This is a genomic window from Nostoc sp. (assembly GCF_036917435.1).
In the GTDB taxonomy this organism is placed as follows: domain Bacteria; phylum Cyanobacteriota; class Cyanobacteriia; order Cyanobacteriales; family Nostocaceae; genus Nostoc.
In genome coordinates, this window is the sequence record NZ_JBALDM010000043.1 from 1 (window position 1) to 115,343 (window position 115,343).

Below are 115,343 nucleotides of genomic sequence, written 5' to 3' on the forward strand. Positions count from 1 at the left end.
ATGCACAGAATATTATTAAACGAACCGCCAAGTACGCCAAGAGCGCCAAGAATAGAGAGTTACTCATTTAGTGCAGCTTCACATTAAATTGGTATTAGAGTTAAGAGGTTGTTTTAAAAATATTTCATTGTGATTTTAGGCACTCATTAATCCCCCTAATCTGTCTTAAAAACGGGGAAAGTAGAATCAAAGTCCTATGTTTTAAGGGATATTCAGAAGGATATAGAAGTCTTTAAGCAGACACAATATCATTCCTTACTTATCAACTTTCTTTCTTCATAAAGTAAGGTAGTTTCATCCTTGGGGGCTTCGCTATCTACGGATTTGGCTATAGTTATATACGGTTTGATAATTAAACTAAGACCAATTGTCCAACCTAATGCAACCATCCAACCTGCGAGAATGTCGCTAGGAAAATGTACCCCCAAATAGAGACGACACCATGCAATAGCTATGATGTATAAGCAACCCAAGGTGAGAACCAACCAGCGCCAGGAGCTAGCCCAAGTTAAGAATAGCAAAATTGCTACCAAAGTTATACTCGTCATGGCATGAGCGCTGGGAAATGCAAAACTAGACTCAGGTGCAATAGACTGCCACAATTGGGGGCGCACTCGATGCATTAATTCCTTTGCTGTGCGGCTGATGATGATGCTTCCCACTGAGGCGGTGAGTAAATAAGCTAGCGATCGCCAGCGTTTTTGTAGTAGTAATATAATTGCGATCGCACCCAAAATCGGTATCGCCGTCCAAGGTAAACCAATTTTAGCCAGCGTCACTGCTAAAACATCTAACTGTGGGTTGGCTGTAGAATGAACTGCTAACAAAATAGGCACATCCCACGGTAAGCCCGCTTGATTCTCCCATATCTTCACTGTCAGGATTTCAAAGACCTGCAAAGGTAAATATACTCCGATTAACAGCAGTAAGAGCGATCGCCAACGAGCAATCAACAGATTTTTGAGAAAAGAAAGCGGTGACTGACTCTCTTTATTGACTTTTTCCATATCTAAGTTAAAAATACCGATTAACTACTTCACTGATTACAAATTGCTGGAATCTTGAGAAGTTCCGCAATGTTTACAGTACGATAAATGTTTATAAGTAATATTATGACAGTTTTGGCATTCAATGTACTGGTAATAGCCACAGTGCGGACAGTAAGTATCAACCTGTCGAATTTTCTTAGCGCAATTTACACAGCGTGATTTTTGAACTCTGCTAGCTGCTTGGACTTTAGCATTAAAGACAAATTTTTGAAAAAACTGGATAATTCCAAAGCCAATAATTGGAATCAGCAAGATATAAAGATAATTTATCAGGAAAAGCAAGCCACCAAAAAGGTATCTAACAATATCAAACAAAAATTTAAATATTGCACCTATTTGCAGAAATTCAAATATTTTAACAATTAGTGGAATAAAAAATATAACTAGCAAATGCCAGCTAATTAGTGATACAAGTCCATATCCTCTTCTTTGAGCAAATTTATGAACTGATAAGGCAATAATAATCAGAGGCAGCAGAAAGAGTGACTGAAAACCAAGCTGGATACTTGGATACCAAAACGATGCCTGCTGATAACCTTTGTCAACTTCCTTAAATTGATTGTCATCTTTGAGAAAGGCTATCAAACTAATGATTTCAGGTTTGGTAAGCAGTTCATTTTTAAGAAGAGAAATTTCTTGCTTAAGGGTAGAAATTTGGCGATTATTTTGTTCTAATACCTGTTTAGCTTTTTCAGCACCGACTTGATTAATTGATTGTTGACGGCCTTGACCTGCAATTTTTTCTAATAACGTTGAGTCATATTGGGATTTAATAGTACTATTGGCTTGTTCAAGCGTGCTGATTTTAGCTTGTTTTTGATCGATATTTTTAGTTATTTGCTGCTTTTCAGGATTGTTAATTTTATCTTTGTAGTCGGCATATTGCAAGCACGTTTTAGAAACCTTACCCAGATGCCCTACTTCGGCTTGTTGATAGTTTTGCTGAAAACTGAGTCGATTATTCGGGTCGTATGGTAATGAAAGTCTAACAATTTCATAGTCTTTATTTTGAGTGGTTTTCGCCCGATAATTTTGCCACTCTGAATAACATGGATAAGCCTGAGTCGGGCTAATATACCATCTGCTAATATCATCCAGTCCCGTAAAAACATTAATTAAGATAAAAATATCAATTAAAATAATAACAATCAAACTTACTTTATTCAGTGGTTCGTTGTTGATTGTCCTTGATTGATTAAAAAATTGACTCAAAATTCGGCGAATTCTGGCAAACATATTAGATTTTCAATAAATGGAAATTCAATTCGAGTCAATTTTATATGATAAGTAGTGAATACCTGGAAAAAAATATGAAAATATCCAAAATATCACTGATGCTCTACAAGTAAAATTGTTACACAATATAAGTTAACAACTACTTAATCTCAATAGATATGGGATTCCTCGTGGTGCTTATAATCATAGGCTTATCATTTGCCTTCATTAAACTGTGGTCATCTCAACCACGCAGCGAGGTTTCTAAGCCATACTTCAGCGATCCGAAAAACAGAAGACTGCAAAAACGTTTACTTGTTTTACTTAATGGTGATGCGACAACAGCCGAACGACTACTCAAACAGCAGCGCCAGAGGCACCAGGGTGAATCGGAAAAATGGTATTTAGAGAAAGTAATTTATGACTTGGAACGCGATCGCCGTTACTAAACTTCAAAGAATACCTTGTAGGGACGCACATCTATGCGTCCCTAGTGAAAACTATTTAGCAGCTAAGTGGGCTTCTAATGCCTCAGAACCACCAATTAATTTACCATCAATAAATACTTGAGGTACTGTAGTCGCCCCTGTAACTGCTCGTAATGAGCGTGTGGTGACATCCTTACCCAAAGTAATTTCTTCGTAGTCAATGCCATGTTCCTTGAGCATTGCTTTCGCACGCGCACAGAAGGGACAACCAACTTTCGCAAATAGAGAAACTACTTCGGGCTTCGCTGCTTGGGGGTTGATGTATCTGAGCATTGTTTCAGCATCAGACACCTTAAAGGGATCTCCTGGCTCCTCTGGTTCAATAAACATTTGGTTAATTACACCATCTTTCACCAGCATGGAATAACGCCACGATCGCTTACCAAAACCCAAGTCTGATTTATCTACCAGCAGACCCATGCCTTCAGTAAATTCACCATTACCGTCGGGAATAAGTGTAACATTTTCTGCTTCTTGATCCTTCGCCCATTCGTTCATCACAAAGGTATCATTGACAGAAATACAGATAATGTCATCGACACCATTTTCTTTGAAAATCCCAGCTAACTCGTTATAGCCAGGGAGATGAGTCGATGAACAAGTCGGAGTATAAGCACCCGGCAAGGAGAAGACAACCACTGTCTTCCCAGCAAATAATTCATCGGTTGTCACATCTACCCACTGATTATCTTTGCGAGTATGAAAAGTGACATTGGGAACTTTTTGTCCTTGGCGATTGAGGAACATAATTTTGCTTGCCTTTAGTAATCAATTCCAGTCATAACCTAGCATGGGAAGACTGGTATGATGCAACTATCAATTAGTTAAGAAACTTCATTAATGAATGGAGCGATCGCTGCGACAAATTCAGCAGTTGATTCATAAGGTAAAACATTCCGCCCGTTTATTTTTATACCTCGGCATTGAGGCAAACACTCAAGGTAGTCAGCCAAGCATTTATCTGGCGTTTCTTTTTTACTTTTTTGGCTAATGCTTGATGCACTTTCCCCCACAACCGCTAATGTTGGTTGCCTAATAGAAGCAATAGAGCTAGTATAATCATCTCGCCAAAACCCTGCTAAAAAAGAAAACACTGCATGGCGACTAGCAAGATTTTCTGCACCTGCAACCAATGTATTCAACCACTCTGTATCCACAGCGTTCTCAGAAGCAAAGAGTTGGCGAGTTGAGAAAGAACGTAAAAACTTAGGGGTGCGTGCATAACGATAAAAAGGATTCCCAAAAGGCGAATCTAAGACATTCCAAAGGAATTTTTGTTGCCATTCTGGTGGTTTATTTGTCATCAAAGCCCACGGTGGAGGCCCTGAAAGGACAAGTCTGGAGATTAAGTTTGATTCCTTTTGGATTAATGCGATCGCAACTGGTAATAATGCCCCTTGTACTACTACAATCACAGGTTTTTGCACTACTGTTTGTAAAAAGTACTGCAACTGTTCTGCCCAATCACTAGGAGTATAAGCCAGATGAGGCATATCACTCTCGCCACATCCTAGTAAATCAGGGTTATAAATTGAATTATGCTGCCCTGAATTATACCATTCACGACAAAAACGCTGCCAAAATTGCCGTGACAATCCTACACCAATAGGATGAATTAACAGTAAGGGAATACCCTCAGATGTTGTGTTATTTGGTTGATGAACTTCGTAGGCACAACGATAATTCCGCCAAGTGTAAAATTGGCTAGGAGATGCTGTCAGGTTTTGTGTGTTATTTACAGCAGATGGTTGCATAATTCCTAGTTCTAATACTTGCTAAAAAATCATCTGTGGATGAATTAACTGGTATCCAGCCTCTTTCAGTTTTTCATTCGATACCCAAGCATTATATGGGCGAGTACTCTTAATAGAAGTATCCCATATAACTTTGGGTAAATTATGTTTTTCAAATAGGTTATCTAGCAAGTCTCGGCTAGTGAGATGTGCATCATCTACCAGATTGTAAATCCCTTGCAAACGACGGTTACGGGCGAATTCTATCGCTGCAACAATATCATCCAGGTGAATCCAATTTGTGACATCTTCGCCGCCAGGACGAGTTGTAGCAGAATATCTACCAAATATTTTCAACAGTTCCCTACCAGGGCCATAAATTCCTCCTAAGCGGAAGATACAAACGCGGAGATTTTCGCTAGATGCTGATAATAATATATCCTCTGTTTTGCGGAGAATTTGGGCATTTAAATTAGCAGGTGCAAGTGGTGTTTCTTCATCTACCCATACACCATTTCTGTCACCATAGACGGCATAACTACCTGTATATATTAGTTGTTTCACACTTTTACTGTGCTGTAAGCATGAAACTACATTTTGGGCAGTTTGTAGATATGTTTCTTCATAAACTTCCCCACTTTTTGCACCAACACTCAAAAGTACAACATCTTGATCGTGCAAAACTGATTTTAGACTATCTAGGTCATTCCCGCAGGTCACGAAAACTTTTTGAGATACTGATTGTAGTGCAGAGACACGCTCAGAGGAAGTTGTGGTTACACTGACAACAAAATTCATTTTTTGCTGCCAATATTGAGCGACTTGATAACCAACATAACCACAACCAATGATTGCAACGTTCATGACAAATTAAACGCAAATAAATTAAACTACTAGTTGAGACACTATTCTCAATTACGGAACTGGACGTAAATAAATTTAACAGTCCAGAGCTAACATTCAATGGTACAAAAATTTTGACTTACTGACTAATGACGAATGACTATTTTGCTAGTTCTTTTTCAACTATGGCAATTATTTCTGGTGAATTGGGTTGCACACTACTATTAAATCTAGCTATCACTTCACCTTGTTTATTAACTAAAAATTTTTCAAAGTTCCAAGCAACAGTTCCTTTTGGCTCAACAGCTTTGGTAAGTCGCTCATAAAGTGGATGCTGCTGTGAGCCTTTTGCATGGACTTTATCGAATAGTTCAAAGGTAACACCATATTTACTGGTGCAGAACTGTACAATTTCTTCATTGCTTCCTGGTTCCTGCGCTCCAAAATCGTTACAGGGGAATCCCAAAATCCTTAATCCTGCTTCGCCATACTTCTGGTTCAACTTTTCTAACCCGTCGTATTGAGAAGTATAACCGCAGTAGGAAGCCACATTCACAATTAAGAGTACCTTCCCGGTATAGTCGTTTAATTGTTTATCTTCACCGTTGATGGTCTTAACTGCGATATCCGAAATTGTGTTACTCATCTTCAATCTGATTTATAGGGAATATTGCCAAGTTTCCCATATTACAGGTACTCTAAACCCAGTTTGTTGAAGGAAATTAGGTTTGTTAATCTTATTTACCGCTACGGTTCTGTTTAACTCAGGTGAAATGGGAAGTAGTGTACTTCAATTACTTAAAAAGTGCTATCAGCTAGCGATCGCCTATAAGTTTACACTTGTAACTAGATTTACTTCTTCTCTAAATAGCTTAACTAATCTGCTATCTGACAAATCTGCGTTACTTTTAATACATTTTTCGTTGCAAAGATCAATTCTTAATTACAGTCACTAATCAGTTTAAAGGAGAATTACTGAATCTTCAACGTAGTTTTCAATAAAGTAACAAACAATTAACTGTTCGTATAAAAAATTAATAATATTCAGAATTTTCCAATGCTGATATCGGAAAATACTTAGCCAAAAAGGATATACTTACTTTATTTATTGCATTATAAGCTATTTTTCATAAGATAATTAAAACTGTATCGTAAAATACAGTTTTTTGGATATATTCAATAGATGATGATTCAAATTTTATCCGTCTAGGAAGAAATTTACCAAGCGTCAAACAATAAGTAGTCTCATAATTTCTGTGAAAGAAAGTTTATATTTTTCTCCAATCAGAGTTTTTAATATTAGAAAAAGTGTGTTCCTAGGAAAATAAAACCTGACACAGATAATGAGATAATTATTTCCTAAAAGTGTTGATCAAAACCTTATTTGATCAGCCTAATTAAGTTAATTGATGTTGCTAAATTGATTACCAATATCAATTACTACTTTTTCAACAGTAAAAAATAACCATTGAAATTATGTTGATAATCTTAGGGAATTTATATATCCATGCCAAAGACTTTTTTGGCAATATTTAAAGTGAGGTACAGATCATCGTAGGGGCAGAACATGTTGTGCCCCTACCTGTGTACTTCATTTACCTGCAATACGCTGTAAGTAAAGGAAACTTTACTTTTTGAGAAAGCGTCTTAAACCATTACCGAGACAATCACCACCCTAGAAGGCATGGTGAGGATAAGCTGTGGTGCATTTAATTTGCACAGCTAGGGCGGGCAAGATGCCCACCCCACAAGAGATTTATTTTTTTGAGGATGCAAATTAAAGTATTTTCAGCTTATCAACAAATCATGTCACGATGAATCTGTGCGATCGCAATAAAAGTGAAAAATTATTTTATCTGATGAAAATTTTATGGTCAAAGGGTTGAGAGTTGGTATGCTGCTATTGGCAGTTATAGGAAATCTGGCATGGTCATTTAGTGCTAAGGCAAATTTTAACGGCAAACTCACCGTAGAAATTGATGGCTTGAAGAATAAACAAGGACAAGTGTGTGCCAGTATATTTGCTAGCAGTGAAGGGTTTCCTAGCGATCGCGATCGTAGCTTACAAAAGCAGTGTATCAAGATTAATAACACTCCCTTACTCATTACCTTTGATAACTTGAAAGCAGGTAGTTACGCCGTTGCTGTCTTCCACGATCAAAATAATGACAGCACTATCAATAGTAATGGACTTGGTATACCAAAGGAAGGCTTTGGATTTTCTAGGAACCCAGAAATTCGCACAGGAGTGCCTAAATTTAGCGAAGCAGCATTTTTAGTGGCAGGCCCAGACACTAATATCAAAATCCAGTTGAAATATTTTTAGATTTATTCTCGTAAATCGTTATGTGAATCTTCTGGTAAATCTTGTTGTTCTGGCAAGCCACGGATGCGATTCATCTGAGTTAAAGCATATCGTGCAGTTGCTTGCACTTCGGCATCTGGATCGTTTAACGCATGGTGCAACATCTGACTCATTTGACCCATCATGTCATAAACGCGCGTCAAGTCACGGATCGCATTCTGCCGTACTTGTGGACTTTCATTTTGCATTGAAATTGCTAAACCCCGATTCATCGGCTTGAGTGTGCGAATGCCAATTTCTGCCAAAGCTGCCAAAATCAAGCTACTTTCTTGAGAATCAGCATCAATCATCAGGTCAACTATAGGCTGAATAGCCCGTGAATCTCCCTGCTGGCCCAAATCCCAAATAGCCTTGCGCCGTTTTGTTGGATCGGGACTGTGTAAGTCTTGGATTAACTCGTCAACAATATTGAGTTTGGCAAGCCGGGAAGTTTTTTCTGTTAACAGCAATTGGGTGGGGGGGGGTGGTGGTGTAGTTATTTGTGGGCTAGTTACAGCCTCTGGTAAGGATGGTTTTATTGGGTGGTTGTCAGCTTCACTCAAAATTTTAGGATTTGATATTTCTGACTTTTGCACCTGTTTGACCTCACGAAACCACCTCAGCAGGTAAATAAGTGCGCCAATACTTCCCAAAACTGCGATCGTAAATATTAACCACGAGATAAAACTTCTCTCAGCTGGCTTAGGTGTTGTAGTTACTTTGTCAGTCGAAACAGGAGAGGCAATACTTGGAGAAGTGACAATCTTATTTTTGGCCTCCATTGCTACTTGCAGTCTCTCCATAGTCGCTAGACCGGCAAGACCATCTACTTTTAAACCATTTACTTTCTGGAATTTAGCGACAGCAATTTCCGTACTGGCGTTATACTGTCCATCTATCACGCCACTGTAATATCTCAGTTGCTTTAATTGAGTTTGTAATCTCTGCACATCTGATTTTGGACTACCATATCTCAAAACAGTCGGACTAGCAGTAACTCTCGAACTAGCTTGTGCAAGTTCTAAAATTTTAGGTGCTAGGTTAGGTGTGGCTGTACTTGCGCGATTTGGGTAAAAACCCATGCAAGAAATACAAGTAAATATCAGAATTGAGGAACGGCATAGCCTCATATTGAAAGTTTCAGCCTGAACGTGCTTTTTTGAAGTCTTCGTTACCACAATACCTTCTAGATGACCAAATGTTAACTGTAATTAGGCATTAGGTATTATTTATTCTCCCTCATGTCCCTAAATTAATTACGAATTATGTTATGGCGTAGCCCATTACGGATTACGAATTAGGCTTAAATTTCTGGTTCGGATTCTCTAACTGCTAGGCTGAGAGGATTCAATTTTTGAGTAGATGAATCTAAAATTGGTTGCTGTATATTTGCTATCTCGCCGACAGTAACTGTGTCGTTTTGCGCTCCTAAAGTATCACGCTGGTTAATGAGATAGATGCTGATTAAAGTGAGGAAAACACCCACCCACTGCAAAGGACTGAGGACTTCTGAAAGGAAGAGATTACCAAATAGTAGGGCAAATATGGGTGTGAGGAAGGTGAGGGAACTAAGACTGGTGAGACTGCCACTAGAGGCAAAGTAGAAGAATAACCCGTATGCGATCGCACTGCCAAATACGGTAGCATAACCCAAAGCCACTAAATCAGATGCTCCCAGATTCTCCCACTGCTGAGATTCAACAACTGATGAAACTCCCCATAGTGGCAATCCACCCAAAATCATGTGCCATCCCGTAGCGGTTACAGGGTCAGCATGTCGGCACACAAACCGAATCAACACTGTTCCCACAGCCATTGATAAGGCTGCCAATAACATCAACCACTCGCCGCTAGCAAACAAATCTTGCCAGTTGCCAATTGTAATATTTGCACCTGAGTCGAGAAAATGTAAAATCCACTCATCAGGTAAGCCAATTAAACTAATACCTGTGACTCCCAAAGCTAGCCCCAGCCATCCCCAAAAACCAATGTGTTCTTGAAATAGCCACAATGACAGCAAGGCTACAGCTAAGGGTTGCGAGTCAATCATCACAGACCCTAACCCCGCACTGGTTCTGACTAATCCTTCTGCCAAAAAGCCTTGAAACAGCGTCCCATCTATTAGAGCAAATAAGCTAATCCACAGCCATGCAGCCCAGCCCTTGGGCTGGGGTTTACCCATGAATGCTGTGGCAATCAGAATTAACATCCCTGCTGGTATCAAACGCACACCTGCCATGAATAGCGGTGTGGTGTGGGGTATTACTCCTTTCATAGCTACCATTGCCGTCCCCCATAGGAAAAAGGGGGCAATTAACAAAAGGGGGGCGAAGGGAAATCGAGATGCACTGAGTTTCAGTTGCATGGGTTTGCTGATGCCTTTGTTTAACAAGCACAAAAATCGCTTTACCCAATTTTACCGAAAGTATGTAGTTTTGCGTAGGCATCGCCCGTCGTAGACATCGCCTCTGGCGGGTGCTTTGCACCATCGCGTAGCGTCTCAAAGAGAAGGAAGGAAAGAATACTCAGGTATAGCTGAGGTTACAAGATGCTGAATATTTTTTTATGGGACAGATAGTTTTAAACTTTCGAGTAGTTCAATGCAGAAAAACAAGCAGTCTCACCTGCTCTATTTAAATTTTATTAGATTATCAAATAATATAAAAATACCTAAGTTTTCCCGGCTTAGGTATTGAATAGCAACATAACCTATGTTAAATAGATTGTTAACTATATTCTAGTTACTAATTTTTATTTTTAAATGCGTCTTAGGACACTTTATAAATTGCTCCTTAAGTAGGATGCCAAAATTATATCTAGGGTTTATTTTAATTTTGAAAGCATCTTGAGCAAAACAGAATTCATTCTGAATTCCATTAGACTGGCCGATCGCAAGCTAAACGCAGTGTCTAGTAGAGAGCGTCTTGATTTTGAGCGGAGGCGGAGCGTTTCTAGCTCGGCTTCTGAATTCTTGTTTAACTGCAAAATCTCTTTTTGTTAGGACTTACGCAAAACTACACGCGGCCCCTACAGGAAAATCAAGGTTTGGGCTATTTCTTGCGTAAGTCCTATTTGTAACAGATACGTTACACCACGTTAACGCACCTACTTTCTAAAACGAGTTAGCAAGGCTAGATTTTTCTAAATTCGCTACTAATTTCACTCCAAATTCTTCCTCAAAGACTCCTTTTTTATAATCTAAACTCCAAAGTTCTAAAGCACAGTCATCATCAGCTTGAGATGGAAAAATTAGCAGGTTTACTTGCCGTAACTGTTGATAATACTCACATTTGACTTGGGCGATCGCACCAATTTGTCGTCTATCTAATGCGACTGCTAATCTTAGAATTGCACTCAAGTGACTAACCATTTGACACTGTTCTTTAGTCAGCGAACTCTGGTAAATTTCATGTTTTTTCTTGGGTGGCGATTTGCGATGATAACGCGCTAAATTGGCTATGATTTCAATCTCGGTTTCTGTATAACCGAGTAATTCACCATTGCGAATTAGATAGTAAGAGTGTTTGTGGTGAGACGAATGGCTGACGTAATGACCGCAATTATGTAATATTGCAGCTGCCCACAACAGTTGTCGCTCGTCAGATCCCCAATGGTGTAATGTACCTTGAGTTTGGTCGAATAAACTCTCGGCAAATTTGGCGACGCGATCGCTATATTCTAAGTTAACGTGGTATTTATTAGCGATTTTTAAAACATTGCGTTCCCTAACTGAACTTTGGTAGCGCAGTTTATCTTCAATTAAACCGTGGGCTAACATCCAGTCTACGATTACACCTTCCCTCAAAGAACGCTCACAAACAACGAGCGATTCGCTGCCTAAACGAGTCATCACTTCCTGTAATATTACTGCACCAGCAAGTATCACTTCAGCCCGTTTATCTGGCATTCCAGGAATTGCAGCCCTTTCGGAATTACTCAGTTTCCGCAACCGATTTACCAAGTCTCCCAAGTCTTTAAGACTCAACTCGTAGCCATTGAGAGTAGAGGGGATAACACCTGAATTTTCTCGTGCATGAATCGTCGCTAGGGTTTCAATCGTGCCAGATGTACCCACCAAACGGGGAGATTCCCCAGGTTGTAAATTTGCTAATACCTCATCCACGGAACGTTCTAACATCCCGCGTGTATAGGATTGCAGATACAGAAACTCTGTATTGCTGATGGGATCGGTGGTGATTAACTCGCTAGTCAGTCGGACTGCACCAACTTTGGTACTAGTGAGAGTCCGCGCTTGCTGACTATCGCCCAAAATTAATTCTGTGGAACCACCGCCAATATCAATAATTGTATGCGGTTGGTTGTGAAATTCCATCCCCGACAACACGCCAAGGTAGATTCGTCGCGCTTCTTCTTGACCAGAAATTAAGTTAACGCTTAAACCCAATTCCTTTTCTACTGTGTGCAAAAAATCTTTCCCGTTAGGGGCTTCGCGCACAGCACTAGTTGCCACAGCAATGATTGTTTCAGCGTTGATGGTTTTGGCAACTTCTTGGAAACGTCCTAAAGCAGCGATCGCATTTTTAACGATCTCTGGTTTGAGTTCTCCAGTGGTAAGATTGCGATCGCCAAGTCTGACGGTTTCTTTTTCTCTGGCGATAATACTAAAAGCTGGTAGTGTGGGGTCAATTTTAACTACTACCATGTGTAGAGAATTTGTTCCCAGGTCAATAGCAGCAATAATCCGATGTTGCTTAGGTGGTTGAGTTGAAAAACTCTCCCAGCTAGCCTCTACTAAATTCTGCATCTAGTTTTCTCTCTTTATAAGAAATGATGGCAAACGGTGGTACGTCGGGGTAGCTGGCACTGATAATTTTTGCAACACACTTAAGTAAGTGGGTCAAATTAAATATAAAATCTCATCCTGCCTCCGGCTTCCCTCTCCGATACTTTGGAGAGGGATTGAGGGTGAGGTTTGATCTTATATTTAATTACGCCTACCTACTTACTCAAACTGAGCTAAGTATATTCACCCTAATCCTTCTAACGCTAGTGACTATTTAAAGATATTTAAAGTTGCCACTCTATCTGTATGTTTTTACAAATAACAAATAACGTTATTCTATAGATGTAAAGATGTGTGAATAAAGAATTGGGAATGGGGAATTGGGAATGAGAGCAAAGAAAGAAATAAGTACTTACGCATTCAGAATCCCCAACACCCTCATAAAAAGGGGCTTTATTAATTTTCACCCTTTTCAAGGCTTCTTCTGACGGATCTAGGTTTCAGACTTCGGTGCATAAATCCCCAATCCCCAATTCCCAATCCCCAATCCCCAATTCCCAATCCCCAATCCCCAATCCCCAATTTCTATGTTAAGGATGCCAGAACGCCCCCAATCCCCAGCTTGGCTAATTATCCGGCTTTTACGCTGGCATAAACCAGAAGGACGGTTGATTTTAATGATTCCTGCGCTTTGGGCTGTGTTTTTAGCAGCTTCTGGGAAACCGCCTTTACCTCTGGTTGGTGTGATTATATTGGGGACTCTGGCCACGAGTGCGGCGGGTTGTGTTGTTAATGATTTGTGGGATCGGGACATCGATCCAGAAGTGGAGAGAACACGCTCACGCCCCCTCGCTTCTCGCGCCTTGTCTGTGAAAGTTGGGATTGTAGTTGCGATCGTATCACTAGCATGTGCAGCCATCCTGGCATTTTACCTTAATCCCTTGAGTTTCTGGTTATGTGTCGCAGCAGTGCCCGTAATTCTGCTTTATCCAGGCGCAAAGCGAGTTTTTCCTGTACCGCAACTAGTACTTTCCATCGCTTGGGGTTTTGGCGTGTTAATTAGCTGGAGTGCAGTTACCCAAACCATCTCACAACCAACTTGGTTACTTTGGGGCGCGACTGTGCTGTGGACACTGGGATTTGATACAGTTTATGCTATGAGCGACAAAGAAGACGATCGCCGCATCGGGATTAATTCAAGCGCCCTATTTTTTGGGAATTATGCCCCTGTAGCTATTGGAATCTTCTTTGCTGGCACAATCTTGTTATTGGCTTGGTTAGGTGTACTCATACATCTGCACTTAGCCTTCTGGATTAGCCTTGCATTTGCTACTATTGGATGGGTTTGGCAGTCTCTGCGATTAAGACGGCGAGACTTACCTAATCATGTTTATGGTGAAATGTTCCGGCAAAACGTGTGGATTGGTTTTATTCTACTTGCTGGCATGATTGCTGGATCTTTTTAGGAGACAACTCTATTTGATGCGTGAGTCCTGCATTTACCTCATTTACTTGCAAAGTGCTGTAATTAAAAAGATAATTTCCATAGCTTTAACTATGAGATTTTTAATTGAAGCACCTGTACATCTATAAAGTTAGACAAAAAATAAATATTTATGAGTTTTTCTATGGGTACATTCTTTGATTCCTTTAGTCTATTAATTGAGTATGCGCGTACTTGGCTAGTAATAAGTCTAATATCTTTAGTTGTTACTTGGTCATTTCCTGCACAAGCTGCTAGCCGGATTGATCCGCAATTAGAGCAGCAAGTATTACAAATTATCCGCGAACATCCAGAGGCAATTATTGAATCTGTTCAAGCTTATCAGCAGCTACAACAACAGGAACTCAAGCAAGCACAGCAAGCATTTATACAGGATTTAAAGACAAATCTTCAAACAGTGATTGGTGAGTCTCCCACTACAGGTTCAACTAAATCAAAAACTGTGCTAATAGAATTTTCCGATTTTCAATGCCCCTACTGTGCTGAAGCGCATAAAACATTGAAAGAATTATTAGTAAAGTATCCAGATAAACTAAGATTAGTTTACAAGAATTTACCCCTTGTTTCAATTCATGCTGAAGCATTACCATCTGCGACAGCAGCTTGGGCAGCATATCAACAGGGCAAATTTTGGGAATATCATGATGCACTATTTACTAATCAAAAGCAACTAGGTCAGGCATTATATTTAGATATTGCTAAAAAACTTAAACTAGATTTGGGTAAATTTAAACACGATCTTAGTCTTGCTACTCCCGCAATTACAAAAGACATTCAATTAGCAGAAAAGTTGGGTGTTGCCGGCACACCTTTCTTTGTTATTAATAGTCCAGTTTTTTCAGGAGTTGTACAGCTAGCAAATATCGAAAAGATATTGACTGATACTAAGTAAATTAGTAAGTTAAAAATCTTTTAATTTGTATCCTCAAAAAAATGAATATCTTGTGGGGTGGGCATCTTGCCCGCCCTAGTTGTGCAAATTAAATGCGTGACAGCTTATTAATAAATAAAAGCAGCTAGAAGTCCCGGCTACACAGACAAAACACACCTCCGTAGGTTAAAAAGCTTGATTTATCTTGTTACTCTACGAAGGTAAACTTTACTAGGGGACGCTACGCGAACGTTTATTTAGGAGCAAATTATATTCGCCCAATACTTTTAAAACTTCCTCTTAACTTTATAAAAACTCTTTCATATTGCCTTGTTGATTCTCTAAATATTTATTCTTTAATTCTTCTGGAATGGGAATAGGACGACTATTTTGCAAACTCACAAAAGCGCCCTTCTGACTAGCTACTGCTGCCAACTCATTGTTAGATAAAATTTCAGCTTGTACAGTCCACTTCAACCGTCCTACATTACTTAGCCATAAATGTCCAATTACTCGATCAATAATTTTTATCGGGCGTTTATACTCAATTTCAGTTCCAGCTAAAACAGGTGCATATCCTTGCTCAATTTGCTGGTTGAGTTGCCAATGTTCATCTAAAAACTTTAAACGTAAATCTTCTAGCCATCTGATATACACAATATTACTCACAATTCCCATAAAATCAATGTCGTATGTTCTTACAGGAATTTCTAATACTACTTCTAATGGTCTGTGCAAATTGTTATTTACTAGCATTATTCCTCTTTGTTGGATTTTAAAACCGATCGGTCTGTAAAACTATAAAAAATTTTACTCTTTTCAAGTAGGGATAATTATTAATTGCCTAATAATCCATCACCCACAAAAATTTCAAACTTCTACTTTGTAGTTTAAGATTAACTCATCGCCAGGTAAACCTCTAATACCCCAGTTAGATTTGGGCGGTTCAAAAATTGTGATTTCAATATCGTCCACGTAAATATTAAACTTTTTATTAATATTTCTAATAAGCAGGCGAATCAAATCTTTTTTGGTTTCCACCGAGCGTCCATCAAACATGATAATCTCCATAATCAGATAATTGTCTGTTCTATCAGATGGATAGTAAAAATCTGATTTATCCAGTGGGAAAAAACGATGAAATCTTTTTTCAGGAGTAAGCTGTAAAACTTCTATGAGGGAGGTATGGATTATATTAGATAGCTCCGTTTTAATAGGATTTAATTTGTCTGCTAAAGCATATACCTTGATTTGTACCATACATTTAAAGGTTAGTTTCTAAGTATTGATTAAGATGATTAATTACCCTGTGCATGTGAATTGAATCTCCATAGAGCTTACTCATCATTATGGCCCCTTCTAGCGTTGCAATTATGATAGTAGCGATTTCATCAGCACTCACTTCAGAGCGAATTTCACCCTTGTCAATTCCCGTTTCAATAATTCGCCGAATCAGATGCAGCCAAGAATTCATCGCCTGTTGAGTGCGTTCCCGCAACGCCGGATGAGTATCATCGCTTTCCACAGCAGTATTCAGCAGTGGACATCCTCCCTTGATAGGTGGATTTTCTGCGAAGTTACTAAATATCTCAATGATTGCTTGCAGCCGTTCTACTGCGTGGCGCTTGCTTCGTAATGCAAATCTAGTATGCTGTTTGATACGAGCGATCGCAAAATCAAAAGCCTGTAACGCGAGATCATCTTTGCTTTGGAAGTGATTGTAAATTCCTCCTTTCTGCAATCCAGTTACACGCATGATGTCTGACATCGATGAGCCTGCATACCCCTGTTGATTAAACAGTTCGGCTGCTTGGTAGAGAATTCTGCTTTTTGTTTCTTCGCCTTTGGACATTACAGCGATTTATTAGAGTAGGGAATCGTATAGTTTATTAATTGAAAATTGTTGTAAATTAAATATTACCGACCGAAAGGTTTTATTATTTTTGCATGATACATACTTGCAAGTCAAGTAGTTTGCATTACCTAGCTCTAAAGAAAGATCATCTATCGTAGGGGCAATTTATGAATCGGCCCTACGATTATTCAAAGATTATTTTATTTACGCCTAGCTACTAAGACCTGTTTTCTGTATAACTTCAGGGTAGCTTCGGCTGCACATAATAGCGAATGGTTTCGTTACCTTTACTACTTTGTGTAATCGCTTGATTTACAGCAGATTGCAACAGGTGTGAGGTACAGATCATCGTAGGGACACAACATTTTCTGCCCCTACCCGTGTACTTCATTTACCCGCAATACGCTGTAAGTAAATCACTGACTTAATTTTGGTGATATCTCAGACAACTAAGTACGTATCCAGGCTGTGAGTGCAGGAGTCACTGAAAATTCATTTCTTTAGTTTATCTAAAGTCGCATCTAAGTTCTCAAATTACCTTCCTAAGATAGAAGCAGCAACCATAAGTTGCCATACACAACTAAAACCCAATTAACAGCTAGTGGCTGCGGAGAACATCAAAATGGCTAAAACGCCAGAATCCTTAGACTCGTCTATCAATGAAATTACAGACTTAGCTCTAGATCGTGATTGTACAACCTTATCCCGTCACGTCCTCCAGCAACTTCAGAGTTTTTCGCCAGATGCCCAAGATTTAAGTGCGTTGATGAATCGCATCGCCTTGGCAGGTAAACTAGTTGCACGCCGCATGAGTCGCGCTGGTTTAATGGAAGGCGTTCTCGGTTTTACTGGGGAAGTTAATGTCCAAGGAGAATCCGTCAAAAAGATGGATGTCTACGCCAATGATGTGTTCATCTCAGTTTTTAAGCAAAGCGGCTTAGTCTGTCGCCTCGCTTCTGAGGAAATGGAAAATCCTTACTATATTCCCGAAAATTGCCCTATTGGTCGCTATACCTTGCTGTATGACCCAATTGATGGCTCATCCAATACAGATAATAATCTTAGCTTGGGTTCCATTTTTGCCATTCGCCAACAAGAAGGAAATGATAGCGACGGCAAAGCAACCGATCTCCTCACCAATGGCCGGAAGCAACTCGCTGCTGGATACATCCTGTATGGCCCTTGCACAATGCTGGTTTATACTATAGGTAAGGGCGTTCATTCCTTTGTCCTCGATCCCAGCTTAGGAGAGTTTATTCTCACAGAAGAAAATATTCGGATTCCTAACCACGGTTCCGTTTATAGCGTCAATGAGGGTAACTTTTGGCAGTGGGAAGAATCGATTCGAGAATACATCCGCTACGTTCACCGCACAGAAGGCTACAGCGCTCGTTATAGCGGCGCAATGGTGAGCGACATCCACAGAATTTTAGTTCAAGGCGGCGTGTTCCTTTACCCTGGAACAATTCAAAACCCTGAAGGTAAATTGCGCTTGCTTTATGAAACCGCTCCTCTAGCCTTTTTGATTGAACAAGCTGGCGGCCGTGCTACTACAGGATTGGTAAATATCTTGGATGTAGTACCGAAAAAACTGCATCAGCGCACACCTTTAATTATTGGTAGTAAAGAAGATGTCGCAAAGGTGGAGTCTTTTATTCAAAACGGACACTAGTACAACAAGGCAAAAGTAAAAAGGCAAAAGTAAAAAGAAAAAACGCTTATTTTGTCGGGTGTCTAGCGATTTTAAATGAGTGGCTTTTTTGCGCCGTGATGTACTAGAAGATAATTCGTAACTTGTAATTCGTAGTTACTGTTACGTAAGGGTTTTAGAGCTTTGATTTCTGTGGTGCTGTATTCTCATCTGCCATTAATTAAACGTTAATCATGGTGATTTAGGATTAAGGATGCAAAATAGCGCTTTTTGAAGATCAATTAAGGATTATCTCAGCTGGCCGATGCAATAAGTGATTGGCAACGCCACAATTCAAAAGTAAGCATTAATGCGTTTTGCCAACTTCACTTAGAAACATCACTATACAGGAGTGAAATAAACTACCTATGGCTACCAATCATCTACTAGAAATTAAGCAATACGGTCAAAGTATCTGGATGGATAATTTGACTCGTGACATTATTCAATCAGGTGAACTCAAAGACATGGTTGAAAATCAAGGTATATCTGGGATTACTTCTAACCCAGCTATCTTTGAAAAAGCGATCGCAGGTAATGTCATTTATGATGCCGATATAGAAGCCGGAGTTCGCGCTGGCTTACCCATAGACAAAATTTACGAATCGTTAGTTTTTGCAGATATCCGTAACGCTTGTGATATTTTACGCCCAGTTTATGAAGCCTCGAATAGACTAGATGGTTATGTGAGTATTGAAGTACCGCCAACTATCGCCCATGATACAGAAGCAACAATAACCGAAGCTCGGCGCTATTTCCAAGAAATTGGCCGGGAAAATCTGATGATTAAAATTCCCGGTACAGAACCTGGTTTGCCAGCAGTAGAGCAAGTAATAGCCGAGGGGATGAATGTTAATATTACCTTGCTATTTTCTGTAGAAAGCTACATAAACACAGCTTGGGCTTATATTCGGGGCTTAGAAAAACGGCTAGCTGAAGGTAAAGACATCAGTAGAATTGCTTCAGTCGCTAGCTTCTTCCTCAGCCGGATCGATAGCAACATTGACGGCAAAATAGATGCTAAGTTGAAAAAAGGCGTTGATGATATTGCCGTGGAAGCAAAGTTAAGAGCTGTGAAAGGGAAAGTAGCGATCGCTAACGCCAAGGTAGCTTACCAAGAATACAAGAAAATCATTCGGAGTGAGCGTTGGCAAGAGTTGGCAGCAAAAGGAGCCACAGTACAAAGGCTACTTTGGGCTAGTACCAGCACCAAAGACCCCAACTACAACGACGTGATGTATATCGAAGAGTTGGTTGGCCCTGATACCGTTAACACCGTACCACCAGCGACCATTAAAGCTTGTGCCGATCATTGTAACGTTAGCGATCGCTTAGAAACAGATGTAGATAACGCTTACACCCTGATCGAAAACCTCAAAGATCCCGACATCAACATCGATCTCGATGCCGTCATGGATGAACTGTTAGATGAAGGTATTGACAAATTCATCCAGCCCTTCCAGTCCTTGATGAACTCTTTAGAAGACAAGATCAAGGTATTGTCACCAGTGTAGGGAATGGGGAATGGGTAATGGGTAATGGGTAATGGGGAATAGAAGTTAGGAGTTATAAGAATTCTTTCCTCAATTCCCAATTCCCAATTCTCAATTCCCAATTCCCAATTCCCAATTCCCAATTTCAAAATCCAAAACCCAAAATCCAAAATTGTTATGGTTAGTCTGCTAGAAAATCCCTTGCGCGTTGGCCTGCAACAACAAGGGATGGCTGAACCCCAAATTATAGTTATCTTTGGCGCTTCTGGTGATCTCACCTGGCGCAAATTAGTGCCAGCCCTTTACAAATTGCGGCGAGAACGGCGTATTCCTCCAGAAACTACCATTGTTGGTGTAGCCCGACGAGAATGGAGTCATGAATACTTCCGCGAACAAATGCAGAAGGGCATGGAAGAGGCACATCCTGATGTCGATTTAGGCGAACTCTGGCAAGACTTCTCTCAAGGTCTGTTTTACAGTCCTGGGGATATAGACAACCCCGAAGGCTACCAGAAACTGAAAACCTTACTGAGTGAATTAGACGAAAAACGGGGCACGCGAGGCAATCGCATGTTCTACCTCTCCGTTGCCCCTTCATTCTTTCCTGAAGCGATTAAGCAGCTAGGAAGCGGCGGAATGCTAGAAGATCCCAACAAACATCGTCTAGTAATTGAAAAACCCTTTGGTCGGGACTTGGCTTCTGCCCAAAGTCTTAACCAAGTGGTACAGAAATATTGCAAAGAAAATCAAGTATACCGTATTGACCACTACTTGGGTAAAGAAACAGTCCAGAATTTGCTGGTGTTTCGCTTTGCCAATGCAATTTTTGAACCCTTGTGGAATCGTCAATTTGTTGACCACGTACAAATTACCGTAGCAGAAACCGTAGGCGTGGAAGACCGGGCTGGCTACTATGAAAGCGCTGGCGCATTGCGGGATATGTTGCAAAATCACCTCATGCAACTTTACTGCTTAACGGCGATGGAAGCGCCAAACGCAATGGATGCCGACAGTATCCGCACAGAAAAAGTGAAGATACTCCGAGCTACTCGTTTAGCTGATGTTCACAATCTGTCGCGGTCAGCAGTCCGAGGTCAGTACAGTGCTGGCTGGATGAAGGGTCAAGCAGTGCCAGGATATCGGACAGAACCAGGCGTTGACCCCAACTCCACCACACCCACTTATGTAGCGATGAAGTTTTTGGTGGATAACTGGCGCTGGAAAGGTGTTCCTTTCTACTTGCGTACCGGAAAGCGGATGCCGAAAAAAGTCAGTGAGATTGCCATTCACTTCCGCGAAGTTCCATCTCGGATGTTCCAATCTGCCGCCCAACAGGTAAACGCCAATATTTTGACAATGCGGATTCAGCCAAATGAAGGTATTTCCCTGCGTTTTGATGTGAAAATGCCGGGAGCAGAATTCCGCACCCGTTCCGTTGATATGGACTTTAGTTATGGTTCCTTCGGCATCCAAGCAACATCTGATGCCTACGATCGCTTATTCCTTGATTGTATGATGGGCGATCAAACATTGTTCACACGTGCAGACGAAGTAGAGGCAGCTTGGCAGGTAGTAACACCAGCCCTTTCCGTTTGGGATGCACCCGCAGACGCAAATACTATTCCCCAGTACGAAGCCGGTACTTGGGAACCAGAACAAGCAGAACTCCTAATTAACCAGGATGGCCGTCGCTGGCGCAGACTCTAAATATTAGTCATTAGTCATTGGTCATTAGTCACTAGCAAAAACAAATGACGAATGGCAAATGACAAATGACAAACGACAAACGACAAAATCCAAAACTACTATGCCTACGCAAACTTCTACTATTTTTTCACTTCAGGCACCAAAAGATATTTCGCTTAACGAAATAGATGCCGAACTCAATCAAATTTGGCAAAGCTACGGCATTACTGGCGAAAACGGTGGACTTCCCAGTGCTACTAGGGCAACAACGTTTACTTTAGTAGTCTACGAACCAGAAGAAACTCAGTATTTGTTAGCTGCTTTAGGATTTTACAATGGCCCAATTGATGGGATCTTAGGGCCACAAATGGCAGCAGCATTACGGGAAGTGCAAAAGAAAAATGGTCTGCCAGAAACCGGAACAGCAACACCAGAAACTCTGACTGTATTACGAGAAGAATTCGCTAAAGTTCAGCGAGGCGGAGAATATCCTGCTGCTGGTTTAAATAACGGCAGCCCCAGAATTGCTGATGAAATCGCTCTCCGCAACCCCTGCCGAATCATTGCACTATTTCCTATTGCTGGCGAAGATGAAGGAGTCAAGGCTCAAGTTTCTGCCTATTGCCCCATCCAAAAGCAATCTTCAAGCACACTGATTTGCTGCGAATACATTACTCTCAGTGGTACTGCTGCTGCCTTAGAACGCATCGGTGGCATGATTCCAGCATTATTGATTGGCGGCTTGCCAAAGTTTCTTTGGTGGAAGGCAACCCCAGACCCTAACAACGGTCTATTCAAGCGCCTAGCAGCAGTCTGCAATAATGTGATTGTAGATTCTTGCAACTTTAACGAGCCAGAAAGTGATTTACTCCGCCTAGAAGAGTTGGTAGAAGCGGGTGTACCTTTAGCTGATTTGAATTGGCGTCGCCTCGCATCATGGCAGGAATTGACAGCCGAAGCCTATGACTCACCTAATCGTCGCGCCGCCCTCAAAGAAGTTGACCGCGTTACGATTGATTACGAAAAAGGCAATCCCGCCCAAGCTTTGCTGTTTTTAGGTTGGCTGGCAAGTCGCCTACAATGGCAGTCAGTTTCTTATCAAAAGGAAAGCGGCGATTATGATATCACTCGCATCCATTTTATTTCTCAAGATCAGCGACAAGTAGAAGCCGAATTAGCAGGAGTTCCGGTTGCTGATGTGGGCGATATTATTGGTGACTTGATTGCCTTGCGCCTCAGTTCGACAAATCCCCAGGCAGACTGTGGTACAGTTATTTGCTCAGAAACTGGTGGTTGTATGCGGATGGAAACACATGGCGGTGCCCAATCTGCCGGTCTGTTTCAACAGGTGACTTCACTTTCAGAACAAAAGGCGGAAGCATTGCTAAGTCAGCAGGTGCAACGCTGGGGCCGTGAGTCACTGTTTGAAGAAAGTCTAGGAGTGACAGCGAGTATTTTCAAATTGGCGAATTAATTTAGACGTAACCCCCTAACCGACGCGGGTAGGGGGAATTTTTTTAATTATTAAAGTCAAGATGAATGGCTAGGAAAATTTAATTTATAAAAGAGTGAAGATTGTTTATTAAAATATTTTGTATCTTTTTTAAAAAAGAATTATGGAGTATAAAACTAAACATGGTATTGATTTTATTGAAGCACAGAAACTTTGGACAGATTTAAAAAGTAAAAAGTAAAAAGATAATCCCCATAAATAAATCTAGGGGATTTAAAAAGGACGCATAAACAAGTAAAAAGATAAAAGTAAAAACTAAAAAGAAAGATAAATTCAATATTTCTTTTGCCTTTTTACTTTTTACTTTTGCCTTGTACGGACGCTTTGTTTCACAGCATGTCGTGTCGCACTTCGTGCCGCTACGCTAACGAAACAAATCTTTATTTCCTTTTCCATAAATAAATTCAGGGGCTTCAAACCGATTTTATTTTTCTTTCTTTTTACTTTTTACTTTTTATTTTTGCCTTGTTCGGTGAATTTTATTGAAATTCCTGCACGCACAACAGATCAGCCTCGGTTTCTAGTGATTGGCAAGATTATTGGAAAATATTGGTCAGCAGTCATTACTTATCGTAGTGATAAAATAAGAATTATTTCCGTTCGTCGCTCTCGTGCTGAAGAGGTAAATATTTATGAAAGCTGAAGAATTTGATACTAAGTTCGACAATGGAGAAAATATTACTGAGTTTATAGATTTATCTAACGTACATCGTCCAGGTTATGAGCAAAAAAGTGTTAACATTGAGTTCCCCATTTGGATGATTCAAGCTTTAGAACATGAGTTCAAGCGTTTAGGAGTGACATCTGATTCTATTATTAAATTATGGCTGGCTGAACGTCTTGATAAAAAAATTATTACTAATTAGCATAAAAGCAGCGATTTTAATCAAATAAATAATTCAATATTTTTGTTTGACTTTGATTTAATTTAGGACTTACGCAAAAACTCTCTGAAACTCTTATTTCTTTGTATCCTTTGCGTCCTTTGCTGTTGGTTTTTTCATTATTTTGCGTAAGTCCTGTTAATGTGATACCGCTAATATAGCTGACTATTTAGTTTAAAAAATCAACAATTATCCATGTCTGTAATCATTGCTGGAGAACGTAGTGGGGTGGGCAAGACAACAGTCACGCTCACCCTTTTAGCATCTTTACGCCGTCGCGATCGCTCGGTACAATCTTTCAAGGTAGGACCAGACTACATCGATCCAATGTTTCATCAACACGTAACTGGTCTTCCTTGTCGCAATTTAGACCCAGTGTTGACTTCCGAAGCCTACATTCAGCAATGTTTTGCCCGTCATAGCCAACTAAGTGAATATGCTCTCGTAGAAGGGGTAATGGGATTATTTGATGGAATTGGGCATGGGGCATTGGGCATGGGGCATGGGCAAGAGAAACAAAAATCAACTGACTTTGCTAGTACGGCACATATCGCACGGCTGTTAGATTTACCTGTGGTGTTGGTGATTGATTGCAGTCGCTTGTCTGGTTCTGTGGCTGCGATCGCTCATGGCTATCAGTCTTTTGATCAGAGAATTAAAATAGCTGGGCTAGTATTAAATCGTGTGGGAAGCGATCGCCATCTCTCTCTTTTGAAAGATTCCCTAGAACCCTTACAATTACCCATTCTGGGCGTGCTGCGCCGTCAAGATAACATCACAATTCCCGATCGCCATTTGGGTTTAGTACCCACAGCAGAACTCCCCGAACTCAACGCTTTAATCGATCGCCTCGCCGATTTAGGAGATACTTGCTTTGATTGGCAACATTTATTACCCCTTTTAAAATCAAAACCTCTCCCTCATCCCCCTCATCCCCCTCATCCCCCCTCCTCTGTCAAAATTGCAGTCGCCCGCGATCGCGCTTTTAATTTCTACTACCAAGACAATCTTGATTTACTGCAACAACTTGGTGCAGAACTAGTTTTCTGGAGTCCTTTAGAAGATGCTGCAATACCAAAAGATATACAGGGAATGTATTTTGGGGGAGGTTTCCCAGAAGTTTTTGCCCAGCAGCTAGCAGAAAATACCAGCGTTCGGGATGGAGTGAAAACAGCAATTATCAAAGGAATGCCTGCGATCGCTGAATGTGGCGGATTAATGTATTTATGTGAGCAAATTATCGATTTTGAGGGTAAATCTTGGGCGATGGCGGGAGTTCTACCGACATCTGCTGTCATGGGTGGGCGTTTAACTTTGGGCTATCGTCGTGCAGTAGCTTTGCAAGATAATCTGTTAGTGAAGGCAGGAACAACCGTTAACGGGCATGAATTTCATCGTTCCCATTTAACCTTAACTCCTACTCAGCCCCTATTTGAAACTTCTCGCTACGATTGTGACGAAAATATGGGATGCGAGGGATGGGGTTTACCTGCAAATGTTCACGCTTCTTATGTTCATCTGCATTGGGGAGAAAGTGGAGAAATTCCCCAACAGTTTCTTAAAGAATGTCGGAAACTATGAAAACCTAAGATTCAGAATAAGAACCTTAAAAGATCAAGCGGTAAATGAATTCATCAGAAAGTTTGCCTTTGACATGCTGTTCTGTAACTTTTTCTAAGCGCAAGATTACCGCGTCTGTTGTCATGATTTTTTTGATGATTAACTTGGCAAAGAAGTCATATTCATATCGTCATTTAACTTGCGAATTAAACGGGATAACTCACGAATGATATTTACCGCAATTTCAGGAGTTTCTTCGATCGCATCATATAATTGCTCTTGGGTTAGTTCCAAAAATTCGCAAGGTTCTAAAGTCGTTGCACTGGCAGAACGAGGTTGAGTATCAAATACTGCCATCTCACCAAAGTATTTTCCCTGTTCCACCTCTACAAGTTGTTTATTGCCGATGTGAACTTTAACCCTACCTGATACTACAATATACAGCGATCGCCCCTCTTCCCCCTGGCGAAAGATAGTGTAATTAGCTGGAAATGACAATTCGTTCATTACTGAAGTGAGCCGCACAATAAAATCATCCCGCAATTCCTTAAAAATCGGGACTCGCCGGACAAATAATAAACGGTCAACACTGGTTAGCATAATTACAACTTAAAAGTCAAATATTACTGAAACTGAAGCCAGAGTGCAATTAGTCATATTAACCGATGACGATCGCTAGACGCAAAGAATATCCCAGACTTTAGCGACATCAGAAACTTCCAAAAAATAAAACACATACATAGGGTAGGCAAAAGGCAACAGATTGCAGAAGATTACAGCTATTTTCAGGTAAATAGACCATGCGGTGGGGACACAGCAAAACCAGGGTAGCTACGGTGTACACACAAGTCATCGAATTAACCAAAACAAAAGGAAAACCTTACCCTGTCCCAATACTGCGTAGGTTTTGAATATTCGTAGGTTGGGTTGAGGCAATGCGTTACCCAACAAACCCCGAAAAATGTTGGGTTTCGTTCCTCAACCCAACCTACACATTTTTATTTTTTAGGCAAAACCTACGCAGTATTGTACCCTTTCCTATCTTTAATCCCTCTCCTTACTAAGGAGAGGGACAGGTTTTGCACAGCAAAACCAGGGTGAGGTTTCTCACTGGCTCTGAGACTTAACCGCAAATCGCCTCACCAAAGACTTGTGTGTACACCATTTATATTTATTTACGCCGAGCTACTTAAAAACTATCTGAACATGATGCAATCATAATTAGTTATAGATATTTTATTAACCATTAGATAACTCAAGCTTTACTTGTTGCAATAACATGATGTGCTAAAAACTTATCCTGTAATACTTCTTAAGCTTGCAATTAATTATCATGGAATCTAATCACTCATTGAAGCTAAACCGCCGTCAGTTTTTGCTGGGTTCAAGTATCACAGCAGGCGGAATTATTGCCACAAATTTTGTATCGAAATCACAAGTTTTTGCCAAAGCACCTGCCATTATCACCTCTGATAAAATGCGTCCTGCTATCCCTTATGGTGTAGCTAGCGGAGATATCTGCAACAATAGCATTGTAATATGGAGCCGTAGCGATCGCCCCGCCAAAATGATCGTAGAATATTCCACCAGCGAATCTTTTCGGAATGTGCAGCGATTTGTAGGCCCCAATGCTCTCAAAAATAGCGACTTTACAGCACGACTTAACTTGAGTAATCTACCACCAGACCAACAAATATTTTATCGGGTGATTTTTCAAGATTTAGATTATAGAAAGAACAGCGCTCCTGTAAATGGTACTTTCCGAACACCTCCCCAATCTGGGCGAGATATATTCTTTGTTTGGGGTGGCGATACCGCCGGTCAAGGATGGGGTATTAATCCTGATTTTGGTGGGATGAAAATTTACGAAACCATGCGTCAACTTAATCCTGATTTTTTCATCCACTCCGGCGATAATATTTATGCCGATGGGCCAATTCAATCAGAAGTTAAGTTAGATGATGGCACAATCTGGAAAAATATTACCACACAAGAAAAATCAAAAGTAGCAGAAACTCTCACAGAATTTCGTGGCAACTATATTTACAATTTGCTGGATGAAAACATCAAGCGTTTCAATGCGGAAGTTCCCATATTGGCACAGTGGGACGACCACGAAACAAGGAATAATTGGTATCCTGGGCAAACGATTCTCAACGATGATCGCTATACAGTCAAGGATGTTAACTTGCTAGCTAAAAGAGCAAGGCAAGCATTTTTAGAATATCTCCCTATTGGGTATACAAATAATGAGCCAGACAAAACAATAATTTATCGCTCCTTTAATCATGGCCCATTATTAGATATTTTCATGCTAGATGAACGCACCTATCGGGGGCCAAATAGCCCTAATAATCAGCCAATACCAACTAAAGAAACAGAATTTGCAGGCAGAACACAAATACAATGGTTAAAAAGGCAATTATTATCATCAAAAGCAACATGGAAAGTGATTGCTAGTGATATGCCTCTAGGACTGATAGTTAGAGATGGTAGCACAGACTTTGAAGCTTGGGCTAACGGAGATGGCCCGGCTTTAGGAAGAGAACTAGAACTTGCAGATTTACTACGATTTATCAAAAATAAGAATATCCAGAATGTTGTTTGGTTAACTGCTGATGTACATTATGCAGCAGCCCACTATTATGACCCTGCTAAAGCACAATTTAAAGACTTTAAGCCTTTTTGGGAGTTTGTTGCCGGCCCTCTAAATTCTGGCACATTTGGGCCAAACCAATTAGAAAACACTTTTGGCCCACAATTGATATTTCAAAGCCTTCCTCCAGGTACGAAAGCAAATCGACCTCCAAGTGAAGGGTTCCAATTTTTTGGAGGAGTTAAAATTGATAAAAATACAAAAGTGATGACAGTGACACTGCGTAACTTGGCTGGAGAAACTCTTTATAGCGTAGATTTACCGCCAGAAAAGTAATAATACTGCGATCGCTATTTGAGTCTTTGAACCTCAAGTTGTAAATTATTTTTGAAAAAGTCTCAGTAGTTTTGTCGTAACATTCCAAACTTGTGGTGCGTTACGACGTTCCGTCTAACACGCCACTACAAACACTTAGATTTTTTCAAAAATCAAATGGTAATCCTATATAGCGTTATAGCCCCCTCATCGCTTGCGGAGAGGAGGGTGGTTTCAGAGAAAAAAAACTGAGTTTCAAAGCCTCTCTCCGCTTGTCTGACGACAGGCTAACGCCAACGGGGAGAGGTTTGGAGAGGGGTAAAAAGCCACGCTGCAAAACGGGAAATCAAGACTTATGTATTTTTCTTTTTTCGTATGAAACCACCCTGCCCTCATCGCTTGCGGAGAGGGGTTATTGTACCTCACTCAACTGAGAACCGCTATATTAAAAATAATTAATAGTAAGTATTTTAATCAAACGTCAATGATTAACACAATAATTGCTTTTCTTATTATTGGGCTGATTATCACTAGGATTTTAGTCAATCCTATTTTAGTCAAAAGGCGAAGAACCCGTCTCAAGCATCGTCCTTTTCCCCCACTTTGGAATGCAATTATTGAGAATAATCTTCCCATTTATCTCTGTCTTTCTACCGATGAAATCAGACGACTACAGGGACATATTCAAGTATTCTTAGCAGAAAAACAATTTATTGGCTGTAGAGGATTACAGGTAACGGAGGAAATGAAAATTACCTTGGCTGCTGTCGCCTGTTTACTACTCTTAAATGAACGTGGGCAATACTTTCCTAGACTTCGTTCAATTTTAGTATATCCCAATGCTTATTTTGCCAAAGAAACGACTACCATCGGAAATTATGTTGTTGAAGAAAGGCGCGTGGCAAGACTCGGTGAATCGTGGACAAATGACCAATTAGTACTGTCTTGGGAACAGGTGAAACAAGACACAGATAACTGGAGAGATGGACGTAACGTTGTGCTTCATGAATTCGCCCATCAGTTGGATCAAGAAGATGGTAAAGCTGAAGGGGTTCCTATACTGCAACACAATTCAGATTATCCTATTTGGGCAAAGGTAATGACAGAAGCATATCAGCAACTTTGTAATGATGTTCTACAAGATGCAAAGACGGTAATGGATAGCTATGGTGCAACAAATCCCGCAGAATTTTTTGCTGTAGCAACTGAGACATTCTTTGAGAAACCGCAGCAATTATTGTCCAAGCATTCAGTACTTTATGAGCAACTGCAACGTTACTATCAATTAGATCCTGTGCAATGGTTGTGAATTTAAGTAAGTAAACAATATTTAGTGGTAATCATAGCAAGGCTTGCGTCTATATATTTGACCATAATTTGATACCAGAGATATTACAAAAATCACGTTTTAATCAGCGATTGCACAGGCTTTTGATCAGTTCTTTCTCAAGGAGAAAATTTTCTTAATGTTTTTATCTAGTAATTTCACCCAATTTGGCTCTTAAATCTGCCCATTTGATACCTGCTAGGCTGGGTAATACGACATGAGCGGCTCCAACTCGTTCAACGGGGCCTAGTCCTACTGCCCACATTCCAGCAGCTAGAGCCGCCTCAATGCCTGCTGCGGCATCTTCTACAACTACAGATTGCACTGGTTCAAGTCCTAGCTGTTTGGCTGCGTACAAAAATAGGTCGGGTGCTGGTTTGGGCTGCTGTACACTATAACCGTCAGCGATCGCATCTACTTTATCAGCAATGCCCAATCGCTCAATTACTGTGCGGGCATTTTTGCTAGCTGAACCAATGCCGATTTTAATCCCAGCTTGTCGGAGTTCATCCAAAAAAGCGATCGCACCTGGCAACAAATCCTTGGATGTCATATTTTGGATCAATTCCACATAGTAGCGATTCTTCCGCTCCATCATCTCTTGGATTTGTGCTTCCAAATATGGTCTATCCCCAAGAATCAGCATGAGGGAAGCACGGCGAGATACACCCCGCAGTGCTTCGTTATCCTGGCGATTAAACGGTATACTCTCTTCGTCTGCTAACTTCTTCCAAGCTAGATAATGAAGTTCTGCCGTATCTGTTAGCACACCATCTAGATCAAAGATAAATCCTTGGATGTTGGGGGATTGGGAACTGGGGATTGGGGAGGATGAAGAAGATGAGGCGGATAAGGGGGGATTTGGGGATAGGGAAAGTTGGAGATATTCTAGTTGACTAGTTATATCTTGTGCGACTTGTCCTTTGCGGAGATCGAATTCGTGCCATTTATTGCCCCAGCGCAGTTTAAACTTTAGGCGCGTCCAGCCATCAGGTAGATGGGGATTAGCTACGGGGCCATTTTCGGTGATTTGGATGCCACCAAATCCAAATATTACAGCTTGCCAAATGCCGCCAGCACTAGCGCCATGAATTCCATCGCTGGTGTTACCTCGGTTATCTTCAAGATCCACCATTAACGCGTGCATAAATACTTCGTAAGCTTCGGTTGATTTGCCCAAATCGGAAGCTAAGATGGCGTGAACTGCTGGCCCAAGAGACGAACCATAAGTAATATCTGTACGGGGTGCGTAGTAATCCCAGTTTACCTGCAATGCTTTTTCGCTGTAGGGAAAATCTGTTGATTCTCGCATTAAATAAAGAAGCATCAATATATCTGGTTGTTTGATTACTTGATATTTGTTAGTTTGATCGACACCCAAGACGGCTTGCATGGAGCGATCGCGCCCTTTCTTGTCTGCTAAATTTATATCTTCTAATTGGAAAAATCCCTCGCACTGCTCAATGAGTTCTGTTGATGGATCGTAGAGAAACAATATTTTGGCGATAATATCTTGCCAGTGCGTTAGCTGTTCTGAGGTGAGTTGCAGTTTCTCTTCTAATTCTCTGGCTCGTTCGGGGAATTTTTGAACCAACCAATCATAGACTGCAATCGCTTTCTCTAAATGCCATTGCGCCATCCGGTTTGTAAAGGCGTTGTTATGGACGAGTTCATGGTATTCATCCACTCCGATTACGCCCCGAATTTCATACTGTTGGCGCTCAGAATTGAATTCTACCCGACTGGCCCAAAAGATAGCGGTATCTAAGATTATCTCTGCGCCGCACTTTTGCATCCACTCATCATCACCAGTGGTTTGCCAATAATTCCAAGCGGCGTAGGGAATATCTGCATTGATATGAATTTCGCGATCGCGGCACCAAATCCGCACGTCTTCACCATAAAAATCATTTCCGAGTGCCCAACGTGGTGTTACTTCATCTCCACTATCAGCACTTTCCCAGGCAAACATTGCTCCTTTATAGCCGTAATGGGCCGCCTTGCGTCTAGCTCCTGGTAAGGTGCGCCAACGGTAAGTAAGTAGGTTTCGGGCGATCGCTGGTTGGGTAAATATAAATAGGGGCAGCATAAAAATTTCTGTATCCCAAAATATATGGCCGCGATAGCCAAATCCCGAAAGGGTTTTAGCAGGAATGCTCACCCTATCATCATTGGGTGCGCCAGCAATCAGTAGCTGAAACAGATTGTAGCGAACAGCAAAAGCAGCTGTACTATCCCCCTCAATGAGGATGTCACTTTGCTGCCAAACCTCATCCCAGGCCTGCTGATTGGCTTTTTTTAGTGTTGCATAGTCTGGCAGGTGCGCGAGTTTTTCTTGAGCGGCTGAGACTGGGCTATCAATCTCCCACGAGGTAAAAACTGTTACTAATTTTTCTACTGTTACGGTCTGTTGCACCTTAGCTAAGAAGGTAGTGCTTAAGGTTGGATAACCAGGTGCAGTATTGACTTGCAAAGATGCTTCAGCGCCTAATATTGTCACCTTAGCGGCCATACCGAGTTCAATTCGGGAGTGGCGGGTGCGGCGTTGCAACCAGATTCCTTGGTCAGTTTTGCCTTGTTCTAGTCCTTCCCAGTGATTGAAACCCTGATTTTCGGGATAGCCATTGATACTAGCTTGAACTTCGATTAACCCATCAAAATCTACTGGCGTTATCTGGCAGCGTAGCGCCAACACGTGCGGATCTGCAAGACTAGCAAAGCGTTCAAAGCTGATGTCTATGGTTTTTCCACTGGGAGAACGCCAACGTAAAGTACGGGTGACTAGTCCTTGACGGAGATCGAGTTGGCGATCGTAGCTCAATATCTCACCTTGATCGAGACGGAAGCGTTCGCGTAGCGTCTCCGTTCGCGCAGCGTCCCGCAGGGAAGGAGATTCGCTATTCACAATTACTATCAAGGGTAGCCAGTCAGGGCAATTTACCAGTTCAGTGTACACCACTGGCACATCGTCGTAGACACCGTTGATAAAAGTACCGGGCAATGCATGAGGATACCCTTCTTCAAAACTGCCTCTTGTTCCCAAGTATCCATTGCCGATTGTAAAAACAGTTTCTTTAGATTGCAATTGGTCAGGCTCAAACTGGGTTTCGATTAATATCCAGTCTGTGTAGGTAAAATGGCGAGAACGGTCTTTTGTTTGCATAGAATGGAGAATTTAGTAATTCGTAATTGGGACTGGGTTGGAGATTTTTAGGTGGATGAACGGAGTTCAGAGGTGCATTAACGGAGTTCAGAGGTGCATTAAAGGAGTTCAGAGGTGGATGAACGGAGTTCAAAGGTGCATTAACGGAGTTCAGAGGTGCATTAACGGAGTTCAAAGGTGCATTAACGGAGTTCAAAGGTGCATTAACGGAGTTCAGAGGTGCATTAACGGAGTTCAGAGGTGCATTAACGGAGTTCAGAGGTGCATTAACGGAGTTCAAAGGTGCATTAACGGAGTTCAGAGGTGCATTAACGGAGTTCAAAGGTGCATTAACGAGTATCTGAGCTTAATGCTTTAAGTTCTAATTCCCCTTTATAGACTCAAAATCTCCAATCTACTCTCAATTACAAATTAGGTTAGCGTTCGCCCCGCTTCTCTACGAGACGCTGCGCGTAGCCTATTACGAATTAGGAATTACCCCCATGTGTTTTTCTAAAATCTTTTCGGCTCTAGGTTTATAAATGAGATAAAATAAGCTTTCCATATAGCGATCTCTGGCTTCGTTATTTTCTGGGGCAACAAAGTTCCAAAAAGTAAACATTTTTGCAAGTAGTAGTAATTGATTACTATGTAAATGCCAATTGTATCGATTATGAATTCTCTGACTCATCCATTCTGAGACTTCATGCCAGTGTTCAGGATGAGTATTGCACTGTTCAATGAAATATAAAATTTTATTTGCTGTTTCTTCTAAGTTAGTAGGATTAACATTAAATCCCTCTTCTTGGTTTTCGATAATTTCTAAAGAAGCGCCAAATTGAGTAGCGAAAGTTGGTAAGCCAGAAATCATTGCTTCCAAAATACTCCGCCCGAAAGATTCAAAGCGGGCAAAGTGGACATAAATTCCCTGAGAATCTGCAACTACTCGATAGGCTTCACCAAGGTTGCTACTAGGAATACGCATACCTAACCAGCGAATTTTGCCATAAAGATGATATCGATCAATAATTTCGTGGAGTTTTTGGATTTCTTCTGCTTCTTCTGTGTTTGCAGCTTCAGAAGGATGCAGTTTACTACTGAAGAGAATCAGGTTACATTGCTCTTGCAACGCTTGACTTTGACCAAAGCATTCGGCTAATCCCGTGAGATTTTTGATTGAGCTAATGGAAGTAACGGCAAAGATTGGTCGCTTATTAGGGTGAGCTAAATGTCCAAAGATTTGGGGGTCTTCGCAGGTAAAGAGTAGGTTATAAATTTGTGTGCGAAGGTGAGAATCTCGGTCTTTTTTTTGGCTATAGGGAAAGAAAATATTTTCATTTACTCCTGGCGGCACCAAGTTGAATTTAGGACTAAACAAATCAATGCCATCAACTACATGATACAACTGCGGCATAGTAAAGCACTTATACGACTCATATTGACCTATTGTGTCGGGTGTGCCGACAATTTCTTGATAGGACGATGTGATAATGAAGTCGGCAGCATTCATGCTAATCAAATCGGCGGTGAATTGTACTGAGAAATGATATTGTTCTTCTAAATCTTGCCAATATAAATTGCTAAATAGATATTTAGGTTTTGCCAAAGAATGGGCAATGTTGCACTGGGTAACTTTCATCCGGCGAGATAGCAGAAATGCTACCAAGTTACCGTCGCTATAATTACCAACAATCAGATTAGGTTTGACTTTAAATTGAGCTAGTAATTCTTTTTCTGCATCTATGGCAAATTGTTCTAAATAAGGCCAAATCTCAAATTTAGAAATCCAGTTGTTGGTGATTTCTGGATTGAATTCACCAAAAGGAACGCGCAATATCCAAGCATTCTCAGTATCTTGGACTTTTTCTAAACGGAGATTACAAAATGTCCCTTCACAGTTGGGGATTAGCCGAGTCAGAATAATTACGTGGGGTTTAATACCTAGCTGATCTAATCCAGCGAGTTTAATTTGTTCCTGTAATTCGTTTTCTAAGCTGCGAGCCTGTTCAAGGACGTAGATAACTTGACCGAGTGTTTCATCTCTTCCTAAAACATCTTCCTGTCCAACCCAACCGTGGATCGAAACGAGGACGATGCGAAAAACGGCGGGGACGCGGGCCACAAATGCTTCTAATATGCCCGGTTCTGGAGAGTAAATGAGTCGGTCGAGGAGTTCTAGGGTTTCGGAGACTCGCGCCGCAGTGTTACCCCAACCCGGCTCAAAGCCGAGTTCTTGGAGATCGAAGCGGAATTTTTCATAAGGTTCATGAGGCGATCGCTCATTCAGCAATTTGAGCGCTAACTTAATTTGTTTCGCTAACTGAATACCGGAGGGAATGCGATCGCTCAACAGCAGCCGAATCCCATCGTGTTGCAGCCCCTGTAATGCTTGAAACAACATTTCTAGCCAATATTGGGGGTCAGCCAACAATTCATTGCACAGGTAACGGTTAAGGTAGGCTAAACCTTGGCCAATATTTCTGGGATCGTCGATTCTTGGAGAACTCTCGTAAAAGGGATGGAGGTCTATTTCAAGAATGTGAGGTTGGTAGCGGTTGACTAAGCAATCTCTTACATCTAGCAATGCTTGCTGTGTCATCTGCTCGAAGCTATTAAAATCGGCTGTCAGTCGCCAAACTTCTTGGTTAGCAATCTTCGGTCGAACCACGAACCAGGTATTTTCCTCTTCGATAATTATTTCGTGGGTGTACTGTATTAGTTTGCCAACAGAAGAAGAGTAGTAAAAATACGCTGGCTTTTGGGATTGATGACAGTAATCAGCAAAAGTTTGCAAAATCTCATTTCTCAGGAAATAATGCTTACCTAAAGCATTCAATGCATAAATCAACTGATGTAGAGCAGTTTTTTGATCGCCGTTGAAGACAGCTTGAACTAGTTCATACATGATGACGAATTCCAAAACTTTTGCTAGGCAACAACCTCATGGCTTTGTTCAGTTTCCGGTTCGCTGAGGTACATTTCCGATCTAATAGTAGATAACTATAAAGACCACTCGCGTCTAGCTCTGGGATGAAACGCTGCGAGGACTTCAAATCTATCTCACATTCCGCACCCTTAACTGTCACAATCGGTTATTACGGAAATGAAGAGTACTGAGTAAAAAGTGCTAAACGCCCCGCTACCGCTAACAGCACTCAGTACTGAGTCGGTAAATTCATGAAAAGAGAGTGAAAAATTACATTGATCTCTAAAAAACACATTTTGAATAGGAAAGCATCTCACCGAACAAGGCAAAAATAAAAAGTAAAAAGAAAGAGGAATAAAATCGGTTTGAAGCCCCTGAATTTATTTATGGAAAGGAAATAAAGATTTGTTTCGTTAGCGTAGCGGCACGAAGTGCGACACGACATGCTGTGAAACAAGGCATCCGTACAAGGCAAAAGTAAAAAGTAAAAAGGCAAAAGAAATATTGAATTTATCTTTCTTTTTACTTTTTACTTTTTACTTTTATCTTTTTACTTGTTTATGCATCCTTTTTAAATCCCCTAGATTTATTTATGGGGATTATCTTTTTACTTTTTACTTTTTACTTTTTAAACACTACGTTTATTGCTCCGTCGCCGTTTTGGTATTGATGCTCTCACTTTCCAGTCCCAACCTATTTAATTCACATTAGACGTAATTCATAAAACATAACTCAACGATTTGACAGAATTCACTGCTTGTGTGTCTATAGAGAGGGGAATTTCAATCCAGAACTCAGTTCCCTGTTCAGGTTCTGAGAAACATTTCAGTGTTCCCCCATGTTTTTCAACTACAATCTGATAGCTAATTGATAAACCTAATCCTGTACCCTTACCTACAGGCTTAGTTGTAAAAAATGGATCAAATAGACGTTCCTTAACTGCTTCTGTCATTCCTGAACCATTATCAGCAATTCGGATCACACACTTCGTTTCAATAACTTCTGTAGTAATTGTAATTTTATTAGGACTGGCATGAATTTCTGCGATCGCACGTTTATCGTTATAGCCGTCAAGCGCATCAATGGCATTACTGATAATATTCATGAATACTTGATTGAGTTGCCCGGCGTAGCAATCTACTAAAGGCAAATTTCCATAATTTTTAACTATTTTGATCCCAGGACGATCGACACTATTCTTAAACCGATTCTGTAAAATCAGTAAAGTACTATCTAGTCCGTGGTGAATATCAACCTTTTTCATCCCTGCTTCATCAAGACGAGAGAAGTTCCGTAGAGACAAGACAATTTCAGAGATCCTTTCGGCTCCTACTTCCATCGAATTTAGGATTCTGGGCAAATCATCTAGTAAAAAGTCTAACTCAATTTCCTCAGTATATTCTTTAATTTCTGGCACAGGATTGGCATAGAATTGCTGGTAAAGATATACAAGCCTCAGCAAACACTGTGTATAATCTTTTGTATATTTTAAATTTCCGTAAATAAAGTTAACAGGGTTATTAATTTCGTGAGCAACTCCTGCAACCAACTGTCCCAGACTGGACATTTTCTCAGCCTGAACTAATTGGGCTTGAGTTTGCTGTAGATCCCGAAGTGATTTTTCCAATTTTTTAGCCTGAGCCTCAGCAATTTCCGCGAGGTTCTCTTTGATTTGCAGCGCACTCCGCAGTTGTGCCCTTTGTTGTTTCAGTTCGCTTGTTAACTTTTTGGCATCAGTCAAAGCAGTATTCTGAGATTGCAGTAGAAACAGGAAATCAACAATTGGATCGTGAATCGCAAAGTCTTTGAGTTTTATACCCAAAGGAGCCAGACTAGTTGTATCTGTAATCCAAGGAGAACCTAAAAAAAATATTACCTCCTCCTCTGGTTGATAGAGCATCTGACCCTTGAGTTGCATTCCATTATGAAGGAACTCTACAATAAATAAGGCACGAGACTGTTTACTAATAGCATCAAAATCGACCATAATTTTTGGACGATTGATCTGGAAATGCTGCTCAATCAATTTCCCAACTAATGGCTCAGGACTAATTCGCCCCAAGACATCACCAGTTTGTACAATTTCACGATTACGGCTAAATGCAAAGTGGAAGGGAAAAGCCTTCGCCAATGACTCTGGTGAAAGCGTAAGGTGAGGAGGAGCCATGCTGCTGCACTCAATTTGGTTTATAAATCACTAAAAATTCATCATGTTCAGCACCTTCATCCCGATTCTGGGTTTGGGTAATATGAACTTCTGTATCAAACCTTGTTCCCAATCCTTTGATTAGACCAATAACCATTGGAGTCAGCCCTTCTCTATCAGAACGATAGTGTAAGCTCAGAGAATTTTCCTCCATATCAGTACACTCAAATGATGGGGGCTGGAGTTTAGGAAAGCTAACCCCCACACGAGCATGAAGATTGTCAAGGTTTTCTAAAAACTCAGGTAGTGTATCTCCACTCATATCCATCATTTCGCCATAGCCTTCTTGGGCTGTGTACTGAACCCAGAATTCCCCAAAGGCTTGCATAATCTGTTTGGGAGATAAACTTAGAATGACACTAGCAGCTTTTACTAACTTGTGAGTCATGTCATCAGGATAGCCTTCCATACTGAGGAAAACATCTACGTCCACCTCTGCTTTGTGCTTAATTTTTTTCCAAGTCTCTTCGCCAAAGCGACTGCACACCATGTCTTGAATCGCCTTGTTCACTAATCCGTACATGGAAACCTCCTCTTGTTACACTTAATTTTGCTTTGTGAATTTGTCCAAGATTCGACAACTAATTTCTTAAAAAGGTTATTTAAATAACAAAATTTTCTGTAGTTAAACTTTGAAAATGTTTTGTTACAGATTTAAAATCCCAAAAAATAAGTAAAACTGTTTGTATCTTAATGCTACAAATCCTCATTATTACAACCGTATTTTCACTTATTCCTTTTACCCGGTTAGTTTTGAGGGTTTGTAGTAAGGACTTTAGTGATTACTGCAAACTTGTTTACCCATCAATTTAAACTTGACAGACTCCTAGTTGTCTGTTGAAACCATTTTGACGGTTAGAGAGACGCGATAAATCACCGTCTCTACAGAAGATTTATTCGTCAATTATTTCTTGACAGACTACTAGAGCAATCCATCAAAATGCACCCATGAATCAGGATACAAGCTGTATTTAGAGATTTGACGCTGAATTCCGTTAAAAAATTGGACACGGGCATCCATAGCTTCTGAAATAGCCAGTTTTATCTTAATATCTTCCTCATTCATGGTAATTTGAGGTTCAATCACTGCTGCTAGTTTTGCTGCATGACTATCATCCACATCAATATGGACTTCAAAAAAGATCAGGGATTCTTTCGGTAAAGGAGCAGCACCAACAATTCCTTTATATAGTTGCGTGTACAGTGAGCTAACAATCCCTTCGGAAGCATAACAAACAGCACCCAGTGCAGCTAAGTAGCCATATTTATGTGGCATCTGCAAGTAGGTTTCAATAAGGGCACGAGTTTCAGGTGTAGTGGGTAGTGCTGCCAGAGTCTCGTCGTCCATACCAAGTGCGCGGGTAAATTGACGAAATAATTCTGGGTGGGACTGAGTTATATCTCCCTGTCCCATTTCGTCAAAGAGGTTTTCTAAGATGACTAATTGACTACTTTCATCTTCGCAACAAGATAAGATGCTAGCCAAGATCCGATTAAATTCTTTGGAGAATTTGTACATCTGAACGGCTAATATCTGTATGTCTGGTAAAAATAAATTTCCAGACCGACAACGCATTAAGAACTCATGGTTCCATAAAGGATGATTAACGGTTATTTCACGGAAGGAATTTCTTACTAAAGAAGATGTATTTGTCATCGTGATATTTGTAGGGCTAGATGGAGTGGTTGGTCAAGTAAGGGGCTAAAAAATGATTCGTCTACTGCAATATGTTCTGGAGTCACACGCAATTCTTGCAAAATTGGCATGGTATTAAAGCCAGCAATTCTAAGGGCATTAAAGTAATCTTCAAGAGTTTTGTGAATCAATTGAACATTTAGCCAGGAACCATCTCGTTTCCAAATACGACCAGGAAACTGCTGGTCTCGCTTGCTGAAGTAGCCTGCACCCTCAACTTGAAAATAAAACGGATATGCTGGCTCTCGCATATATGGAAAAGATGGATGGGGAACGCTAAATACAAATCGACCGCCCGGACGAAGAATCCGTGCAACTTCCGCCATACATTCTTGGGTCTGAGAAATTGTCAAATAGTTAAATAAAAACACTGCAACAACTAAGTCAATTTCGCCATCATTAAACTGTTTGAGACTGGTAGCACATCCTACTTCATAGCTAATACCTAAAGCATCTTCTACTTCTTGCAATTTTGCTGCTTCAATCATGCCTTGAGAAAGGTCTATTCCATGTACTTGAGCAGCACCACGTCGGCGTAATTCTCGACTGCAATAACCTTCTCCGCAACCTATATCTAGTACTTGCAACCCACCAACAGGCTCACAAAGTTTTAGTACAAAAGGGCGTGCCGTAAAGTCAGAGAGAGAACTGGGTTCTCCTCTAATCCAGTCTGATGCTGTGCGATTATATAAGTTTTTAGTTGAGTCTTTGTGATTTACGGTTGACATTTTTAAGTGTTATTTTATACTGATTTTATAGCCTACTTAATCAATTCATTCGGACAAGACTGGAATAATCGATGTATATGTTTTAACAGTTAATATGTTTTGCTGATAAGGTTGATTTTACCGATTTTAGTTTGATTGTTAATTTTGCCTTTAAAAACTATCCTTTTCAAAGGAATAACTACCCTGAATATTGTCATCTTGTTAGTTTCTTCAAATATAAACAGCTAAATTATATTTAACTTCATGAACTTACGTTGTTACTTAGTTAATAGCAGCTTCATATATATAGACAGTTAAATTTTAAAATTCAAACTTCATTTATGCTTTAGTAAAAAACCTAAAGTTTTCTCTTTTCATGAAGAAAACTTAGATAAGTAAACAGTACATTTGACGAAGTGTAAATACAATAATCTTGTTAATTTGTAATAAGTAGATTCGTTTTAAAGACGAACTAGGTTTGAATAAATCAGTTATTTAGTTAATTTAGAAGAAGTTTGGAAAAGATCATGTTAGAACAACTGTTAGCAGAATCAGCAACGGGCGATCGCGTAGAATATGAACGTGCGATCGCATTCTCTCAACTTGGCGATCGCCTCTTTGATGAGCTTGCTGATAAAATTGCTACAAGGCGACAGTACCGACTACTGTTTGAACATACATTAAAGCCTGAGTTATTCCAGCAGATTCGTATTGCAGCTGCGGGTTATATTTCAGCATGTCTGAATAGTCCGATTATTCTTTCAGAAGCTGAAATGCTTGAAAAACTACTGGAAGCAAGAAATACATTACCGAACTACACTGGTACTGGTCTTTTGATGCCTAAGCGAGAACACACTCTAGCATTTAACCTTTTCCAAAAAAGCGTAGCTGAGGCTTTCTACCAACTAGGAGCAAATGACCTGATTGATGCAGTGGATTTACCAGTCAATCTCCGTATGGTCTATGGCAAGACTGACGCTGAAAAGTTGAGTTTGCCCTTCGCTAGCTCTAAGTGCCATAGCGATGTTTGGGCAGGTGTTGCTGCTGATGCGACTGTAGTAGTTCTGCCACTATTTGGCGACATCGATAATATAACCATCGAAGCAGGTGAGATGCCCCGCGAGATGGAACTACAGGCGATGCGGGTGATGTCAGACTTTGCTGAAGGCCGGGATGTTCCAATGGTTGTCTCCTATACAGAAGCACAACTACAACACGGCACAATGTACTTTAATGATGCCCGTGGATTGCACCAAACAGTAAGAAGGAAAACTGAAGGTCTAAGAATTTCTGTAGATTTCCGGTTTCGCAGAAAATTCAATGAAGCTTACCGGGCAATGGTAGAACCTAGTATTGGCGGTATTGAAGAAGATATGAGTGTGCCTTACAAAGACTGGTTGAAGGTTGGTAAGGAAACACTAATTGTATTTGATGAAACTTCTGAACAAGCAAGGAAAAAACAAAATTCTGGCGCTCCAGTTCCGCTATACACTCGTGGGTATCGCCTTGTAGAAATGTTCAATTCTTAACTTTCAGAAAGACGAGCAACAAAAAAGAGGTCTTTTTCGACCTCTTACCAATTCCCTAAAATAATATTCTATTTACAGATTACGACAAGCCAGTATTAGCGCCTTGCTTACCAGTTGCCAGTTCTACTTTGATAATTTTGCCACCTGCTTTTTGAATACGTTGCTGTTCGCGGAACCAGTTCTCGTAGGGAACTAGCTTAGTAAAGTAAGTATTTTGCAGTTCGCGTTGGGTACGAATTCGGGTTTGGCTAGGAACTAGAGCAGTAATTTTAAACAAACGGGACATATTTTGAAAATCTCCTGTAAACTTTGTGAAAACTTTTTTTTATCTCAAAATCTTGAGTGCAAATCTTTTAATCATTCCAAGGCTGGAAATCAAACATCAATACTAGACCCCTAACACTCATCATTGATAATTTACCAAGATAAGCAATATAACGTTCTAGCACTCACAGTTGATTTCCAGACCTTAATAAAGCCGCACCTAAATTCTTAAGCGCAAACTAGTTCTTAGCTTAAGCCAGAAGAGATATAGTCTAAGTAAACGCCCATTTCTTTACCAGCATCAGAACCAACCAAACTAGCGGTTACTTCTTTGATTGCTTGGATAGCTTGGACGGTAGCACCAACTGGAACTCCTAAAGAGTTGTAGGTTTCCTTCAAGCCATTTAATACACGCTCATCCAAAATGGAAGGATCGCCAGCTAACATAGCGTAGGTGGCATAGCGGAGGTAGTAGTCCAAATCGCGGATGCAAGCAGCATAGCGGCGAGTTGTGTACATGTTGCCGCCGGGACGGGTGATGTCAGAGTATAGCAAAGATTTTGCTACAGCTTCTTTGACGATCGCAGCAGCGTTAGCGCTGATGGTGCTAGCAGCACGTACTCGCAGTTCGCCAGTAGCGAAGTAGCCTTTTAGCTTTTCTAAAGCAGAAGAATCGAGGTATTTACCTTGAACGTCTGCGGAGTTAATGACAGCGGTAATTGCGTCTTGAGCCATGTTGTTAATTCCTTATTTCCAACCGTATTGCAATACTTCTGTTTCAGTAGGTAAACAGCTTTAACCTATCCTAGAAGAGCGCCAACTAGGTAGTCGAAGTAGCTACCAGCTTCACTAGCATCATCACCAGACAGCAATGTAGCAGATACATTCTTCAGTCCACGGATACCTTCAGCAACACCATCGATAGGAGTTCCCAAGGACTTGTATAGTTCACGGGCACCGATAACACCAATTTCTTCGATAGGTGTAACATCACCAGCAACGATACCGTAGGTAACGAGGCGGAGGTAGTAATCTAGGTCACGCAGACAAGTGGCAGTCAATTCTTGACCGTAAGCGTTACCACCAGGAGACACAACATCAGGACGCTTTTGGAACAGTTGATCGCCAGCTTGCTTAACAAGACGTTCACGATTTTCTGACAAAATTTGAGCAATCCGTACACGGCGCTCACCACTTGCAACGAAGGATTTGATCCGATCTAACTCACCGGGGCTGAGATAGCGGGCTTCTGCATCAGCATTCACGATAGCTTTCGTGACAATACTCATTAATGGATTCCTCCAATACGAATGAAACCAGGATTTGATTAAACTGGTGCGACTTTAAATTTGGTTTACTGAGTTTGTTCTCTTGTTTTTTTAGACACAACAGTTTTATAACTGCTACGGCTAATAAATTACGAGTTTGCTTGAGTCCACACAAGTACACAAGCTTTCAAACTCAGTTACCTTCCGCAAAACATTTTCCGGCATTCTGTTGAGCATTTATGACTGCTCTTAACACTTTGTAATATTACCTTTCAGAATTCCCTGTTTTAGCCGTAATCTGAGAGCGATATTACGAAAGGTTACGAAGGTTACAGGGTAAAGATCGCAAAAAATAATCTGTACCCTGTAACCTATTACCTACTCAGCCACCTTTACACTGCCAAGGTAGTTACCTGCTGGCAGAGATGGGAAGCGGTTGTAAGGGACAACATCTTCACCGAAGTAGCGGCTATATTCTGGGCTTTCGACTATTGCTTCTACAGCAGCCGACAAACCACTATCAGCTAGCAACTGGTTACACTGGCTAATTTCTTCCTGAGTTGCGGGTGTACGCCCCAACAAGTGACGGAAGAGGAACTCAATGACCTTGGCATGAGGATAAGGTGACAAGAAGCGCTGACGATAGATTTCGGAACTAGCTAGTTCACGCACAAACTCGCGCACAGAAATTTCACCATTCTGGAGTTTGCCCTCTAGGTCAGTACGGCGGAAATTATCAGGAACTTCACCGCTAAATACATCCAATACCTGGCAGTAAATGGCGTTGATTGCCTGTTGTGTTTCGGATTGGTTTGCGTTTTCCGTTAGACGGTAAATGCGTGCATGTTTACGCACGCTTAGTTCCACGGGTTGTCCACTACCATCGTTGTAGGAACGACCCAGTTCAGCAAAGGCGGGCTTGCTCTTGTTGATACCGTTTGTTTGGGCTGCTATATCTGCGATCGCCTGAGCTAAAAGCGGTGTATTGCTAGAACCTGGACGAATTTGCACTGGCTTAAAGCTAGGCACAACTACGTCATCGTTTTGCTTGGTAAGCTGGTTGTAAAGCTTTTCGGTATTGGGGAAGTTTGCCGCAGGTAGGGTTGGGAAGCGACGATAAGGAACCGTATCTTCACCGAAGACCTGGTTGTATTCCACACTATCTACCAAAGCACCAATAAAGGCACGAATCCCTTGAGTAGCCAGAATCTGGTTATACTTGCGGATTTCTGCTTGGTCTAGTGGCGCACGTCCTAAGAAGTGTTTGGTTCCTAACTCAATCACCTTGGTGTTGGGGTAAGGTGTGTAGAATTCTTTTAGGTAGAGGTTCGAGTAACCTAAACCTTCAATAAATTCCTTCACGCTGATTTCGCCGTTCCCCAGCTTGCTTTCCCACACAGTGAATTCATTTTTGGCGATGTAGGGTGCAATATCCCGCTCAAAAATTTGACGATACGCAGCACTGATCAAAGTTTTTACTGCAACCTTGTCACTGGTATTGGATACCAGTTTGAAGATTTTGGTTTGTTCGCGTTGCTTGCTAACACCTTGGTTAATGCGGAATTGAATATCTGGTTCTGACCGTTGTTCTGTGACTGTACCTAATGTCACAAAGGTCGGCGTTACTTGCTTCTGAACTTTCGCCGCAACATCTTCACGAATGCTACCAACACGCAATTGTCGCCCAGATACACCACCAGGAGTTAGATACCGTTCGTAAGGAATTGTATCTTCACCAAAGGCTTCGCTGTATTCTACGCTGTTAATGATGGCATCAACCACCGCGTAAAAGCCTTGTTTCGCAGCGAGATCAAAGTACTTGTTGATTTCTTGACGGCCATAAGTTGGACGACCCAACAAGCGACGGTGAATATACTCGATCGCTTTACAAACATAGAGCGATGACCAGTACAGATTGCGGAATACATCAGACTTAGCCAAAGCACGGATAAATTCCCGTATAGAAATGTCGCCGTTTTCTAGCTTAATTTCCAATACCTTCGGGCGCTGACCTTCGTAAAGATCGCGACCAAAAACTTGCAGATAAGCAGCTTTAATTACTGCTTGCGTCGAGCTTTCGGAGAATCTGACGCTAGAATTTTTGGTAGCCTTTTTACCTCTAGTACCAGGTAGTTGGTCTAATTTGAACACCTTGGGGCCAAGAGTTCCAGGAGCTTCACCCCGCGCTTTTGGATTACTATTTTGGTTATTAATCCCTGCCCCTTGGTGAATCAGGATACGTTTGGTATCTTTGCTAAAAGGAGCCGGGCGGGTGCTGGGATTGCGAGTTTCTTTCGGGAAAATCGCCCCAAACTGAATTTCTAGGGGGTCATTACCAGAACCGTAAGGATGTTGATCTGGTAGTGGCTGTTCGTAAGCAGCAAATGTGGTAATAAACTGAGGTATTTTGCGGAAAGGCGCACTGTAGTTAAACAGGTCTTGCTGCGGGCCCCAGTTGCGACATTCTTGTGCTTCTTGACCCAGACCTCGGAGGTAGGGTACTGTTTCTTCACCAAAATAGTCGCCGTATTCAGCAGAATCTACTAAAGCATCTACCAAGGCTGGCAAACCACCGTTAGAAATAATCGAGAAGTATTTTTGTACTTCTTCTCGGCTACTTGGCCCCCGTCCTAGAATGTGACGAAAAGCTAGTTCAATGACTCGGCTGTTAATAAAAGGCTGGTAAAACTGTTTTTGGTAAAGGGGAGATTTAGCTAGACGACGAACAAACTCTTTTACGGAGATGTCGCCATTTTTCACTTTTGATTCTAGGTCAGATATAGACAAGCTATAAGCACGGGTAATATCGCGCTCAAAAAGTTGCCGATATGCCGCTTTGATTACCTCATTTTTTTCGCTAGCTGACAACCCAGTTTTCATCACAAACTTGGGACGGCGTTCTGCTGCATTAAAGTAAATTTGCGGCAGTTCCAACCCTTGCTGGTCGCTAGAGGGGCGTTGGCGGACTTTATTTGAAGGTGTGGCTGCTTTGAATTCTGTTAACAAAACATCCATGTACTGAGACACAATTTCTGTAGCCTCAGCATCGTTGCGGAAAAAAGAAAGTGACCCGGCTTTGATTTCTTGCAAAGCTACTAGCGTTGCTTCACCAGAGCAGGCATTTTCAATTATTTCCCGCAAACCCCGTGTGTTCACCGCTATGATGTTGGGGTCGCCAGCAACGATCGCATAAGTAGCGTAGCGCAAGAACCAGGATAAATCCCGCAAGCTCTTGGCCATATTGCTTGGGCCATAACGAGCAATGTTAATTGGTCTGAAACCTGCGGGTACTGGGCCACTGGGGGATGAGTTAAATATTGAGCGTAAATTTTCTAGGAACCCACCACGACTTTCAACGTAGGTTACAGTTCCTAGTTGCATCCCTTGCTGAACATTTGCACCACCACCAGCAGTTACTAATTCTGCTTCTCTGGGCTTTTCTAAAAAAGCCATTGGCGAACCACCGACAAAAATCCGGTTGGCAGCGCGAGACACTATAATCTCGGCATTATCCGTCAGCGTCTGAGAAATTTCTAAACGCTTTGCACCAGATGCAAAATAGCTTGCCAGTTCATTTAATTCACCACTTCCCAAAAAGCGGTCTTGCTGCTCGGCTTGGATAATTGTCGCTACAGCTAGGGTTTGATATAGTTGCGGACGCGCAACTGAGCTTCCACCACTTGCCTTAACACTCATCGGATTTGTAAAACTCCCATCATAATCATTTATGTGTTAAGTCTGGGTCGTTTTGAGGCTTGACACATCGGTGTCTCTGTGCTTTGTGAGCTTGAGAGTATTGCCTGCAAAACTGCCAGTAAATTAACCCGGTTAGCTTTTAGATTAGAACGTTTTGCGTTCTCAAGGCTGGTTTATTAAGAAGTGTGTAGAACCTGTAGCTTAGATACATGCAGTCTTAAGAGTACATACTCTTGTTTGGCTGAGATCAAATCTAAGTTTTGTAACTAAGAAACAGGCTAGGCATGGTCTACTGATGCCGAAAACCTCTATTTGATGTTTGTCGCAGTGTCTACACTACGATTATTGCAACTGGTACAAAATCTGAGTTGAAACCAAATTTCCTTCAGCAATGATCGGTGGACAGTAGTCATTAGCCGATGTTAAGTTGTTTTTGCTACTGATAATCTGAATATTAAGGAATCAGACCACCCTGGAAATAATTCTTAAATTGTGGTGGTTGTAGCTTTAGCTGTGAGCATTCTCTAAGTGGAAAATACTATGCACAAAAGTTCTAATTTTAACTATTTATTCAATGTTACCCTGTCTGCGATCGCAGTTATTTTAGCAGTCACTCCTGCAAATGCGCTTCCAGAACAGAATATTAGCACCGTTGTGAAGTGGGCGAAAACGCGATCGCAGTTACCAACTTTGAGATACAACACCGAAGCCCACGGCTATGATGGTACGAAGGGAAATTTATACTTCTATGCTGATGTCACTTCTGAAAATGGGACAGTAACTAAAGAAGCAATAACTGTTAGTGGTGACTCAAGCATCAAATTCACCACAAAAAACGCCAAAGCGGTGAAACTGTTACAAAATATTTATACTTCCAATATTGCTAATGACTTCCAGAAGTCTCAGTATGTCACCAAAGTTGGACGTGACCAGTTTTATCGTGGACAAAAGTTTGCTTACATCACGGCGGCGGTGCAGGATGGAACATCATTTCAGATAATTCCCTTGAATAAATTGCAAGAGTTTATAAAAAATGCCAGACATTGCCAAACTAATCAATGCGATATTTAATTAATTGCGTAGCCAGGAATTTACACAAGCATCGCTAGTAAACAAAGGCATGTAATTAGTAACACTGTACGCAGTGGATAGTTACTCAACTTGCATCACTGATGGGTGCAAGTTGAGTAACTCCTTATGGGATCGACTCACAGCCAAAATCAAACTCTGATTGGTTGTAAATCATTGGTGCGATCGCAAAAAAGAACCCCGAAGTATTGAGGGGATACATTTTGTCAACACCAAGTTTGTACAACATGACCCTTCAATTGTTGTCCTAACCAAGGTGTATTTTGTGAAAGTGTATAGAGATTTTTTCGTTCGACTTTCCAGATTTGCTCGGGGTGAAATAAAGTAAGTTCTGCTGGTTGATGAGGTAGAATCGCACTGACTTTTTGCCCTAAACACTCTGCTGGACTGCTACTCAATGCCCGCCATAACTCTAAAGCTGTAAATTCTTCAGTTTCAACCAGATATTGCCATAGCAAAGGTAATGCTAACTCTAAACCAATTGCTCCTGGAGGCGCTTCGGCAAAGGCTTGGACTTTTTCTTCGTAGCTGTAGGGTGTATGATCGATTGCGATCGCATCTATCACCCCTGCACGTACCCCTGCACGCAATGCTGCCACATCACTGGGATTGCCTAAAGGTGGGTCTAAATGCAAGCTAGTGTGATAACTCTTAACTGCTTTTGTATCAAGTAAAAGGTGCATCCAGGTGGTGCTGGCGGTGATGGGTAAACCAGCAGCTTTGGCTGAAGCGATTAATTCCACGCTGCGAGATGTGGAGACACGCATGATATGGACTGGTGTACCGATGGCTGCAACCAATTCAAGCATAGCTGCGATCGCAGTAGTTTCGGCACTGGCGGGTATGGGTGGTAAACCGAAACGGAGAGCATCTACCCCTTCTCTCATTACACCATTTGCTGTTAACTGGCGATCGCTCGGCCAAAATGCAACTGGCTTACCCAAGGGCTGGACATACTCTAACACTCGCCGCACCAGCGCCAAATTTTCAAAGGGCTTACCATCGCTAAAACCAACAACTCCAGCAGATGCTAAATCTGCTAATTCCGTCATTTGCTTTCCAGCAACATCTAGGGTGATAGCGCCCCAGATATGAAGCCTGGGAAAAGGAGAAGCCAAGTTAATTTTCTCAATCTCCCCCATCTCCCTATCTCTTTTCTGCTGCAACTGTGCCACAAGTGCAGGATTATCAATAGCTGGGGATGTATCGGGTAAAATGCTAACTCTGGTAAAGCCGCCAGCAGCAGCAGATTTTAAAAGAGACAAGAGGGTTTCTCGTTCTTCAAATCCCGGTTCACCGGAGTGGCTATACAAATCCACTAACCCAGGCCCAAGAACAAATCCCTGGCAATCTCTGATTTGAGTATCGGGATGAATATCAGAAATATGTGAAGCCACTTCTTTGATATAACCCTCAGCAATCAGCACATCAAAGATTTCGTCGATTTCCGAAACTGGGTCAATTACCCGTACTTTTTGCAGCAATTCAGCCATAAAACTTTTTAGTTATGAGTTGAAAATAAAGTTAATAGTTAGGAGTTAGAATTTATTCCTTACTCACCACTTCTAAATTTATTCATCACTCATAATTTTTCACTCCTAACTTTATTTCTAACTCCTAACTATTCACTCCTAACTATTCACTCCTAACTATTCACTCACAATGCCCCTGCTGCTGTTTTATCTAGTACACCTCCACCGAAGTGAGTGGTGATATTCATCGCTTGTAATACTGGTAAACCATCGATTCCAGAAGGGTAATCGATAACACTGACTGCGCCATTACCCTGACGGAAATTCCAGAAATTTTCTAGTGATAAACCCAGAATGTGACAAAGTAGAGTTTTGTTAGTAGCGTCATGCGCCACCACTAATACGGTTTTAAATTGATTAGTTAATGCTGCTTCCACAATTGATTGCCAAGCTGCAACGCTGCGTTCCCATACTTCTTGCAAATTTTCTCCTTCAGGCATTTGCACTTCGGCCGGCACTAACCGCCAGCGCTGTAACTCTCCGGGAAACTCTTGTTCTATCTCTGTTTCTAATTTTCCTTCCCAGAGTCCATGACTGATTTCTCTTAAACCATCTTGCAAGTCTAACTTTACATTAGGATGCTGCTTTAAAATAATCTCTGCTGTTTCTTTAGGACGTAGCATTGTACTACTGAAAGCAAAATCAATCGCTACCTCTTGGAGAAATTCGCCTGCTTTTTGCGATTGTTGTCTCCCGTTGTCATTGAGGGGAACATCAATTTGCCCTTGAAACCTAGTTTGGCGATTCCAGTCGGTTTCACCATGACGCACTAGCAACAACCGTACTCCTTGATGATCCGGTCGTAATGAGGGTAAAGTCTCTCCAGTATGCTGTGTCTGATTTAATGATTCTAGCTGGACTGGTTCGCCCAATCCCCCAGAAAAATTAAGTACGCTGATGCCACAGTTAGATTGCTGGATTGAATGGTAACGACTTGCAGGGATTCCCAAGGCTGTGCTAATCAGGGCGCGATTAATGCCGTTATGTCCCACTATCAGAATAGTTTCGCCTTGATGGTGAGACAAAGTTTCTTGCCAAAACTGCCGCGCTTGTTCGTATAAAGCAAGAACAGGAAAATGTTCTCTTGTCCCTTGTGCATCATTTATCAGCATCCGCAGTTCGTCGGGGTGTTGATGCCAAATGCGGTAGTCTTCGGCAAACTTCTGCTTAACTTCAGCAGTTAGCAGTGCTTCCCATAAAGGGAGGTCGATTTCTAGCAGCAAATCTGAAACTTGAATTACAGCAGATTGTTCGGAATTAGTTGCTAACTCACTATGGATAATATCTGCTGTGTGTTTTGCTCGTTGCAGGGGACTGCTGTAAATAGCATTAAATACAATATTGCTGAGGGCTTTGCCAGCAATACTTGCATCGTTACGACCTTTCTCGGTTAATGTTGACGCATCAGTGCGTCCCTGAATACGCCGTTCGGTGTTATAACCACTTTGACCGTGGCGCACAATGATGACACGAGTCATCTCAAAGCCCTCCTGTATCTAGACGATTAATTTTACTGCAAAATGATTGCAGAATTACGGACTCAGGAAGGCGGATTTATTTAAAAGGGCGGTTAGGAACCGCAAATATACAGGCAAAAGCTATCTTTGTGGGTTTTTAAGCCCTCAATTTTTTCTTAGAAACCAACCAGAACCGTCGTAGGGGCAATTCATGAATTGCCCCTACGACGAGGATCTATTTACCATCAATGAATGATTAATAAAAACCATAGGCGGGATGAGGTTCAGCCACTTGGCAAAACCGCATAATTTGGGCAGACGACAAGCGGCGTTATACATTATTGACACTCTCAGGTCTAAAGACACTGAGATTCTACAGACAGAATTAGTTTAATCTAATTCTCGTTACGGTGGTCAAACACCGTCTACTGAGTTTACTTAAGTCAAGCTCAAGTTTTCCCGCTACTTTTTTTAAAATATTAGCTGATCCGTTGAGATCCGCATTTATTAAAAACTTTTCACCTGTTAGATAAAGCCCTCTCAAAATTCGTCTCCCAGATGCTTTCCACCCAACGGGTTTCTTACCGCTTCGCGGTTCGGCAGTCACTCCTGGGGGAGACCCCCAAGACCGCGCTGCCTCACCGTACTCAGGTAGGGAGTCTCCATCTAGAAAACTCGATTTTGAAGTATATGCTTCTTCGGTTAGGTGAAAAGTTATCCCATACTGGTTAGAAAGTTGCTTGAGTCTGTCTTTCAACTTACCCAATGGCATTTGAACGAATTTTTGGTTATTCAAATTTCCCATATTGGAATTCAGTTTAAAACCTTCATTCCAACCTAGAACTAAGTTACCTATTTTATTTTTGAGGCAGTGGTCAATAATTAACTTCGCAGCTTTGTTAATCCCGTCTCTCATTTGATGATTTCGTTTTCTGGTAACTCTATCTAACCAACTGTCCCAGTAGTCAGTTGATTTACCTTCTTTTTTAGTAGATACTCTTTTATTCCAGAGTTGATTGTCAGCTTTTAATTTTCTTGAGTCTACTAAAAAGGAATTTCCTAAAGTATCTGTGCAAGCAGCTAAGTTTTGAGAAGTTCCCAAGTCAATTGACAAGGCTTCATTGATATCTAATTCGTGATTTTCTTGTTTAACTAAATAAGATAACTCCAGGTAAAAAGCACCATTTTTAGGTAAAATTGTAAATTCTTTCACTTTTGAGAAGTCTAAGTTAATTGGCATTGATAGAAAGAATTCAGATATCCCGAACCACCTTTTTACTGTCAATCCTAAAGGAAATCTAATTTGATTATGCTTTAGAAAAGGTTTACCTGCTCCCGTGTTAGGAAATGCAATTTTGAAAAGCTTTTTCCCTTCAAGATAATTAGGTGGCTTAGGTTTGAAGGATAACTCACTTTTATTGAAATTATTTCTCAGTTCCTTGAAGGACTTAAAAGCCTCACTAACTGACATTAATGTTTGTTGAGCAACTACCGAAGGTAGTGAACTTGCTAATTGAGTTTTACTAACACTTGACTCATAGATTAAATCGAATTTACCAGTGAGTAACTTATCAGTTTTGAAAAGTGTTTGCCTAGCAAAATAGACCCCTGAATTATAGAGTTTTCCCGATTGTTCACAAAGATACTCCAATATTGCTTTAGTATCCTTATCAGGGGATAATAGGACTTGCTGAACTCCCATCAAGGGCTTATTTTTAACCATAATTTGGATTCTTACGATCGCATTTATCATATCATTTTATGATAAATTAATCAAGGAAAACGTAGGTGACTAAAGTCACGCGAGTCGCTTATATCTCAGGTCTAAAGACACTGAGTTTTACGCTTACCGTGATTTTCTATAAGTGTATCTGCAATACCGGACTTGTTCTGGCTCATTCTCAATAGCAAAGGTTTGGAGATGTTTACTTTATCAGAAACTTCTATCCTGGCAGCAACCCTACTGGTAGCTTTAGGTATTTTGGGCTGGGGCTTTTATCGCGCCAGACCTTTTGGTAAGCTGGGAATCTTAGCCTGGTTACAGTCGGTGGTGTTGATGACTCCCTGGCTCTTGTTTTTTGGATTGTTTGCCGCAGGGATTTACATTAATATAGCGGGTATATTGTTGTTATTAGTGACTTCCGCAGGATTGTACATCTACTTGGGCAGACAGTTACGCGCTGCTGGACAAGACACTATCCTCAAGCAACGTGCAACAGAAAGACTCGCTGCTGATTCCTTAGTTGAAGCAAATTCCCCACAACCAAAAGTAGCAGAACAGAAAGCGGAGATTCCGCCGATACCAGAAGAAGACTTAAATGCAATTAAAGGTATCTTTGGTATCGATACATTTTTTGCCACAGAAACCATCGCCTACCAAGATGGAGCAATTTTCAAAGGCAATTTGCGGGGAGAACCAGAAGAAACTCACAATCGTCTAACGGCTAGTTTACAGCAACGCCTTGGTGAGCAATATCGCTTGTTTTTGGTGGAAAATACAGATGGCAGACCAGTAGTGATTGTCCTACCGAGCCGCAACGATCCCCGTCCGATGTTGTTATCACAAAAAGCTTTTGCAGGCATTCTATTAATAGCAACCATTGCCACAAATTTAGAAGCTGCGGGCTTATTGCTGAATTTTGATTTCTTTGGCAATCCAGAACGATTTAAAGAAGCTTTGCCCATAGGTGCTGGGATATTTACAATTTTAGTAGCTCATGAAGTCGGTCATTGGTTACTTGCTAAACGCCACAAAATTCGCCTTAGTTGGCCCTTCTTTTTGCCGGCTGTGCAAATTGGTTCTTTTGGTGCAATTACCCGCTTTGAATCTCTGTTACCCAACCGCAAAGTATTATTTGATATCGCCTTAGCAGGGCCAGCCGCAGGTGGTATTATTTCTTTGTTAATGCTGGTGACAGGCTTATTAATTTCCCACCCAGGTAGTTTATTTCAATTACCCAATCAGTTTTTTCAAGGGTCGATTTTGGTGGGAAGCTTGGCGAGAGTTGTCCTTGGTTCGGCGTTGCAGTCGCCTCTAGTAAGCGTTCATCCCCTAGTGATAATTGGTTGGTTGGGATTAATAATTACCGCTTTGAATTTAATGCCCGCAGGACAACTAGATGGTGGCCGCATTGTTCAGGCAATTTATGGACGCAAAACCGCAGGACGCGCAACGATCGCAACTCTAATTTTACTAGCCCTAGTGTCTCTTGGTAATATGATTGCCATGTATTGGGCGATCGTCATTTTCTTCTTACAACGGGATCAAGAACGCCCTAGCTTGAATGAAATTACTGAACCCGATGATGCTAGAGCCGCTTTAGGTCTTTTGGCTCTATTCTTGATGATTACCACGCTCTTACCCCTAACTCCTGGCTTGGCTGGGCGTTTGGGAATAGGATAGTGCTGAGTTAATAAAACTGGCGTTGCAAATTATGCAACGCCGGGAAATTAACTGAATGGTTTCCAACCGACTAGCAAATTCGGGTAAGCTGTTGGTGTGGGAAATATTTTCTGAAAGGCCGTTTGACGCTCTTGTGGCTTTTCTTTGCTCATATTCCAGAGAGATTCATAGAAAAAGAAAGAGACTCCGGCAAAATTGCGATCGCGTGCTTTTTGCACTTGTGTCTGAATCTGCTGCATCGGTATAGATCGGTTTTTCAACCCAGCCAAAATACCTACACTCACAGGGATATGGCTCTTTGCAACTTTCACTTCTGGATACTCTAATTCGCTGATAAAAACGTTTAAGTCATCCCGATATATCTGCAAAACTAAGTCTTCAATAATTCCCAGCCGTTCCCACTTCTGCCAGTCTGCTAAAAAGAAATCATAAGAAAAACGTTGAGGATTAGGAGCAACCGAAACCAGGCAATTTTTTTTAGTAGCTTTGATAGCTGTAAATACCCGTTTCATAAAGTCGGTGATTTTGTTAGCTCTCCAGCGTACCCATTCTGGATCTTGAGAGTTTTTGGAGGGAGCTTTTCCACGGTGTTCTTTTTTGTAAAGTGCCACTGTGTAAGCATCGTACCCTAATTCTGATGGTAAGCCAAAATGGTCATCAAATTGAATCCCATCGATATTATAATTTCCGACAATTTCAACGATTAAATCTTGGATAAATTGTTGTACTTCTGGGCGAAAGGGATTTAGCCAAACGCGATTATCTTTCCCATCTTTAACAATTCGCGTCCCGTCGCTGCGACTGGTGAGCCATTGGGGACGATTTTTAGCTAACAGGGAATCTGCTGGTGCCATGAAGCCAAATTCAAACCAGGGAATCACTGTTAACCCTTTTTGATGTCCCACATCGACAATTTCTTTAACGATATCTCGTCCTTGCAATCCGGGAGTGGGATCGAGCGATCGCCCGATAACTTTTTGGGCAACTTTGCTAGGATACAATGTATATCCCCAATTCCAAACCGCCGGATATATAGTGTTAAAATTGAGTTCATCAAGGCGTTGCAAAGATGCCTTGAGGCGATCGCGCTCAAACAACACATCGCTGTCAATATTTGTTAACCACACCCCTCTTAACTCAGATACTGAGGCTCTCTGAGGAATAATTTGAGCTTTTAAAGGGAACGATAACATCGCTGTAGCTACCAAACTCAAGGTAACTATAACGGCAAACAATCCAGACTTTCTGCTTTGGCGAATATTCCACCAAGAAGGAAAATCAACACACCACTTGACAAACCTTTTCATCATTTGCTATAAATGTTATCCACTTATGAACAATCAGCAGGAATAGCGATCGCTTAGATTGTAAGCCTTAAAACAATCGCTATTTAATTAATTACTAATTCGTAATTTATAATAACCCTCGCAAGCAATTACGAATTGTTATAATTCCATTACTGAAGTTTATTATTGGGCACTTGCTGTAAGTTTATTCCAGGTTTTGACTACTGCTTGTAAATCTTTTGGCAGGTTATTTAGAGAAATATCGTTGTACTGAACCGTACCCTCAAGGCTTGTAAGAGTGAAGGTGATATAGTCAGCAGCACCACTGGGGGCTGGGTAACTCAGATTCTGGAATTTACTAAATTTAGAACGTTCTAAAAATCTCTGAAATTGTTGCACGTGTTGCCTAGAAACACGGCGAACACTACGTTCAGAATCATTGGCATCACCAATCCGCACGCGAATCAATCCCCCATCTTTGAGTAAAACAGTCTCGTAGGTTCTGCCAGCAAAACCACCACTAGAGATTTGCCGAAATACTATATTTCTATCTAACGGTGGTGGTAACTCGCTAGCTGGAATTTGCACAGGAGACAGTGTACTTTCGCTAGCCTTTTCATTCAGCCTGACTGCGGAACCTGTTTGATTAGTATGATAAACCCAGTTTTGTTTGCCATTAGATACCACAATCCGCCAACCAGGAACTAATGCTTGGATACAGAGTTCATCAGGTTGAGTCAGTTCCAAGCAACCATCGCGCCAAGTCTGTTGATTATAATCAGTAATTTGTAATTGTCTGGTTAAAATTCCCTGTCTGACTGCTACATCTTGCAGTACCGCGTTAGCTACTGGACGTGGCAAGCGGCTTGGTTTAATATTGTCTTTGAGAACTTGATTACTTGTTTCTAGCGAGAAGTTAGCAGAAGCACTATTAGCATCTTTTATTAGCGTTAAACTACTAGCAACAGACAAAATTCCAGTCAAAATCAAAGCAGTAAAAATTCGGGCTTGATTGTTATTCAAGTAGTTTTTTAGCATGGATTTCATAGTAATATAAGAATGTTAATCAAGAGTTTTATAACTCATAAATAGGGTTTATTCACTAATAGACAATAAAATATAGGAATCCGGTTTGATTTGGAGAAAAGATACGTAGGGGAGCCAGTCGTGTGGGCGGGTTTCCCGACTTGAGCGAACTGGCGTTGTGTTAGCGACAGCGTAACGCACCAGACGCTGGATAATGGTGCGTTACGAACTTCGTTCTAACACACCCTACTTTTACACTTTATTTAATCCACGTTCCTTAGTGCGCTCCTTTGTGACAGAGCGCTGTACAAAGACTTACAACCCAGATTCTACCCATTTACAGCGCCCAATCACAAAAGAGTTGTAATTACCTGAAGTACAAATGTCTCCAAGAACTAAGTTCTAAACAGCTGAGTCTGAGCGTTCGATTTGCTGGCGAATGGTATCAATAGAAGCATTAATGCCAGCAAGCTTGGACTCTAAATCATCTCGTATCCAAATTAAGAATTTTAATTTCCGCTCTAAGCTACTTTTGTGCGAAACGGGTTCGCTTCCATAACAAGGATTACCCCAAAAAGGAAACATAGTTTACCTCTGTCTTTAGCTTTTGTAAGAGTGCAATATATTGCACCACTACATTCTGACTAATAACAATCAGACTGATGTGGGTAATAACCGACCTAAATTTTACGTGCTTAACGAACATTACTAAAACCTTTAGGAATTCAATTCACTTTAGCGTCAGGCTATTTTCCAAAATTTTCTGGTAATGACGGACAAATATACTAATGGCCTAAACAAGGGTAAAAGAGCAACGACCCAAAAAATACGTATATCCTTGTTGTAGTGATTGGATTGATAGTACTAAAATAACTGCATCAGTACTGCAAAAGGCGCTAGTTTTCCGAAACTGCTTTATCACCTTTGGTCTGAGTGTAGAATAACTGTAGCGATCGATGAGCATTGCGTAGGTGTGGCCCGCCGTAGGGATCGCCATGACTGCACCAAAAAAGTTTTGTACAGTATCTTAAATATAACGATCGCACCGATACCCAATATAAACTGCCAAATGGCGAATTAATCCGCACTAACTCATTATTCTTGTGGAATGAAAGCAGCCCTGCTTTTTAAAGAGGGTATGGGAATCTAAAAGTGTCTAAAGTTACAGTGAAATGCTTTTAAAACAACCTCTAAGCTCGACTTTATCGATTTTTTTCACAAAGCTATCGCTGAAACCTTTGTGGAGCATTAGTTTTACTTTTTTAAATTCATCAATAATCTGTGACGTGCAAAAGTATTGACGAAAAAGCCATTAGCTTGTACGCAATTTTGCAAGTAATATCAGGCAATATTAAGCGCTGATAGCTTGTTGTTCAACTTCAACAAATTGATTCTGAGGTAAATCAAATCTAATGGTACTAGCTGCCCAGTCTTTGAAATCTGGTGCTAGCCACACTAGCTTACGTAGAATTTCATCATTGATCCATAACACCAACGGGAACCGGAACTGTTCCCGAAACTCATTTCGCATAATGTTGGTACTAATGATCAGTTGGTTAATTTCAACTACAGATTCTAAACCCCGTATCATCAAAGCTTCGGGTTGAGTAGAACCAATCCCAGTTGTAATAGCTGTATACAATGTGTCTGTCACAGGTGAAAGCAGGATTTCGTGAATGTTAGCTGATGAAAATTCTGTTAACACATTCAGCACTTGCTGCTGTCTTTCAACACAGTTACAACAAGCTAATATCAGCGAGAACTCACCACCAGAAACCATCATCGCCCTTGCCAGCCTCTTAGTAGCTGCTGTGCTGCTAGCTGTACCGTTTTCCGAATTACTTAAGCCGATCATTAAAAAATCCTACTTTGAATTTTCAAAATATTGACGAATATTCAGTTATTCTACTCTATGATTTTTTATTCAGAAGTGTTACGCGGGTAATTTGGATGAGATTTTTGTCTAATACTAAGCATGATAATACGCATTGTTTAAGGAAGGAGTATATTATGTATTATCCCACACTTACAATTAAGGGATAATGTAAAGCTAACATCAAAATCATGTAAGCAAAAGATAATGCAAGGAAAAGGCAGTAGTTAAAGAATTAACAATTTAATTACACTGTATTCTTATAGATTTTCGCATCCATCATTGGTTAAGTAATCATTTCTTAATGTAAAGTAAAAAAAACAACCAGTACTCAGTTTAACAACAAAGATCGGGAAGTGGAAGAAAACTTAACTTGCTAATGGTTTCACGTCGGCTACGGTAAGCTGCTTACAAATGAATAGACCTCTTGCAAAACCATATTCGAGCAGGTGTAGAGTCGTGAAATGGTATTAGATAATGCAAAATATCTCTTCATAAAAATTAACTCATCCCTTTGATAGAACTTATTTTTATTAATCCTGTTTTCTACTTTCACCAAAATATTGCTTTGGCAGAGGCTTATGTTGAGGCAGATGCTGAAACTCAAGCCGTTTACCTGTATACACTTCAGGCAAGAGACGCAATAAATCGCCGTCTTTACAATAATCAGTCCTTCGTCTTGACGGGGATTTATCGCGTCTTTGGGATCTATCATTTTAATCAAATAATCTTAACCGAACCGTATTGGTTATTCTCAGGGGAAAATTAGACTTGAGAGCAGTTGTTTAGAAAAACCGGTTTGCCGCCTTGCTCAAGAGATACTGTCAGAGCAGCAAGAATTTCTACTAACTGTGTGCCTACCCAACCAGACGAAATCTCTGAGGGAGTATTGTTGAAAATAGAGACAACAAAGCAGGAGCAAACCCGCTCTAACGGTTCACCTGGCTCTAATTCCAGCACTACCTGCCTTTGATTTACCGGAATAAATTGATTACCCTGCTGCTCAAACTCCCCATGTAGCAGCGTTAGAGGTGACGATCGCAACATTTCATCAAAAATCAAGCTACCAAGGCTACCTACAATCCCCAGCCTTCGCTGTTTATCAGGATTCAGCCAGCACAAGTGAATATAAGCTTGAAAGCCATCTGGGTATGTCAGTGTTAACCATACTAGATCGGCTAAACCTTGGGATGAGGGGGATGAGGGGGATGAGGAAGAATAATAATTGTTTGCTATCCTCCCCTGCTCCCTCATCTCCCCCTGCTCCCTCATCTCCCTCATCTCCCCCTGCTCCCCTGCTCTCTGTAGCCACACCGTACCCGTTGCTTGTACTTTCACAGGGATTTGACGTAGCCAAGCGTTAAAGATAGCAATATCATGAATAGCTAAGTCCCACAGCGCATCAACATCTTGGCGGACAGGCCCTAAATGGGTGCGCGTGGCGTAGCCGTAGCGTAAATCTCCTAATTTACCCGCTTGTACTACAGCTTGCCCTTGCTCAACTGCTGGGTGAAATAAATAAGTGTGGTCAACCATCAGTATTAAATGATGCTGCTCTGCTAACTGGCAAAGTTCCCGACATTCGGCGGGATCAAGAGTTAGGGGCTTTTCTGCCAAAACATGATATCCGTTCTGGAGAGCGTCTTTAATTAAAGCGTAGTGGGTGGTAGCTGGAGTTGCGATCGCAACTCCTGTCAATCCTGGCACTTTTTTTAAATCTTCCCACTGGGTTGTTAGTACTACATCATCATCTAAATGAAACTGCTGCTTTATCGCCGCTAATCGTTCTGGATGGGGATCTACTACAGCAACTACATCTACCTGGGGATGTGCTAAGAAATTCCGCAGCAGATGCACTCCCCAACGCCCAACTCCGATGACAGCAATTTTAATTTGGTTTGTCATTAGTCATTAGTCATTAGTCATTAGTCATTAGTCATTAGTATGCAAGGGACTTGGGACAAATGACCACTGACAATCAACTGAATTATCAGTTAATCAGCTAATCAGCCGTATTTTTGGTTCAGGGTATTTGCGGTTTAGGGATTGCTAAAAAAGCTACCTTAGCTGCGGCTTGTTCAGAAGCTTTGATCGATCGCCCTTTACCAACTCCTAGTTTGTTTCCGTGCAACCACACTTCAGCAAGGAAACGCTCTTGATTGCGGTGCGGCTGAGTGACTTCGACAACCCGATATTCTGGTAAAACTTTAAATTGCGCCTGAGTCCATTCTTGGAGAGCAGCTTTGTAATTAAGTCTGGCAGGATCGAGGCGAATTTCTGTTGTTAGTTCTTGGAAATGGGGATCTAGCCAAGAGCGGATTAGTTCTAGATTTTGAGTGCTTAAGTAAAGCGCACCGAGAACTGCTTCAAAAGCATCTGCCAATCGTGACTCTTGTCCAACTTTATCAGCAGTGGCGCTACCGGCGACTAGTAAGTATAACTCCAAACCATAGCCTCTGGCCAATTGGGCGAGAATGCGATCGCTTACCAACACCGAACGAATTGCCGCAAAATCCCCCACTGGACAATCGGGATAATTTTCCCATAACACAACAGCCGACACCAGCCGCACCACTGCATCACCAACAAACTCCAGTTGTTCATAATTTGCCGAATCAGAAACAGTGGGATGAGTGAGCGCTAAATCTAGCAGTTCCCACTTGATAGGTGCTTCTAGCGACAAACCAAATTTTTGGATTAAACTTTCGAGTTGCCGTTGACGGCGTGGATAGGCAAGGGGCATTACGTGACAAGGGGAAGGGGGAAGGGGACAGGGGGAAACTAATAACTCTTAACTCCTAACTTAGCACTCAGCACTCAGCACTCAGCACTCAGCACTAAAAAAGGGGGAAAGAGCAGTACATAAGCCGGGTTCTGTTCTCTTGCGAGGGCAGTTATCTATCTGGGACGCTTGTTACCAAACGCCTCTAGCGGCTCTCGTTGAGCGGAACTGGTAAAAGACCAACCGTAGTTCCTATCGCCTTGCTCCCAACCGGGGTTTACCGAGCCAGTACCTCTCGATACTGCTGGTGCGCTCTTACCGCACCTTTGCACCCTTACCAAATCAAGTAAAAAGTAAAAAGTAAAAAGGCAAAAGAAAGAAATCTTTCTTTTTACTTTTGCCTTTTACCTTTTGCCTTGTTTTGGCGGTATCTTTCTGTGGCACTATCCTCACGATCGCTCGCACTGGACGTTATCCAGCAAGTTTGGTCTTTCGGGAGCCCGGACTTTCCTCAAACCAGTGACTATGACTGATCTGCAACCGCCTGCGTCTACTCTCTCCTTAGATCCAGTGTAATCTTGGATGGCATAGTCTGTCTGGTTACTATTGCTTTTTTTTATTCCAAGGTAAAGCGTAAGTCCAAGGTAGTTTCTTGACTGTGAAAGGACAATTGATAATACTAATGGGGGGAAAATCACGACCTGGGGCTAAACCTAAACGCACTTCAGACACCCTTAGCACCAGTTGCAGGGAAAAGTCTAACTCCTTTTTTCTGTTAATAAAGTCGTTGTACAATTTTTTTTGCCCTTTTTGCAGCCCGTTGATATCAATTAGTGGTTTTTTCGCTGAATAGGTTCCAGCTTCTTTATCGCGCTCGAATACATCTTCTGCTGTCACCGTTTCCGAAAGTGTTTTCTTGGGAGCAATCAGGCTAGGACTTTGGGGTACTGCTAAGTCGCGGGTTAAGTCTGGTGATTTCCGAATCACGCGGCGCGATTGTTTGCTATGTTCAACTACTAAAGAACTGTTGTCCCAGTCAACGTATACAGCAACATTCTCAGATTTATTTTCAATGCTAATTCCTAAATCTTTCAAATCGTCAATTGGGTATGAAGGTTTAAGTTTAAAGGAAATCCCAATTTTATCGTCAAGATTTTGTTCTTTGAGTTGCTCGTCAACGGTTCCTTTTTTAAACTCAAACTTAATTTGATCATCGATGGATTCAACCATGCGGTTAAAAATATAGGAAACACCGATAATATAAATCGTCAAGACTATTAAATTCTGGTCGCTACTCCTCATAAATTAAAATATTAACTCCCGGTACTAATGAATGTATATTCGATTTATCATCCATCTGTAATTATTAATTACGCTTAATTGTTACAGAATTTTGCAGCCAGCCCCGTTGCCAAAAAAAGAATAGCAAACTAGCTGCGATCGCTCCCATCACTGCCAAGCAAATTGGGTAGCCCCAATACCAATTCAACTCAGGCATATTATATGGCGATTTTTCAGTACTGAAATTCATACCATATATCCCGGCCACAAAAGTCAGTGGAATGAAAATTGTTGAAACTATCGTTAGTACCTTCATGATTTCATTCATTTTGTTACTCACTGCCGAAAGGTACACATCCATTAATCCAGAAGCTAGTTCTCGATAAGTTTCTACCATGTCCATCACTTGTACTGTATGGTCATAACAGTCTCGCAAGTAGATTCGCACTTCTTCACTAATCAGTTCGCTACCATCTCGAATCAAAGAATTAATTGCATCTCGCTGGGGCCAGATAGCACGACGTAGTTGCAGTAATTCTCGCCTAATTTGATAAATATTTTGTAGTGTTTGTGGGTTAGGTTTGACTATTACCTCCTCTTCCAACTCTTCGATTCGCTCCCCATAAAGCTCTAGGACTGGGAAAAAGCCATCAATAATTGCATCTAACACGGCATAGGCTAAATAATCGGCTCCTTGTTTGCGAATGATCCCTTTGCTTTTTTCAATTCGCGATCGCACTCCTTCAAAGCAATCATGTTCTGGTTCTTCTTGGACTGTCAGTAAATAATTTTTCCCTAATATCAAACTCACTTGCTCGCTGTAAAAACCACAAGTTTTTTCTTTTGGTACTACCATGCGGGAAATGAATAGCAATTGGTCTTCATAATCTTCTATTTTGGGACGCTCTGGCACATTGACTATATCTTCTAAAACTAGAGGATGTAACTTAAAAACCTTACCCAATCGTTGTAATATATCTTGACTGCCTAAACCTTGTACATCTACCCAAGAAATGGATTCGCTATCAAGATATTGGATACACTCCTCTGGAGTTTCTATTTGTTCGCGGATAAAATTAGTTTGGTTATAGTCAATCAAGAAAAGTATCGGTGGTGGAGCATCTGCATCAATAAAAATGGTTCCAGGTAAAGTCCCTGGTTGATGATAGAACTCATCTTCATACGGCTTATTTCCTATTTTGGGAAGGCGACGGAGTTTTCGTGCCATGCAATATTACCTACATTGGGAATTGGGAATTGGGCATTGGGCATTGGGAATTGGGCATTGGGCATTGGGCATTGGGAATTGGGAATTATCACAAATAACTGATCGGTGATACTAGAAGCGTTTTGATTTATTTCAGCTTTTGCTAAGTAGGTGGGCAAGAATAAATCAAACTATGTTACCCAATGTAAAATTAATTAAATTGGCTTTTAGTAAGGGCTTTAGCCCTGATAATAGGGCTAAAGCCCTTACTACAAACCTTTAATTATTTACGCTCACTTACTTATTAATATTACAAAAATTAATACAAAGACTGTGATTTTTAGATTAAGGAATTATTTAGGTTGGGTAATTGAGTAATCAGCATCTTTTTAGTAGTTAATTGTATTCACGACTAATTACTGATAACCATGATGATTATTTCTATTTATGCCCAGCTACTTCCCAGCAATAGAGATAACATATCGGCTCTGAATCAGCAATGCTATAAAAAAACAGTTTGCCTTGGCAAGACAAACTGCTGAAAACATATTTATCTGGGTGAGCAGAAGTTAGAACATGCCCATGCCGCCCATACCGCCCATACCGCCCATGCCGCCCATACCGCCCATACCGCCCATATCAGGGGCAGCAGCAGCAGATTTCTTCTCTGGCTTTTCAACAACGATCGCTTCGGTGGTTAAGACCAAACCAGCAATGGAACCAGCATTTTGCAAAGCTGAACGCACGACTTTGGCAGGGTCGATAATACCAGCCGCGATCAAGTCTTCAAATTCGCCAGTAGCAGCGTTGTAGCCAATGTTGAACTCGCTGTCTCGGACTCTAGAGACGATCACAGAACCTTCAGCACCTGCGTTATCTGCTATTTGGCGCAAGGGGGCTTCTAGCGCTCGTTTGACAATATCAGCCCCAATTCTTTCTTCGTCATTTTGTAGGGTCTTTTTAATCGCTTCTACCGCCTTGGCTAAGTGAATTAGAGTTGTCCCACCACCAGGAACAATACCTTCTTCCACCGCAGCTTTAGTGGCGTTTAGCGCGTCTTCAATCCGCAGTTTGCGGTCTTTTAGTTCGGTTTCGGTTGCTGCACCGACTTTAATCACTGCCACGCCGCCAGCAAGCTTGGCGATGCGTTCTTGCAGTTTTTCTTGGTCGTATTCAGAATCGGTTTCTTCCAACTGTTTGCGAATTTGAGCAATTCGCTTTTGTACTTCTGGCTTGGTGACACTGCCAGCTACAATGGTGGTGCTTTCTTTGTCAATGGTGATTTTGCGGGCAGTTCCCAATGCTTCTAAAGCAGCAGTATCCAAGCTTAAGCCGATTTCTTCAGAAATTAATTGCCCATCGGTGAGGATAGCAATATCTTCTAACAAAGCTTTGCGGCGATCGCCAAACCCAGGCGCTTTAATTGCAGCCACTGCCAATACACCCCGCGCTTTGTTCACTACCAAAGTTGCCAAAGCATCACCTTCGACATCTTCAGCGATAATTAACAAGGGCTGACCAGAACGGGCGACTTTTTCCAAGATTGGCACTAAATCTTGAATGCTGCTGATTTTTTTATCTGTCACCAAGATTCGGGCGTTTTCAAATTCTACGATTTGCCGCTCGTTGTTGGTGACGAAGTAGGGAGAAATATAACCTCTGTCAACCTGCATCCCCTCAACTACTTCTAGTTCGGTGGTTAGAGATTTGGATTCTTCAACGGTAATTACACCATCTTTGGTGACTTTTTCCATTGCTTGGGCTAACATTTGGCCAACTTCTTCATCGTTACCAGCAGAAACAGTGGCAACTTGAGCGATCGCACTTCCTTCTACCGGTTTGGCTATCTTGGCAATTTCTTTTACCAGTGCCTCAATAGTTTTGTCGATCCCGCGTCTCAAGCTAACTGGGTTACTACCCGCCGCCACGTTCTTCAAACCTTCCCGAATCAAGGCTTGTGCCAAAACGGTAGCGGTGGTTGTACCATCTCCAGCGACATCTTTAGTTTTTGAGGCTACTTCCTGGATGAGTCTTGCACCAGTATTTTCTAAAGGATCTTCTAATTCAATTTCCTTGGCAACAGTGATACCATCGTTGACAATTTGAGGTGCGCCAAATTTTTTCTCTAAAAGCACATTACGACCTTTAGGCCCCAAGGTGATTTTTACGGCATCAGCAAGGGCGTTAACACCCCTTTCTAGAGCTCGCCGCGATTCCTCATTAAATGCAATAATTTTCGCCATGTTTTATTTCTCCAGCGCTTCCATTAGACAATTTAGCACTCACAGAGCAAGAGTGCTAATCTCTCAAGCGGCTCAAGTTACAAATGGAAATAAAAAAAATTGATTAATATACAGGTGATGCTCATATTAGATACTGGCAGTAATGCTTGAATTGGGAGATGAATCTAGACAACTCCCTTAAATCCCTTGGTATTGCCGACCCTAGCGGCACCGGCTGGTTGGCAGTAGTATTTACGTTTCTCTTGGCTTGGCTTGTAACGTGGCGTTTAATTCCCACAGTCCGCAAATTTGCCTTGCGAGTAGGTTGGGCTGACCAACCTAATGCCCGGCGACTCAACCGAGAACCTTTACCCAATGCAGGGGGGCTAGCTATCTACGCAGGTGTAATTGCCGCGCTGGTATTAGCTAGCCTTTTACGACCCATCGAACTCCAAAACGTATTGGCTCAGGTGCTCACTATTCTGTTGGGGGGTTCGATATTAGTCCTTGTGGGCTTTATCGACGATCAGTTCGGCTTACCGCCCTCTGTGCGATTGTGGGCGCAAATTGTCACGGCACTGTTGCTGGTTGCTAATGGTATCAGTGTCAAAGTTATGTTTGGCACTCCCATCGACTCGCTTCTGTCTATGTCGCTGACAGTGGTGTGGGTAGTAGGGATTACCAATGCCATCAACTTGATGGATGGTATGGATGGTTTGGCAGGAGGAATCAGCTTTATTACTGCCATGAGTTTGTTGGGCGTTGCAGCCCAATTTAACAATCGTGCGGCGGCAATTTTGGTACTCGCAGCCTTGGGAGGTGCTGCATTAGGCTTTTTGCGCCATAACTTCCATCCATCACGAATTATTATGGGTGATGCCGGAGCGTACTTTCTTGGCTATGTGCTGGCAGCAACTAGTATTTTAGGCAAACTGCAACAAAACACAGTTTATGCGCTAATTCCTACGGTTTTATTTCTGTTGTTGCCAGTGCTGGACACCACGCAAGTATTTGTGCGGCGGCTACTAGCAGGAAATAACCCTCTTAGTACTCCTGGCAAAGATCATCTACATCACCGCTTACTTGCTTGGGGACTTTCCCAGCGCAATGCTGCCTTCACGCTTTGGTCAATTACCTTATTTTTCAACTTGGTGGCGATGAGAATACAAGGTATGAGTTTGGCTGTGATGATGACTACCGCCATTAGCATTATCCTTCTTTTGGGTTTTACTGTCTGGCAAAGGATACGCCAACAGCCTTAGTTGATTGTGGGGCGGGCATTGCAATGCTAGCCCTACTATTATTTTTCTATGGTATATAGTTATACCTCAAATGAATTTTAGATTTTAGATTTTGGATTGTAAAGATTCAAAATTTAAAAAGGTCTATTCGCGCAGCGTCCATACCGGGAGCAATCATAAATTTAAACGAAAGAAGAATTGTATTTAGGACTTACGCAAAACTACACGTGGTAGGGGCAATTCATGAATTGCCCCTACCTTTAAATAAGGGTTTCGTCTATTGTTTGCGTAAGTTCTAGTATTATCCAAAATCTCAAATTATTTATTCAGAGCAACTCCTTAAAGAGCGGAAAGACTACGCTAACAGGTATGGAATCAATATAAAATCCCAAACCAAAAATTGTTTGGCTAGTCCACCAAAAATTCAAGCCTGTGTTGAATTGTCTTTCAACCAAGCAACTAAATTTTCTTCTGTGGAAAAATCTAACAGTGCCTCCGCTAGATTTTCTAGCTGTTCGGTAGATAACTGACTGATGCTATCTTGCAATTGCTGACTCAAATTACCAATGCGTCGTCGCAGCAGACGTATGACAACTTCTAGAGTCTGTTCTTGCCTGACTTCATCACGGACTTCCTCAATGACTTCATCACGGACTTCCTCATAGATTCTGGTAGTTTTGATGTCAAAATTATCGAGTCCAAACATTTTTATCAACTCCTGACGACTGATAAGCGGTAGTTTGTAGACTACTATTGTTTCTATTAAATCTAGCACTTTTTGTTTAAGTGCTTGATCCACCACTTCTAAGCGTGTCTTTGTAATCAAATTTCTGGCTAATAGGGGAGTTTCTTTTTTATTTATAACTACTAGTTTAATGATACCAACTCCCAATGAATGTTCAGTTACTTCTCCAAGCTCATTTAGATATAATCGCGTTACTAATTTGCTTTCGAGTAAGACTCTATACGCTTGTACTTGAATTGGTTCAAGGCTACGGCGAGGAAATATAACTACTGCTCGCCAATCTGTGGTAGGTGCATAAAGTCGTAAATAGAGAAATATTTCTGAAAATAAACGAGCGTAAAATTCGTTATCTTTTTGAAATTGAACCTCTACAAAATAAATCGGCTGACTGCTAGTGTCAGCAACAGGAAGAAAGACTCCATCGATACAAAATGCTGTTTGTTTTAATTCTACTGAAGCGAAATTATATGCATTTGCTTCTGATGCTTGCAGATTAATTAATTCAAAAAAAGCACTGGGAAAAGTTTGAAATAAACGATAAAAAATAGAGTCTGTTTTCATAAGTTGTCTGTCAAATTTGATTTAATAAGTTTGTAGTTGGCGCTTTAGCCTTAAAGCGTCAACTACAAACAATCCCTAAGCTTCAATTATTTATTAATGAAGGCAGGAGGCAGAAGAAAAACTGCCTCCTGCCTATTAACTCAGCACTATTTAGGCCATTACCATGCCACCATCGACGTTGAAAACTTGTCCGGTAATGTAGTTGGCGGCGGGATCGGCGGCGAGGAAGCGCACCATCCCAGCGACTTCTTCGGGTTGACCGAAGCGACCGAGAGGGATGAATTTCAGAATATCTTCGGGGTTGTTGAGATCGCTAGTCATGTCGGTGGCGATGAATCCAGGGGCGACGGCGTTAACGGTGATGCCGCGAGTAGCCAGTTCTTTGGCAACGCTTTTGGTAAAGCCGATGACTCCTGCTTTGGCGGCGCTGTAGTTGGATTGCCCTGGGTTGCCCATTTGCCCAGCAACCGAGGTAATGTTAATAATTCGACCCGATCGCTGCTTTAGCATGATTTTACTGACGGCACGTGTACATAAGAAAACACCAGTCAGGTTAAGGTCTATCACAGCTTGCCAATCTTCTGGCTTCAAACGCAAAAGCAGTGTATCGCGGGTAATTCCTGCATTATTAACTAAAATATCCACACGCTTAAACTTTTCCATGACGGTGTTAACTAGTGTGTCTACTCGATCGCTTTTAGATACATCGGCTTGAATAGCGATCGCCTCACCTCCTGCTGCTGTAATTTCTGTAACAACTGCCTCGGCTGCTGCACTCGAACTGGCATAATTAACAACTGCGATCGCTCCCTGTGAGGCTAATTCAATTGCGATCGCTCTCCCGATTCCCCGTGAAGCACCTGTGACAATTGCGACTTTATCTTTTAATAGTGTCATTTAATGTCCCTCGATCTTAGAAATACCGCGCTAATTATCTTATGGCGATTTAGGGAACATATAAATATTGTCTGAATAAAATCTAACTAGTGGGACACGACAATCTTGCTAGGATAATGCAAATTAGATGATAAATATATAACCTTATACGTCGTTTTTAGCTAGATATCGAACTCATCTTTGCTTTTTGAAAAAACTCAAATAGCCTTCTTTTCTGTTGCCTATTGCCTCTTACCTAACTACGTAAATAAATTCAGATGTATAATTCTTTGGTTAGTAAAAATAATTTTAATTTTTATACATAAATAAGAAGAATATGTGGATTTTATTAGAATTATTTAATAATGTTGATCTATATTAACTAATGTAATCTTTTACCAAGAAAAACCCACGTTCCTATAGCGATTTTCTTTTCTAAGAATTACCATTGAAAGAAATAATTGAAAATCGGCGTGTGTCACATGGCAACTAAAAAACAATTTAACAGCTTTGAAGAGATGTTGTCTGATTCTGATGTACCTGTATTAGTGGATTTTTATGCTGAATGGTGTGGCCCATGTCAAATGATGGTGCCAATTTTAGAGCAAGTAAATGCCCAACTCAAAGATCGCCTGCGGATTGTCAAAATTGACACAGAAAAATACACAGAATTAGCTGGCAAGTATCAAATTTCTGCCCTACCAACCCTAGTACTTTTTAAGCAAGGTGAGCCTGTGGAGCGAATAGAGGGTGTAAGACAAGCAGCAGATTTGGTACAACATCTAACAACAATTATTTAAGTAGTATAAGACTTACGCAACTGGCACAATGCGATCGCCATTTAATAGTACATAAGTATTAGACATCTCTAGAAAAGGCGTAGGGACAATTCATGAATTGTCCCTACAAAGGGTTCTAGGTAATGCATATTTAATTTTAGGAGATGTCTATTGTTGAGGAGCATTTCAAAACCTTAGATTCGCAATAGAAATTTCATTAGCGAAACACGATTGAAATACTTGTAACAAAATAAGTAGAGGGTACATTAACGTAAATTGCTAGAAGGATATCCTATCTAAACAATTTCTCAGCTTATTAAGCCCCAGCTAGATATTTTCTAGGTAGGGCTTTTGTTTTTATGTGTGGAGTCGAGATGAAAATGTCTATCAAGCGCGATCGCAGTGGGAAATTTATCCGAATGTTAAAGCTGGTTCTTCGCAGAAGTTAAACAGGGCTGACTCTGTTTCTGATTCATCTTCAAATACAGCAGAGATATACCATTCACAGGGCGAATCATTGGTATATTCAGCCCAGGCAATGGTTACTGTTTCACCCGATGGAATTCCTTCGTCACTCAAGGTAAATGAAGCCCAATCTTCATCATCCAAAGATACCCACAACTCCGTAATTCCCTGTTCGGTTTCATTGGTAACAGTAAAGGTGAATTGGTCTGACATAAATTGCCTCTTAGCGATAAATAAATTGCAGATCGTCAGTCACCGATTATACTGGCACTTTTTTTAAATTTTTTGAGCTTAACTCGCAAAATGTATATTCAGAATAGGTTTTAAGCTTTTTTAGCTATATTTAAATTTCTGAAGCTGTATTAAAAACTTCACCAGCTTATATGTGAGACAGCCAATGTTACGCAGCAGGAGGTTTAGATCGCCGCTCTCACAAACCCCGACAATACAGCACATCGCTAAATTTTGAGGCAATGTATTTTTTACAGGAATTATGCAAAATTACACGTAGTAGGGGCAATTCATGAATTGCCCCTACTGGAAAAGAGCGATCGCTAAACCATGCTACAAATCGCTCTTAGTAGAGTTCATATTTCATTAACTGACAAGGTATAGTTCCGTTGTACACCGCCATCCGTTTGGATGATTTCAGCCCAATGGATTGAGATAGTTCCTTATTCCCACTCAGCACAAATGCAGTCCAGCCTTTGAAGCGTTGTTTCAAGACATCACCCAAAAGTTTGTAAAATTCCCCCAAATCACTATCTCGCCCCAGGCGTTCGCCATAAGGTGGATTGCACAATAAAATTCCACTGTCTGCGGGGGCGACAACATCAGCAAGTTCCATTTGAGAAAACCAGACATGATTATCAACGCCGCAATTTTGAGCATTGTTAATCGCCTGCTCAATTATATTTTCATCGCGATCGCTTCCCCAAATAGGTGCGGGAAGGGTATCAAGTTGACTATCCTTAGCTTCTTGGAGCAGCTTTTCTAAAAGGGGCAGATCAAAATCGAGCCAATTTTCAAATCCAAAGGAATCCCGAAACAATCCTGGTGCTATATTCAGTGATTTTAAACTAGCTTCCAAAGGTAAAGTCCCAGATCCACACAGAGGATCGTAGAACATCTGGTTTGGTTGCCAACCGGAAAGTTGAATGAGGGCAGCAGCTAGAGATTCCTTTAAAGGGGCTGTTCCAACCGCAGGGCGATAGCCTCGGCGGTGCAGACTATTTCCAGAACTGTCGAGTTTGACGGTACAAAAGTCGCGTTCAATATGAACATTCACCCGCACATCTGGTTCATGAAGTTCTACATTTGAACGCTCACCAAGCTTTTCCTGCTGCTGATCCACGATCGCGTTTTTGATCTGGAGAGATGTGAAATGGCTGTGGTTGAGGTGTTTGTTTTTGCCCGTGACATTCACCGCCAGCGTCATATCTGGCGTTAAATAGTTTTGCCAATCAATGGTTTGGATGCCGCGATAGAGATCCTCAGCATCTTCGCAAGGAAACTCACGGATATTTACCAAGATTCGGAACGGCAGCCTAGCCCAGAGATTGACGCGATAAAGTAGAGTGCGATCGCCCTCAAAGGCGACACCACAAAATCCTGGCTCTACAGAATCGGCACCCAGTTGCTCTAACTCCTGAGCCGCCAGGGTTTCTAATCCGCGAGCAACTGTTGCAAAATAATTCATAATTCGTAATTCGTAATTCGTAATTAAAGGCTACTGAGACGCTCAGATCCCCGACTTCTTGAAGAAGTCGGGGATCTTTTTGTTTTGTTTTGTTTTTTAACTAAGATTAATCTAGAAATTTCTAAAATCAATCATTGTCTGACGATAAACATCTGGCAAACCTGTATCAAAACAGTTACCTTTAACAATATATCCTGTTATTCCCTCTTCCTGACGCAATATTTCCAGACATGATGTTAACTGAAATTCACCTCGCTCTCGCAAATTTTGCTTGATATGTTCTGCTAGAAAATCAAAAATTTTCGGCGTTAGTAAATACAAACCAAATATACCTAAAAAATCATTTTCTGACATTCCCTTTACACGCAGATTTTGTTGTGCATATTCAATAGTAGGTTTTTCATAGAGTTGTGTAACTGACAAAATCGAGTTTATCTCTTGCCAAAATCCTGTTACACAACCAGCTTTATGAATAATTTTTGCTGGCATTGTACTTAAACCCACAACACTTTGATTAACTTGTTTGTAAACATCTAAAACTTGACCAACACAAGATTTTTCAATATCAGATGCATAAATATGATCGCCCAACATTAGCAAAAACGGCTCATCTTGCACCCAATCCTTGGCACAAAATACCGCATGACCATAACCTAATTGTTCCTCTTGCAATAAGATAGTAACTTTGCTGCCTAAATCTTCGAGATATCGGCTATATTCTTTATTCTGTGGTGAAAGTTTATCAAAAAGTTCTTTTTTAGGTGGATTTTTCAATAAATCTGCAAATATTTCTTTATCATCCGGTTGTACCACAATTCCGACTTCTGCAATTCCTGCACTAATTGCCTCTTCAATAATCGCAACAATCACAGGTTTTGCTCTACCATCTCGATCGATAATCGGGAAAAGTTCTTTTTTCACAACTTTAGTAGCTGGAAACAACCGAGTTCCAAAACCAGCAACCGGAATCACAGCCTTTCTAACTTTATCTTTCTCCATAAATCCCCTCCTCCCTCTGCGAACTCTGCGCGGCAGTCGCTCATGAGGGAAACCCCCAAGACCGCGCTGCCTTGCCTCTGCGGTTCGTCATCCCAACTTCTCAAACAACTCCGCCAACACCACATTAGAAAACAAAAACCCTTGGGGATCAATCAAACGCAACCTTCCCCCTGAAACTTCCACCCAATCTTTATCAAAATACCCTTGCAAACACCTGCAAATCTCCTCCACCTTCTCTTCGCCAAACGCCTCCGCCAACACCGCCAAACTCAAACCCTCCGCCAAACGCAACCCCAACATCAACGTTTCTAACAATACTTCCTTTGGGGGAGTTACATCACAATCAATCACGCCGCCAGCTTCCACCCATTGGTAATACCCCCTAGTCTTGCGCGGACGAGTGAAGCGTTTCCCGTCAACATAACTCGCCGCACCCATTCCAAAGCCGTAGTAAGGGCGGTTTTCCCAATACACTCGATTATGCTTACATTGATGACCAGGTTGAGCATAATTGGAAATCTCATAATGCTCATAACCTGCGCCAGTCAAAACCTGCTGCGCCATCTGGTACATTTTGACTGTGGCTTCATCCGTAGGCAAAGGAATATCACCAGGTTTGTAGTAACGACCAAAGGCTGTACCTGGTTCGATGGTAAGATCGTAGATAGAAATGTGAGTGGGTAAAAGTGCCACTGCTTTTGTTAGAGAATCTTGCCATTGATCCAAAGACTGATGCGGCAACCCAGAAATTAAGTCTAAGCTAAATTCGGGAATCTCGACTTGGTGAATTAACTCCACAGCTGCGAAAATATCTTCAACTGAGTGCGATCGCCCTGCCCTATGCAATAATTCTCCTTGAAACGCTTGGACACCTAGACTTACCCTGTTCACGCCTGCACTGCGATAGCCTGCTATATGCGCTAAATCAAAGGTAGCTGGGTCAATTTCCATAGAAATCTCTGCACCAGTTGCAATACCAAAATGCTTCTCCAATTCTGTTACTATCCGTTGTAGCTGTTCCGTTGATAGCAGCGAAGGAGTACCACCACCGAAGAAAATTGTCTTTAGGGGTTGGCCAAAAGCTGGTGTCATGGCAATTTCTTGACATAGCACCTCAACATATTGGGAGATAGTACCAGATGTTTCGCCTCGCAAGCGATCGCCCACAACAAACACCGGGAAATCACAATAAAAGCACCGCCGCCGGCAAAAGGGAATATGCACGTAAGCAGAACTCGCAATTCCAGAAACACTAAATTTTTGACTCATTTTGAGAAAAGTTTGAAGTTAAGCCAACTGCGAATTAGAGACAATAAAAATGAGGCAAGAATTCAGGAGTAAGGAGTCAGGAGCCAGAACAATTGTAAAATCAAGCGTGTAATAACTTCTTGATTTTATTAAAATTATTAAGTTTGGGTATCAAAGTCTTCTTAATTCTGACTTCTGGATTCTGGATTCTGAATTCTGACAAAATGAGTAGTTTATTTACAAATTTTTATCGTTTTACAAAGAAACAATGAAAAATATTAAGATAAAAGCCTTTAGTTATAATAATTGCAGATATTGTCAGCCTAAACCCTTAGTGTAAGTCAATATTGATGAGTTTATCTTACCGATGAAATAAAAAATACTTAACTTTATCGGTGAACACAGTTGCAGGAAAACAAAATAACCATGCTAGACGCAATTATCATTTTCTCATTTATCCTCGCAGCTTCGGGAGTCGGGTTCTACAGCATTGAACTACTACCTAATGGCACGTTAGATCAGGTAACAAATCTTGAAGCTTTACGCTTAGTTATTGCCGTCTTTGGCGCTATTATTGGTGGTGCGATCGGGCTGAGTTTCCAGACGACATATCGCCGCCTAGAATCACAAGTCAAAGAAATGCCTCTGGAAGTGATTTTAACTCGTGCCATTGGCTTAGTAATTGGGTTATTGCTAGCTAACCTGATGCTAGCCCCATTATTCTTACTACCTATCCCGGCGGATTTTGGATTTATTAAACCACTGGTGGCAGTTGTCGGTAGTATTATCCTCTCCGTCACTGGTATGAACTTGGCAGATACCCACGGGCGGGGCTTATTGCGGTTCATTAATCCCAACACTGTCGAATCGATGGTTGTGGAAGGAACGCTAAAACCAGCTAATACCAAAGTTTTAGACACCAGCTGCATTATCGATGGTCGCATTGAAGCGCTACTAGAAACAGGGTTTTTAGAAGGGCAAATTCTCGTACCGCAGTTTGTCTTGCAAGAACTCCAACAAGTAGCCGATGCTAGTAAAGACCAAAAGCGGGTGCGGGGAAGGCGAGGACTAGAAATTCTCAACCGCATTAAGGAAGATTATCCCGATCGCATCCTGATTAATTCAGTTGACTACGAAGATATTCCCACAGTGGATGCTAAATTAGTACGTTTTGCCCAAGAGATTAGTGGTACATTGCTAACCAACGACTACAACTTGTCTAAAGTCGCCAGCGTTCAGAAAGTGCCTGTTTTGAATGTGAATGATTTAGTGAACGCCGTCCGTCCTAGTTATTTACCTGGCGACAACCTTGATTTAAAAATTCTTAAGGAAGGCAAAGAACCTAGTCAAGGTATTGGCTACCTAGATGATGGGACAATGGTAGTTGTTGAAGAAGGCAGCAGTTATGTAGGTGGTGAAATACGAGTAGTAGTCACCAGTGCTTTGCAAACCACCGCAGGAAGAATGATTTTTGCCAAGCCCCAAGCATCAGCATTGGCGTGAGGGAAACGTCCGGTGCAATGAAATATAAATTGTGCAATCGGTGCAGTCAACCTGCACCGATTATTTATTTGGAATCATCAGACTCAGTTACCTGCAAATACTGTAACTGGTCAATAGATAACCCTGTTAATCTTGCTATCTGTTCTAATGGCATACCAGTATTAAAAAGGTTGCTTGCCACTTCAGCCTTGCCTTCAGCTTTGCCTTCAGCTTTGCCTTCAGCTTTGCCTTCTTCTAAAATATCTTGATAAATTACTGACTCGCGCATAATATCTGACCTCAAGACTCGTCTAATAACCTCTTTGTCCAATACTAAACCAGCTAAAATCGCTGTGGAAGCAGCAATATTACTTTGACTTCTTGATTCTGTCATACTATTAATTTCCTGTGCAACTTGGTTAAGCACGGCTTCTGGATCAATTGTACTACTCAAAACCGCAAAGGGTAACAGTCCAGGTGTTCTCAAAAATACTTCGGTTGGTTGTTCCCAAAGTCTAACAACTCCAAATTCATGGCGTGTCCCGGCAATTGTAAATGTATTTTGTTGCACCAAATCTGAATTTGTCTGCTTGAGATAAATTACAACTTGGTGCATTGTTTTGTCTGGAAAACGGCGATACACTCGCAATCGATAGTCAATCATCCGAAAAGGAATTTCCGCATCGGGTTGGGTTTGAAATTCCAGATGTAAGATGTTTTGCTCTGACTGTAGCAAAATTAGAGCATCAGCACGAATGGGTTCGAGAGATAACTCTTTTGGGCTTAGTTCGGTTAAAGTAATGGGTTCGCCTAATAACCAAGTGGCGAAGTCACTAGAGAAATTTTCAGCTAAAAATTTACAGATATTATCAAAAGTCATAAGTATTTTTCCATAACATAGTTTTTCAACCAAACTCCCCGCCGTTCCACTTGCTGTTCCCTAACTACGCTAAACCCCTTGGTTTCAAAAAATGGCTTTGCAGTAATACTTACTTCTGCATAAAGTCGTTTAATTCCTTGCAATTTTGCAGTATTTTCTATATAAATTAAGAGTTTTGAGCCAATACCTTGTCTTTGGTATTTGCTATGACAATAAAAACAATCAATGTGACCATCTGCTTCTAATTCTCCAAACCCAACTATTTCACCATTCTTTTCAGCGATGTAGGGAAGCTTGGCTTGTAATCTTTTGTGCCAAACTTCATAATCAATATTTTTTGTTGCCCAAGCATCGACTTGTTCTTGAGTATAATCACAAATATTGATTTCATGAATTGTATCGTAAAATAATTTCATGATTTCTTTGGTATCAGATATTTTATATCCTCTGATAATCATATTGAACCTTAATTTTCATAAATTTCTAATGGTAAATTATCTGGATCTTTAAAAAAAGTAAATTTCTTACCTGTAATTTCGTCAATTCTGATATTTTCCGTTTCGACACCTTGTGAGTTTAAGTAAAAAACAGTTTCCTCAATATCATCGACTTTAAAAGCAAGATGTCTTAAACCACAAGCTTCTGGAGTACTAAATCGTTGTGGAGGATTAGGAAAAGAAAATAACTCTATTTGAGCATCTTCTCCCACTAGTAAATCTAATTTATAAGAATTTCTCTCGGCGCGAAAAGTCTCTTGAATAATCGAAAAACCTAAAGTTTCGACATAAAACCTTTTGGAGCGATCGTAGTCAGAACAAATAATAGCTATATGATGAATACCAGTGGTTTTCATTTGTATTCCTGCAAAGCTCCTAATTTACGGATTCCCGGCCAAATCATGGCCGTAGCAATCACCACTACAATTGTGCCAATTCCGCCACCCACAACAGAAATCACTGGGCCAAATAAAGCTGCCGTCAAGCCTGATTCAAAGCCCCCTAATTCATTTGAGGCACTAATAAACACGCTATTAATAGCAGCAACCCGACCGCGTAAATGATCCGGTGTTCTGATTTGAACTAATGTGTGGCGAATCACAACGCTAATACTATCTAGTGCGCCACCAAGAATTAGCATTAACATAGATAGCCAAAATGAACGAGAGAGTCCAAAGATAATTGTGACAACGCCAAAGCCAACCACTGACCATAATAAGGCGGGGCCAGCTTTGCGTAACGGTGGTAAATACGCCAGGGTAATGGCCATAGTCAAAGCACCGATGGAATGGGCTGCTTGGAGATATCCCAATTCCACTGGCCCCACGTGTAAAATATCTTTGGCAAAAATGGGGAGAAGCGCGATCGCACCACCTAACAATACAGCAAACATATCTAATGTAATCGCTGCTAAAATCAACTGATTCTGCCAAACAAATTTAGCACCAGCAGCAAGCGCTTTGAGTGAGATTGGCTCTTTTGTACGGATAGCTTTTTGCTCTTTAATCGCCAGTGTTAAAAGAAAACACAGCAACGCGGCGATCGCAGCTAATACATAAACCCCTGTAGCATTTCCTAGTAGCGCAATGCCAAATCCCCCGAAGGCTGGGCCGATGACTGCGGCTAACTGAAAGCTACTACTATTCCAGGTGGCTGCATTGGTAAAAGCACTGGTAGGTATCAATTGCCACATCAAGGCATCACTGGCTGGTTTGAGGAATGCCCTAGCGACACCTGTTAATACTAAGCAGGCGTAAATTAGAAAAACTGCACCTTTAGTATAAGAAAGTACCCCTAAAGCTAGTGAGCAGAGAGCTAGCAAGCTCACTGACATTAAGATCGTGACTTTGCGATCGCGGCGATCGGCCACATGTCCCGTAATCAAGGTGAGAAGAATCATCGGCAAGACTTGCGCTAGCCCAACACCGCCCAAAGCGATCGCTGAGTTAGTCCGCTCATAAAGTTCCCAGCCGATAGCTACAGTTTGCATTTGCGATCCCACGAACAGCGCCAACCGTCCAATGGTAAATAGCCGATAGTCTCGAAACTTAAAGGCTGCAAAGGGATCGTGCTGTGCAACCTCAGAGTTATGGGGATTTGAGTTCTGTTTTCTCGAAGACATTTTTTAGTAGAGTTAAGCCTTCTTCAATATTGGAAATTTGGTCTTCTGAAAGACCTTTCAGCAAATCGGTAATATGAGCGCGAGTTTGATCTTGAGATTGCTTGAGATGGTGTTTTCCATCTTCAGTTAAATTGAGCAGCACCCGCCGCCGCTCTTGAGGATGAGCGCAGCGTTTCACAAAATCGCGTTGTACCAAGCGTTCTACCGTTGCTGATGCCGTGGCAGAAGTGACACCTAAATGCTCTGCCAAGTCAGACAATGAAGCGCCAGGATTGCGATTGATAAATGCTAGCGATCGCAACTGAGGTATAGATAAAAAAGCGGCACTATGGGCACGCATATCCGCTCGGATAAACCGCATCACTAATGGAACTGTTTCCATTACTCTAGCGGCACATTCTTCGGAAGTTGCACCTTGATTAGGTTTATCCAAGGTCATGGGCTTGTTGTTCTCCTAGTTACATGGCCACCCGTGGATAAACTTTTCCACCAAGGATGGCCAAAATGATTAATGTGAATAAGAGAATTGTACAATCCAGACCAAAGCCATAGATGCTAATGCCATTCAACAGCATGGTGCTACGTAAGCCGTCAACCAAATAAGTCAACGGATTTAAATGGGAAATGAACTTTAACCAACTGGGCATTAACGAGATGGGATAGATGGCATTGCTAGCAAAAAATAACGGCATGGTTAACAATTGTCCAATACCCGTCATCCTTTCTCGGCTTTTGACCAAACAGCCAATGATTAATGAAAAAATGCAAAAGGAACCCGCCCCCAGTATGACTAGCAGCAATACTTGGAAAATAGCTAGGGGATGAAGATTTAGTTTGACACCTAATAAAAATGTCAATCCATAAATGAATACTACTTGAGATAAGCACCGCACCCCACACGCCAAGGCTTTGCCCAACACCATCGCCACGCGAGGCGTAGGACTCGCTAAAAATTTATGGACAATCCCTAAATCTCGCTCCCAAATTAGTGTCATCCCGCCACTAAAAATGGCCACAAACAAAATACTCTGAGCCAAAATACCCGCAGAAATAAAGTCCAAATAGGGTAAGTTCCCTGTAGGAATCGCGCGAGTTCGGGCGAAAACTTGCCCAAAAATTAGCAGCCATAAGGCTGGTTGCACAGCCCGAACTACTAAATCAGTGGGATCGTGACGGAGTTTACGGATTTCTAATTCAGCGATCGCTAAAGTTTTTGTAACTAGCTCTTTGATTGCAGAGATCAAATTTACTCGGACTGTGGGTGGTGCTTTAACCCAACCGTTGAGCAGTACGTCTGGTTGTTGCTGTGTCACGGTAGTTCACTCCTGATGTTAACTGGTCGCCTGTATAGTGAATAAAGACATCATCCAAGGTTGCGTTTGGTCGATTTAAAGAAGCTTTTAAGTCCTTCGGTGCGCCTGTAATTACGACTTCACCTTGCTGCATAATCGCCACTCGGTTACATAAGCTATCTGCTTCTTCTAAAAAGTGGGTTGTTAAAAATATCGTTGTGCCGTAATCAGCACAAAGTTGTAGCACAAGTTGCCATACTTGAGTTCGGGCAATGGGATCTAGTCCGACAGTCGGCTCATCGAGAAACAAAATTTGGGGTTGATGCAGAACTGATATACCAATTTCTAGCTTGCGGATCATTCCACCAGAGTAGTTTCGTACCAGGCGCTTCGCCGCATCTTGCAAACCCATGTATTCTAAAATCTCATAAATGCGGCGATCGCGTCCTTTGGCTGGTATTCCGTACAGCTTGGCGAAGATTAAAAGGTTTTCGTAACCCGTGAGGCTACCATCCGCAGATAATGCTTGCGGTACATAACCGATAGCCCGTCTTACAAAATTGGGTTGACGAGTCACATCATAGCCAGCTAGAGTTGCTTTCCCTGCACTCAAAGGTAGCAAAGTTGTCAACATCTTAATAACTGTACTTTTCCCTGCTCCATTGGGGCCAAGTAGTCCAAATATTTCACCCTGTTCCACAGATATGCTCAGGTTATTAACTGCCGTTAACTTCCCAAAACGGCGCGTGAGTCCCTGAGTTTCCAAAATCAAGGGTTTTGGCTCGCTAGATGGTTCTGACTGATTTATTTTTCCTGTCAGTATTGTCACAATTTTGATGCACTTATATTAATTAGTTAAGCTAACTATTAGTTTCTCAATATACTTGTCTGAAGTCAATAGACTTGTTACAAAAATCTGAATCAGAGACAGGACTTACGCAAAAAAATACCCCAAACCTTGATTTTCCGGTAGGGGCAATTCATGTAAACGCAAAATACAAAAGAAAACTGCTGTATTTTGCTCTGTGAACGGCAAAATATGATCAGTCGTTTAATTCCATCAATTCTTTTGTTTTCAAGTCAGCCGCTATAGGTTGAGAACATTCTCGAATTTGAGGAGAAATAGAACAAATCGCATCTGTCGTTGTTTCAAAACAATTTGACAACCCAATTGTTTTTAATAATCCTGTGCGTTCTAGTAGTTGTTGGACTTCGGGTTGTAAACCTGTGAGAATTAAGCGGCAATTATGTCGTTCCAAGTCGTGGTAAATATCCTCTAAAGCTACTAACCCAGTTGTGTCCATATTTGGCACAAAGCGTAACCGGAGAATTAAATATTTCACTTCCGGTTCATCGCGGAGGAAGGTAGCAAACCGTTCAGCAGCACCAAAAAATACGGGGCCGTCTACCCGATAAACCGCAATTTCTTTACCTAATTCCAGAGGAATACCGGGGGGAAATACTTCGGTTTCAGGTATTTTAACTAGGCTTAAATCACTCATTCGTTTGATGAATAATGCTCCAGCTGCAATCAATCCCACTTCTACAGCGAGAACTAAATCAAATAAGATTGTCACTAGCCAGGTGAGAATCATCACCGCAAAGTCAGAATAGGTAGCACGCATCAATAAACCAATGGCTTCCCACTCAATCATCCGCAGGCTAACCACCATCAGAATGCCAGCAAGTGCTGCTAAAGGAATCTTTGCTGCTAAAGGTGCCAAGGTTAAAACAATAATGGCTAAAGCAACGCCGTGAATTACCCCAGATAGTCGGGTTTTGCCTCCAGAACGGACATTAACAGCAGTCCGAGCGATCGCACCTGTTGCCGGAATACCACCAAAAAATGGGACAATAATATTTGCTAATCCTTGACCAATTAATTCGCGATCGCTATTGTGTTTTTCGCTCACTGTCATCCCATCAGCCACAACTGCCGACAGTAACGATTCAATACTTCCCAGTGCCGCCAAAGCCAAAGCCGGATTAATCAGTTCTCGAATCACACTAAAATCATTCCAGTGGGGAATACCTTGGGGCATCGGTAAAGATTGCGGAATGCTGCCAATTGTCGGTACATCCAGATGGAAATAAGTTGCTATCCCTGTTGCCAACACCAACCCCACCAAAGAACCCGGTATTGTTGTATTAATCTTGGGCCATAAAATATTGGCTGCCATCACCACCATTGCCAACCCAACAGCATCCCAATTTAGAGCTTCTACATGAGTTAAACTTTGCCAAAGCCCTGGTAAAAAGTGTTCGCTACGTGGTATTTGTAAACCAAGGAAATTATTTAATTGACCACAAAATATAATTACGGCAATACCATTGGTAAAGCCTGCCGTCACTGGATAGGGGATAAACTTTACTAGCTGTCCAAGTTTGGCAACCCCCAAGGCAATTTGGATAATCCCAGCCATCACCCCAGCAATCCAAACTTTCTCAAGTCCGTATTTGGCGACAATTCCCACTAAAACTACAGCCATTGCTCCTGTCGGCCCTGTAATCTGTACTGGGGAACCACCAAAAATTGCCGCGACAATTCCCGCCACAATAGCGGTATATAGTCCCGCTTTTGGTTCTACACCACTTGCTACCGCGAAGGCTAAAGCTAAGGGCAATGCCACTACTGCTGCTGTTAGTCCTCCTGTCAAATCGCCGCGCAGTCCACTAAACCAGCGATTCAGGCGCATAAACTGTGGTTCTTCGACGATATTAGAAATTGGCATATTCAGTTTCAACTCTTATACAAAATTTGTTGATGCACACTATGATATGCGGGCAATTAAGCATATACCAGTTGCTTCAAAGAGGGTGCAGGCAAAAGCTCCTTCAATATAAATATCTCCGAAAAAAGCAAAATTATGTAGATAATGATACAGAAGTGGTAATTCAGCTGCGATCGCTTATCGTCTTTCCACCGTCCGCAATGCTGATTGCATTTATGTCGTAGAACATGGGAAATTAGTAGAATCGGCAACCCATAAATAATTAGCTGGAAAAATCCGGTATTTATAGTAGTCTCTGGCGTGTACAATCAGGTTTAAGAGAATTTTTGCGTCTTCTTTCTGTCTCAATTACGAATTACGCTAGCGTAGCGTTAGCGAGTCCTAGAGCGTCATTACGAATTATTTATGTTTTTTGGCAATAATCAACCAGAATCGGGTGATAACAAGTGGCGTAGCCAGTTGGATAAATTTGTAAAAGCAAATCAGCAGGAATTGGCGGCGCTGTTTTGGGGATTGTGGTTAGCGAATGGTGACAGTCAGGGTACTGTTGGTATTGATTTGCAACCAACGCCCCATTTTGTTTATTGTCCGAAAGAGCAGATTGAGAATTTAAATATTAAAGTTGAAAATCGACTTCAGGAAATTTTGGGAATTGTTGAAAATCATAAACCGGAAGTGGAAGTTGTGATGATTGGCATTGGTAAGGGTGAAATTAAGTTAATTCAGTTTGTACCGGAACCAGCGCCACCAATTTGTTTTGAGCAAGTTGGTAAGGATGTAGATGGATTATTAGAAATTTTAGAACAACGTATGAATGAAAGTTTTAATTGATCGCAAAATCAAATAAATGATGAGCCATTTCTAATTTAGAACAAGGTGCAATTTCTACCTGATTTCCTTGACTATCTAAAAATATCGCTTGATTATTATCACTCCCAAAACCACTATTAGGTTGGTCTATAGGATTGGCAACAATAGCATCTAGTTTTTTGCTCTGTAATTTTTCTAATGCAGGCTTGACAATATCGCCAGTTTGTGCGGCAAAACCAATTAATATTTGATGTGGCTGTTTAAGTTTTGCTAATTGGGCGACTATATCCGGTACTGGTTCCAGGGGTAAGGCTTGGGGGAGCGATCGCTTGGGCAATTTTTCTGTACTATAATTTTTTGGCTTCACATCTGCCACGGCTGCTGACATGACAATTACATCAGCACTGGGTAAACATTCCATCATGGCGTGCTGCATTTCCTCGGCACTAATGACGGGAATTGCTTGCACTCCTAATGGTACATCCCAACTAGCTGGGCCATGTACTAGGGTGACATTTGCCCCTCGATGAAGTGCGGCTTGCGCTAAAGCTAATCCCATTTTACCAGTAGAAGGATTGCCAATAAACCTTACTGGGTCAAGAAACTCTCGCGTTCCCCCAGCACTAATCAAGACTTGTTTACCTATTAAATCTCGTTTGCCTTGAGTGTGTAACAGCGATTGGATGTAAGCTAAAATTTCTGGAGGTTCTGCTAATCTACCAGCACCGATGCGATCGCACGCTAATAAACCCGATCCTGTATTCATCCCATGATATCGGCTATCTATTAATAGCTGTTGCCAATTTCGCTGCACCGATAGCTGTTCCCACATATCCGTATTCATTGCCGGTGCTAGCAGCACAGGACAAGTAGAAGCTAGTATGGTATTTGTGAGTAAATTATCAGCCATCCCGTAGGCTAACTTGGCTAATGTATTAGCTGTCAAGGGAGCAATTACCATGACATCTGCCCATTCACCCAACTCAATATGCAACGGACGAGAGTGAGTTGGTTGCCAAAAATCATCATCTGTGTAGGCGGGATGACGAGATAGGGTGGCTATTGTCAGAGGTGTAATAAATTCTTGCGCTGAACGGGTGAGGATTACTCGGACTTCCACCCCAGTTTTAAACAGCATCGAAACCAATTCACAAACTTTGTAGGCGGCGATACCGCCACCTACACCTATTAGAACCCTGTTTAACTTTCGATTAGTCATAGTAAAAAGTTAGGAGTAAGTAGTAATTTAGGAGTAAGTCCTATAATATTAATTTCCAACTCCTAACTCCTGTACAGACGCGATTAATCGCGTCTCTCCTAACTCTCAACTAAGCTTCATCGTAAGGTTCCAAGTCTAAGAGGTAGATATAGGGTTCAACTAACTCTGGACGCTGAAATGCGATCGCTCGTAATAGATGCCAATCATTTAAACCATCAAAAGCATTATTGTAATTATCTAGATCCAGACGTGCAGCCAGTTCTTCTACTTCTGCCGCAGTAATGGCAGCAATTTCTTTTCTAGAAATGCTTAGAGTTGTCATAATGCTAGCCCCTCCCTTATGCAGCACTGCCTTCAGCATGGGTTAAGTTGCGCTGAACGCAGCCACCCTATATATATTACTCATTAGAAGGCATAGATTTCGTGAAATTTTTCAGCATTTATACCAGAATTTATAAAAAATTCGTAATTCTGACTAGCCAATTACATTTACAACGAAATTCCGTAGCACGTCTAACGTTTGTGGATTTATTTCATGCCCCATGTCAAATTCGTGGTATTCTAGCGCCACTCCTAGAGATTTTAAAGTTTCTCGCGCCTTCAAAGCAGCTTGCAGTGGGACAACTTCATCATATTTACCGTGGCTGATTAAAGTTGGCGAAATCTCTTTTTGATCTGCCGTTACTGCATCAGGATGTAAATACCCACTCATAACAGCTAAACCGGCTAGGGGCAATTTTGAGCCGACATCTAAAGTCATTGCCCCACCTTGAGAAAATCCACTTAAGATAGTGCGCGATAAAGGTACGCCAGTGCTACTTTCTAAAGATTGCAAAAAATCTATTAGTAGTTGCCGACTTTCTGGCAATCCTTCGTACATATTTTCTACCCGCAGGTCATACCATGCCCTCCCAATAGGAGAATAGGGATAAGGATAAGGTGCATTGGGTAATATAAACTGGTAATCAGGTAAGTTGAGCAAGGGTAACAAAGATGCTACATCCTCAGCATTAGCTCCCCAACCATGCAAAGTGACGATTAAGCCTGCGGGTGGTTGAGAAGTTTCAGGGGGAACTGTAATAGCTTGTAAAGACAGAGGTTTACTCCTAAATTTTTTCTTCTTATAAAATTCCCGATAAGCGTAAAACTCAGAGTCTTTAGACCTGAGATATAAGCGAATCGTGTGACTAAAGTCACCTAAGTTTACTCTTTTACCCTTACCAGAGTAATATTCTATATAAAAAATATATAAAAAATATATTTCACAATTTCAGGTAGCCTTTACCGAAGCAAGCAATAGAACTCTTATTTCCTCATAATGGTCTTGAAGTGAACCAAGGCTTATGCAAAACTTGAGATCCTTCGCTTCCAGCCCATTTTAAGGAATTGATCAATGGCGCGTCTAGCCCTGCTGAGTGTATCTAACAAAACTGGTTTAATTGATCTAGCCCGTAGTTTGGTTGAAGAATTCGACTTTGATTTAATCAGCAGTGGGGGAACAGCCCAAGCCCTCAAAGATGCGGGACTCCCTGTCACCAAGGTTGCTGATTACACAGGTTCTCCAGAAATTTTAGGTGGCCGAGTCAAAACCCTACATCCCCGGATTCATGGCGGGATTTTGGCGCGGCGAGATGTTCCCCAAGATATTACAGATTTAGAAAATAACCAAATTCGCCCGATTGATTTAGTGGTGGTGAATCTATATCCTTTCGAGGAAACGATCGCTAAACCAGGGGTAACATTATTAGAAGCCGTTGAACAAATTGATATCGGTGGCCCAGCTATGCTAAGGGCATCATCAAAAAACTTCGCCCATCTCGCTGTATTATGCGATCCAGCACAGTATGGTGAGTATTTGGAAGAATTGCGGCAAAATAACGGTGTAGCTTCCCTAGAGTTTCGGCAAAAGGCAGCTTTAAAAGGATTTTCGCACACTGCTAGTTACGATCGCGCGATCGCATCTTATCTTGCAGAAGCACAGCAGTACAACCTTAGCGGTACACAATTACAATCTCTGCGTTACGGCGAAAATCCCCATCAACCCGCCACTTGGTATCAAGCTGGTACTACCCCAACAGGATGGGCAGCAGCTAGCAAATTGCAAGGCAAAGAACTTAGTTACAATAACTTAGTTGATTTAGAAGCCGCACGCCAAATTATTGCTGAATTTACTGATACCCCAGCAGCAACGATTATCAAACATACAAATCCCTGTGGTACGGCACTGGGAAGCACGATTGCAGAAGCATACCAAAAAGCTTTCAATGCTGATTCTACCTCTGCCTTTGGTGGCATTGTCGCACTCAACCGCCCGATTGATGCGGCTACAGCCAGCGAATTAACTAAAACATTTTTAGAATGTGTGGTTGCACCAAGTTGTGATGCCGAAGCTCAAGAAATCCTTGGTAAAAAATCCAATGTGCGGGTTTTAACTCTAGCAGATTTGAGCAGTGGAACTAAGGATACAGTGAAAGCGATCGCAGGTGGGTTCCTTGTCCAAGCTAGCGATGACATCATTGCTGATACTAGTCAATGGCAAGTTGTTACCGAACGTCAACCCACACCCGACGAATTAGCCGAATTGCTGTTTGCTTGGAAAGTTTGCAAACACGTTAAATCGAATGCCATTGTTGTGACAAGCGATCGCACTACACTAGGAGTAGGCGCTGGTCAAATGAACCGTGTCGGCTCAGTTAAAATTGCCCTAGAACAAGCTGGAGATAAAGCCAAAGGTGCAATTCTCGCCAGTGATGGATTCTTCCCCTTCGATGATTCAGTCAAAACAGCCGCAGCCGCAGGAATTACAGCCATCGTTCAACCAGGTGGAAGTTTGCGCGATAAAGATTCTATCATTGCTGCTAACGAACTGGGTTTACTGATGGTCTTAACTGGTGTACGTCACTTTTTACACTAAATCATTGCTTGTTGGGTGTGCAGTTTACAAAGTGTCACACTATATACTTTCTTTATGATTGGATGAGTGATATCGTAGAGTCGTGTGTGAGGAGCAAGTTAAAAAATAAAAAGCGCCTGGGGTGGAAACACGGCAACACTCCCAAGCGCTTTTTAATTTGTCATAAATCGGATTGATTGTAAAGTTTTGAAAATGTCACTCAATATACTTGCCATTTAACAGAAGTAGTGATAGTGTTTATTTGTGTGTGAGGAGCAAGTTGAGAATAAAAAATGCCTGGGGTGGAAACACGGCAACACTCCCAGGCATTTTTTAATTTCCGCATAAGAATTAGATTATTGGTGCAGTTTTAAAACTGTCACTTACTGCAACCACCTTTTGATTGAAGCAGTGATAGTATTTAGCTGTGTGAGGAGCAAGTTAAAAATAAAGAACGTCTGGGGTGGAAACACGGCAACACTCCCAGACGTTTTTTAATTGGTATGTAAAAACGAGTACTTGCAGATACCCTGGAATTATTGAGATAATCACCTACAATCTAAAATCCAGTAAACCTCACCCTCAATTAGAAATTCAGGTGCAAAGCAATCGACTGACTCAACAAATTCAATTCATCATCGAAATTGATCGATTGAAACACGTGATGCGCCAAACCCTGCTTATTGATGGGTCACGCCGAGAAAATAGTGCAGAGCATTCTTGGCATTTAGCTATAATGGCGATCGCATTAGCAGAATATGCCCCAGAGGATGTTAGTATATCCCACGCTATCAAAATGCTACTAATTCACGATTTGGTAGAAATTGATGCCGGTGATACCTTTTGTTACGATGTGCAGGGTAATGACAGTAAAGCAGAACGAGAAGCACAAGCAGCATTGCGTTTATTCGGACTTTTACCAGCAGATAAAGGTAGCGAGTTGCGTTTACTCTGGGATGAGTTTGAAACAGGAGAAACACCCACAGCTAAATTTGCCGCAGCCCTAGACCGTATACAACCCTTACTGCATAATCAGCAAAATCAGGGCGGAACTTGGCGCATTCATGGCATTAGACGCGACCAAGTGATGAAAAGGGTAGCGCCAGTAGAGACAGGTGCGCCAGAACTGTGGCCGTTTGTTTTGAAATTGATTGATGATTGTGTCGCAGCAGGGTATTTAAAAGAGTCTTCTACCCTGAAGATTCAGGGTTGATGCGCCAAAATTTCTTCCCACTCAGAGGGCGAGAGGGGTTGTAACTCTATCTGCACATCAAAACAATCACTGGCTGCGGCAACTAAAGCTGCAATAATATTTTCTATACTCAGACTTTGAGGCAGTTGTATAGTCGTAAAAGATTCTGCACCAAATACTTGAGCAAACAGTTCAGCATCGGGTTGCAAACGGATTGAACCATGTTGCAAAATTGCCCCACTACGTCGCAGTTGAGCGCTACCAATGAGTTTAGTACCATCTGGCAAAACTAAATCTGCACTGGTTGCTGTACCAAAACAGTTAGGGTTGTGGATGTAACCTCGCCCTTCTGTACCATAATGTAATTCTACACCGAGCGATCGCCAGCCTTGAATCAAAAACTCGCAAATTTTTTCGTACACCTGGAGGCGATTACCCGTAATTCCAGATGTGATTACAGCGTAAGTTAAATCACCTTGGTGTAACACCGCCCGTCCACCAGTAGGACGGCGCACTAAATCTAGTTTCTGTCCTTGCCAAGTTAAATTTTGCCAATATTCAGGGTATTGGCGTTGATGATAACCAAGAGAAATGGCAGATGGCGACCAAATATAAAACCGCAGAGTTGACGGATGCTTTCCAGACTGGTGCTGTTCTAGTAACCATCGGTCAATCGCCATCTGCACATTGCCAGTCGCCTCTAACAAAGGAATTAGTCGCCACACTTTAGAATTCAATAGTTAGGAATTGGGAGTTAGGAGTTAAAAAGTTTATCACCTGATAACTCAGCACTCATAACCAATAACTGAAGCGAAGCGATTAGTCAAGTTGCACCAAATTCAGATTGTAAGGCTTCATCGTTGTTATCTGCGATCGTTGCCACAATGGTAATCAGCCGAGACACTTCGCCAGGAGACAATTCCGCTAAGGTGCGTGTTGAAATCACAACCACCCGGTTTTCAATAATACCAAAACGCGCTTCAAAAGTGCTAGAGCAGTTCAACTCCAACAGATAGCGCATCAACTTAGGTTCGTCTTTAGCAGGTAAATCTAGCACCGCAGACCAAACTGTTATGGTGTCTTCATCAGTTATTCCGTTGAGTTGGACAAATACTTCCACACTTCCGTACTTAAACTTCCAGAGATAACCACCCTCTGGAGTACGGCTAACCATCGCACTATCATCTTGTTCTAAAGAGTCAATGACATTTTCAATTACCTCCAGATGGTTAACGCTTGTCGTCTCGGCGATTAGCTCATTCACAGATTCGTTACTAGTTATAGTTTCTTGGTAGCTTGTCATACAGATTTTTCCCTCAAGATACTTGCTGTTTTATCTACACATACTTTATAACTTGTGGACGCAGTTGGTTTGAGGTTGCTTTTGCGTATTCTATATCTGGCAGTAGTATTGACGTAGACCCTCGTTTAGATGCGGTTTCTAAGGGACTTCCAAATAAAAAATACTCAATTACTTCTTGTGGGGTGGACATTTTGTCCGCTCTTGGCTACAGGCTCTATATGTTGCCTACCCCACAAATATTGGATAATTTATTTGTTGCCAGTCCCTAAACGCCCTTTTAACTCAAAAAAGCCTGCATAGGCAGACTTTTTTTGGTGGCGTCAAATTTTAGTATGTACCCACTTTCATCTTTTCCCAGAAGATTAAAAACTTATTTTAATCAACGTCTTTGACTGTTCTTTTCACTGCATTGCCAGCATCTTCAGCTGTACGTTGAATATTTTTGCCAGCCTCTTCTGCTGTACGCTGAACATTTTTGCCAGCATCCTCAGCCCCACGCTGAATATTTTTTGTTACATCTTTAGCTGCATTCGTTACATCTTTGGTTGCATTCTGGGTATTTTCTTTGAGATTTTCAAATCCACGCTGAGTCCCCTTAACAACACCTTCACGCAATTCTTCAGCAGAACTGCCAACATCTTCACCCAGATTCTTCACTCTTTCACCAACAGGTGTACCTTGTTGGAAATTCCGAACATATTGCTCTCGGCTGTCAACTCCCTTTTGCTTAATATTTTTTTGAGCATTTTTTACTAGTGCATCAGCCCTGTCATTTGCTGCCTTCTCATCTTTTGCTCTGGGATCTACATCACTAAAGTTATTCATCCCACCGGCGGGAGAAGATAGAGGATGATCTTTTGTGGGATCGTATTGCTTGACGTTAGGTGCTTGGGAACCTGGCTGTGGTGGCTGTGTTGCTACTCCTGTATCCCCACAAGCTTGTGCCGTAAATAAAAATATTCCTACTAAAAAAACAGTTAAAACTTTCAAGGGACGAATGTTTTTCAGCCAACTCATCGCTTTGTTCATAGTTCTCACTCCTTGCATTTTTGTGACTAAGTTAAACTTCATCCAAGATAGCATTTGGAATTATTTTCGTATCCTAAGCATTCAGAAAGAATAATAACTTTACCTAATCTTACGAATAATAAAATAAGTTTTACCTCTAGCGCAAGTCACATTTGAATTAGTACAAAAGGAATAACTTTATCTAACTCCAGGAAGATATAACTTAAAATAATAAGACTTACGCATTGACAGGAAAGACCAAGTATACATGATTGAGAAAAGCATATCCGTCGTAGGGGCAATTCATGAATTGCCCCTACGACGCAGGTCTATTTACCATCCATTAAAAACCTGAAATGACGTATTTACGTTAATGCATATTATAAGTCTTTTGTATAGTGCGTAAATTATAAATAATATAGTTGTCGTAAAAGAACTACATGAACCAATTTGATACTTCAAAAACTTTGGATAGATATCTAATATGCCATAAAACTTGAGGTATTTAGACTTTGTTGCTCTACCGTTAAATTACTAAATTCATGAAACGATTTTTACGCTGGATAATTTTGGGTGGAACGCTATTTTTTTTAGCCAAAGCCTTGAAGGATAATTGGATTGGAGTTACTGCTATCCACATTGATGGGGTAGGATGGGCAATTATAGCGATCGCTACAGGGGTAACTTTACTAGCACATACTTGGGCAGGCTGGATCTGGACTTGGATTCTCCAAGATTTAAATCAACCTATATCATCTCCCCAATTTATCCAAGTTTACCTAAAAACGAATATTGCTAAGTATTTGCCAGGTAATATCTGGCATCATTATGGGCGAATTGTCGCCGCCAAAAATGCTAACATTTCTGCTGGTGCAGCCACTTTAAGCGTTTTGCTGGAACCGCTACTCATGCTAGCGGCTGCTTTAATTATTATTGTCTTATGCAGTAGCCAATTTGCGGCAGCTAATACTAGCCTTATTATCCAAATACTGCAATTGCTGAGTTTAGCTGTAGTTCTTGGTGCGATTCATCCCCGGTTTTTAAACCCAGTTATTCGCTTTTTGTACAAATTGAAAGCAAAAAAGTCTGCTGCGACAACTGAACCAACTGTTCCCTTCAGTCTTAAAAGCTACCCTGTACGCCCTTTGTTAGGAGAATTGGGTTTTATGGGACTACGCGCCACTGGGTTTATATTAACTATATTCGCCCTGGGTTCGTTAAATGTGAATCAAATTCCTTTGTTGTTAGGGGCTTTTAGTTGCGCTTGGCTATTGGGGTTTATAATTCCAGGTGCGCCTGGGGGGTTGGGTGTGTTTGAAGCTACTGCATATCAGCTTTTGCAACATCACTTTCCATCGGCCTTAGTATTTAGTGCGATCGCCCTCTATCGCCTCATTAGTATTCTAGCTGAAACTGCGGGCGCTGCCCTCGCTTGCTTAGACGAACGTCTTGCTAAATCATGAAAGCAAAACTTATTTGTGTCTATATACCTTCATCTGTGAAAACACACGATAACCATCCAGATTAAATTGCGGATTACTGCTTTGTTTTTCTTCATCCATCTTAATCAAGTTATACTCTACGTTTTCTGCATAGATCGCAAACGTGATATTAAAAATCTCCATAAAATTTATTACACCTTTACATTCATCTTCAGGATAGTGTTCGTAAAAACGAATCAAATGAGCAATCCGGGTTTCTAAATGACGACGAGAATTTTTAGATATTAGAACAATTTTTAAAAGTATAATTACCAATGTTAAAGCATGACCTTGAGTAATTAATAAGATAAATAATGATGAAGCTTCTTTACCATTTTCTATTGTCAAAGAATCAATTACTCGATTACAGGTTCTCAAAAACAAGTCTTTAGTGACAGTTTCCTGATTATAATCTTTCTTCCATACTGATAAAGTATCTATAAATTGCTGCTTCCAAGTTTCGACAGATTCTTGTTTACCTACACAAAGAAATAGATATTTTTCGAGATTTATTTTAAATTCTTCCAGAGTTTGGTTCTGAGTTTGCTTGATAAATATATGGGCAATATTTTCATGACTAAAAACACCTTTTTTTAAGATAATTGCTTTTATTAAACGTAGAGCCTGATCTCCTAAAATGCTAGGATTTTTATAGCGTGCTGCACTTGAAACCGCAGATTGAGAACGAGCAATATACATTGCCAGTTCAAACTTAAATTTTTCTTTTATCTGTTTAGAAAGCTTTCTAGCAGCCTCTTGTTGCTCTCTAGGATTATTCTTATTAACAGATTGATCGATTAATAAATAAGAACTATATCGATTCACCCAATGACCTTTAGATGATTCATCATATTTAGCAGCAAATAATTTTAATTCTTGGTAGTCTTTGCTCTTGACAAAATTCTCTAGCCAAGTTTTACAAGTTTTTACTATTGGGGCATTATTTTTCTTTATCTTGAGATTATCATTAACAAATAAATTAACTAATTCTTGAATATATTTATCTTTTCTATTGGTTTTCCAATTATTAACTATAATGTAGCAACACCGTTTTAGTGTATTACATAATTCCTGTTCATTATTATCTAAAAAAACACTATATATTCCGGGAATATAATCGGAATCTTCTGAATCAAGCCCGTCTATAAATAAACTTTTGAATTCTCGTAAAATATCATCTGGCGACAAACTTTTGACAATTTCCATGAAGAAGCTATAAACCTCTTCTTGTGCAATCTGCACATTTATCTGGCTAGAGTTAGACGTAACACTATGGGTATCTTCCTGATTAATTGATAAACTATTAGGGTTCATTCTAGTTATCACGACAAAAAGACTTCCTGTTTATATTATTATCAGCTTAACCTTGGTGAACAGTAGCATCAATCTATTCTTCTGAAATTCAGTAATCTTTTTACACAAATTTGATAAAATTTGACTATAAGTAAAGTATTAAACTCAAATTGTTTAATACTTCATCAAATATTTCAGTGAAATTACTTGGTTTCAAGAATTAATATCATATCCGCTTATAGCGGTTCCCATTCAGATGCAGTAAGCTGTCGTGCATTTAATTTGCACAGCTAGGGCGGGCAAGATGCCCACCCCACAAGAGATTTATTTTTTTGAGGATGCAAATTAAAGTATTTTCAGCTTACAACAAACATTAATAGCGAAGTGTAGGGGCACGGCAGTGCCCATTGGTGTCAACTTAAGCTTAAACCTTTGTCCCACAGACGTTTTACCCCCCTTAATCCCCCCTTATAAAGGAAACAGAAAATCCGGTTCCCTCCCCTTTATAAGGGGAGGGTTAGGGTGGGGTAACGCGGATCGTAATCAGTAGTCAGTAAACTCAATATTCAGTTTTTACAAGGGTTTCACGTTAAGTTGACACCAATGGGCAGTGCCGTGCCCGTACGGGTGTACCTCACTCAACTGAGAACCGCTATAATTGCTTATTAAACTCGAATAACCCTACCCCGCCAAAGCTGTGCTTTATCTCCCCTACCCTGATTCTTGGCTGCGGTGTACACACAAGTCATCGAATTACCCAAAACAAGAGAAAAACCTCACCGAACAAGGCAAAAGTAAAAAGTAAAAAGGCACTCATAAAGAAAAAGAGCAGTGGTTTGAAGCCCCTAAATTTATTTATGGAACGAAATAAAAACATTTATTTCGAGACGCATAGCGCAAGAAATAATAAGTCCTTATCAAATCCCCTGAATTTATTTATGGGGATTATCTTTTTACTTTTTACTTTTTACTTTTTACTTCTTAACCTGTCCTCTCCTCAATCCCTCTCCTTAATAAGGAGAGGGACAGATTTTGCACAGCAAAATCAGGGTGAGGTTTCTTAGGGACTACAAGACTTAACCGCAAATCGCCTCACCAAAGACTTATATGTACACCGTAGCCAAAGCGTCGGGGAGGAGTTCTTTTCTTATGGGTAATTTGGCTTGGCATGATATAAGTCCAATCTAAAAATAGATGGGCGAGTTGATTTACAATTAAATACAACTCGCCCATACATTATATAAAAGCCTTTTGGCATTTTCGATTTTTAGTGGGGGTGGAGGGACTTGAACCCACACGACCTATTACGGTCAACGGATTTTCATCCTCCCGCAGTTTTCACTGCTACCTTATGGCAATAGCCAAATCAGGTTTTGAGAATTGGACTCTCCCTTTACCCTCGACTTTACGTTAGGGTAGCTCCCGTCGGGTCTCTGCACCTTCCGAATAGTTATGAGTTAGGAGTTAGGAGTTAAGAGTTTTAAATTTACTCAGCACTCAATACTCATGACTTTCTTCGGCTTGGCTCAGGATTGCCATGTCTGTCACCAGATTTAGGTTTCCCTGAGTTTGAGAGCTTCCACTTGAGGGATTTCTCCTTCAAGGCTCAGTTATCTAAGTCCGTAGCGTCTACCATTCCGCCACACCCCCGCAGGTGTTTGGTAAATAACTAGTATAACCAGTTATTTTTTGGAGGCAGCAAATACCGCCTTATCTATTCCACCATCAATTGTGTCTTTTGTCCAACTAGATTGAAAATATTTTTTCTAGATTGTGCGATCGCTTCCAAATCGGAAGTTTTTTCGTAATCAACCTAGAGGAGTTTTCCATCTGGTGTAACTAAAGCATTTATTTGCTAGTAGATTTACGATATTAGCATAAAATTACCTTTTATCAATCAATCTGGATAAAAAAGGGATTTTGGCGTAGTAATCTTGAAAGCATCATGATTATACTTCCCTCAGATTGGCTGTTCAGCCTATGATGGGAAACAGATGCTTAGACCAAAAAAGTTATGATTGTCGCCCTGCTATATCTGATTTTGGCTGGAGCTTACCTTTTGGTAATCCCCATTGCTGTATTGTTCTACCTGAAGCAGCGTTGGTATGTAGCTAGCTCCATCGAGCGTTTGTTGATGTACTTTTTGGTGTTTTTCTTCTTTCCGGGTTTGTTGGTTCTATCGCCGTTTGTAAATTTCCGACCCCAACGGCGACAAATTCAAGTTTAACGAAATTGGTAGGTCATAACTCTCATGCGACGGATTGACGCTATTGGAATTGGCTTAGGTGTTTTTATTGCCGGCGGCTTGGCTTATTTAGGATTTCAGCTAGTCGGTTTGGATAATCAGAAAGCTGGTATATGGAGCCAAGTCTTACTAGTCAGTGGATTAATTGGCTGGTTAGCGACCTATTTTTTCCGTGCAGTGGGACAAAAAATGACCTACCACCAACAACGGGAACAATATGAGCAAGACTTTCTGCAAAAGCGGCTAGATGAGCTTACTCCCGAAGAACTAGCACGAATTCAAGCTGAAATAGAACAAGAAAAGCAATCTCAGGTGTAAAGTTATCATTGGTCAGTTTTTATTTGTCCTTAGTCATTTGTCCTTTGTCCTTTACCAATGATTAATGACCAATGACCAATGACCAATGACCAATGACACTTGAATAAAATGACTGTAATTTCTGATTGCTTTGAAACCCTTGGGCGAAATCATGAGTGCGCTCTGATTCCGTTTATTACTGCTGGCGATCCAGATTTAGAGACAACTGCAAAAGCGTTGCAGGTTCTAGATCAGAATGGAGCCGATATTATTGAACTGGGTATACCCTATTCCGATCCTCTGGCTGATGGCCCAGTGATTCAAGCTGCTGCTACCCGCGCCCTGCAAAGGGGAACGAAGTTAGAGCAGGTGCTGGAAATGTTGCAAGGGATTACTCCCAAATTGCGATCGCCAATTATCCTATTTACCTATTACAATCCAATTTTGCACCGGGGAATAGACAAATTTCTCTCCTCAGTTGCTGCGGCTGGGGTAGCAGGATTGGTAGTACCAGATTTGCCCTTGGAAGAAGCCGCAAGCTTGCTCGAACCAGCTAAGGCGATGGGAATTGATGTAATTTTGTTGGTGGCTCCCACAAGCTCTGCTGAACGGATAAAAGCGATCGCTCATTCATCTCTTGGATTTATTTATTTAGTCAGCGTCACTGGGGTAACAGGGGTGCGATCGCAACTGGAAAACCGCGTGTCCGATTTACTCAAACAAATTCGTGGTGTCACTGAGAAACCTATCGCTGTAGGCTTTGGCATCTCTGAAGCGGCACAAGCCCGTCAGGTAAAGGAATGGGGCGCAGATGGTGCGATCGTGGGTAGTGCTTTTGTGAAACGTTTGGCAGAAGGGACTCCAGAACAAGGACTAAATGCGATCGGCCAATTTTGCCAAAGTCTCAAGGCAGCCATCAAGACTACTAACACCAGCACAAATACTCCTCTTGATTAGACACCGAAAGTAGATTAAAAAGTATAACAGTCTAGTTTTTCTACCCTTGTTTGGTAGACAATTTGACCATTATGGTTTTGAATATTAACATCAGATATCATGATGTAAAAAAACTAGCTGATATGGTCGCTTATAGTTTGAGTATTATGTGAAGTCAAGTAGGCATAATTTATGAGTGTGAGAGTGAGTCAGTCACAAATGATTATAGTTACGTCGCAATTGAGGAGCATAGGCGATGAGTGAGAGTATGGCGTTTATCGGCGGGGTTGCCGTAGCTGGGCTGGCGGCTCTCGTATTGCTCAAAGGAACAAATACCCCCCTACAACCCAACTTTGCTGTTGCTCCGCAAATGCCAGGGGTAGTAGCACCGGGAATGCAGCCACAAATGTATTCTCCTTACGGCCCTTATGGGCAACCAATGTATCCCAATCCTAATCAGCCACCAACCGCTACCAGTGCTGACCAGCGTCTGGAGATGGAGAAGCTGAATACGCAGATGCAGTTGGAGCGTTTAAAAAACGATAACGAACAGCTGAAGGTTCAAAATCAACAACTTCAAGGGCAAGTTCAAAATTTCAATACTCAGCAGCAGTGGCAACAAGCCCAACAGTTAAATCAACAAAAAGTAGCAGCATTCCAGCCCCAGCAAAATCCTTCTTGGTGGTCTTCACCCATGCTTTGGGCTGTGGGAGGCGCAACTCTAACTATTGGTGGTGGTGTTGTCGTCGCTGGTGTATTGGCTTTGTTCTCGCCACGGCAACGTCCAGCCCGTACTGTACAAGTGATTCACCCTTACCAAGGAAATACACCGCCCTTGGTTCCAGTCCGCCGCGCTGAGTTCTTGCCTGCTTCGCGGATGGAAGCAAGACGAGTTGAAGCCCCAGAGTACGATGAAATGCACGGATAGGGAAAATCAAACTATAGATAAACCCATTTTAAAATCTCGTTTCCAGGTAGAATCTGGAAACATTTTTTATTTGGCTACTGTTGCGAACGAGGTAAACAAAATCTCCAGTAGTGGCGTGACAAGCCTAAATTGGTGCAATAGAAAATTTTTATAATTACTCTTTAGCACTGAATAAACTGGAAATCTAATGCAACATTTTAAGCTTGTCACGCCACTACAATGTTAAAAACCGCTTTTAGGAGTTTCTGGGCTACTGCGATTCTCTTTAGTGGCAGGTTGGTTAGTATCGGGGAGTTTCTGCTGGGTACTCTTCTGATTACCTTGATTCTGTAGTTGAGTTAGTGCCTGTTTTGCCAGATTTTCGGCTGCTTGTTTAAATAATGGTTCTATTTTGTTTCGCCAGTATTTAGTATTAGGCAATTTTTCTGGATGGTTTTTATAATCTAAAACTTTATCCCATTTACCATCATCTATTGCTTTGTTGATCTCGTTAGATAATGCCTCTGCTTTCGTCCAATCATCCTGCCACTGGGCAATCATTTTGCCCGTCTCTTGGATACCAGAAGCAGCATTTGCCGGAATCGATTTTAAAAGTGCGATCGCTCCAACTATATCCCCTGAATCATACTTCTTTTTTGCTTGTTCTATAGTATTTGCACTGTTATCACTAGGCTGCGATTTCCCAGCTTCGGAATTTGACCCCTTCGGCAATTCTAGTAATGGAGTTACAACATCGCTAGATTTAGCTTTTGGCTTGTGAGTCGGTCGAGTTGCAATCAGGGTACTATCATCTACAATCTTAGTTGCAATGCCCTTTTCGCGCAGGCAAGAAGCCCATTCTCCATTATTGGTTATCACATCCGAGTGTGCCCAAGCCAAACGACCAGATTTAAGTTTAACTTCTATCCAACCTCCTTTTGCCTTTGTCCGCTTGCCAGTCACCTCGAAACTCGTGTTATCAGCAACTGTTTGCAAAACATTATCAGAATTTATCGAACTAGGTTCAGAACGAATATTAGAATTTCCGACGATAACAGCCGAACATTTATTTGCTAAGGTGGTATCCTTACCTGTAAGATTTGAAGCTAAATTTTTCACATTTGGATATACATTTGCTACCAAGGCAGCCGCACCACCCGCCAATAATATGCCAATTAATATTGGCCATGGGTCAGATTTGCTAGAGTCTTGACGGGCAGGCTTGACAGGATTTGCTGGTGCAACTGCAACAGTTTGCAGCCGAGATACTTGAGGTTGGGCTTTATTGGATTCTTGAGGTGTGGAAAGTGTAGGTACTGGATTAATCGCGTCTTTACATGCTTGCAGTGCTTCTGTAGCATTTTGGTAGCGGTCTTTGAAATGATAACGCACCATCTTCGTCAACACTGCCGCCAATCGAGAGTTTACAACTGATTGCTGCCAAATGATTTCGCCCGTTTCCGGGTCTTCTTGCAATTCTGTTGCTTGTAATCCTGTTAATGCTTGAATGGCAATGATGCCGAGGGAATAGATATCACTGTTGGGGCGGGGTTTACCTTGTCCTTGTTCTGTCGGCATATAGCCAGGAGTGCCAATAACTACTGTAGCAGAGGGTTGTCCGCCCACTGTTACCAGTTGTGTACGCAGTTGCTTCACTGCCCCAAAATCTACTAAAACTAACTTATTATCTGAGGCGCGACGGATGATATTATCCGGTTTGATATCGCGGTGAATCACACCTTGGCGGTGGACAAATTCTAGAATCTCCAGAACTTCCTGCAATAGTTGAATTACTTGGCTTTCACTCCAGGGCTTACCAGATATAAGTTCTTCAGCTAGGGTATGTCCTTCAATATATTCTTGTACTAAATAAAATTCTTGATTTTCGTCAAAGTATGCCAGTAGCCTGGGTATTTGGTCATGATTGCCCAGTTTTTCTAAAGTTTCAGCTTCACTGTTGAACAAGCGTTTAGCAGTATCAAAAACTCTGGGGTCAGTTCCGGGTTTGAGGTGCTTGACAACGCAAATGGGATTGCCGGGCCGCCTTGTATCTTGGGCAATGTAGGTTTGACCAAATCCTCCCATTGCGAGGACTCGAATTACTTGGTAACGATGGTCTAGTAGCTTGCCTATCATATTCACTCCCCAGAGTTATTACCTAATTTTCCAGCTGGTAATAAATATCTCCAAATTTTCTTCAATGAAATCCGCTATCTTGAGAAAAGATTTAGATTAAAAACGCAGCTTTTTAATAAACGCAGACTGTTTATTTTTCTTTTAGTGCCCCTGTTTATTACCAATGCCACCTAAAATAACAAATCCAGTTGCATGGCAGCAGGCTGAAATCCTCATGCAACCTGCTTTCATTCGCGTTATCGACAACATCCGCAAGTCCCTTGATGAATCTTCTTGGACGGGAACTTACCACGATGTCTTGATTTGGCCCGCTAGCATCACTGATGAAATCAAAGCATTGGTGACTGAGTTGTTGCAAGGAATGGAAACTGCAACACCCCAAGAAGCAGATGAAATCAGAGAGACTCTGGCTCGTCTGCCGATGCCCCATCCAGGATATCATCTACGTTTGCAGCGTCAACAGCAAGAAGCGAGTATCGATTTATGGGAATTGTGTTATGAGGTGTGTTTTATTGAATACAGCCCAAACAAGGAAGGCGCTGATATTGATACTAGTTTAATCGATGAACTGGGTGAGGTGGATTGGCTGCGTTTGGATGCTAAGGCAAAGGAGTTGGTTGAACAGGCGTTTGCTAAATTGCCAGAGAGTTGACAAAATTAGGTGCGATCGTCCTCCTATTACAGCGTTTCCGGCTATTATGCAATACAGTTTTCCTTTTATCCCTGTTCTATCATAGCTTTCAGCGTTGAGGTACACTAATTAATCGAATTATCGTTGATCTGTGCTAATGGTCTGGTAAGAAAGTTCGTGGTAAGGACTTCAGTCCTTATTTTCTAAGCACTAAAGTGCTTACTACAAACTTTTCATTACTAGCTTGACAGACTACTAATAGCATCCCAAGTATCTGTACCTCATAGCAGCAGGAAGTACTATGAAGAGTGCTGAGTAAAAAGACCACGCCACTTATAGATGTCAACTAAGCATTGTGGGGTAACAATTGATGAAGAAATATTGGTGATAAAATAGTCGATATCAGTAGCGCTTAAATCTAGTAGGGTGCGTTATGGAGGTTAGTCCTAACGCACCGAAAATGTAGGATGGTGCGTTAGCCTCCGGCATAACACACCTTACTGGCGTGTCAAGCTTAAAATGTTGCATTAGATTTCTAGTTTATTCAGTGCTAAAGAGTAATTATAAAAATTTTCTATTGCACCAATTTAGGCTTTTCACACCAGTAGGATGTGTTAGCGACAGCGTAACGCATCAAACCCTTGAAAATAGTGCGTTACGAACTCCGTTTTAACACACTCTACAATACCTAACTTTGTTCAATAATCAAATAGTAATCCTATATCTCTTAATCAGCAACGCCTCCATTGGGATGATTGAGTTTTTTAAGAGCTAACCTACCGTTTATTTTGTTGATAGCTATTAAAACAGTTACACTTAGTATGCCCAACATTAAGGAAGACTCAGGTATCGGTGTTATAGAAATAGAACTGAGGGGATAACCTGTATAGGAACCTTGATATCCAACTTCTAAATAGTCATAAGTATTAAAAACATTATATGAAACTCCTGCTGCGGTGTAAGCGAATCCGAATTCACTCAATACTGGAGAATCAGCTAGCAAGAGATTGTCATTGTCAAGAAATGATCCTGGAGATAATAAAGACTCTATTGAATCATCATTTCTTTTGCCAGTAATATCTATAATCTCATAACTATTTGTGGCGGAATCGTAAGCGCTAGTTGTTAATGTTCCACTGGCTATAACAATGTCATTTGGATTAAGTACACTCGTACCAGAGTAGTAAAAATTAAACATGGCAGCCGAAACAGGAGCCATCATAGCTGTTAGAAAACAGACTGTGCCAGTAAGAGTAGCTGCAAGTTTTTTGTCAAAATTCATTCCATTTCCCCTTTTATTTCAAACCGCTATTAATATCATGTTCGCTTGATGACTTATTCCCCGGAGAACCCCACCTTTCATTCTCTTATCAATACATACGAGGCTACGGTAAAACGTCAAAAGGTAGCATCATGTCGTTATCCTCGTGATTCAGCATGTGGCAGTGCCACACAAACCGTCCAGTGAATGAATTGCCAAAAGGTAAGTTCGGTGCGGCTTTAGCACCGAAGGGAACTATCAGACGAACCACCTCAAACGGATTGACTACTACAGTATCTTTCCAACCAGATTCGTTCGCGGCTGGCGGTTTTGGTAAACCTTTTAAATAGGGGGTAGGGTCGAGTGGTGGATAACCATAAGGTACTGTATCCCCACCAGGTGCGTTGTGCATGAGTACTTCACGTGGGCCAGTAGCTCTGTATGCTGCGGAGTATGCACTATCATTGATTGATTGGCGATTGAGGATTTGAAATGGTACTAGATGCAGGTGCATTGTGTGGGCAAATGGCTGGAGATTGATGAAGTTCCACTGCTCTACTGTATCTACTTGTGGTTGCTCCCTCAATTCTGGGTGGTTGTCTGCTTCATGCCAGTAAACGGCGTTGAGCATCATGGCTAATACTTGAAAGTTAGAGTTCAAAATATCTATTAGAACCAGGTTGCGTTCTTTGACTGGTTTTGTAGCAATTTTTGTGATTAATGGATTGTTTACTCGTAGCTTTGTAGGAATAGCTTTAGGAACGGCAGCGCCCTGATTCACCGTAAACTGCATGACTTCTGGCATTTGAAAGTAACCCTGACCAATTACTGTAGCCAAACCCTTGGGATACGGTGCAGCAGCGTCATTTTGCAATAAAATCTTATCTCCTGGCAAGCTTTGAGAAAAGTCGATGAGTACGTCGGCTCGTTCACCAGGCCCTAACAGTAGCTTAGACAAATATACTGGAGCGTTTAGGAATCCTCCGTCACTGCCAATTTGAATTAGTTGCTGATTTGACGACAGCTTTAATCTGAAGAATCGGGAGTTTGAGGCGTTGACGATGCGGAAGCGGTATAAAGTTCGGTCAACATTAAGGTTTGGCCAAGCCTTGCCGTTGACGATCGCAACATCACCGTAAAACTCAGTTCTCCATCTGACTGGGAAGGACATTGAACCATTGGAATCGAATGAATGATCTTGCAGCACCAATGGTATTTCATAAGGCGCTCCGGCAGGGATACCAAGGGGGCCATTGCCACCGATGGGATCGTCGTCATCCCTAATCAGATACATTCCAGCTAATCCGGCTTGGAGGTTCAAAGCAGTCATACCAAGGGAATGGTCATGATACCAGAGTGTCCCTGCTTCTTGATTGTTGTTGTAGTTGTACACATTGCTCTGTCCGGGCAGATATGTATCTTCTGGATAACCGTCGCTCTCAGGTTCGGTATTGCTGCCGTGTAAGTGGATGATTGTCCGGGGATTAATTATATCAGATGCATTGACACCATGCAAGTTTGTATCTACTGACCCAGCTAATGGATGAGTCCCAAGTTTGTTGAATGCCTGAATCGTAACGGGTGTTCCTCTTGTTACCTCGAAAGTGGGGCCGAGATAAGGCAATCCGCCGTAACCCCAGGTGGTATAAGACCCTAAGCTGCTGTGAAACGAGTGTGTACCTGGTGCAATATCTAGGGTGCTAGGTGGTGAAATTGGGTATGAAATTGGCAGAGACTCGGTAAATTTTGAAAGTGGGGGTGAGGCTGCATAGGTTCTCTTTCCTTTAAATATTTCGGGGAGCAAGATTCCGGCTCCTAAACCTGCGCTCATCATTAAAAATTGCTTTCTAGTTAACATTTCTGATTGGGTTGTAAAAATTAGTGTTGAGTCTACAAGGATTTGAACTTACGCAAGAACTCTTAGAAATTCTGATTTTTTTGTGTTCTTTGCGCTCTACCCTTTGGGTTTAATAGTTCTCCCATGAGCAAAAATCTCGGCTTGTGGAGCTATAGGTTGATTAGCGATGCCTACGGCGGTAAACTACGCACTTTGGTTGCTAAAATATAGTTGTTTTTGTTCAACATCCTTAGCTGCTAAGAGTGTAGTCAGGCTGTTAATCACATGAGTGCTTTCTTCTACAGCAGAGTGCATTTCTTCTGCCAAAAAGCTATGGGTTGCTTTGAACTCCTGAATTAAACTATCTCGATCGTTTTGAATAATTAATTGTGCCAATCGGTTATAAGCGATCGCTAGTTGCTGAATAGCTTCTCGACGCTCTGATGTCGCAAGCATAATATCTACTACCAAAGGTGCAGACTGGCTAAACAAGCGACCAACTATGTCCATTTCTAAACGGAATATTGGGCTAGAAAAATCTAAGCTACGACAGATGTCAATGTTTTGTTGTGCTAGGTAAACACCAAGGCTAAACGTTGTAAAATTACGGATTGCTTGAACAGCAATCATCATTTCATCGTGTTCTTCTGGTGTAGACAGAATTAGCTTACCACCATCATGTTCAATTAAATCCAAAAGCCATTGAAATGCATCGTCTCCACGACCGGAACAGACTACCACTTTTTGGCACAAAAATGATTTGATGCCTGGGCCAAACATTGGATGCAAGCTCATTACAGGCCCACTATGCTGCTCAAGCATAGTTTGTAATATGGGAGTTTTAATACTAGCAATATCAGCTAAAGCAGTAGTTGGAGAGAGGTATTTAGCAAGTTTATGGATCACATCTATTGTATATTCAATAGGGACACAAACTAAAACTAAATCTGCTTTTTTTAGTAGAGATTCTGCTTGTTCCCAGTCCCCCTGGTCGAGAATACTGATGTAGTGACCGGCGGCTGATAACTTCTGCTGGAAAAAGTACCCCATCATACCGCGTCCACCAACTAGAGTAACTCGTCGTGGTTTGGTATTTGCTGGAGGTGAAAACGCACTAGCAGGAGCAGAGCTACAATCTGTAACCAGGTTTTTCCACATCGATTCTGGAACACCAGCCTGTACTAAAGAAAATGCAAAATTATTAATTTGTTCTTCTAAAGATATAGATTGTGATTCAGCTAAAACTGCAATTCTTTTACCTAGTAAATCAATGAGTTGTTGGTCAATTTGTTTTAGCTTTTCTGGAAGCATAAGACCTCTCAAATATATGATGATTTTTTCCAGATATAGCGATGTCTGCGATGGGCTACGCCTACGCTTAACTGCATGTCGCTATATCTGGGCGTAACTGTGCAGCACCCCGCAAATAAATCGGGCGTAATGCATTTTGAGGTATGGGGGTATTAAGGTGAATTAGCACCCGAATACAGCATTTCAGGCTACCGTTTACCTGCATTTGCTGCACATCCAAGAGAGGAACTTGATCCCAATTCGGACGTTGACGTGCTACCGCAGCTGGAAACGTTGCATCTAAGTCAGGAGTCGCTGAAAAGGTGACACTAACGATTTCGGCAGGATCTAAGGGATTGTTTACTTCTAAGGCATTCAATAACTTATTTACAGCCTCTGCGATCGCTGAGGCTGAGTTTTGGCTAACGGTGGTTGCACCCCGGAGTCCTCGCACCCGCCATTCTCCGAGTGGCGCTGACATGTGGGTTTGTTGGTATGTATGTGTAAGCAATGTGAGTTGATCCATATTGATTTGACCTTTATTTTTGTTTCAATACAAAGCTTTAGCTTCTCTAAATATCAAAAGCTAGATCGTGCTTATGGGATTGCGATCGCTTAATTTGGTCTTTATGTAATAAGCTAATCGGCATTTAAATTGCATCATCAGGGCGCTAATACAGCACTTACGGCAGCTATGAGGTACATCCTCAAAGCTGAAAGCTATGATAGCAGAGGGGCAAGAGGAAAACTGTATTGCATAATAGCCGCAAGCGCTGTATTGCCTACCCTGCAAGATATTGCTAAAATTTTAATCCGCAAATTAGATGTGTTTTAGCTTATATATCTGGTATTGTTGCGGTTTTGGGTTGACTGAGGTACACCCGTAGGGGCACAGCAGTGCCCATTGGTGTTAACTTAACGTGAAACTCTTGTAAAAACTGGATGTTGAGTTCACTCACCACTCATTACGATCCGCGTTACCCCACCCTAACCCTCCCCGATATATTGGGGAGGGAACTAGAAATATCATTTCCCCCCAATATATCGGGGGGATTAAGGGGGGTAAAACGTCTGTAATTAGGACTTACGCAAACATAGATAAAACCCTGATTCTCTTCTTAGGGCAACTCGTTTATTGCCCCTATGCTGTGTAGTTTTGCGTCAGTCTTACATATCAATTAGTTTTTCTTGACGCTGACGACGACAGAAGATAAAGTAAGCGCCTACTCCTAACAATGCAGGCAACAATCCAGGCTCAAAAACTCTTTCAATTCGGGTTTGGACAGTTCCTGTATACAGTAGATTGCCTATTGAATTAGGAAAGTCTACATTTGGATAGATATCAAGGATTGCAGTACTTGGAACTGTTGTTCGGATGGCGGTAGATCCATCAAATGTACCCTTTGGGTAATGAAAATAGTTTACTAAAGCAAGGGAGGACGCTGGCTGTCGTTGAACAGCGAGTACTTCCCAAAGAAAATCGTCGGTTTCAGGTGCTGTAACACCATCTTCTTCACGGGGTAAAAAAACGATCGGATTGCCAATAGTTCCTTGAAAAACTCCCTTATCTCCCAAGTCAATTTTATAGTCATATCCCCCTTCAAAATATCCGGTAGCGTTCGGTGAATTCGCATACCCTTCAGTTGTGTCATTGTAAGTAAAGTAACCATTCACTCCCTCACCCTCGAAGCTAAATTTATACAATGCTGCTTGAGCAGCATCTGTATTTAATGTTACTGACGCGAGTAATACTGCGGCGCTGGAAATAGCAGAAACCGATAATTTATTGAGGAGAGCCATTTTGATTACCTCTAAAAAAGATTGATTACCAAATTTAATTTTTGAGACTATCTCAAAAGTTTCATTGTGAAAACTGTTAGCTTTAATAATTCTCCGCCATTTTATAGCAGTTATGATTACGTGAGGTATACCCATAAGGACAGGGCATTGCTGTGTTAACCACCTCGCAATCTAATCTTGTACCGCACCTGGATGGGAACCGCTATATAAATCAGGTTAGAGAAAATCTCATGTATTAAGAGACTAATAAACAACCTTAATTTTATGGCACAAAATTCAATAACCTAACAGAAAAAAACTTAAATAGACTAAGTTGATTCGCTATAATTAATCCTGTACAGATAATAATTGTCGGCGCTGACGACGGAAAATAAACCAAGCACTCATTCCTAGTAATGCAGACACGAATGCAGGTTCAGGAACCCTCTCAATTTTTGTTTTAACAGTTCCTTCAAATGCATAATCTCCCGTTGTATTGGGGAAATCCCAGTATGGGTAAACTCTGAGTCTAGCGCTGTCAGGTATGCTTGTTCTGATGGCAACAGAATCTGAAAAGGTTCCCTCTGGGTAACTAAAGCGAATTGACAAGCCATATTGCTCCCCGCGAGCAGCCGGAGGAACGTAAAGAATAAAGTCATCAATGGTATCGTCGTAGCCCAAATTACCTACACGTCCAAGATAAACAACATTTCTGGCTTCATTATGTATATCTTGTTGCGATCCTTTTGTTCCCTCGGCGACAATACCCCCTGCATTAATAGAATATTGTTCCACTGAGCCATCATATTCAGCAAGAGGAAAGTTAGGGCCGAGAGGTTCTATCTTAGTAGCTGAATCGTCATAAATAAAGTAACCATTTGCTTCTTCACTCTCGAAAGTAAATTTAAAAAGAGCAGCTTGGGCTGGATTTGTACCAACTGTTCCTAAAACTAAAAATGTTGCGGCACTGATAGCAGAAGCCATCAAGAACTTATTGAAGAAGGCCATTTTAGTTATCTCGCAATATAGTTATACTTGAATGCTGGGAAGTTGACCGTTTGGCAAGCAATCGCGTTATGGAATAAGAATACCATGTATATGTGCATAATCTTTGTATTATGAAATAAATGATAATACAAAGATTATTTACAACCTCAAATTGATATGAAACTCCTATTTGATTGGGTGAAAAAGCTGAATACACATTTATTCATTGCTTCCCTGTTAAGATTTATCTCTAAGCTATAGGACTCATCTTTGATTTTTAAAAAAGCTCCATACAACTCAAAAACTTTCTTCTCCATGCCCAATTGCCCAAAATCAAAGCAGCTTCCTGATAACTTTTAAATTCTGAAGAATTCTTAGTGACGAATCAAAATTCTATCCTCTTGTTGAGACAAGCTGACTGAAGGCGCAGGAGCAGGGCCTAGTGCGACATCGCCCCAGCGCATTACACAGCCACCAGCATTAGATGACGAACCCATTGTGTAGACGAGAACTAGGTCATTTTCACGAATTTTACCTGCATGGGCGGCGTGGTAGAGATTTGCAACGGGAAAGGTTGGCCCGATGTTGGCATATAGGGGATTGATGTTGATTGTGCGCTCTGGTTCAATACCTAGAGCGCGGGTGCAAACTCGTGAATACCAAGCACTGGGTGTATTAAAGACAAAAAAGTTAATTTGATCTAAGGTGAGTCCAGCATCAGCGATCGCACCGTGGCAACATAGACGAATAAACTTTACCGTTGTCTCGTTAAACATTTTGCTTGCACCCTTGCCGCCTCGGATGAACATTTTGACGTTACCATGTTCGTCGGTGGTGAATTCATTATAGAAAGCACCGCAGGTAGCAGCAGTATTGGCAATTTTAGTACCGAGAATACCTTGGTTTGGTTTCAATTTACCAACTACAAAGGCTCCAGCACCGTCGCCTGATAAAAAGGCTAAGGTATCATTTTCGTCAGTATAGCGTGAGTATGTAGTTGAGACGACCACTAAGACATTGCGATACTGTCCCGTTTGCACTAGAGAACAGGCCGTCTGAAGCGAAACTAATGCTGAAGTGCAAGTTGATTCTATATTCCACGCTGCACCTTGTAGTCCCAGTTTCCCAGCGAGAAAAGCAGCGTTACCAGGTGTGATTTGCTCTGGAAATAGTGAAGTAACGATCATGAGATCGATATCTTCAGGAGATAGCTTTGCAGCTTCGAGGGCATCAAGAGCGGCGCGATACTCTAGTGAAAGTGAAGTTTCATCGGGAGCTAACACTCTTCGTTCGACAGTACCACGGAAGGGGTCTGACATATAAGGTGTTACTTCTTGTGACCAGATATCGTCATCACTGGTAACTGTGGCTTGATCGGGTACAAACAGTTTTGCTAGAGTTTTTTGTTCAGCCTCAGCAACCATCTTTGGAAAATTCTCTCTGTAGTAATTGTTTGTACGGATGATGCTAGGAAAGTTAACTGAGACTGCACGAATACCTACTGGTTCTAATGTTGTCATGACAAATATCCTTTTGATTTTGTTTTTGGTGTTACACGATGAAAGTGGAAAATACTGATGCTATAGAGATTCTGAGTTGAGTGAGGTAAAAGAACCCCACCCCCAACCCCCTCCCCGCAAGCGATGAGGGGGCTATGATATATCTGATGTGATTTGGAAACGCTATGTAGTTATTAATCATTGGGACTAATGACTAATGACCGTTTTGGCTTCTATAGCTCCTTGCTTAATCAAACTTTGAATGCGACCTCCAATAGGTGCGGGTCGGGTTGGGTCAATTTTCACGTCAACAATGAATGGAAGAGTAGAGACAAGTGCTTTTTGTAGTGCTGCTTCCAAATCAGGCTCAGTATTAACACAGATGCCGTCGGCTCCCATAGCTTTAGCGATCGCAGCAAAATCAGTACTGGGTATCTCTGTATCTATGGGAACCTCACCACTTAAACCTTGCAATGCCATTCCTTGGGCGCACATATTGTAGCGTCCATCGTTGAGGATAATCCAGACAGATGGAACCTCAAATCTTACTGCTGTGCTGACTTCGTTGTTCATCAGCATTGCTCCATCGCCAACAATTGCAACAGCTTTACCTTTTCGCCCTAATGCTGTACCCACTACCCCGGTGGTAGCATGACCCATAGAGCCAAAACCAGTACTAATCCGGTAACGACCTGGTTGCTTAAATCGCAACAAGTGAGTTGCCCAAGCAAAGGAGTTACCCGCCTCAGCTAAGATTGAGGCATCGCTGCCTTCAATAATCAGCCGTTGAATTGCATCCATCAGTACTTCGGGGCGCACTAAACCATTGGTACGCGGAGCATTGGTGTAAATTTCAGGACGCGGTAGTGAGGAATTGGGAAACCAATTAAGACGTTCTGGCAAGTGTTTTAATATGGTTTTGAGGAATGCTTTGATTTCTGAGTGGATAGCAACAGTATCTACTGATGGATAAGCTACTCCTGGAACTTGCGGATCGATATCAACATGAATGAATCCATTAGTTGGAATCATCGCCGGACTCCAAAATGAAGTAGGTTCACCAAGGCGGGTTCCCAACACTAGTATGCGTTGCGGTCGTTGCTCCTGCATATATGTGAGGACTGATAAATGTCCGCTAAAGCCTGTGACACCGATAAATTGGGGATGATGTTCTGGAAAAATCCCTTTGGCGCGAGGTGATGTCATTACCGCCGCCCCAGTTTTTTGTGCCAACTGGCGAATTTCCTCGGCGGCGTGTCGCGCCCCGAAGCCAACCCAGATGGCAAAGGATTCTTCAGATAATAGTTTTACACATTCTGCGATCGCTTCTTCGCTAGCTGTTGGTACAGATTGAGAAAAGCTTTGTTGAGGTAACTGTGCTTTTAATGGTGTCGTCTGGATTGGGGTGGGAACGCTAATATGGGCTACAAAACTGCCTGGTTGGGCTAAACCTTGGGCAAGTCTGCGTGAAATTTCTGGCAGTTGATCCCCAGACTCTAATATAGTTGCGTAATTGAATAGTGGGCCTGATGTAAAAATTCCTGAGAAAGGCATTGTGTGGGCGCTAGTTTCTTGACAAGCTCCCCGACCGCGATTTGCAGTTGAGGTTGCAGCCGACAAGAAAATTACCTTTGCTCCTTCCCCCCGTGCCGCGAAAAGCCCAGTCAGAGCGTTAGTGATACCAGGGCCTGTAGTAGTGAATACCACGACGGGGCGATCGCTGGCAAAATAAGTTTCAGTTGCGGCAAAGGCTGCTCCTGATTCATGGCGAAAGTGAAGCAATTGGATGCTGCTACGGTTTAATGTTGCCCATAATGGCCCGATACCACCTCCTGAAACACCGAATCCATACTCAACTCCCAAATTTTCTAGGATCTCGATTAAAGCCTGTGCAACTGTAGGTTGGGTTAATTCTGACTCTGAAGATTTTTCATTTAGCGATGCAGGCGAAAAAATGGAAGATCCGATTGAAGTTTCAAATGAAATTTGATTCGGTGATGGGTTAGTTTTCGTTCCCAAAGCTTGAGAAGAATTAGTGATTTTGTTGATAGATTTAATATTCATAATTGCCAAATTTGATTACTCTTTGTTGATTGTTTAGACAATAATCTAAAGGTTTTAAACCTTACTCCTCGTGGGCATACCAATCCTTCTATTGCAGGATAAGTTAAAATCTAATTTTCCCTATTCCCTTTCATTTTGATTGAGTATTTAACTGAAACTAGGATTTATTGGTTAAGAGCTTTTTAGAACTTGATTGTTGGCGCAAAACTCGTTTTAGAACTTTCCCAGTTGGGTTTTTTGGCAGGGAATCTACAAAATTAATGTTACAGGGAAGTTTATATTTTGCCATTCTTTCAGAGCAGAATTTGATGATTTGTTCTTCGCTAATTACGTGACCCTTTTTCAAAATAATATTTGCGTGAACTATCTCACCTTTTAAATCATCGTTCACACCATATACAGCTACCTCGGCAACAGATGAGTGTTGATAAATTACATTTTCTACTTCAGTTGGATATACCTTAAATCCAGATATATTAATCATGTCTTTCAACCGATCAACGATGTAGAAAAAACCATCTTCATCTACCCGACCAATGTCGCCAGTATGAAACCAGCCATCTTTAATTACTTCAGTAGTTTCAAATGGGCGATTCCAATAACCAAGCATGACATTAGGCCCTCGAATTACTATCTGACCCAATTCACCAAGCTCTACCTGATTACCCTTAATATCAATAACTTTCATTTCTACATTCTCGATGGGAGCGCCAATGGAACCGAGTTTGTATTTCAAATCGTGATTATAAGATGCACATGGTGATGTTTCAGTTAAACCATATCCTTCATTGATGACTTTTCCATACTTATCTCGCCAAGTTTGTGCAACTTCAATTGGCATCGGTGCGGCTGCTGAAAAGTAATAACGCACGCTATTGAGGTTGTAACTAGATAAATCACTATTTAACAGATTAATGAATATCGTTGGTACACCAAAGAACATTGTTACTTGATGAGTTGCAATGGCATTAAGTACTTGTTCAAGGTCAAATCGTCGTTGTAAGATAATTGTAGCACAGACGTTCAATGCGGCGTTGAGAATAGCATTTTGACCAAAACAATGAAATAAGGGTAAGTAAAGTAGTAATCGATCATCTGGTTGCATTCCACAACAACGGTTTTGGGAATACATATTAGAAATTATATTACCGTGGGAAAGGGTCGCTCCTTTAGGGAAACCTGTTGTTCCTGATGTATAGACAATGCTAGCAGGAGCATCGCGTTCTATTTCAATAGCATGAGCATTGGGAGAAGCATTTTCTATCAGTTTCGCTAAAGAAATTCCTTTATTGGTGCTACTCTCTGCAATCAAAATATGTTCTAGTCCGGGTAAATCTAACTCTGGTACATTTTCAACAAGTGACTCTGTGGTAATTATTACCTTAGCAGCACAATCATTAAAAATGTAACTAACTTCATTGCTTTTGAGCATGACGTTAACTGAGACTACAACCGCACCAATTTTGAGAATACCAAGATAACAAATGATAAATTCAGGAATATTTGGTAAAAACAAAATGACGCGATCGCCTTTTTCAATTCCTAATCCATGTAACCCATTAGCAACACGATTTACTAGCTGATTAAGCTGTTTATAGGTAAATAATCTATCTTCAAAGATCAGAGCAATTTTTTCAGGATATAATTGATGACCGCGCTCGATATGATTGGCAATATTCATGGCTAAAAAGACTCACTTAATTTTATTACCTTTGCCTAATACCAATTTCATGTGAAGCTGCACTAAATGAGTAACTCTCTATTCTTGGCGCTCTTGGCGTACTTGGCGGTTCGTTTCATATTCTGTGCATCTTCATACAGAATTGGTATAACTTAATAGTCATCTATAGAATTCTCGAAAATTCAGCGACAGATTAAAGTATTTGAAGTGGTTAGAACTTACGCAAACAATAGCCAAATTATTTTCCAATATTGTTTATTTAAGGTTAAAACTCTTTACCACGAATGCGTGTATTTTTGCGTAAGTCTTAATGGTATTAATGAGTTAATAATGTCTTTTGAGTATTTAACTGATTGACATTATTAACTTTAGTTCGTGGTTTCAATGTCATCATGATACCTTTGCGTATTTGCAGAGTTAGCAATGGCTGGCATTCAACTGGGTGTTCCGGCAATAGATTGAGGCGGAAACGTTGACATACCATTGCCACAATTAACTGAATTTCTGTTAACGCAAACATGTCACCTAAACACTGACGTTGGCCGCCGCCGAAAGGAAAGTACGCATAACGGGGACGATCGGCAGAGTTTTCTGGTGTGAATCGTTCAGGATCAAAGCCTTCAGGATTATCCCAAAAATCAGGGAGGCGGTGTGTAACAAAGGGACTAATCAAAAGCATGGAACCACCTGGGATATCATAGCCGCCAATGGAATCGTCAGCTAAGTTGTTGCGGGCATAAACCCAAGCACCCGGATAAAGTCGCATGGCTTCTTGGACAACCATTTTGGTATATTTAAGCTGTGGTAAATCCTCAAAAGTTGGGGTTCTTCCAGCCAATACCGTAGTCAGTTCTGCCTGTAATTGGCGTTCTACAGTCGGATACTTAGAAAGCAAATACCAAATCCAGCCGAGTGTGACAGCTGAGGTTTCAAATCCAGCCGAGAAGAGTCCAACTATCTGATCGTGTAATTGCCGATCGCTCAATCCGTTACCAGATTCATCCTGGGTACTCATAAACATCGAAAGTATGTCATGAGTGGTATCATTCCCTTGTTTGCGTTGCTGAATAATCTTGTTGGCAACTGTGCGGAGAGTGTTGATTGCTTGTGTAAACTGGCGGTTTTTTGGCGTAGGAAAGCTAATAGGCGGCTTAATGACAGCCCACAAGCGATCGCTAAGGAACTTGTAGATAATATTCCAAGCTTGAGTTAGTTCAGTGATATCGCTATCAGCT

Annotated in this window: 97 protein-coding genes, 1 other RNA gene and 2 pseudogenes (1 of these 100 running past the window's edge); 30 read left to right on the forward strand and 70 right to left on the reverse strand. The window is 41.4% G+C overall.

All coding sequences use genetic code 11. The features are described from left to right. Positions 1-248 precede the first annotated feature (248 nt). Positions 249-1,007, reverse strand: coding sequence for a phosphatase PAP2 family protein (locus tag V7K98_RS21210; protein WP_335025370.1), 759 nt, complete (start codon positions 1,005-1,007; stop codon positions 249-251). A gap of 36 nt (positions 1,008-1,043) precedes the next feature. Continuing rightward, positions 1,044-2,285, reverse strand: a complete 1,242-nt coding sequence (locus V7K98_RS21215) for a hypothetical protein (protein ID WP_335025372.1) — start codon at positions 2,283-2,285, stop codon at positions 1,044-1,046. Between the two features lie 173 nt (positions 2,286-2,458). On the opposite strand from V7K98_RS21215, the gene V7K98_RS21220 reads away from it, so the two are divergent. Beyond that, on the forward strand, positions 2,459-2,713 hold the full coding sequence (locus tag V7K98_RS21220; RefSeq protein WP_335025374.1) for a hypothetical protein: 255 nt from the start codon (positions 2,459-2,461) through the stop codon (positions 2,711-2,713). A 51-nt stretch (positions 2,714-2,764) separates the two neighbouring features. On the opposite strand, the gene V7K98_RS21225 is transcribed toward V7K98_RS21220, so the two are convergent. From V7K98_RS21225 to V7K98_RS21240, 4 genes are all read right to left on the reverse strand, one after another. After that, positions 2,765-3,499, reverse strand: coding sequence for a redoxin family protein (locus tag V7K98_RS21225; protein WP_335025376.1), 735 nt, complete (start codon positions 3,497-3,499; stop codon positions 2,765-2,767). A 77-nt stretch (positions 3,500-3,576) separates the two neighbouring features. After that, on the reverse strand, positions 3,577-4,506 hold the full coding sequence (locus V7K98_RS21230; protein WP_335025378.1) for an alpha/beta fold hydrolase: 930 nt from the start codon (positions 4,504-4,506) through the stop codon (positions 3,577-3,579). A 21-nt stretch (positions 4,507-4,527) separates the two neighbouring features. Continuing rightward, positions 4,528-5,349 carry an SDR family oxidoreductase gene (locus tag V7K98_RS21235; RefSeq protein WP_335025380.1) on the reverse strand — a complete coding sequence of 274 codons (822 nt, stop codon included), beginning with the start codon at positions 5,347-5,349 and terminating at the stop codon, positions 4,528-4,530. A gap of 139 nt (positions 5,350-5,488) precedes the next feature. Further along, positions 5,489-5,974: a glutathione peroxidase gene (locus V7K98_RS21240; RefSeq protein ID WP_335025382.1), complete on the reverse strand. Its 486-nt coding sequence runs from the start codon at positions 5,972-5,974 to the stop codon at positions 5,489-5,491. Between the two features lie 1,224 nt (positions 5,975-7,198). Here V7K98_RS21240 and V7K98_RS21245 point away from each other — a divergent pair. Beyond that, positions 7,199-7,654, forward strand: a complete 456-nt coding sequence (locus tag V7K98_RS21245; RefSeq protein WP_335025384.1) for a DUF2141 domain-containing protein — start codon at positions 7,199-7,201, stop codon at positions 7,652-7,654. Between the two features lie 2 nt (positions 7,655-7,656). Here the strand turns inward: V7K98_RS21245 and V7K98_RS21250 are convergent, their stop codons facing one another. From V7K98_RS21250 to V7K98_RS21260, 3 genes are all read right to left on the reverse strand, one after another. Continuing rightward, positions 7,657-8,754: a peptidoglycan-binding protein gene (locus V7K98_RS21250; RefSeq protein WP_335025386.1), complete on the reverse strand. Its 1,098-nt coding sequence runs from the start codon at positions 8,752-8,754 to the stop codon at positions 7,657-7,659. A 221-nt stretch (positions 8,755-8,975) separates the two neighbouring features. Continuing rightward, complete coding sequence (locus tag V7K98_RS21255) at positions 8,976-10,037, reverse strand: DMT family transporter (RefSeq protein ID WP_335025389.1); 1,062 nt, start codon at positions 10,035-10,037, stop codon at positions 8,976-8,978. Between the two features lie 747 nt (positions 10,038-10,784). Further along, positions 10,785-12,437, reverse strand: coding sequence for a Ppx/GppA phosphatase family protein (locus tag V7K98_RS21260; protein ID WP_335025391.1), 1,653 nt, complete (start codon positions 12,435-12,437; stop codon positions 10,785-10,787). 566 nt (positions 12,438-13,003) lie between these two features. Between V7K98_RS21260 and V7K98_RS21265 the strand changes: the two genes are divergently transcribed. Together V7K98_RS21265 and V7K98_RS21270 are read left to right on the forward strand one after the other, a co-directional pair. Further along, a complete protein-coding gene (locus V7K98_RS21265) occupies positions 13,004-13,882 on the forward strand; it encodes a 4-hydroxybenzoate solanesyltransferase (protein ID WP_335025392.1) in 879 nt (292 codons plus the stop codon). Positions 13,883-14,032: 150 nt separating this feature from the next. Beyond that, positions 14,033-14,812 (forward strand): DsbA family protein, encoded by a 780-nt coding sequence (locus V7K98_RS21270; protein WP_335025394.1) that lies wholly within the window; start codon positions 14,033-14,035, stop codon positions 14,810-14,812. A 285-nt stretch (positions 14,813-15,097) separates the two neighbouring features. Here V7K98_RS21270 and V7K98_RS21275 read toward each other — a convergent pair whose 3' ends face one another. The 3 genes from V7K98_RS21275 to V7K98_RS21285 all read right to left on the reverse strand — a co-directional run bounded on the left by V7K98_RS21275 (position 15,098) and on the right by V7K98_RS21285 (position 16,643). Next, the gene (locus tag V7K98_RS21275) at positions 15,098-15,547 is read right to left on the reverse strand and encodes an acyl-CoA thioesterase (RefSeq protein ID WP_335025396.1); all 450 of its coding nucleotides are present in this window, start codon (positions 15,545-15,547) and stop codon (positions 15,098-15,100) included. Positions 15,548-15,661: 114 nt separating this feature from the next. Next, a complete protein-coding gene (locus V7K98_RS21280; RefSeq protein ID WP_335025398.1) occupies positions 15,662-16,051 on the reverse strand; it encodes a tautomerase family protein in 390 nt (129 codons plus the stop codon). 4 nt (positions 16,052-16,055) lie between these two features. Continuing rightward, a complete protein-coding gene (locus V7K98_RS21285; protein WP_335025400.1) occupies positions 16,056-16,643 on the reverse strand; it encodes a TetR/AcrR family transcriptional regulator in 588 nt (195 codons plus the stop codon). A 625-nt stretch (positions 16,644-17,268) separates the two neighbouring features. Between V7K98_RS21285 and fbp the strand changes: the two genes are divergently transcribed. From fbp to V7K98_RS21320, 7 genes are all read left to right on the forward strand, one after another. Further along, positions 17,269-18,318 carry a class 1 fructose-bisphosphatase gene (gene fbp, locus V7K98_RS21290; RefSeq protein ID WP_335025401.1) on the forward strand — a complete coding sequence of 350 codons (1,050 nt, stop codon included), beginning with the start codon at positions 17,269-17,271 and terminating at the stop codon, positions 18,316-18,318. A gap of 386 nt (positions 18,319-18,704) precedes the next feature. Next, entirely contained in the window at positions 18,705-19,850 is a 1,146-nt protein-coding gene (tal, locus tag V7K98_RS21295) for a transaldolase (protein WP_335025403.1), read from the forward strand. A 156-nt stretch (positions 19,851-20,006) separates the two neighbouring features. After that, complete coding sequence (zwf, locus tag V7K98_RS21300) at positions 20,007-21,536, forward strand: glucose-6-phosphate dehydrogenase (protein WP_335025405.1); 1,530 nt, start codon at positions 20,007-20,009, stop codon at positions 21,534-21,536. Positions 21,537-21,636: 100 nt separating this feature from the next. Further along, positions 21,637-22,989: a glucose-6-phosphate dehydrogenase assembly protein OpcA gene (opcA, locus tag V7K98_RS21305; protein WP_335025552.1), complete on the forward strand. Its 1,353-nt coding sequence runs from the start codon at positions 21,637-21,639 to the stop codon at positions 22,987-22,989. A 511-nt stretch (positions 22,990-23,500) separates the two neighbouring features. Beyond that, the gene (locus V7K98_RS21310) at positions 23,501-23,671 is read left to right on the forward strand and encodes a BrnT family toxin (protein ID WP_335025407.1); all 171 of its coding nucleotides are present in this window, start codon (positions 23,501-23,503) and stop codon (positions 23,669-23,671) included. Further along, complete coding sequence (brnA, locus tag V7K98_RS21315; protein ID WP_335025409.1) at positions 23,661-23,894, forward strand: type II toxin-antitoxin system BrnA family antitoxin; 234 nt, start codon at positions 23,661-23,663, stop codon at positions 23,892-23,894. Before V7K98_RS21310 ends, brnA begins: the two co-directional genes overlap by 11 nt. A 213-nt stretch (positions 23,895-24,107) precedes the next feature. Beyond that, positions 24,108-25,493 carry a cobyrinate a,c-diamide synthase gene (locus V7K98_RS21320; RefSeq protein ID WP_335025411.1) on the forward strand — a complete coding sequence of 462 codons (1,386 nt, stop codon included), beginning with the start codon at positions 24,108-24,110 and terminating at the stop codon, positions 25,491-25,493. A gap of 138 nt (positions 25,494-25,631) precedes the next feature. Here V7K98_RS21320 and V7K98_RS21325 read toward each other — a convergent pair whose 3' ends face one another. Continuing rightward, positions 25,632-26,072, reverse strand: coding sequence for a Crp/Fnr family transcriptional regulator (locus V7K98_RS21325; protein ID WP_335025413.1), 441 nt, complete (start codon positions 26,070-26,072; stop codon positions 25,632-25,634). 733 nt (positions 26,073-26,805) lie between these two features. On the opposite strand from V7K98_RS21325, the gene V7K98_RS21330 reads away from it, so the two are divergent. The 3 genes and pseudogenes from V7K98_RS21330 to V7K98_RS28950 form a co-directional block, all read left to right on the forward strand. Continuing rightward, positions 26,806-28,404: an alkaline phosphatase D family protein gene (locus V7K98_RS21330; RefSeq protein ID WP_335025415.1), complete on the forward strand. Its 1,599-nt coding sequence runs from the start codon at positions 26,806-26,808 to the stop codon at positions 28,402-28,404. 463 nt (positions 28,405-28,867) lie between these two features. Next, on the forward strand, positions 28,868-29,692 hold the full coding sequence (locus V7K98_RS21335; RefSeq protein WP_335025417.1) for a M90 family metallopeptidase: 825 nt from the start codon (positions 28,868-28,870) through the stop codon (positions 29,690-29,692). 20 nt (positions 29,693-29,712) lie between these two features. Beyond that, positions 29,713-29,814: pseudogene (locus tag V7K98_RS28950) on the forward strand (IS982 family transposase); the annotation flags it as partial. A 41-nt stretch (positions 29,815-29,855) separates the two neighbouring features. Here the strand turns inward: V7K98_RS28950 and pgmB are convergent. From pgmB to V7K98_RS21365, 6 genes are all read right to left on the reverse strand, one after another. Then, entirely contained in the window at positions 29,856-32,873 is a 3,018-nt protein-coding gene (gene pgmB, locus V7K98_RS21340) for a beta-phosphoglucomutase (protein ID WP_335025419.1), read from the reverse strand. A gap of 460 nt (positions 32,874-33,333) precedes the next feature. Beyond that, positions 33,334-35,757: a sucrose synthase gene (locus V7K98_RS21345; protein WP_335025421.1), complete on the reverse strand. Its 2,424-nt coding sequence runs from the start codon at positions 35,755-35,757 to the stop codon at positions 33,334-33,336. Positions 35,758-36,496: 739 nt separating this feature from the next. After that, complete coding sequence (locus V7K98_RS21350) at positions 36,497-37,945, reverse strand: sensor histidine kinase (RefSeq protein ID WP_335025423.1); 1,449 nt, start codon at positions 37,943-37,945, stop codon at positions 36,497-36,499. Positions 37,946-37,955: 10 nt separating this feature from the next. After that, entirely contained in the window at positions 37,956-38,507 is a 552-nt protein-coding gene (locus V7K98_RS21355) for a heme NO-binding domain-containing protein (protein ID WP_335025425.1), read from the reverse strand. A gap of 399 nt (positions 38,508-38,906) precedes the next feature. Further along, a complete protein-coding gene (locus tag V7K98_RS21360; RefSeq protein WP_335025427.1) occupies positions 38,907-39,641 on the reverse strand; it encodes a TenA family transcriptional regulator in 735 nt (244 codons plus the stop codon). Beyond that, positions 39,638-40,408, reverse strand: coding sequence for a class I SAM-dependent methyltransferase (locus V7K98_RS21365; RefSeq protein ID WP_335025429.1), 771 nt, complete (start codon positions 40,406-40,408; stop codon positions 39,638-39,640). Before V7K98_RS21365 ends, V7K98_RS21360 begins: the two co-directional genes overlap by 4 nt. Before the next feature lie 506 nt (positions 40,409-40,914). On the opposite strand from V7K98_RS21365, the gene V7K98_RS21370 reads away from it, so the two are divergent. Then, the gene (locus V7K98_RS21370; RefSeq protein WP_335025431.1) at positions 40,915-41,916 is read left to right on the forward strand and encodes a hypothetical protein; all 1,002 of its coding nucleotides are present in this window, start codon (positions 40,915-40,917) and stop codon (positions 41,914-41,916) included. 79 nt (positions 41,917-41,995) lie between these two features. On the opposite strand, the gene V7K98_RS21375 is transcribed toward V7K98_RS21370, so the two are convergent. The 4 genes and pseudogenes from V7K98_RS21375 to V7K98_RS21390 form a co-directional block, all read right to left on the reverse strand. Then, on the reverse strand, positions 41,996-42,202 hold the full coding sequence (locus tag V7K98_RS21375; protein ID WP_012411143.1) for a phycobilisome linker polypeptide: 207 nt from the start codon (positions 42,200-42,202) through the stop codon (positions 41,996-41,998). Positions 42,203-42,426: 224 nt separating this feature from the next. Then, entirely contained in the window at positions 42,427-42,915 is a 489-nt protein-coding gene (gene apcB / locus V7K98_RS21380; RefSeq protein WP_069068902.1) for an allophycocyanin subunit beta, read from the reverse strand. A 65-nt stretch (positions 42,916-42,980) separates the two neighbouring features. Further along, the gene (apcA, locus tag V7K98_RS21385) at positions 42,981-43,469 is read right to left on the reverse strand and encodes an allophycocyanin subunit alpha (protein ID WP_094328048.1); all 489 of its coding nucleotides are present in this window, start codon (positions 43,467-43,469) and stop codon (positions 42,981-42,983) included. 363 nt (positions 43,470-43,832) lie between these two features. Then, a pseudogene (locus V7K98_RS21390) lies at positions 43,833-47,144 on the reverse strand (phycobilisome rod-core linker polypeptide); the annotation flags it as partial. Positions 47,145-47,684: 540 nt separating this feature from the next. On the opposite strand from V7K98_RS21390, the gene V7K98_RS21395 reads away from it, so the two are divergent. Beyond that, positions 47,685-48,215: a hypothetical protein gene (locus V7K98_RS21395; protein WP_335025433.1), complete on the forward strand. Its 531-nt coding sequence runs from the start codon at positions 47,685-47,687 to the stop codon at positions 48,213-48,215. 224 nt (positions 48,216-48,439) lie between these two features. Here the strand turns inward: V7K98_RS21395 and V7K98_RS21400 are convergent, their stop codons facing one another. The 3 genes from V7K98_RS21400 to V7K98_RS21410 all read right to left on the reverse strand — a co-directional run bounded on the left by V7K98_RS21400 (position 48,440) and on the right by V7K98_RS21410 (position 52,945). Further along, entirely contained in the window at positions 48,440-49,726 is a 1,287-nt protein-coding gene (locus tag V7K98_RS21400) for a dihydroorotase (protein WP_335025435.1), read from the reverse strand. Between the two features lie 164 nt (positions 49,727-49,890). Then, complete coding sequence (locus V7K98_RS21405; RefSeq protein WP_335025437.1) at positions 49,891-51,243, reverse strand: histidine phosphatase family protein; 1,353 nt, start codon at positions 51,241-51,243, stop codon at positions 49,891-49,893. A gap of 364 nt (positions 51,244-51,607) precedes the next feature. Next, the gene (locus tag V7K98_RS21410) at positions 51,608-52,945 is read right to left on the reverse strand and encodes an RNA-guided endonuclease InsQ/TnpB family protein (RefSeq protein WP_442940431.1); all 1,338 of its coding nucleotides are present in this window, start codon (positions 52,943-52,945) and stop codon (positions 51,608-51,610) included. Positions 52,946-53,143: 198 nt separating this feature from the next. On the opposite strand from V7K98_RS21410, the gene V7K98_RS21415 reads away from it, so the two are divergent. After that, complete coding sequence (locus tag V7K98_RS21415; protein WP_335025439.1) at positions 53,144-54,625, forward strand: site-2 protease family protein; 1,482 nt, start codon at positions 53,144-53,146, stop codon at positions 54,623-54,625. A 47-nt stretch (positions 54,626-54,672) separates the two neighbouring features. Here the strand turns inward: V7K98_RS21415 and V7K98_RS21420 are convergent, their stop codons facing one another. The 5 genes from V7K98_RS21420 to V7K98_RS21440 form a co-directional block, all read right to left on the reverse strand. Beyond that, positions 54,673-55,932, reverse strand: coding sequence for a glycoside hydrolase family 10 protein (locus V7K98_RS21420; RefSeq protein ID WP_335025556.1), 1,260 nt, complete (start codon positions 55,930-55,932; stop codon positions 54,673-54,675). 162 nt (positions 55,933-56,094) lie between these two features. Further along, positions 56,095-56,958: a hypothetical protein gene (locus V7K98_RS21425; protein WP_335025441.1), complete on the reverse strand. Its 864-nt coding sequence runs from the start codon at positions 56,956-56,958 to the stop codon at positions 56,095-56,097. A 381-nt stretch (positions 56,959-57,339) separates the two neighbouring features. Beyond that, positions 57,340-57,522 (reverse strand): hypothetical protein, encoded by a 183-nt coding sequence (locus tag V7K98_RS21430; RefSeq protein WP_335025443.1) that lies wholly within the window; start codon positions 57,520-57,522, stop codon positions 57,340-57,342. Positions 57,523-57,833: 311 nt separating this feature from the next. After that, on the reverse strand, positions 57,834-58,025 hold the full coding sequence (locus V7K98_RS21435) for a hypothetical protein (RefSeq protein WP_335025445.1): 192 nt from the start codon (positions 58,023-58,025) through the stop codon (positions 57,834-57,836). Positions 58,026-58,288: 263 nt separating this feature from the next. Beyond that, the gene (locus V7K98_RS21440) at positions 58,289-58,792 is read right to left on the reverse strand and encodes a hypothetical protein (RefSeq protein ID WP_335025447.1); all 504 of its coding nucleotides are present in this window, start codon (positions 58,790-58,792) and stop codon (positions 58,289-58,291) included. A gap of 532 nt (positions 58,793-59,324) precedes the next feature. On the opposite strand from V7K98_RS21440, the gene V7K98_RS21445 reads away from it, so the two are divergent. Next, on the forward strand, positions 59,325-59,579 hold the full coding sequence (locus V7K98_RS21445) for a hypothetical protein (RefSeq protein WP_335025449.1): 255 nt from the start codon (positions 59,325-59,327) through the stop codon (positions 59,577-59,579). Here the strand turns inward: V7K98_RS21445 and V7K98_RS21450 are convergent. The 7 genes from V7K98_RS21450 to groL form a co-directional block, all read right to left on the reverse strand. Next, positions 59,576-60,715 carry a Gfo/Idh/MocA family protein gene (locus V7K98_RS21450; RefSeq protein ID WP_335025451.1) on the reverse strand — a complete coding sequence of 380 codons (1,140 nt, stop codon included), beginning with the start codon at positions 60,713-60,715 and terminating at the stop codon, positions 59,576-59,578. The genes V7K98_RS21445 and V7K98_RS21450 overlap by 4 nt on opposite strands. Positions 60,716-60,833: 118 nt before the next feature. Continuing rightward, on the reverse strand, positions 60,834-61,553 hold the full coding sequence (rnc, locus tag V7K98_RS21455; protein ID WP_335025453.1) for a ribonuclease III: 720 nt from the start codon (positions 61,551-61,553) through the stop codon (positions 60,834-60,836). Between the two features lie 105 nt (positions 61,554-61,658). Then, positions 61,659-62,089, reverse strand: an RNA gene (gene rnpB, locus V7K98_RS21460) — RNase P RNA component class A. Positions 62,090-62,135: 46 nt separating this feature from the next. After that, complete coding sequence (locus tag V7K98_RS21465; protein WP_335025455.1) at positions 62,136-62,834, reverse strand: hypothetical protein; 699 nt, start codon at positions 62,832-62,834, stop codon at positions 62,136-62,138. Positions 62,835-62,898: 64 nt separating this feature from the next. Next, a complete protein-coding gene (corA, locus tag V7K98_RS21470) occupies positions 62,899-64,041 on the reverse strand; it encodes a magnesium/cobalt transporter CorA (protein WP_335025457.1) in 1,143 nt (380 codons plus the stop codon). Beyond that, positions 64,008-64,199 carry a hypothetical protein gene (locus V7K98_RS21475; protein WP_335025459.1) on the reverse strand — a complete coding sequence of 64 codons (192 nt, stop codon included), beginning with the start codon at positions 64,197-64,199 and terminating at the stop codon, positions 64,008-64,010. The genes corA and V7K98_RS21475 overlap by 34 nt, the downstream gene beginning before the upstream one ends. A gap of 390 nt (positions 64,200-64,589) precedes the next feature. Then, on the reverse strand, positions 64,590-66,263 hold the full coding sequence (gene groL, locus V7K98_RS21480; RefSeq protein ID WP_335025461.1) for a chaperonin GroEL: 1,674 nt from the start codon (positions 66,261-66,263) through the stop codon (positions 64,590-64,592). A gap of 158 nt (positions 66,264-66,421) precedes the next feature. Between groL and V7K98_RS21485 the strand changes: the two genes are divergently transcribed. Beyond that, the gene (locus V7K98_RS21485) at positions 66,422-67,504 is read left to right on the forward strand and encodes an MraY family glycosyltransferase (RefSeq protein ID WP_335025463.1); all 1,083 of its coding nucleotides are present in this window, start codon (positions 66,422-66,424) and stop codon (positions 67,502-67,504) included. A 403-nt stretch (positions 67,505-67,907) separates the two neighbouring features. Here the strand turns inward: V7K98_RS21485 and V7K98_RS21490 are convergent, their stop codons facing one another. Both V7K98_RS21490 and fabG read right to left on the reverse strand, forming a co-directional pair. Beyond that, positions 67,908-68,789, reverse strand: coding sequence for an Rpn family recombination-promoting nuclease/putative transposase (locus tag V7K98_RS21490; RefSeq protein ID WP_335025465.1), 882 nt, complete (start codon positions 68,787-68,789; stop codon positions 67,908-67,910). A 150-nt stretch (positions 68,790-68,939) separates the two neighbouring features. Then, entirely contained in the window at positions 68,940-69,686 is a 747-nt protein-coding gene (gene fabG, locus V7K98_RS21495; RefSeq protein WP_335025467.1) for a 3-oxoacyl-[acyl-carrier-protein] reductase, read from the reverse strand. 461 nt (positions 69,687-70,147) lie between these two features. Here fabG and trxA point away from each other — a divergent pair, with 461 nt between their 5' ends. Continuing rightward, complete coding sequence (trxA, locus tag V7K98_RS21500; protein ID WP_335025469.1) at positions 70,148-70,465, forward strand: thioredoxin; 318 nt, start codon at positions 70,148-70,150, stop codon at positions 70,463-70,465. A 390-nt stretch (positions 70,466-70,855) separates the two neighbouring features. On the opposite strand, the gene V7K98_RS21505 is transcribed toward trxA, so the two are convergent. The 4 genes from V7K98_RS21505 to hemW form a co-directional block, all read right to left on the reverse strand. Then, positions 70,856-71,122: a hypothetical protein gene (locus tag V7K98_RS21505; protein ID WP_335025471.1), complete on the reverse strand. Its 267-nt coding sequence runs from the start codon at positions 71,120-71,122 to the stop codon at positions 70,856-70,858. 364 nt (positions 71,123-71,486) lie between these two features. After that, positions 71,487-72,608, reverse strand: coding sequence for a THUMP domain-containing class I SAM-dependent RNA methyltransferase (locus tag V7K98_RS21510; protein ID WP_335025473.1), 1,122 nt, complete (start codon positions 72,606-72,608; stop codon positions 71,487-71,489). A gap of 111 nt (positions 72,609-72,719) precedes the next feature. Continuing rightward, positions 72,720-73,607: a UTP--glucose-1-phosphate uridylyltransferase gene (locus tag V7K98_RS21515; RefSeq protein WP_335025475.1), complete on the reverse strand. Its 888-nt coding sequence runs from the start codon at positions 73,605-73,607 to the stop codon at positions 72,720-72,722. An 87-nt stretch (positions 73,608-73,694) separates the two neighbouring features. After that, positions 73,695-74,876: a radical SAM family heme chaperone HemW gene (gene hemW / locus V7K98_RS21520; RefSeq protein WP_335025477.1), complete on the reverse strand. Its 1,182-nt coding sequence runs from the start codon at positions 74,874-74,876 to the stop codon at positions 73,695-73,697. A gap of 405 nt (positions 74,877-75,281) precedes the next feature. Between hemW and V7K98_RS21525 the strand changes: the two genes are divergently transcribed. Next, the gene (locus V7K98_RS21525) at positions 75,282-76,358 is read left to right on the forward strand and encodes a PIN/TRAM domain-containing protein (RefSeq protein ID WP_335025479.1); all 1,077 of its coding nucleotides are present in this window, start codon (positions 75,282-75,284) and stop codon (positions 76,356-76,358) included. Positions 76,359-76,422: 64 nt separating this feature from the next. Here the strand turns inward: V7K98_RS21525 and V7K98_RS21530 are convergent, their stop codons facing one another. The 8 genes from V7K98_RS21530 to V7K98_RS21565 form a co-directional block, all read right to left on the reverse strand. Next, positions 76,423-77,217 (reverse strand): Rpn family recombination-promoting nuclease/putative transposase, encoded by a 795-nt coding sequence (locus V7K98_RS21530; protein WP_335025481.1) that lies wholly within the window; start codon positions 77,215-77,217, stop codon positions 76,423-76,425. Beyond that, the gene (locus V7K98_RS21535) at positions 77,214-77,675 is read right to left on the reverse strand and encodes a GNAT family N-acetyltransferase (RefSeq protein WP_335025483.1); all 462 of its coding nucleotides are present in this window, start codon (positions 77,673-77,675) and stop codon (positions 77,214-77,216) included. The genes V7K98_RS21530 and V7K98_RS21535 overlap by 4 nt, the downstream gene beginning before the upstream one ends. An 8-nt stretch (positions 77,676-77,683) precedes the next feature. Then, complete coding sequence (gene gloA2, locus V7K98_RS21540; RefSeq protein WP_335025486.1) at positions 77,684-78,070, reverse strand: SMU1112c/YaeR family gloxylase I-like metalloprotein; 387 nt, start codon at positions 78,068-78,070, stop codon at positions 77,684-77,686. Beyond that, complete coding sequence (locus V7K98_RS21545; protein ID WP_335025488.1) at positions 78,067-79,335, reverse strand: MFS transporter; 1,269 nt, start codon at positions 79,333-79,335, stop codon at positions 78,067-78,069. Before V7K98_RS21545 ends, gloA2 begins: the two co-directional genes overlap by 4 nt. Beyond that, entirely contained in the window at positions 79,301-79,774 is a 474-nt protein-coding gene (locus tag V7K98_RS21550) for a MarR family winged helix-turn-helix transcriptional regulator (protein WP_335025490.1), read from the reverse strand. The genes V7K98_RS21545 and V7K98_RS21550 overlap by 35 nt, the downstream gene beginning before the upstream one ends. Before the next feature lie 19 nt (positions 79,775-79,793). Continuing rightward, positions 79,794-80,648 carry an ABC transporter permease gene (locus V7K98_RS21555; protein WP_335025492.1) on the reverse strand — a complete coding sequence of 285 codons (855 nt, stop codon included), beginning with the start codon at positions 80,646-80,648 and terminating at the stop codon, positions 79,794-79,796. Continuing rightward, positions 80,605-81,456, reverse strand: a complete 852-nt coding sequence (locus V7K98_RS21560; protein ID WP_335025494.1) for an ABC transporter ATP-binding protein — start codon at positions 81,454-81,456, stop codon at positions 80,605-80,607. The genes V7K98_RS21555 and V7K98_RS21560 overlap by 44 nt, the downstream gene beginning before the upstream one ends. Before the next feature lie 214 nt (positions 81,457-81,670). Continuing rightward, positions 81,671-83,359 (reverse strand): SulP family inorganic anion transporter, encoded by a 1,689-nt coding sequence (locus V7K98_RS21565; protein WP_335025496.1) that lies wholly within the window; start codon positions 83,357-83,359, stop codon positions 81,671-81,673. Between the two features lie 405 nt (positions 83,360-83,764). Between V7K98_RS21565 and ccmS the strand changes: the two genes are divergently transcribed. Beyond that, on the forward strand, positions 83,765-84,190 hold the full coding sequence (gene ccmS / locus V7K98_RS21570; RefSeq protein WP_335025498.1) for a beta-carboxysome assembly chaperone CcmS: 426 nt from the start codon (positions 83,765-83,767) through the stop codon (positions 84,188-84,190). Here ccmS and coaBC read toward each other — a convergent pair. The 3 genes from coaBC to V7K98_RS21585 all read right to left on the reverse strand — a co-directional run bounded on the left by coaBC (position 84,183) and on the right by V7K98_RS21585 (position 86,469). Continuing rightward, positions 84,183-85,388 carry a bifunctional phosphopantothenoylcysteine decarboxylase/phosphopantothenate--cysteine ligase CoaBC gene (gene coaBC, locus V7K98_RS21575; RefSeq protein WP_335025500.1) on the reverse strand — a complete coding sequence of 402 codons (1,206 nt, stop codon included), beginning with the start codon at positions 85,386-85,388 and terminating at the stop codon, positions 84,183-84,185. The genes ccmS and coaBC overlap by 8 nt on opposite strands. Positions 85,389-85,497: 109 nt before the next feature. Then, entirely contained in the window at positions 85,498-85,710 is a 213-nt protein-coding gene (isiD, locus tag V7K98_RS21580; protein ID WP_334858968.1) for a protein IsiD, read from the reverse strand. Between the two features lie 153 nt (positions 85,711-85,863). Then, on the reverse strand, positions 85,864-86,469 hold the full coding sequence (locus V7K98_RS21585) for an alpha/beta hydrolase (RefSeq protein ID WP_442940432.1): 606 nt from the start codon (positions 86,467-86,469) through the stop codon (positions 85,864-85,866). Positions 86,470-86,781: 312 nt separating this feature from the next. On the opposite strand from V7K98_RS21585, the gene purH reads away from it, so the two are divergent. Further along, the gene (purH, locus tag V7K98_RS21590) at positions 86,782-88,302 is read left to right on the forward strand and encodes a bifunctional phosphoribosylaminoimidazolecarboxamide formyltransferase/IMP cyclohydrolase (RefSeq protein WP_335025502.1); all 1,521 of its coding nucleotides are present in this window, start codon (positions 86,782-86,784) and stop codon (positions 88,300-88,302) included. Positions 88,303-88,879: 577 nt separating this feature from the next. Then, positions 88,880-89,494, forward strand: coding sequence for an HD domain-containing protein (locus V7K98_RS21595; RefSeq protein WP_335025504.1), 615 nt, complete (start codon positions 88,880-88,882; stop codon positions 89,492-89,494). On the opposite strand, the gene V7K98_RS21600 is transcribed toward V7K98_RS21595, so the two are convergent. The 3 genes from V7K98_RS21600 to V7K98_RS21610 all read right to left on the reverse strand — a co-directional run bounded on the left by V7K98_RS21600 (position 89,485) and on the right by V7K98_RS21610 (position 91,805). Next, positions 89,485-90,153 carry a lipoate--protein ligase family protein gene (locus V7K98_RS21600; RefSeq protein ID WP_335025560.1) on the reverse strand — a complete coding sequence of 223 codons (669 nt, stop codon included), beginning with the start codon at positions 90,151-90,153 and terminating at the stop codon, positions 89,485-89,487. The two genes, V7K98_RS21595 and V7K98_RS21600, sit on opposite strands and share 10 nt — an antisense overlap. 143 nt (positions 90,154-90,296) lie before the next feature. Next, positions 90,297-90,776, reverse strand: coding sequence for a YbjN domain-containing protein (locus V7K98_RS21605; RefSeq protein WP_335025506.1), 480 nt, complete (start codon positions 90,774-90,776; stop codon positions 90,297-90,299). A 375-nt stretch (positions 90,777-91,151) separates the two neighbouring features. Then, positions 91,152-91,805: a hypothetical protein gene (locus tag V7K98_RS21610; protein WP_335025509.1), complete on the reverse strand. Its 654-nt coding sequence runs from the start codon at positions 91,803-91,805 to the stop codon at positions 91,152-91,154. Between the two features lie 521 nt (positions 91,806-92,326). Here V7K98_RS21610 and V7K98_RS21615 point away from each other — a divergent pair. Then, positions 92,327-93,247, forward strand: coding sequence for a lysylphosphatidylglycerol synthase domain-containing protein (locus V7K98_RS21615; protein WP_335025511.1), 921 nt, complete (start codon positions 92,327-92,329; stop codon positions 93,245-93,247). 9 nt (positions 93,248-93,256) lie between these two features. Here V7K98_RS21615 and V7K98_RS21620 read toward each other — a convergent pair whose 3' ends face one another. Beyond that, positions 93,257-94,579, reverse strand: a complete 1,323-nt coding sequence (locus tag V7K98_RS21620) for a hypothetical protein (RefSeq protein WP_335025513.1) — start codon at positions 94,577-94,579, stop codon at positions 93,257-93,259. Between the two features lie 1,993 nt (positions 94,580-96,572). On the opposite strand from V7K98_RS21620, the gene ndhL reads away from it, so the two are divergent. From ndhL to V7K98_RS21640, 4 genes are all read left to right on the forward strand, one after another. Then, positions 96,573-96,785: an NAD(P)H-quinone oxidoreductase subunit L gene (gene ndhL / locus V7K98_RS21625; RefSeq protein ID WP_335011521.1), complete on the forward strand. Its 213-nt coding sequence runs from the start codon at positions 96,573-96,575 to the stop codon at positions 96,783-96,785. 24 nt (positions 96,786-96,809) lie between these two features. Further along, positions 96,810-97,121: a DUF3007 family protein gene (locus tag V7K98_RS21630; protein WP_335025515.1), complete on the forward strand. Its 312-nt coding sequence runs from the start codon at positions 96,810-96,812 to the stop codon at positions 97,119-97,121. A gap of 108 nt (positions 97,122-97,229) precedes the next feature. Continuing rightward, complete coding sequence (gene trpA, locus V7K98_RS21635; RefSeq protein ID WP_335025562.1) at positions 97,230-98,057, forward strand: tryptophan synthase subunit alpha; 828 nt, start codon at positions 97,230-97,232, stop codon at positions 98,055-98,057. Between the two features lie 235 nt (positions 98,058-98,292). Continuing rightward, on the forward strand, positions 98,293-98,964 hold the full coding sequence (locus tag V7K98_RS21640) for a heterocyst differentiation related protein (RefSeq protein WP_335025517.1): 672 nt from the start codon (positions 98,293-98,295) through the stop codon (positions 98,962-98,964). Between the two features lie 222 nt (positions 98,965-99,186). On the opposite strand, the gene V7K98_RS21645 is transcribed toward V7K98_RS21640, so the two are convergent. After that, positions 99,187-101,079, reverse strand: a complete 1,893-nt coding sequence (locus V7K98_RS21645; RefSeq protein WP_335025519.1) for a serine/threonine protein kinase — start codon at positions 101,077-101,079, stop codon at positions 99,187-99,189. A gap of 163 nt (positions 101,080-101,242) precedes the next feature. On the opposite strand from V7K98_RS21645, the gene V7K98_RS21650 reads away from it, so the two are divergent. Continuing rightward, the gene (locus V7K98_RS21650; protein ID WP_335025521.1) at positions 101,243-101,731 is read left to right on the forward strand and encodes a hypothetical protein; all 489 of its coding nucleotides are present in this window, start codon (positions 101,243-101,245) and stop codon (positions 101,729-101,731) included. A 706-nt stretch (positions 101,732-102,437) separates the two neighbouring features. Here the strand turns inward: V7K98_RS21650 and V7K98_RS21655 are convergent. The 10 genes from V7K98_RS21655 to V7K98_RS21700 all read right to left on the reverse strand — a co-directional run. Next, positions 102,438-102,992, reverse strand: a complete 555-nt coding sequence (locus tag V7K98_RS21655) for a hypothetical protein (protein WP_335025523.1) — start codon at positions 102,990-102,992, stop codon at positions 102,438-102,440. 103 nt (positions 102,993-103,095) lie between these two features. Continuing rightward, a complete protein-coding gene (locus V7K98_RS21660; RefSeq protein WP_335025525.1) occupies positions 103,096-104,829 on the reverse strand; it encodes a multicopper oxidase family protein in 1,734 nt (577 codons plus the stop codon). 183 nt (positions 104,830-105,012) lie between these two features. Further along, positions 105,013-106,119: a bifunctional chorismate mutase/prephenate dehydrogenase gene (gene tyrA, locus V7K98_RS21665; RefSeq protein ID WP_335025527.1), complete on the reverse strand. Its 1,107-nt coding sequence runs from the start codon at positions 106,117-106,119 to the stop codon at positions 105,013-105,015. Between the two features lie 67 nt (positions 106,120-106,186). Then, positions 106,187-106,579, reverse strand: a complete 393-nt coding sequence (aroH, locus tag V7K98_RS21670) for a chorismate mutase (RefSeq protein WP_335025565.1) — start codon at positions 106,577-106,579, stop codon at positions 106,187-106,189. Positions 106,580-107,265: 686 nt separating this feature from the next. Then, the gene (locus V7K98_RS21675) at positions 107,266-107,898 is read right to left on the reverse strand and encodes a hypothetical protein (RefSeq protein ID WP_335025529.1); all 633 of its coding nucleotides are present in this window, start codon (positions 107,896-107,898) and stop codon (positions 107,266-107,268) included. 327 nt (positions 107,899-108,225) lie between these two features. After that, positions 108,226-108,861: a hypothetical protein gene (locus V7K98_RS21680; RefSeq protein WP_335025531.1), complete on the reverse strand. Its 636-nt coding sequence runs from the start codon at positions 108,859-108,861 to the stop codon at positions 108,226-108,228. 377 nt (positions 108,862-109,238) lie between these two features. Then, on the reverse strand, positions 109,239-110,384 hold the full coding sequence (locus V7K98_RS21685; RefSeq protein WP_335025533.1) for a 3-oxoacyl-ACP synthase III family protein: 1,146 nt from the start codon (positions 110,382-110,384) through the stop codon (positions 109,239-109,241). Between the two features lie 186 nt (positions 110,385-110,570). Then, entirely contained in the window at positions 110,571-112,427 is a 1,857-nt protein-coding gene (locus V7K98_RS21690) for a ScyA-related TPP-binding enzyme (RefSeq protein WP_335025535.1), read from the reverse strand. Positions 112,428-112,584: 157 nt separating this feature from the next. Beyond that, the gene (locus V7K98_RS21695) at positions 112,585-114,108 is read right to left on the reverse strand and encodes a class I adenylate-forming enzyme family protein (protein ID WP_335025538.1); all 1,524 of its coding nucleotides are present in this window, start codon (positions 114,106-114,108) and stop codon (positions 112,585-112,587) included. Positions 114,109-114,424: 316 nt separating this feature from the next. Beyond that, a protein-coding gene (locus V7K98_RS21700) for a cytochrome P450 (RefSeq protein ID WP_335025540.1) crosses the window boundary here: on the reverse strand, positions 114,425-115,343 show its 3' portion. The gene runs 503 nt beyond the window's last position; only the last 919 of its 1,422 coding nucleotides appear in the window; its start codon lies off the right edge, out of view; its stop codon occupies positions 114,425-114,427.

Excerpts from the sequence above, each read along its gene's own strand:
- groL (WP_335025461.1), bottom strand. The coding sequence starts at position 66,263 with ATGGCGAAAATTATTGCATTTAATGAGGAATCGCGGCGAGCTCTAGAA.
- V7K98_RS21375 (WP_012411143.1), bottom strand. The coding sequence starts at position 42,202 with ATGTCCCGTTTGTTTAAAATTACTGCTCTAGTTCCTAGCCAAACCCGA.
- V7K98_RS21565 (WP_335025496.1), bottom strand. The coding sequence starts at position 83,359 with ATGCCAATTTCTAATATCGTCGAAGAACCACAGTTTATGCGCCTGAAT.
- V7K98_RS21415 (WP_335025439.1), top strand. The coding sequence starts at position 53,144 with ATGTTTACTTTATCAGAAACTTCTATCCTGGCAGCAACCCTACTGGTA.
- V7K98_RS21235 (WP_335025380.1), bottom strand. The coding sequence starts at position 5,349 with ATGAACGTTGCAATCATTGGTTGTGGTTATGTTGGTTATCAAGTCGCT.
- V7K98_RS21365 (WP_335025429.1), bottom strand. The coding sequence starts at position 40,408 with ATGTCAACCGTAAATCACAAAGACTCAACTAAAAACTTATATAATCGC.
- V7K98_RS21250 (WP_335025386.1), bottom strand. The coding sequence starts at position 8,754 with ATGGGTTTTTACCCAAATCGCGCAAGTACAGCCACACCTAACCTAGCA.
- V7K98_RS21370 (WP_335025431.1), top strand. The coding sequence starts at position 40,915 with ATGTTAGAACAACTGTTAGCAGAATCAGCAACGGGCGATCGCGTAGAA.
- V7K98_RS21410 (WP_442940431.1), bottom strand. The coding sequence starts at position 52,945 with ATGGTTAAAAATAAGCCCTTGATGGGAGTTCAGCAAGTCCTATTATCC.
- V7K98_RS21530 (WP_335025481.1), bottom strand. The coding sequence starts at position 77,217 with ATGACTTTTGATAATATCTGTAAATTTTTAGCTGAAAATTTCTCTAGT.
- V7K98_RS21640 (WP_335025517.1), top strand. The coding sequence starts at position 98,293 with ATGAGTGAGAGTATGGCGTTTATCGGCGGGGTTGCCGTAGCTGGGCTG.
- V7K98_RS21615 (WP_335025511.1), top strand. The coding sequence starts at position 92,327 with ATGAAACGATTTTTACGCTGGATAATTTTGGGTGGAACGCTATTTTTT.
- V7K98_RS21490 (WP_335025465.1), bottom strand. The coding sequence starts at position 68,789 with ATGAAAACAGACTCTATTTTTTATCGTTTATTTCAAACTTTTCCCAGT.
- V7K98_RS21505 (WP_335025471.1), bottom strand. The coding sequence starts at position 71,122 with ATGTCAGACCAATTCACCTTTACTGTTACCAATGAAACCGAACAGGGA.
- tal (WP_335025403.1), top strand. The coding sequence starts at position 18,705 with ATGGCTACCAATCATCTACTAGAAATTAAGCAATACGGTCAAAGTATC.
- V7K98_RS21610 (WP_335025509.1), bottom strand. The coding sequence starts at position 91,805 with ATGAACAAAGCGATGAGTTGGCTGAAAAACATTCGTCCCTTGAAAGTT.
- zwf (WP_335025405.1), top strand. The coding sequence starts at position 20,007 with ATGGTTAGTCTGCTAGAAAATCCCTTGCGCGTTGGCCTGCAACAACAA.
- aroH (WP_335025565.1), bottom strand. The coding sequence starts at position 106,579 with ATGTCAGCGCCACTCGGAGAATGGCGGGTGCGAGGACTCCGGGGTGCA.
- V7K98_RS21360 (WP_335025427.1), bottom strand. The coding sequence starts at position 39,641 with ATGACAAATACATCTTCTTTAGTAAGAAATTCCTTCCGTGAAATAACC.
- V7K98_RS21655 (WP_335025523.1), bottom strand. The coding sequence starts at position 102,992 with ATGAATTTTGACAAAAAACTTGCAGCTACTCTTACTGGCACAGTCTGT.
- V7K98_RS21215 (WP_335025372.1), bottom strand. The coding sequence starts at position 2,285 with ATGTTTGCCAGAATTCGCCGAATTTTGAGTCAATTTTTTAATCAATCA.
- V7K98_RS21350 (WP_335025423.1), bottom strand. The coding sequence starts at position 37,945 with ATGGCTCCTCCTCACCTTACGCTTTCACCAGAGTCATTGGCGAAGGCT.
- V7K98_RS21355 (WP_335025425.1), bottom strand. The coding sequence starts at position 38,507 with ATGTACGGATTAGTGAACAAGGCGATTCAAGACATGGTGTGCAGTCGC.
- V7K98_RS21395 (WP_335025433.1), top strand. The coding sequence starts at position 47,685 with ATGCACAAAAGTTCTAATTTTAACTATTTATTCAATGTTACCCTGTCT.
- apcA (WP_094328048.1), bottom strand. The coding sequence starts at position 43,469 with ATGAGTATTGTCACGAAAGCTATCGTGAATGCTGATGCAGAAGCCCGC.
- V7K98_RS21255 (WP_335025389.1), bottom strand. The coding sequence starts at position 10,037 with ATGCAACTGAAACTCAGTGCATCTCGATTTCCCTTCGCCCCCCTTTTG.
- ccmS (WP_335025498.1), top strand. The coding sequence starts at position 83,765 with ATGTTTTTTGGCAATAATCAACCAGAATCGGGTGATAACAAGTGGCGT.
- V7K98_RS21265 (WP_335025392.1), top strand. The coding sequence starts at position 13,004 with ATGTTAAGGATGCCAGAACGCCCCCAATCCCCAGCTTGGCTAATTATC.
- V7K98_RS21245 (WP_335025384.1), top strand. The coding sequence starts at position 7,199 with ATGGTCAAAGGGTTGAGAGTTGGTATGCTGCTATTGGCAGTTATAGGA.
- V7K98_RS21285 (WP_335025400.1), bottom strand. The coding sequence starts at position 16,643 with ATGTCCAAAGGCGAAGAAACAAAAAGCAGAATTCTCTACCAAGCAGCC.
- pgmB (WP_335025419.1), bottom strand. The coding sequence starts at position 32,873 with ATGCAAACAAAAGACCGTTCTCGCCATTTTACCTACACAGACTGGATA.
- V7K98_RS21680 (WP_335025531.1), bottom strand. The coding sequence starts at position 108,861 with ATGGCTTCTGCTATCAGTGCCGCAACATTTTTAGTTTTAGGAACAGTT.
- V7K98_RS21600 (WP_335025560.1), bottom strand. The coding sequence starts at position 90,153 with ATGGCGATTGACCGATGGTTACTAGAACAGCACCAGTCTGGAAAGCAT.
- V7K98_RS21510 (WP_335025473.1), bottom strand. The coding sequence starts at position 72,608 with ATGAATTATTTTGCAACAGTTGCTCGCGGATTAGAAACCCTGGCGGCT.
- V7K98_RS21280 (WP_335025398.1), bottom strand. The coding sequence starts at position 16,051 with ATGGTACAAATCAAGGTATATGCTTTAGCAGACAAATTAAATCCTATT.
- ndhL (WP_335011521.1), top strand. The coding sequence starts at position 96,573 with ATGATTGTCGCCCTGCTATATCTGATTTTGGCTGGAGCTTACCTTTTG.
- V7K98_RS21425 (WP_335025441.1), bottom strand. The coding sequence starts at position 56,958 with ATGAAATCCATGCTAAAAAACTACTTGAATAACAATCAAGCCCGAATT.
- V7K98_RS21535 (WP_335025483.1), bottom strand. The coding sequence starts at position 77,675 with ATGATTATCAGAGGATATAAAATATCTGATACCAAAGAAATCATGAAA.
- V7K98_RS21275 (WP_335025396.1), bottom strand. The coding sequence starts at position 15,547 with ATGCTAGTAAATAACAATTTGCACAGACCATTAGAAGTAGTATTAGAA.
- apcB (WP_069068902.1), bottom strand. The coding sequence starts at position 42,915 with ATGGCTCAAGACGCAATTACCGCTGTCATTAACTCCGCAGACGTTCAA.
- V7K98_RS21405 (WP_335025437.1), bottom strand. The coding sequence starts at position 51,243 with ATGACTCGTGTCATCATTGTGCGCCACGGTCAAAGTGGTTATAACACC.
- V7K98_RS21260 (WP_335025391.1), bottom strand. The coding sequence starts at position 12,437 with ATGCAGAATTTAGTAGAGGCTAGCTGGGAGAGTTTTTCAACTCAACCA.
- V7K98_RS21605 (WP_335025506.1), bottom strand. The coding sequence starts at position 90,776 with ATGACAAGCTACCAAGAAACTATAACTAGTAACGAATCTGTGAATGAG.
- V7K98_RS21485 (WP_335025463.1), top strand. The coding sequence starts at position 66,422 with ATGAATCTAGACAACTCCCTTAAATCCCTTGGTATTGCCGACCCTAGC.
- V7K98_RS21450 (WP_335025451.1), bottom strand. The coding sequence starts at position 60,715 with ATGACAAACCAAATTAAAATTGCTGTCATCGGAGTTGGGCGTTGGGGA.
- corA (WP_335025457.1), bottom strand. The coding sequence starts at position 64,041 with ATGGCACGAAAACTCCGTCGCCTTCCCAAAATAGGAAATAAGCCGTAT.
- V7K98_RS21330 (WP_335025415.1), top strand. The coding sequence starts at position 26,806 with ATGGAATCTAATCACTCATTGAAGCTAAACCGCCGTCAGTTTTTGCTG.
- trpA (WP_335025562.1), top strand. The coding sequence starts at position 97,230 with ATGACTGTAATTTCTGATTGCTTTGAAACCCTTGGGCGAAATCATGAG.
- purH (WP_335025502.1), top strand. The coding sequence starts at position 86,782 with ATGGCGCGTCTAGCCCTGCTGAGTGTATCTAACAAAACTGGTTTAATT.
- V7K98_RS21685 (WP_335025533.1), bottom strand. The coding sequence starts at position 110,384 with ATGACAACATTAGAACCAGTAGGTATTCGTGCAGTCTCAGTTAACTTT.
- V7K98_RS21545 (WP_335025488.1), bottom strand. The coding sequence starts at position 79,335 with ATGTCTTCGAGAAAACAGAACTCAAATCCCCATAACTCTGAGGTTGCA.
- V7K98_RS21210 (WP_335025370.1), bottom strand. The coding sequence starts at position 1,007 with ATGGAAAAAGTCAATAAAGAGAGTCAGTCACCGCTTTCTTTTCTCAAA.
- V7K98_RS21420 (WP_335025556.1), bottom strand. The coding sequence starts at position 55,932 with ATGAAAAGGTTTGTCAAGTGGTGTGTTGATTTTCCTTCTTGGTGGAAT.
- fbp (WP_335025401.1), top strand. The coding sequence starts at position 17,269 with ATGGCTAAAACGCCAGAATCCTTAGACTCGTCTATCAATGAAATTACA.
- V7K98_RS21660 (WP_335025525.1), bottom strand. The coding sequence starts at position 104,829 with ATGTTAACTAGAAAGCAATTTTTAATGATGAGCGCAGGTTTAGGAGCC.
- V7K98_RS21325 (WP_335025413.1), bottom strand. The coding sequence starts at position 26,072 with ATGCTAACCAGTGTTGACCGTTTATTATTTGTCCGGCGAGTCCCGATT.
- V7K98_RS21675 (WP_335025529.1), bottom strand. The coding sequence starts at position 107,898 with ATGGCTCTCCTCAATAAATTATCGGTTTCTGCTATTTCCAGCGCCGCA.
- hemW (WP_335025477.1), bottom strand. The coding sequence starts at position 74,876 with ATGAGTCAAAAATTTAGTGTTTCTGGAATTGCGAGTTCTGCTTACGTG.
- fabG (WP_335025467.1), bottom strand. The coding sequence starts at position 69,686 with ATGACACTATTAAAAGATAAAGTCGCAATTGTCACAGGTGCTTCACGG.
- V7K98_RS21695 (WP_335025538.1), bottom strand. The coding sequence starts at position 114,108 with ATGAATATTGCCAATCATATCGAGCGCGGTCATCAATTATATCCTGAA.
- V7K98_RS21550 (WP_335025490.1), bottom strand. The coding sequence starts at position 79,774 with ATGACCTTGGATAAACCTAATCAAGGTGCAACTTCCGAAGAATGTGCC.
- isiD (WP_334858968.1), bottom strand. The coding sequence starts at position 85,710 with ATGACAACTCTAAGCATTTCTAGAAAAGAAATTGCTGCCATTACTGCG.
- V7K98_RS21650 (WP_335025521.1), top strand. The coding sequence starts at position 101,243 with ATGCCACCTAAAATAACAAATCCAGTTGCATGGCAGCAGGCTGAAATC.
- opcA (WP_335025552.1), top strand. The coding sequence starts at position 21,637 with ATGCCTACGCAAACTTCTACTATTTTTTCACTTCAGGCACCAAAAGAT.
- V7K98_RS21240 (WP_335025382.1), bottom strand. The coding sequence starts at position 5,974 with ATGAGTAACACAATTTCGGATATCGCAGTTAAGACCATCAACGGTGAA.
- coaBC (WP_335025500.1), bottom strand. The coding sequence starts at position 85,388 with ATGACTAATCGAAAGTTAAACAGGGTTCTAATAGGTGTAGGTGGCGGT.
- V7K98_RS21345 (WP_335025421.1), bottom strand. The coding sequence starts at position 35,757 with ATGTATGAACTAGTTCAAGCTGTCTTCAACGGCGATCAAAAAACTGCT.
- V7K98_RS21430 (WP_335025443.1), bottom strand. The coding sequence starts at position 57,522 with ATGTTTCCTTTTTGGGGTAATCCTTGTTATGGAAGCGAACCCGTTTCG.
- V7K98_RS21400 (WP_335025435.1), bottom strand. The coding sequence starts at position 49,726 with ATGGCTGAATTGCTGCAAAAAGTACGGGTAATTGACCCAGTTTCGGAA.
- tyrA (WP_335025527.1), bottom strand. The coding sequence starts at position 106,119 with ATGCTTCCAGAAAAGCTAAAACAAATTGACCAACAACTCATTGATTTA.
- brnA (WP_335025409.1), top strand. The coding sequence starts at position 23,661 with ATGAAAGCTGAAGAATTTGATACTAAGTTCGACAATGGAGAAAATATT.
- V7K98_RS21335 (WP_335025417.1), top strand. The coding sequence starts at position 28,868 with ATGATTAACACAATAATTGCTTTTCTTATTATTGGGCTGATTATCACT.
- V7K98_RS21270 (WP_335025394.1), top strand. The coding sequence starts at position 14,033 with ATGAGTTTTTCTATGGGTACATTCTTTGATTCCTTTAGTCTATTAATT.
- V7K98_RS21320 (WP_335025411.1), top strand. The coding sequence starts at position 24,108 with ATGTCTGTAATCATTGCTGGAGAACGTAGTGGGGTGGGCAAGACAACA.
- V7K98_RS21645 (WP_335025519.1), bottom strand. The coding sequence starts at position 101,079 with ATGATAGGCAAGCTACTAGACCATCGTTACCAAGTAATTCGAGTCCTC.
- V7K98_RS21440 (WP_335025447.1), bottom strand. The coding sequence starts at position 58,792 with ATGATCGGCTTAAGTAATTCGGAAAACGGTACAGCTAGCAGCACAGCA.
- V7K98_RS21465 (WP_335025455.1), bottom strand. The coding sequence starts at position 62,834 with ATGAGGAGTAGCGACCAGAATTTAATAGTCTTGACGATTTATATTATC.
- gloA2 (WP_335025486.1), bottom strand. The coding sequence starts at position 78,070 with ATGAAAACCACTGGTATTCATCATATAGCTATTATTTGTTCTGACTAC.
- V7K98_RS21525 (WP_335025479.1), top strand. The coding sequence starts at position 75,282 with ATGCTAGACGCAATTATCATTTTCTCATTTATCCTCGCAGCTTCGGGA.
- V7K98_RS21630 (WP_335025515.1), top strand. The coding sequence starts at position 96,810 with ATGCGACGGATTGACGCTATTGGAATTGGCTTAGGTGTTTTTATTGCC.
- V7K98_RS21620 (WP_335025513.1), bottom strand. The coding sequence starts at position 94,579 with ATGAACCCTAATAGTTTATCAATTAATCAGGAAGATACCCATAGTGTT.
- V7K98_RS21690 (WP_335025535.1), bottom strand. The coding sequence starts at position 112,427 with ATGAATATTAAATCTATCAACAAAATCACTAATTCTTCTCAAGCTTTG.
- trxA (WP_335025469.1), top strand. The coding sequence starts at position 70,148 with ATGGCAACTAAAAAACAATTTAACAGCTTTGAAGAGATGTTGTCTGAT.
- V7K98_RS21515 (WP_335025475.1), bottom strand. The coding sequence starts at position 73,607 with ATGGAGAAAGATAAAGTTAGAAAGGCTGTGATTCCGGTTGCTGGTTTT.
- rnc (WP_335025453.1), bottom strand. The coding sequence starts at position 61,553 with ATGCCCCTTGCCTATCCACGCCGTCAACGGCAACTCGAAAGTTTAATC.
- V7K98_RS21225 (WP_335025376.1), bottom strand. The coding sequence starts at position 3,499 with ATGTTCCTCAATCGCCAAGGACAAAAAGTTCCCAATGTCACTTTTCAT.
- V7K98_RS21230 (WP_335025378.1), bottom strand. The coding sequence starts at position 4,506 with ATGCAACCATCTGCTGTAAATAACACACAAAACCTGACAGCATCTCCT.